Consider the following 112187-nt stretch of genomic DNA (forward strand, 5'->3'; position numbering starts at 1 on the left):
GCACTGGTCAGTGCCTTGCTCTGGCCTTGGGTCAGCTTCGCTTTGCGTGGATTGCGCCGGCGCTACAAAATCAACTGATTCGGTCAGGCATGTGCCCGCACCTCGACAAGGGAGATGTCTTGATGAAGCCGCTTTACCTCGCCTCTGGTTCGCCGCGTCGGCGTGAGTTGCTCACGCAGATCGGCGTGCCGTTCTCCGCCATCAGTGCGGACATCGATGAAACCCCGCTCCCCGAAGAATCGCCCTCGGCCTATGTCGAACGCCTGGCGCGTGGCAAGGCCGAGGCCGGTCGACGCACGCTGGTGTCCGACGCGGCATTTTGCGTTCTGGGCGCAGATACCGCGGTGGTGCTCGACGGCAAAATTCTTGGCAAACCGGTGGACGAAGCCGATGCATGCGCCATGCTGATGATGTTGTCCGGCAAGGAGCATGAAGTGCTGACCGCCATCGCCGTGCTCGAAGGCGAGCGCTGTGAGTCGCGCGTGGTGCGCAGTCTGGTGCGGTTCCGCCCGATCAGCCGCGAAGAGGCTGCGGCCTACTGGGCCAGTGGCGAACCCCGGGACAAGGCTGGCGGTTATGGCATTCAGGGCCTCGGCGCGGTGTTTGTCGCCGGGCTCAATGGCAGCTATTCGGCGGTGGTCGGGCTGCCGGTTTGCGAAACCGCAGAACTGTTGGGCCATTTCGGCATACCCTGTTGGCAAAACCTGAACGCGCAATGAACGTCGTACGAATCAAGATGCGGCCATTATCGTGAACATGCCTGAACGAGACCCTGCCATGAGTGAAGAGATTCTGATCAACATCACGCCGATGGAATCGCGCGTGGCGGTGGTCGAAAACGGTGTGCTGCAAGAAGTCCATGTCGAGCGCACGCAGAAACGCGGGATCGTCGGCAACATCTATAAGGGCAAGATTGTCCGGGTGCTGCCGGGCATGCAGGCGGCATTCGTCGACATCGGTCTGGATCGTGCGGCATTCATCCACGCCTCGGAAATCTCCCTGCGCGAAGGCCCGGCGGTGGAAAGCATCAGCGCGCTGGTGCACGAAGGTCAGAGCCTTGTGGTGCAGGTGACCAAGGATCCGATCGGTTCCAAGGGCGCGCGCCTGACCACGCAGCTGTCGATTCCGTCGCGTTATCTGGTGTACATGCCGCGCACCGCCCACGTCGGCATTTCCCTGAAAATCGAAGACGAAGCCGAGCGCGAGCGCCTCAAACAGGTGGTCAGCGATTGTGTGGCCAAGGAAGGAATCAAGGAGGCCGGTGGCTTCATCCTGCGTACCGCCGCCGAAGGTGCCGGGGCCGATGAGATCCTCATGGACATCCGCTACCTGCGCCGCCTGTGGGATCAGATCAATGCGCAGATCCAGACCATCGGCGCGCCGAGTGTGATCTACGAAGACCTCGGTCTGGCCCTGCGCACGTTGCGCGATCTGGTCAGCCCGAAGATCGAGAAAATCCGCATCGACTCCAGGGAAACCTTCCAGAAAACCACGCAGTTTGTGGCCGAACTGATGCCGGAAATCGCCGATCGTCTCGAACACTATCCGGGCGAGAGGCCAATTTTCGACCTGTATGGCGTCGAAGACGAAATCCAGAAAGCCCTCGAGCGCAAAGTGCCGCTCAAGTCCGGCGGCTATCTGGTGGTCGATCCGGCGGAAGCCATGACCACCATCGACGTCAATACCGGCGCGTTTGTAGGCCATCGCAATCTCGAAGAAACCATCTTCAAGACCAACCTCGAAGCCGCCACCGCGATTGCCCGGCAGATGCGCCTGCGCAATCTGGGTGGGATCATCATCATCGACTTCATCGACATGGAAGATGAAGAGCATCAGCGCCAGGTGCTGCGTACCCTGGAAAAACAGCTCGAACGTGATCACGCCAAGACCAACATCATCGGTATCACCGAGTTGGGCCTGGTGCAGATGACCCGCAAGCGCACCCGTGAAAGCCTTGAGCAAGTGCTGTGCGAGCCGTGCAGCAGTTGCCAGGGGCGGGGCAAGTTGAAGACCCCGGAAACCATCTGTTACGAGATTTTCCGCGAGATTCTGCGCGAAGCCCGCGCCTATCAGGCCGAAGGTTACCGGGTGCTGGCGAACCAGAAAGTGGTGGACCGTTTGCTCGATGAAGAATCCGGTAACGTCGCCGAGCTTGAAGGGTTTATCGGCCGCACCATACGCTTTCAGGTCGAAACCATGTATTCCCAGGAACAATATGACGTGGTGCTGCTCTGAACCCCTGCAGCACAACTAATCCACAACGGCTGGCCTCAGCTTTCAGTAGTTTTTTTGCCATGGGAGCCAACTGACATGGAGCGTCTGACACGCATTTTGGCCGCATTGACCCGCTGGGGGCTGGGCCTGTGCGCGTTGGTTCTGGTGTTGATGGCGTTGTACGTCAGCCTCGGTCGGGAACTGACGCCACTGGTGGCGGAATACCGCACCGATATCGAAGACAAGGCCACGGCTGCGCTCGGCATGCCGTTGCAGATCGGCGAACTGGAAGGCAACTGGAGCGGCTTCGCGCCGATTCTGCTGGCCCACGATGTGATGGTCGGTGACGGCGCCAATGCCTTGCGTCTGGATCGGGTGCGCGTGGTGCCTGACCTCTGGGCCAGTCTACTGTCGCGCGAAGTGCGTATCGCCCATCTGGAATTGAACGGCCTGAAGATCAGTGTCAAAGAAGCACAGGACGGCACCTGGGCGCTGGAAGGCCTGCCGGTGCAGAACGATCAGCCGCTGGATCCCGAACAATTGTTCAAGCGCTCGCAGATGGTTCAGCAACTGTCGGTGCTCGACAGTCAGGTGACCGTGCAGCCGCTGGATCAGGCGCCGATGACCTTTACGTATGTCGGCCTCAATCTGAAAACCGGCAGCAGCCGTCAGCGTCTTGATGCTCGTCTGACCTTGCCCGACGGGCAACCGGTGGCGATGAGCCTGCGTACACGGATTCGCCCCTCTCAATTGCCGGACAGTTCGCTGGAGGGTTATGTCAGCCTGCCGCAAAGCGATTGGTCGAAGTGGCTGCCGGAGCGTTTGACCCAACAGTGGAATTTTTCCGAGATCAAGGCTGGCGGCGAGCTGTGGGTGAACTGGAACGACGGCGCTCTGCAAAGCGCCGCCATCCGTTTGAACGCACCACAGGTGACCGGCGCTTATGCCGAGCGCAAGCCGATCAAGATCAGCAATCTGGCGCTCAACGGCTATTACCAGCGCGATGACGAGGGCGCGATTGTCACTCTCGATTCGCTGGCGATGAACTTCGGCGAGACCCGCTGGGAATCCCATGTGCAGCTCAAGCAGACGGTGGCCACCGATAAAACCGATGAGTTGTGGCACTTGCAGGCCGACCGCCTCGACCTGACACCGATCACGCCGTTGCTCAATGCGCTGGGGCCGTTGCCCGAAAACGTCGCTACGGTCGTCGACCACCTGAAGGTGACGGGTGGACTGCGCAACGTGCTGCTGGATTTTCGTCCCAATGCCACCGACGGCTCGAAATTCGGCTTTGCGGCCAACCTCGATAATGTCGGTTTCGATGCCTATCACGGTGCCCCGGCGGCGCGAAACGTCAGTGGCAGCCTCAGCGGCAACCTCGACGGTGGCGAGTTGCGCCTGGACAGCAAGGATTTCGTCCTGCACCTCGACCCGATCTTCGCCAAGCCATGGCAATACATCCAGGCCAATGCCCGACTGACCTGGAAGCTCGATAAAGAAGGTTTCACCCTGATCGCGCCGTACCTGAAAGTGCTGGGCGAAGAGGGCAAGATTGCCGGCGACTTCCTGATCCGCCTGCACTTCGACCATAGCCAGGAAGACTACATGGACCTGCGCGTCGGGCTGGTCGATGGCGATGGTCGCTACACCGCCAAATACCTGCCCGAAGTCTTGAGCCCGGCCCTCGACGAGTGGCTGCGTACAGCGATCCTCAAGGGCGCCGTGGATCAGGGCTTCTTCCAGTACCAGGGTTCGCTGAGCAAAAACGCCAAGGACGTGGATCGCAGCATCAGCCTGTTCTTCAAGGTGCATGACGCCGAGCTGGCGTTCCAGCCGGGCTGGCCGCACGTGAGCAAGGTCAGCGGCGATGTGTTCATCGAGGACAGCGGCGTGCGCATCGTGGCCGACAAGGGCCAGTTGCTCGACACCCAGGTCAGCGACGTTTTCGTCAACATTCCCCATGTGCCGGCCGGGCAACCTACCCATCTGTTGCTCGACGGCGGATTTGCCGGCGGGCTGGGCGATGGCCTGAAAATTCTCCAGACCGCGCCGATCGGTACCGGCGAAACCTTTGCCGGCTGGGAAGGCGAGGGCGATTTGCAGGGCAAGGTCAAACTCGACATTCCGCTGGAAAAGGGCGATCTGCCGAAGATCCTCGTCGATTTCAAAACCGCCAATGCGCGCCTGAAACTGGCCGAGCCGAAGCTGGAACTGAGCCAGCTCAAGGGCGATTTCCGTTTTGACAGCGCCAAGGGGCTGAGCGGGCAGAACATCGCCGCCAGGGCCTTCGACAAGCCGGTGACCGCGCAGATTTTCGCTGATGGCAGCCCGAACAAGCTCAAGACTCGGGTCGCGGCCTCCGGGCAGGTCGAGGTCAAGAAGCTCACTGACTGGCTGGGCGTGACTCAGCCGTTGCCGGTGTCCGGGACCCTTCCGTATCAGTTGCAGGTCAACCTTGACGGCACTGACAGTCAGCTCACTGTCAGCTCCAGCATGAAAGGCGTGGCAGTGGATCTGCCGGCACCGTTTGGCATGTCGGCCGAGCAGGGTCGTGACACGGTGTTCCGCATGACGTTGCAAGGTGCGGAGCGGCGTTACTGGGTCAACTACGATCAACTGGCGAGCTTCACCTTCGCCGCGCCGCCGAGCAATATCGCCGATGGTCGCGGTGAGCTGTTCCTCGGTACGGGCGACGCCGTACTGCCGGAGGCCAAGGGCTTGCGCATTCGCGGTGTGCTGTCGGAGCTGGACGTCGCGCCGTGGCAGGATCTGGTCAGCAAATACGCCGGCAACGATCCGGGCGGCAGTGCCAAACAATTGCTCAACAGTGCCGACTTCAAGGTGGGCAAGCTCACCGCCTTCGGCACCACGCTGGATCAGGCTGCTGTACAGGTCAATCGCAAGCCATGGGCGTGGAATCTGGCGCTCGACAGCCAGCAGGCCAAGGGTTCGGCCAGCCTGCCCGATGCCAAGGGCGCGCCGATCGCGGTCAATCTGCAATACGTACGCCTGCCGGCGCCGGATCCGACGGTGCAGGCTGACGAGAACTCGCCTGATCCGCTGGTTTCGGTCGACCCGACGAAGATTCCCGCGCTGGATATCACCATCAATCAGTTGTTTCTGGGCCAGGATCTGGTGGGCGGCTGGTCGCTCAAGGTTCGACCGACGGCCAAAGGCATTGCCCTGAACAATCTCGATATGGGCCTCAAGGGCATTCTGTTGCAGGGCAATGGCGGCTGGGAAGGGGCGCCGGGTTCGACCAACAGCTGGTTCAAGGGCCGGATCAGCGGCAAAAACCTTGCCGATGTGCTCAAGGGCTGGGGCTTTGCGCCGAGCGTGACCAGTGAAGAGTTCCACATGGATGTCGATGGCCGCTGGCCGGGCTCGCCGGCATGGCTGGCAACCAAGCGCTTCTCCGGCACGCTGGATGCCTCGCTCAATAAAGGTCAGTTCGTTGAAGTGGAGGGCGGCGCGCAGGCGTTGCGGGTGTTCGGTCTGCTCAACTTCAACTCCATCGGCCGTCGTCTGCGCCTGGACTTCTCCGACTTGTTTGGCAAAGGCTTGAGCTACGATCGGGTCAAGGGCCTGTTGGTGGCTAATAACGGCGTGTATGTCACCCGCGAGCCGATTCGCCTGACCGGTCCTTCGAGCAACCTTGAACTGGACGGTACGCTGGATCTGGTCGGCGATCAGGTCGACGCCAAATTGCTGGTGACCTTGCCGGTGACCAACAACCTGCCGATTGCCGCGTTGATCGTCGGCGCGCCGGCGGTCGGCGGGGCGCTGTTCCTGATCGACAAGCTGATCGGCGACCGCGTGGCGCGCTTCGCCAGCGTCAAGTACACCGTCAAAGGTCCGTGGAAAGAGCCGAAAATCACCTTCGACAAGCCTTTTTGAACAGCCACATCCCAGGCCTATGGAGTAGCATGGCCGCATACCTGTTACGGAGTGCGCCATGTCTTTAGCGGTGATTCAAATGGTCAGCCAGAGTGATGTGCTGGCCAATCTGGCGCAGGCTCGACGCCTGCTCGAACAGGCCGCGGCCGGCGGCGCGAAGCTGGCGGTGCTGCCGGAAAACTTCGCCGCCATGGGTCGTCGCGACATCGCCGACATCGGCCGTGCCGAAGCGCTTGGCGAAGGGCCGATCCTGCCATGGTTGAAACAGACCGCCCGCGACCTCAAGTTATGGATAGTGGCCGGCACCTTGCCGTTGCCGCCGCTTGGGCAACCGGACGCCAAGTCGCATGCCTGTTCGCTGCTGGTCAACGATCAGGGTGAAACCGTGGCACGGTATGACAAGTTGCACCTGTTCGATGTTGATGTGGCGGACAATCGCGGGCGGTATCGCGAATCCGATGACTATGCTTATGGCAGTGGCGTGGTGGTCGCAGACACGCCGGTTGGCCGAGTCGGCCTGACCGTGTGTTACGACCTGCGCTTTCCGGAGCTGTACAGCGAATTGCGCGCCGCCGGTGCCGAGTTGATTACCGCCCCGTCGGCCTTCACCGCAGTGACCGGTGCGGCGCATTGGGATGTGCTAATTCGCGCCCGGGCCATCGAGACGCAGTGTTATGTATTGGCGGCAGCGCAGGGCGGGACTCACCCGGGACCGCGTGAAACCTTCGGTCATGCGGCTATTGTCGACCCGTGGGGCCGTGTGCTGGCGCATCAGGATCAAGGCGAGGCGGTATTGTTGGCCGCACGCGACAGTGATGAACAAGCGTCTATCAGGGCGCAAATGCCGGTGACGAGTCATCGGCGGTTTTTCTCGCAGGGCGCCCAGCGGCCTGCTTCAGAACATGAATTTAAGGCGTAAACCTATGAGCGAGTTGTTGTCCTCAGTCAGTGATCACCTGTTGGCGCCCGGCGGCGTGACCATCGAGAGCCTGCAAGGTGTGCTCGGCGATCTGGCCGGCCCGGGCATCGATGCTGCCGATCTGTATTTCCAGGGCCAGATCTCTGAGTCGTGGTCGCTGGAGGACGGTATCGTCAAGGAAGGCAGCTTCAACCTCGACCAAGGTGTTGGCGTGCGTGCGCAGTCCGGCGAGAAAACCGGTTTTGCCTACAGCAACGCGATCACCCTCGAAGCCCTGGGCGCTGCGGCCCGTGCCGCCCGCTCGATCTCCCGCGCCGGGCAGAACGGCACGGTGCAGGCGTTCAGCACTCAGGATGTCGCGCAGTTGTATGCGCCGGACAATCCGCTGGAAGTGCTGAGCCGCGCCGAGAAAGTCGAGCTGCTCAAGCGCATCGACGTCGCCACCCGCGCCCTCGATCCACGGATTCAGCAGGTCAGCGTGAGCATGGCCGGGGTCTGGGAACGGATTCTGGTGGCGTCCACCGACGGTGGCCTGGCCGCTGATGTGCGTCCGCTGGTACGTTTCAACGTCAGCGTGATCGTCGAGCAGAATGGCCGTCGCGAGCGCGGCGGACATGGCGGCGGCGGGCGTACCGACTACCGTTATTTCCTCGCCGAAGACCGTGCCATGGGCTATGCCCGTGAAGCACTGCGTCAGGCGCTGGTGAATCTGGAAGCGATTCCGGCACCGGCCGGCACCTTGCCTGTCGTCCTCGGTTCGGGCTGGTCCGGCGTGCTCCTGCACGAAGCGGTTGGTCATGGTCTGGAAGGCGACTTCAACCGCAAGGGCAGTTCGGCCTACAGCGGGCGCATGGGCGAAATGGTTGCCTCCAAGCTCTGCACCATTGTCGATGACGGCACGTTGAGCGGTCGTCGCGGCTCGCTGAGCGTCGACGACGAAGGCACCCCGACCGAGTGCACCACGCTGATCGAGAACGGCGTGCTCAAAGGTTACATGCAGGACAAGCTCAATGCGCGTCTGATGGGCGTGGCCCGTACCGGCAACGGTCGTCGCGAGTCCTACGCGCATCTGCCGATGCCGCGCATGACCAACACCTACATGCTCGGAGGCGAGAGCGATCCGGCGGAAATCATCGCCTCGGTGAAGAAGGGCATCTACTGCGCCAACCTTGGCGGCGGTCAGGTCGACATCACCAGCGGCAAGTTCGTGTTCTCCACCAGTGAGGCGTACCTGATCGAGGACGGCAAGATCACCGCGCCGGTCAAGGGCGCGACGTTGATCGGCAACGGCCCCGAGGCGATGAGCCGGGTGTCGATGGTCGGTAACGATCTGGCGCTGGACAGCGGTGTGGGCACGTGCGGCAAGGACGGGCAGTCGGTGCCGGTGGGTGTCGGTCAGCCGACGCTGAAGATCGATGCGATTACCGTGGGTGGCACGGGCGCATAAAAAGAGGTGGAGCTGCGGGTGGCGCGCAGGGCGGCCACCCGATGGCGAGTATCAACGCAGGCCGCGTTGGGTATCGTCCAGCTCACGGATGTACTTGAAGATCTTGCGGCTGGAAGCAGGAGGTTTGTTTTGCGCAACCTCGTGCTGAGCCTGACGGATCAGGGAACGCAGTTGCTGGCGATCGGCGTCCGGGTATTCGACGACGAATTTCTCCAGCACGGCATCGTCACCGGCGATCAGGCGGTCACGCCAGCGTTCGAGGTTGTGGAAACGCTCGTTGTACTGACGGGTGGAGGCATCGAGTTGATCGAGCAGGACCAGAATCGCGTCAGTGTCCTGATCGCGCATCAGTTTGCCGATGAACTGCAGGTGCCGTTTACGCGCGATGTTCGCGGTGTGCTTCGGCGCATCAGCCAGGGCCCGGCGCAAGGCGTCGGTCAATGGCAGTTTTGCCTGCAAGTCGGGCTTGAGTGTTGTAAGGCGCTCGCCAAGGTCAACCAGAGCATGCAGCTCGCGTTTGACCTGAGATTTGCTTTTTTCTCCCGTATCGAGGGAGTCGTCGTAAGAATCAACCATGGTGGCAGTCCGCAAAGAAACGCCGCCATGATAACCAGTCGGGGGCCGCTTGTCCGGCCCGGTCGCTCGATGACCCCAGCCGAAAGCAGAATTTGAGTGGAGATGAGCATGAGTGCAGTTCAAAGCGTCGGCCCGCAAGCATTGCCGGCACTGCAGGAACAGGTCGAGCAGATCATCGCCGAAGCCAAGCGTCAGGGCGCCAGTGCCTGTGAAGTGGCAGTATCGCTGGAGCAGGGTTTGTCGACGTCGGTGCGCCAGCGTGAGGTCGAGACGGTCGAATTCAATCGCGACCAGGGCTTTGGCATCACCCTGTACGTCGGCCAGCGCAAAGGCTCGGCCAGCACGTCCGCCACCGGGCCGGACGCGATTCGTGAAACCGTTGCCGCTGCACTGGCGATCGCCAAACACACCTCTGAAGACGAAGCTTCGGGCCTCGCTGATGCGGCGCTGATGGCCAGGGATCAGCAGGATTTCGATCTGTTTCACGAGTGGGACATCACCCCCGAGCAGGCCATCGAGAAGGCGCTGATCTGTGAAGCGGCCGCGTTCGACGCCGATGCGCGGATCAAGAACGCCGACGGCACCACCCTCAGCACGCATCAGGGCTGCCGTGTGTATGGCAACAGCCACGGTTTCATCGGCGGTTACGCGTCGACCCGGCATAGCCTCAGTTGCGTAATGATCGCCGAGGCCGACGGCCAGATGCAGCGCGATTACTGGTATGACGTCAATCGCCAGGGCAGCCTGCTGGCGGATCCGGTGAGCATCGGCCAGCGTGCCGCGCAACGGGCGGCGAGCCGTCTGGGCGCGCGTCCGGTGCCGACCTGCGAAGTGCCGGTGCTGTTTTCCGCCGAGCTGGCGGGCGGGTTGTTCGGCAGTTTCCTGTCGGCGGTGTCCGGCGGCAGCCTGTACCGCAAATCGTCGTTTCTCGAAGGCACTTTGGGGCAGAAGCTGTTTCCGGAATGGCTGACCATCGACGAGCGTCCGCACCTGATGCGCGCCATGGGCAGTGCGTCCTACGACGGCGATGGTCTGGCCACTTACGCCAAGCCGTTCGTCGAGAAGGGCGAACTGGTGTCGTACATCCTCGGCACGTACTCCGGGCGCAAACTCGGCATGCCGAGCACCGCCAACGCGGGTGGCGTGCACAACCTGTTCGTCACTCACGGTGACGAAGACCAGGCGGCGCTGTTGAAGCGCATGGGCCGTGGGCTGCTGGTCACCGAATTGATGGGCCATGGCTTGAACATGGTCACCGGCGATTATTCGCGCGGGGCGGCGGGTTTCTGGGTCGAAAACGGCGAAATCCAGTTCGCGGTGCAGGAAGTGACCATCGCCGGCAACATGCGCGACATGTTCAAGCAGATCGTCGCAGTCGGGAATGATCTGGAGCTGCGCAGCAATATTCGCACGGGCTCGGTATTGATCGAGCGGATGACTGTCGCGGGCAGTTAAGCCCCAGCGGTCAGACAAGAAAGGCGCGCCACCTCATCGGGTGGCGCGCCTTTTTTCTTGGCTCCACACAAAACCTTGTGGGAGCGAGCCTGCTCGCGAAAGCGATAGCAGCCTACTGCAGCGGCGACTGACACGACGCCTTCGCGAGCAGGCTCGCTCCTACAACGGAGTCTGTGTAATCAGGCACTCTTGTTTTGGTTCTCATTATCATCTAATAATAAATCTCATCTCCGAACGAGCCCCGGATCATGAGTTCTGCCTTGCACGAGCAGCCGTACCTCGAAAGCTGGCGCTGGATGAGTCGACAGATCCGTTGCGCGATGGATCCTGACGAACCACGCCTGATCGAACATTACCTGGCCGAAGGCCGTTATCTGGCCTGCTGTACGGCGACTTCCCCGTGGACCATCGCTGAAACCTCCTTCCGTCTGCTGCTCGACACAGCCACCGACATCGCGTTGCCGTGGCACTGGCGCAGCCTGTGTCTCGATCAAGCCTGGCGTCCGTTGCGTGAAATGGAGCGCCTCTCTCTGTGCAACTGTCGGCTCCAGCGCTGGCAGCGCTACACCTGGCAACTGGCGACCTGCGAGTTGCTTCCCTCGATTCCTCTCATTGAATTAGTCCAAGGATTTACCGATGACCAAGACTCGTATTGAGCGCGACAGCATGGGCGAACTACAGGTGCCGGTGGACGCTCTCTATGGCGCGCAGACCCAGCGTGCAGTGGATAACTTCCCGATCAGCGGCAAGCCGATGCCAACGCAATTCATCCGTGCGCTGATCCTCGCCAAAGCCGCCGCCGCGCGGGCCAACGTCGAACTCAACCAACTGAGCGCCTCGCAAGGCAAGGCCATCAGCGACGCCGCGCAAGGCCTGCTCGAAGGCGATTTCATGCAGCATTTCCCGGTGGATATCTTCCAGACCGGCTCCGGCACCAGCTCCAACATGAACGCCAACGAAGTGATTGCGACCCTCGCCAGCCGCCTGCTCGGCGAGCCGGTCAACCCGAACGATCACGTCAACTGCGGCCAGAGCAGCAACGACATCATTCCGACCACCATCCACGTCAGCGCGGCGTTGGCGTTGCACGAACAACTGCTGCCGGCGCTGTTGCATCTGGTGCAGGTCATCGAAAACAAAGCCGATCAGGTGCACCACCACGTCAAAACCGGCCGTACGCACTTGATGGACGCGATGCCGGTGCGCATGAGCCAGGTGCTCAATGGCTGGGCGCAGCAGCTCAAGGCCAACATCGGTCATCTGCAGGATTTACTGCCGAGCCTGCAATCGCTGGCGCAGGGCGGTACGGCGGTCGGCACCGGGATCAATGCGCATCCGGAATTCGCCGCGCGTTTCAGCCGCCAGCTCAGCCAACTGACGAATGTGCAATTCACTCCGGGCAAGGATCTGTTCGCCCTGATCGGCTCGCAGGACACCGCCGTCGCCGTCTCCGGTCAGCTCAAGGCCACCGCCGTGTCGCTGATGAAAATCGCCAACGACCTGCGCTGGATGAACTCTGGTCCGCTCGCCGGCCTTGGCGAGATCGAGCTGGAAGCCCTGCAACCGGGTTCGTCGATCATGCCGGGCAAGGTTAATCCGGTGATTCCGGAAGCTACTGCGATGGTCGCTGCGCAAGTGATCGGCAACGATTCGGTGATCACCATCGCCGGCCAGTCGGGCAACTTCGAGCTGAACGTGATGCTGCCGATCATCGCCCAGAACCTGCTGAGCAGCATCGAACTGCTGGCCAATGCCAGCCGCCTGCTCGGTGACAAGGCGATTGCCAGCTTCAAGGTCAACGAGTCGCGGCTCAAAGAAGCGCTGTCGCGTAATCCGATCCTAGTCACGGCGCTCAACCCGATCATCGGCTATCAGAAAGCCGCCGAAATCGCCAAGCAGGCCTACAAGCAGGGCCGCCCGGTGATCGACGTCGCGCTGGAACACACCGATCTGTCGCGCAGCCACCTGGAAGAGTTGCTCAACCCCGAGAAACTCACCGCCGGCGGCGTGTAACCCCCGCAACCGCTTTGGAGGCTCACCATGGAGCACTGGAAACGCACGATCGAACGGGCCAATCGCTGCTTCATGCTCGGCGAGCTGATCGACGCCCGCGAGGCTTACCTGCAAGCCCTGGCCCTGGCGCAAGTGCTATTCGAACGCTGGGCCGATGCCGACGAAGCGGTGGCGGCCTGCGTCATCTCCCACCACAACCTGGCGGATCTGCACCTGCGCCTGAATCAGCCGGAGGAGAGCGCCGAGTACCTCTGCGCGATTCATCAACGGCTGTTGCAGACCATGCAGGACGAGCGCCTGCGTCCGGCCCTGCGGGAAGCGGCGTTGCGCCAGAGCAGCAAGACCTACGTCGAACTGCTGAATTTCATCAGCGAACACGGCGAATACCCGCGCACCCAGCGCCTGCTGCACCCGGACACCGGCAATGCACGCCGCGCCTCAGTCTCACATCACCATGGAGTCCACTGAAATGGCTTTTACCTTGCCTGCCTTGCCTTACGCCTACGATGCCCTGGAACCGCACATCGATGCGCAAACCATGGAGATCCACTACACCAAGCACCACCAGACCTACATCAACAACCTCAATGCCGCCGTCGAAGGCACTGAGTACGCCGAATGGCCGGTGGAAAAACTGGTCGCCAGCGTTCAGCAGTTGCCGGAAAAACTCCGCGCGGCGGTGATCAATCAGGGTGGCGGGCATGCCAACCATTCGCTGTTCTGGGAAGTCATGGTGCCCAACGGCGGTGGCAAGCCGGACGGCGCGCTGGCCAAGGCCATCGAGGCGCAACTGGGCGGCCTCGACAGTTTCAAGGAAGCCTTCACCAAAGCCGCGTTGACCCGTTTCGGCAGCGGCTGGGCCTGGCTCAGCGTGACCCCGGAGAAAAAACTGGTCGTGGAAAGTAGCGGCAATCAGGACAGCCCGTTGATGAACGGCAACACGCCGATTCTCGGTCTGGATGTTTGGGAACACGCCTATTACCTGCGTTATCAGAACCGTCGCCCGGAATACATCAACGCGTTCTACAACGTGATCAATTGGCCGGAAGTTGCTGCGCGCTACCAGGCTGCACTGGTTTAAGTCTTCTATAAAAACAATCCAGGGCTGACTATGGGCACTGAAACACTGGCGATTGGCGGTGGGCGCATGTTTCGTTACGCGGTCGGGTCGCTGTTGCTGCTGGCGGGCATGACCCTGCTGGCCGTGCACGGGCTGGAATGGCTGGATCTGCAGCCGCGATTGTCACGCGCATTGCAGGGCGGCGCGATCTGCGCCCTCGGCACGGCGCTCGGCGCGGTGCCGGTGCTGGTGATCCGGCGTATGCCGCAGAGGCTCAGCGATACGCTACTGGGTTTCGGCGCCGGCGTGATGCTGGCGGCGACCGCGTTTTCGCTGATCGTGCCGGGCATCGCTGCTGCCGAAAGTCTGGGCCTGACACCGTTGGCCGCCAGCGGGCTGATTTGCTTCGGCATCATGCTCGGTGCATTCGGTTTGTATCTGGTGGATCTGAAACTGTGCGGCGCCTCACCGAAAATGCTCGTCGGTACCCCCGAGCACCCGGTGATTCCGCCGCGCATCTGGCTGTTCGTCTTCGCCATCATTGCTCACAACATCCCGGAAGGCATGGCGGTGGGGGTGTCCGCTGGCGGCGGCATGCCGGATGCCGACAGTCTGGCGATGGGCATCGCCTTGCAGGATGTGCCAGAGGGATTGGTGATTGCGCTGGTACTGGCGGGGGCAGGAATGTCGCGGGTCAGGGCGTTCTTGATCGGTGCGGCGTCAGGACTGGTCGAACCGGTGTTTGCACTGCTCTGTGCCTGGCTGGTCAGTCTGGCGGAGCTGTTATTGCCGTTGGGGCTGGCGCTGGCGGCGGGGGCGATGTTGCTGGTAGTGACGCACGAAGTCATTCCGGAATCGCGCCGCAATGGTCATGACAAGCTGGCCAGTCTTGGCTTGCTGATCGGGTTTTGTCTGATGATGGTGATGGATACGGCGTTGGGTTGAATATCAAAAGATCGCATCCTGCGATCTTTTGATCTTTTGATCTTTTGATCTTTAAACGATCAACCACCCTCATCGAAGTAGTTGTTGATCAACGCCACCAGCGCATCCAGCGCTTCTTGTTCCTGATGGCCTTCGGTGCTCAGATAGATCTTCGTACCCTTGCCGGCGGCGAGCATCATCATCGCCATGATGCTTTTGCCATCCACTGTGGTTTCTGGCGTGCGACCCACTCTGATCGTGCAATCCGGGAACTGGCCCGCCACCCCGACGAACTTGGCCGACGCTCGGGCGTGCAGGCCCAGTTTATTGATGATTTCGATTTCCAGAGCAGGCATCGCGGTGTGAATCCTTTAAGTGAGGTCGCGGTGGCGAACCTGGACGTTCTTCAGGGTTTTCTGCAGGGCCTGACCCAGGCGTTCGGTCAGGTAAACGGAGCGGTGATGCCCGCCGGTGCAGCCAATGGCAATGGTGACATAGGCGCGATTACTCGCGGCAAAGCGTGGCAGCCATTTGTACAGGTAGCCGTAGATGTCCTGGAACATCTCCTCAACCTCCGGTTGTGCAGCCAGGTACTCGGCGACCGGTGCGTCGAGACCCGATTGTGCACGCAGTTCCGGTTTCCAGTAAGGATTGGGCAGGCAGCGCACATCGAACACCAGATCCGCGTCCACCGGCATGCCGCGCTTGAAGCCGAACGACTCGACCAGAAACGCCGTACCCGGTTCCGGCTGGTTCAGCAGTCGCAGCTTGATGGTGTCACGCAACTGGTACAGATTCAGATTGGTGGTGTTGACCTTGAGGTCGGCCAGGTCGGCGATCGGGCCGAGCAGGGCGGTTTCATCTTCGATCGCTTCGGCCAGCGAGCGGTTGGCAGTGCTCAATGGATGGCGCCGGCGGGTTTCCGAGAAGCGCTTGAGCAGGGTTTCTTCGTCGGCATCCAGATACAGCACATCGCACTGGATGTGCCGGGCACGGACTTCTTCAAGCAGTTCGGGGAAACGCGACAGGTGGCTCGGCAGATTGCGTGCATCGATCGACACGGCCACCAGCGGCTGGGCCAGTTCGGTGTGAATCAGGGCGCGTTCGGCGAGTTCCGGCAGCAGACCGGCCGGCAGGTTGTCGATGCAGTAGTAGCCGTTGTCCTCAAGGACATTCAGGGCGGTACTTTTACCCGAGCCGGAGCGGCCGCTGACGATGATCAAACGCATGATTAATGACCGTTCTGCTCGCTCAGGACGACCTGATACAAGGCTTCGTTGCTCGGTGCGCTGCGCAGTTTTTCGCGCACTTCCTTGCGATCGAGCATGCTGGCGATCTGGCGCAGTAATTCCAGGTGGGCATCGGTGGCCGCTTCCGGGACCAGCAGTACAAACAGCAGGTCGACCGGTGCGCCATCGATGGCATCGAAATCGATGGGGGCATCAAGGTGCATCAACGCGCTGATAGGCGCTTCGCAGCCTTTGAGGCGACAGTGGGGAATGGCGATGCCGTTGCCGAAACCGGTGGATCCGAGTTTCTCACGGGCTACCAGGCTCTCGAAAACATCCTGCATGGCCAGATCCGGCACTTCTTTATGGATGAGGTTGGCAATCTGTTCGAGGGCTTTCTTTTTACTGCCGCCCGGCACGTTCACCAGGGAACGGCCGGGGGTCAGGATACTTTCAAGTCGGATCATGGGTTGGGAGTGTTAACGACCTGTCGCGCCCTGAAGGAGGCTCTGGGTCTTTTCCTTATGCTTTTTGAGTTGGCGATCCAGCTTGTCGGTCAGTGAGTCGATCGCAGCGTACATGTCAGTATCTTCTGCGTTAGCGACCACTTCGCTGCCGGGTATATGCAAGGTGGCTTCGATTTTCTGCTTGAGCTTTTCGACGCACATCGTGACTTGCACGTTGGTGATCTTGTCGAAATGGCGCTCCAATCGTTCGAGTTTCTCGTTGATGTAGGTGCGCAGAGGTTCGGTCACTTCCAGTTGGTGTCCACTGATGTTGACTTGCATACAGCTTCTCCTTCGTTGCCAGTGCATAAAGCGGCAGGCCGAAGAGCCTGCCACTGGAACGCTGTAACGTGGCTTACATCAACCGCTTGCGTTCGCTCGAAGGCGCGATCCCGAGGGATTCGCGGTACTTGGCGACGGTGCGGCGAGCCACCTGAATGCCTTGTGCCTCCAGTAAACCAGCGATCTTGCTGTCACTCAACGGCTTTTTCTGATTTTCCGCCGCAACCAGTTTTTTGATGATCGCGCGGATCGCCGTCGACGAGCATTCACCGCCTTCGGAGGTGCTGACGTGGCTGGAGAAAAAGTATTTCAGTTCATAAATACCGCGCGGGGTATGCATGAATTTCTGCGTGGTGACCCGGGAAATCGTCGATTCGTGCATGCCGACCGCCTCGGCGATGTCATGCAGGACCAACGGCTTCATGGCTTCATCGCCATACTCCAGGAAGCCGCGCTGATGCTCGACGATCTGGGTGGCCACCTTCATCAGGGTTTCGTTGCGGCTTTGCAGGCTCTTGATGAACCAGCGTGCCTCTTGCAACTGGTTGCGCATGAAGGTGTTGTCGGCGCTGGTGTCGGCGCGACGGACGAAACCGGCGTACTGCGCGTTAACCCGCAGACGGGGCACTGACTCCTGATTCAGCTCGACCAGCCAGCGTTCGTTATCCTTGCGCACAATGACGTCGGGCACCACGTACTCGGCTTCGGTCGATTCGATCTGCGAGCCCGGACGCGGATTGAGGCTTTGCACCAGTTCGATGACCTGACGCAACTCGTCTTCCTTGAGCTTCATACGCCGCATCAACTGGCTGTAGTCGCGACTGCCGAGCAGATCGATGTAATCGCTGACCAGACGTTTGGCTTCGTTGAGCCACGGGGTCTTGGCCGGGAGCTGACGCAGTTGCAGCAGCAGGCATTCGCCGAGGTTGCGCGCGCCGATACCGGCCGGTTCGAACTGCTGAATGCGGTGCAGAACGGCTTCGATCTCGTCCAGCTCGATGTCGAGCTCCGGATCAAAGGCGTCGAGAATTTCTTCGAGGGTTTCGTCCAGGTAGCCCTGATTGTTGATGCAATCGATCAGGGTCACGGCGATCAGGCGGTCGGTGTCGGACATCGGCGCCAGGTTCAATTGCCACAGCAGATGGCTTTGCAGGCTTTCGCCGGCGGACGTGCGGGTGGTGAAGTCCCACTCGTCGTCATCGCTGCTGGGCAGGCTGCTGGCGCTGGTCTGGTAGACGTCTTCCCAGGCGGTATCAACGGGCAGTTCGTTAGGAATGCGCTCGTTCCATTCGCCATCTTCCAGATTGTCCACCGTCGGGGCGGCTTCCTGATAGGACGGTTCCTGAATGTCGGTGTTGGGTTTTTGTTCGGCGTTGTCGGCCAAAGGATCGGTATTGTCGAAGTCGTCGCCTTCTTCCTGGCGTTCGAGCATCGGATTGGATTCCAGGGCCTCCTGGATTTCCTGTTGCAGGTCCAGGGTCGACAATTGGAGCAGGCGGATGGCCTGTTGCAGCTGCGGTGTCATCGTCAGCTGCTGGCCCATTCTCAAGACTAGCGATGGTTTCATGGCAGGGGCTTAACACCTTATTCGCCGGCGCGCATGCGCCATCCACTACAGGGCGCCGGAGCGCCAAACTTAAGCAAATTATATGCCTGAAACTGTCGTGTTTGCCTAGAGCGCTGTAACAATAAAAGCGTATAAAAAGCCTGCTTCATCGATACAGCACCCGGAGGCTGGCCAAGTGCCTTGGTGCTTACAGGCGGAACTCGTGGCCCAGGTACACTTCCTTCACCAGATCGTTGGCAAGGATGGTCGCCGCATCGCCTTCCGCGATCAGTTGACCGTCGTTGACGATGTAGGCGGTTTCGCAGATATCCAGGGTCTCACGCACGTTGTGGTCGGTGATAAGAACACCGATGCCCTTGGCCTTGAGGTGATGGATGATCTGCTTGATGTCGCCGACCGAAATCGGGTCGACACCGGCGAACGGCTCGTCGAGCAGGATGAATTTCGGTGCGGTCGCCAGGGCGCGGGCGATTTCCACCCGGCGGCGTTCACCACCGGACAGGCTCATGCCGAGGTTGTCGCGGATGTGGCTGATGTGGAATTCCTGCAGCAGGCTTTCCAGTTCCTTGCGACGACCGGCCTTGTCGAGTTCCGTGCGGGTTTCGAGGATGGCCATGATGTTATCGGCCACCGACAGTTTGCGGAAGATCGACGCTTCTTGCGGCAGATAGCCGATACCGGCCTTGGCGCGGCCGTGCATCGGCTGATGGCTGACGTCCAGATCATCGATCAGCACGCGACCCTGATCGGCCTGCACAAGGCCGACGATCATGTAGAAACAGGTGGTCTTGCCGGCACCGTTCGGGCCGAGCAGGCCAACGATCTGGCCGCTGTCGATCGACAGGCTGACGTCGCGCACAACCTGGCGGCTTTTATAGGCCTTGGCCAGGTGTTGAGCTTTCAGAGTTGCCATTACTGGGTTTTCTCGTCGGTTTTCTTCTTCGGCTGGATCACCATGTCGATACGCGGACGCGCTTCGGTGACTTTGCTGCCGGTAGCGCGACCGGCACTGGCCAGTTTCTTCACCGTGTCATAGACGATTTTCTCGCCCTGAGTGGTGTTGTTGTCCTTGTCGACAACCTTGGCCTTGTCGATCAGCACGACGCGGTTTTGCGCGGCGTGGTACTGAATCGTCACGCCCCAGCCCTGAACAGGCTTGGCGTCACCCTGGGTTTGCAGTTGCTCGAAGTAGGCAAGGTTGCCCACCGAGGTCACCACGTCGATATCGCCGGTCGGAGTACGGGTGATGGTCACCGTATTGCCCTTAACGATCATCGAGCCCTGGGTGATGATCACATCACCTTTATAGGTGGCGATGCCGTTCTTGTCGTCCAGCTGGGCGTCGTCGGCCTGAATGCGGATAGGTTGCTGCTGATCGTTCGGCAGAGCCCAGGCGCTCACGCTTCCCAGTGCTGCGCCCAGACTGAGCAAAATAGGGAGGGTTTTAACGAGCCTCATACTGTCCTCTTACGTTCGATTGCAGGTGTATCCTGCTTTCCTTCAAATACGCCTTCATTCCCACGCCAGTCGATACACCGCCAGCGCCGTCGATTCTAACGGGTTGCTCGGTCTGCGCATATTGCTGCTGAGGGAACACCGTCATGCGTGTGCTGGTGATCAGGGTGTCGCGTTTCTTTTCATCGGTGCGCTTGATGCGTACCGAGTCGATCAATTCTACCTGCGTTCCGTCCGGATTCACTTCGCCGCGTTCGCTGGTCACGTGCCACGGAAACTCGGTGCCGCGATACATGTTGAGGTCGGGTTTGGTAACCAGGGTCACATCCGTCGCTTTCAGGTGTTCGGCCTTGTCCGACGTCATTTCGTACTGCACTTTGCCGTCCGGCAGGTATTGCAGGGTATGCGTATTGGTGGCGTACCAGTCGATGGCAGTGTCTTCGACCTTGGCCACAGGCTTGTCGAGGAAACGTTCCGGACTGATGTTCCAGTAGCCGACCGCCGCAAACATCGCAGCGATGCAGCCGAACAGCAGGAAGTTGCGAAATTTTTTGCTAAACATGATTTGGCTCACAGGTACGCGGCGTTGGCCGCATCAAGGCGGCCCTGGGCGCGCAGGATCAATTCGCAGAATTCGCGGGCGGCACCTTCGCCACCGCGGGCCCGAGTGACGCCATGGGCGTGTTCGCGCACGAAGTCGGCAGCATTGGCAACGGCCATGCCCAGCCCTACGCGGCGGATCACCGGCAAGTCAGGCAGGTCGTCACCCAGGTAGGCGACCTGTTCATAGCTTAGGCCCAGTTGCGCCAGCAGGCCGTCCAGAACCACCAATTTGTCTTCGCGACCCTGAAACAGGTGCGGGATACCGAGGTTCTTCGCCCGGCGTTCAACCACCGGGGTCTTGCGGCCACTGATGATGGCAGTCTCGACACCGGCATTCATCAGCATTTTGATGCCCTGGCCATCGAGGGTGTTGAAGGTCTTGAATTCGCTGCCGTCTTCGAGGAAGTACAGGCGCCCGTCGGTGAGGACGCCGTCGACGTCGAACACCGCCAGTTTGATCGCTTTGCCGCGTTGCAGCAGATCGGTGGTCATTACATCACTCCTGCACGCAGCAGATCGGAGAGGTTGAAGGCGCCGATCGGGCGATCTTCTTCGTCCACGACAACCAGTGCGTTGATTCGGTGGTCTTCCATGATTTTCAGGGCTTCGGCGGCGAGCATCTCGGGCCGTGCGGTCTTGCCGTGTGCGGTCATGACCTGGTCGATGGTGGCGCTGCGGATGTCGATGCTGCGGTCCAGCGTGCGGCGCAAATCGCCGTCGGTGAAGATTCCGGCCAGTTTGCCATCGGCTTCAACGATCGCGGTCATGCCCAGACCCTTGCGGGTCATTTCCATGAGCGCGTCCTTGAGCAGGGTGCCGCGCTGCACTTGCGGCAGCTCTTGCCCGGCATGCATTACGTTTTCCACTTTCAGCAGCAGGCGTCGACCCAGAGCGCCGCCCGGGTGTGAAAAGGCAAAATCTTCGGCGGTGAAACCACGCGCTTCCAGCAGCGCCACGGCCAGGGCATCGCCCATGACCAGCGCGGCGGTGGTCGAGGAAGTCGGTGCCAGGTTCAGCGGGCAGGCTTCGTGTTCGACATGAACGTTGAGATTGACTTCGGCAGCTTTGGCCAGCGGCGACTGCGGATTGCCGGTGAGGCTGATCAACTGGATGCCGAGGCGCTTGATCAATGGCAGCAGGGTGACGATTTCGTTGGTCGAGCCGGAGTTGGAGAGGGCGAGGATCACGTCGTCGCGGGTGATCATGCCCATGTCGCCATGGCTGGCTTCGGCCGGGTGGACGAAAAATGCCGGGGTGCCGGTGCTGGCCAGGGTCGCGGCAATCTTGTTGCCGACGTGCCCGGATTTGCCCATGCCGACCACGACCACACGGCCTTTGCTGGCCAGAATCATCTCGCAAGCGCGTACGAAATCGGCGTCGATATGGGGCAACAAGCCTTGTACGGCTTCCACTTCGAGGCGAATGGTGCGTTGTGCCGATTGAATCAGGTCGCTGGATTGGCTCATGTCAGAAATCGTATAGCCCGATGAAAAGGCGGCGATTATAGCGGTTATGTTGAAAAGCCTCACGCAAGTTCGTCGTGCTTTGTCATTCCTCGTAACCAAAACCCTGAAAAAGCGCGGCCGCGCCTGTCATATCGCTGAACACAGGGGGGCATGGGCCTTGGGCGCTTGGCCTTTGCAGTGATATAGTTCGCCGCCAGTTCGGCCTGCCCGGGAGGTATGTGCTTTCTGCGGAAAGCCAGGCGTCCGAGTGAGAGGCTGCATCGCAAGGAGTTTAGATGAGTGCCGATAACGCCTACGCGGTCGAGCTGAAGGGAGTCTCCTTCAAGCGCGGTGCGCGCAGCATTTTCAATAACGTCGATATTCGCATCCCGCGTGGCAAGGTTACCGGCATCATGGGACCTTCCGGGTGCGGCAAGACCACTTTGTTGCGCTTGATGGGTGCGCAGTTGCGTCCATCCAGCGGCGAAGTCTGGGTCAACGGCCAGAACCTGCCGACGCTGTCGCGCAGTGATCTGTTCGATGCGCGCAAGCACATGGGTGTGCTGTTTCAGAGCGGCGCGCTGTTCACCGATCTCGATGTCTTCGAGAACGTCGCTTTCCCCCTGCGCGTTCATACGCAATTGCCGGATGAAATGATCCGCGACATCGTCCTGCTCAAATTGCAGGCGGTCGGTCTGCGCGGTGCGATCGAGCTGATGCCCGACGAGCTGTCCGGGGGCATGAAGCGGCGCGTGGCGCTGGCCCGGGCGATTGCGCTCGATCCGCAGATTCTCATGTATGACGAGCCTTTCGTCGGTCAGGATCCGATCGCCATGGGCGTGCTGGTACGCCTGATCCGTCTGCTCAACGATGCGCTGGGGATCACCAGCATCGTGGTCTCCCACGATCTGGCCGAAACCGCGAGCATCGCTGACTACATCTATGTAGTGGGTGATGGTCAGGTGCTGGGGCAGGGCACGCCGGACGAATTGATGAATTCGGATGAACCGCGTATTCGCCAGTTCATGACCGGCAACCCCGATGGCCCGGTGCCGTATCATTTTCCAGCGACGGATTACCGCGCAGATCTTCTGGGGAAGCGCTGATGCGCAGAATTTCATTAATAGAACGCGTACGCCGGTTCGGCGAGGCGGCGATCGACGCCGTCGCGGTGTTTGGCCGCGCGACCCTGTTCCTGTTTCACGCCCTGCTCGGTCGTGGCGGCATCAGCGGCGGTTTCGGCCTGCTGGTCAAGCAGTTGCATTCGGTCGGCGTGATGTCGCTGGTGATCATCGTCGTGTCGGGGATTTTCATCGGCATGGTGCTGGCGCTGCAGGGCTTCAGTATTCTGTCGAGCTACGGTTCGGAGCAGGCGGTGGGGCAGATGGTGGCCCTGACGTTGCTGCGTGAACTGGGGCCAGTCGTGACGGCGTTGCTGTTTGCCGGGCGTGCCGGTTCGGCGCTGACCGCAGAAATTGGCAACATGAAGTCCACCGAACAGCTTTCCAGCCTGGAAATGATCGGTGTCGATCCGCTCAAATACATTATTGCCCCGCGTCTGTGGGCCGGTTTCATTTCCCTGCCGGTGCTGGCGATGATTTTCAGCGTGGTGGGAATCTGGGGCGGTTCGTGGGTGGCTGTCGACTGGCTTGGCGTGTATGAAGGCTCCTACTGGGCGAACATGCAGAACAGCGTGAACTTCACCAGCGATGTGCTCAACGGCGTCATCAAAAGTATCGTTTTCGCCTTCGTCGTGACCTGGATCGCCGTTTTCCAAGGCTATGACTGTGAGCCCACTTCCGAGGGCATCAGTCGCGCCACCACCAAGACCGTGGTATTCGCCTCGCTGGCGGTACTGGGCCTGGACTTTATTCTGACCGCTTTGATGTTTGGAGATTTCTGATGCAAAACCGCACCCTGGAAATCGGTGTCGGCCTGTTCCTGCTGGCAGGGATCCTGGCTTTGTTGCTACTGGCTCTGCGGGTCAGTGGCCTGTCTCCGACTTCGACCACCGACACCTATAAACTGTATGCCTACTTCGACAATATCGCCGGTTTGACGGTCAGAGCCAAAGTGACCATGGCTGGCGTAACCATCGGCAAGGTCACGGCCATCGATCTGGATCGCGACAGCTTCACCGGTCGGGTAACCCTGCAAGTGGATAAAAAGGTCGACAACCTGCCGACCGACTCCACAGCGTCTATCCTGACCGCTGGCCTGTTGGGCGAGAAGTACATCGGTATCAGCGTGGGCGGGGAAGACACCCGTCTGAAGGATGGTGGAACCATCCACGACACGCAGTCGTCTCTGGTACTGGAAGACCTGATCGGTAAATTCCTGCTCAATACCGTTAGCAAAGACGCCAAATGAGGAGCTTTTGAATGATCTCTACCTTGCGACGTGGCCTGTTGGTGTTGCTTGCGGCACTGCCGATGCTGGCTAGCGCTGCGCCCGGACAGTCGGCGCACGACCTGATTCAGGACACCACGAACCGGATGCTGGCCGACTTGTCGGCCAATAAAGAGAAGTACAAGAAGGATCCGCAGGACTTCTACACGGCGCTGAACACCATCGTCGGACCTGTGGTGGATGCCGAAGGCATTTCCAAGAGCATCATGACGGTCAAGTATTCGCGCAAGGCCACGCCGGCGCAGATGCAGACCTTCCAGGAAAACTTCAAGCGCGGCCTGTTCCAGTTCTATGGCAACGCTTTGCTCGAGTACAACAACCAGGGCATCACCGTTGATCCGGCCAAGGATGAGTCCGGCGATCGCACCAGCGTCGGCATGACCGTCAAGGGCAACAACGGCGCGATCTACCCTGTGCAGTACACGCTGGAGAAGATCAATGGCGAGTGGAAACTGCGCAATGTGATCATCAACGGCATCAACATCGGCAAGCTGTTCCGTGATCAGTTCGCCGACGCGATGCAGCGCAATGGCAACGATCTGGACAAGACCATCAACAATTGGGCTGGCGAAGTGGCCAAGGCCAAGGAAACCACCGAGAAAGCTGCCGAGAAGCCAGCGCAATGAATGAGGCGGCAGTTCGTATGAGTGACGTCGACGAGCTATTGCTCAGTGGAGTACTGGATTACCGCACAGGTCCCGACCTGCGCAAGGAAGGCCAGGCGCTGATCAAGTCCAGCAAGGCGGCATCGCTGGTCATCGATTGCTCGGCAGTGAAGAAGTCCAGCAGCGTCGGCTTGTCCTTGCTGCTGTGCTTCATGCGCGATGCCCAGGCGGCCGGCAAGGCCGTCAGCATCCGTGCGATGCCGGAAGACATGCGCGAAATCGCTCAGGTCAGTGAACTGACCGAGTTGCTGGCGCACCCCTGAACCCGCATCGATAAACAAGCCCCCCGTCAGAGTCCTGCCAATGCGGGGTTCGCAGGCGCGGGGCTTTTTTGTATGATGTCCGACCCGTGCGCACAGGGCGCCGATTGAGGTTGAGCATGCAGGCCGTAGAAGTGAAGAGCTTCCTTGAAGGGAAGCTGCCAGGAACGCAGGTGGAAGTTGAAGGCGAAGGCTGCAACTTTCAGCTGAACGTGATTAGCGATGAACTGGCGGCGTTAAGCCCGGTCAAGCGTCAGCAGAGCATCTATGCCCATTTGAACCCGTGGATCGCCGATGGCAGCATCCATGCGGTCACTATGAAATTTTTCAGCCGCGCGGCCTGGGCCGAGCGCACCTGAGCCCAAGGGCGTCGAGATTCTTATGGATAAATTGATTATTACCGGTGGCGTTCGTCTTGATGGCGAAATCCGTATCTCCGGGGCGAAGAACTCCGCCCTGCCGATTCTGGCTGCCACCCTGCTGTGCGATGGCCCGGTGACCGTTGGCAACCTGCCGCACCTGCACGACATCACCACCATGATCGAGCTGTTCGGTCGCATGGGCATCGAGCCGGTGATCGACGAGAAACTCAGCGTCGAAATCGACCCACGCACCATCAAGACCCTGATCGCGCCGTACGAACTGGTGAAAACCATGCGTGCCTCGATCCTGGTATTGGGCCCGATGGTTGCGCGTTTCGGTGAAGCCGAAGTCGCCCTGCCTGGCGGTTGCGCCATCGGTTCGCGTCCGGTTGACCTGCACATCCGTGGCCTCGAAGCCATGGGCGCGGTGATCGACGTCGAAGGCGGCTACATCAAGGCCAAGGCGCCTGAAGGCGGCCTGCGCGGCGCCAGCTTCTTCTTCGATACCGTCAGTGTGACCGGTACCGAAAACATCATGATGGCAGCTGCCCTGGCCAAGGGCCGCAGCGTCCTGCAGAACGCCGCGCGCGAGCCGGAAGTGGTTGACCTGGCGAACTTCCTCAACGCCATGGGCGCCAAGGTTTCCGGCGCCGGCACCGACACCATCACCATCGATGGCGTCGAGCGTCTGGGTTCGTGCTTCTACAAGGTCATGCCTGACCGTATCGAAACCGGCACCTACCTGGTGGCCGCTGCGGTCACCGGTGGCCGCGTGAAGGTCAAGGACACCGATCCGACCATCCTCGAAGCCGTTCTGGAAAAGCTCCGTGAAGCCGGCGCTGAAGTCACCAGCGGTGAAGACTGGATCGAGCTGAACATGCACGGCAAGCGCCCGAAAGCGGTCAACGTGCGCACCGCGCCGTACCCGGCGTTCCCGACCGACATGCAGGCCCAGTTCATCTCGCTCAACGCCATTGCCGAAGGCACAGGCGCAGTGATCGAGACGATCTTCGAAAACCGTTTCATGCACGTGTACGAACTGCACCGCATGGGCGCCAGGATCCAGGTCGAAGGCAACACCGCGATCGTCACCGGTACTGAAGTCCTGAAGGGCGCGCCAGTGATGGCCACTGACCTGCGTGCTTCGGCCAGCCTGGTGATCTCGGCACTGGTGGCCGAAGGCGACACCCTGATCGATCGCATCTACCACATAGACCGTGGTTACGAGTGCATCGAAGAAAAACTGCAGATGCTGGGCGCCAAGATCCGTCGCGTTCCGGGCTGATTGCTGCATGCGGACACAGGGACGTGTCCACTGAATTTGTTTCGAGTCGAGCCGGTATCCGGCTCGATGTGTGTCCGGCGCCGATTGCGACCGGACATGAGTACCTTGATAAGGACTGACGTTTCCCATGTTGACCATCGCACTGTCCAAGGGCCGCATCCTTGACGACACCCTGCCGCTTCTCGCTGAAGCCGGCATCGTGCCGACCGAGAATCCGGACAAGAGCCGCAAGCTGATCATCCCCACCACTCAGGATGACGTACGTCTGTTGATCGTGCGTGCCACTGACGTGCCGACCTATGTCGAGCATGGCGCGGCCGACCTCGGCGTCGCCGGTAAAGACGTGTTGATGGAATACACCGGCCAGGGCCTGTACGAGCCGCTGGATCTGCAGATTGCCCAGTGCAAGCTGATGACCGCCGGCAAGATCGGCGCGGCCGAGCCCAAGGGCCGTCTGCGCGTGGCGACCAAGTTCGTCAACGTCGCCAAGCGTTACTACGCCGAACAGGGCCGTCAGGTCGACATCATCAAGCTCTACGGCTCGATGGAGCTGGCGCCGCTGATCGGTCTGGCCGACAAGATCATCGACGTGGTCGACACCGGCAACACCCTGCGCGCCAATGGCCTGGAACCTCAGGAACTGATCGCCACGATCAGCTCGCGCCTGGTGGTCAACAAGGCTTCGATGAAGATGCAACACGCCCGAATCCAGGCGTTGATCGATACCCTGCGCAACGCAGTGGAATCGCGACACCGCGGCTGATGTACCTGCGCGACCCCTGGTCGCGCCGTCTATCCGCCTCATAGCCAGAATTCTCAGGTGCCCAAGCGGATCGAATGATAGTTTCGGGCGCCTGAGTTTTTCGCCATTCCTATGAGGCTCTCGCTATGACCGCACCGACTGCAATTCGCCGACTCAACGCTGCTGACCCGGATTTCGCGCATCATCTGGATCATCTGCTGAGCTGGGAAAGTGTGTCTGACGACTCGGTCAATCAGCGCGTGCTGGACATCATCAAGGCTGTGCGCGAGCGCGGTGACGCGGCGCTGGTCGAATTCACCCAGAAGTTCGACGGCCTCGAAGTGGCGTCGATGGCTGACCTGATTCTGCCGCGCGAGCGCCTGGAGCTGGCCCTGACTCGCATCACTGTGGCGCAGCGCGAAGCGCTGGAAAAAGCCGCGGCGCGGGTGCGCAGCTACCACGAAAAACAGAAACAGGACTCCTGGAGCTACACCGAGGCCGACGGCACCGTGCTCGGGCAGAAGGTCACACCATTGGATCGCGCCGGCCTGTACGTGCCGGGCGGCAAGGCGTCGTACCCGTCTTCGGTGTTGATGAACGCGATTCCGGCCAAGGTCGCCGGCGTGACCGAAGTGGTCATGGTCGTGCCGACCCCACGCGGTGAGCTCAATGAGCTAGTGCTGGCGGCGGCGTGCATTGCCGGCGTTGACCGGGTGTTCACCATCGGCGGCGCACAAGCGGTTGCCGCGCTGGCTTACGGCACCGAAAGCGTGCCACAGGTGGACAAGGTCGTCGGCCCGGGCAACATCTATGTGGCCACCGCCAAGCGTCACGTGTTCGGTCAGGTCGGCATCGACATGATCGCCGGCCCGTCGGAAATCCTTGTGGTGTGCGACGGCCAGACCGATCCGGACTGGATCGCCATGGATCTGTTCTCCCAGGCCGAGCACGACGAAGACGCGCAGGCAATTCTAGTCAGCCCGGACGCCGAATTCCTCGACAAGGTCGCTGCGAGCATCGACAAACTGCTGCCGACCATGGACCGCGCAACCATCATCGAAACCTCGATCAATGGTCGTGGTGCGCTGATCCACGTGCGGGACATGGCGCAAGCCATCGAAGTCGCCAACCGTATCGCCCCGGAACACCTGGAGCTGTCGGTCGCCGATCCGCAAGCGTGGTTGCCGCAGATCCGTCACGCCGGTGCGATCTTCATGGGCCGTCACACCTCCGAGGCGCTGGGCGACTACTGCGCTGGCCCGAACCACGTGTTGCCGACCTCCGGCACCGCGCGGTTCTCCTCGCCGCTGGGTGTGTACGACTTCCAGAAACGTTCGTCGATCATCTTCTGCTCCGAGGCCGGTGCTTCCGAGCTGGGCAAGACCGCTTCGGTGCTGGCCCGTGGCGAATCCCTGAGTGCGCACGCACGCAGCGCCGAATACCGCATCAAAGCTGAGCAGAAGGGGAACTGATCATGAGTAAATTCTGGAGTCCGTTCGTCAAGGATCTGGTGCCGTATGTGCCGGGCGAACAGCCAAAGCTGACCAAACTGGTCAAGCTCAACACCAACGAAAACCCCTACGGCCCGTCGCCAAAAGCCCTGGCGGCGATGCAGACCGAACTCAACGACAACCTGCGTCTGTACCCGGACCCGAACAGCGATCTGCTGAAAAACGCCGTCGCTAACTACTACGGCGTGCAGAGCAATCAAGTGTTCCTCGGCAACGGCTCGGACGAAGTGCTCGCGCACATCTTCCACGGTCTGCTGCAACACGAGCAGCCGCTGCTGTTCCCGGACATCAGCTACAGCTTCTATCCGGTGTATTGCGGTCTGTACGGCATCCAGTTCGATGCCGTGCCGCTGGACGCGCAGTTCCAGATCAACCCGGCGGACTACGCCAAACCGAACGGCGGGATCATTTTTCCCAATCCGAACGCACCGACCGGTTGCCTGTTGGCGCTGGAGGCGGTCGAGCAGATCCTCAAGGCCAGCCCGGATTCGGTGGTTGTGGTGGACGAGGCTTATATCGACTTCGGCGGCGAAACCGCGATCAGTCTGGTGGATCGTTATCCGAACCTGCTGGTGACCCAGACCCTGTCCAAGTCGCGCTCGCTGGCCGGGCTGCGCGTTGGTCTGGCGGTGGGTCATCCGGATCTGATCGAAGCGCTGGAGCGGATCAAGAACAGCTTCAACTCCTATCCGCTGGATCGTCTGGCGATTGTCGGCGCGGCGGCGGCGTTCGAGGATCGCGAGTACTTCGACAGGACCTGCCGTCTGGTGATCGAGAGCCGTGAATGGGTGATCGCGCAATTGCAGGCCAAGGGCTTTGAAGTGCTGCCGTCGGCGGCGAACTTCATCTTCGCCCGTCACCCGCAACACGATGCCGCGGGTCTGGCGGCCAAGCTGCGCGAGCAGGGCGTGATTGTGCGTCACTTCAAGCAGGAGCGGATTGCCCAGTTCCTGCGGATCTCGATCGGTACGCCGGAGCAGAATCAGGCGCTGATTGATGGGCTTGGCGACCTCTAAAAGCCAAAGCCCCTCACCCTAGCCCTCTCCCAGAGGGAGAGGGGACTGATTGGGGGATATTGCAGAGTTTCGCCGACGTGAGAGTGCTGTACTGAATCCATAATCGACTCGGATTTTCAGGTCGATGTACTTCGCAAGACAGCTCGATCTGCTCCCTCTCCCAGAGGGAGAGGGGCTGATTGGGGGATATTGCAGAGTTTCGCCGACGTGAGAGTGCTGTACTGAATCCGTAATCGACTCGGATTTTCAGGTCGATGTACTTCGCAAGACAGCTCGGTCTGCTCCCTCTCCCTCAGGGAGAGGGCTGGGGTGAGGGTGCGCTTTTACTCGTGATGCGGTTCGCCAAGGAACGTCAGCGAACTGAACAGCCCGCGACTGTTCACATCCGCGCTGTCCTTCACCGGCACTTCCACCTGCGCCGCAATCACATTCAATCCTTCATTACGCACCAGCACTTGCGCGCGTCCGTCCTTGTCCGTTTCAGTGCTCAGGGTGTTCGGTGCATTGCGATAGTCGCCAATCAGCTTCACGCCCGCTGCCGGCTTGCCATCGAGCAGCACCCGTACCGGCAGTGAATTGCCCGGGCCGACGGTCAGCGGGTCGACCTCCGGCAAAATCAGCAACTTGATCTGCTCAAGCCTGGGCAACTTTGCTCCCGGTTGATAAATCGCCAGGCTGTACTTGAGCGTCTCGGTGGCTTCGACAGCACCCGGCACTTTGCTGCGGCCTTCGTTGATCCATTTTCTGTCGGCGGTTTGCGACCACATGCCGTTGTTCAGTGCGACGGCCATGACCGCCGGTGTTTTTAGCGGCTTCAGGCGCGCGTGATCGGACAGGCGTTCGACGCTTACCGGGATCATTTTGCCGCTTGTGTCATAGGCCCAGGCGCCGCTGATTTTCTGCGCCTTGAAGGCATTGTCTTCGGCGCCATGGCCGTAGATCACTTCGATATTGCCGCGCCGTTGTTCGGTCCACAGGCCGTGGGCCGAGGCCTGAGTGGCGAACAGGGCGGCGATGATCAGCAGGGTTTTGCGGCATTGCATAGTGACGTCCTTTTACAGGTTGAGTGTCAGGCTGACGGTGAAATTGCGCGGCTCGCCGGGGTTGACCCAGTAATTGCTGTAGGAGCGCTCGTAGTATTTTTCGTCGAAGAGATTGTTCAGGTTCAGGCCAACCGTGACGTTGTCGCTGGCCTTGTAATGGGCCAGCAGATCGAAGGTGTGATAGGCCGGCATTTCAAAATCACCGCCGGCTTCACCGGAGCGATCGCCGACATAGGTGAACGCCGCGCCGATGTCCGAGCCGCGCAAATGGCCGTCCTGAAATTCGTACACACCGAGCAGGCTGCCACTGCGCTTGGCCACGCCGAGGATGCGGCTGCCGGTCGGGATTGCCGCGTCGCCCTTGGTCACTTCAGCGTCGATGTAAGCGAAGGCACCCATCACCCGCACGGCATCGGTCACTTGCCCGGTCACTTGCCAGTCGAAACCGCGACTGCGCGCCTTGCCCATCGCGCGGCTGGTGTCGGTGCCCGGGTCGAGGGCGAGGACGTTCTCCTTGTCGATGTGGAAGAAGGCGAGGGTGCTGCTCAGGCGCTCGTCGAACAGTTCGTTCTTGATCCCGATTTCGTAGCCGACACCTTCTTCGGGATCGAAGGATTTGCCGGAGGCGTCGAGGCCGTTATTCGGTTTGAACGAGGTCGAGGCGTTGGCGAACAGGCCGGTGTTCGGCGTCAACTGATAGAGCAGGCCGGCGCGTTGGGTGAGGGCGTCGTGAGTCTGCTGGCTTTTGGCATCGCGGGTGTGATCGTCGATGCGTTGATCAAAGTGTTCGAAGCGTGCGCCGATCATCCCGCGCAGTTTGTCGGTGAAGATGATTTGATCCTGCAGGTTCAGTGCGTGGCTTTCGACGTGTTCGAAGAAGTCAGTACCCGAGCGTGGGCCGTTGGGTTTCGGTTGGCCGTAGATCGGCTTGTAGATGTCGATGGCGTAGGGACCGCCAGCGATGGTAGTGACGCGTTCGTTCTTGCGGAAGTTCTCGTATTCGGTGCCGATCAGCAGTTCGTGCTGCCATGGGCCGAGGTCGAACAGACCGCGCAGCTCCAATTGGGTGATGCTGTCGTGCCAGTTAGTGTCCCGTTCGCGGTAGCGTCGGTTGACCGTGTGACCATCGGCGTTCAGCGCACGACTTTCAGACGCGTCGCCCCACAGTTTGCCTTCCTTGTAGTGGCTGGCCAGACGCAGTTTCCAGCTGTCGCTGAGGTGATGTTCGAGGGTGGCCTGGAGCAGGTTGTTGTGGTTGTCGATGTTGCCGTCGTTCGGTTCACCGAGGAAGGTCGAGCGCGAAACGCCGCTCCATTTGTTGTTCGGCGCGACGATTCCTCGGTCGAACGTGGAGTTGTGCCGGACGATTTCACTTTCCACCAACAACGAAGTGTCCGGGCTCAGTTGCCAACTGATCGAAGGTGCGACGAAGACCCGCTGGCTGTCGACGTGATCACGGAAGCTGTGGTTGTCTTCGACCGCGAGGTTGATCCGTGAGAGCACGTCCCCCTGCTCGTCGAGCGGCGTGTTGACGTCCAGTGCCGTGCGATAACGATCCCAGCTGCCAGCGCTGGTCTGCAGGGTGGTGAACGCTTCGGGCTGCGGCTTTTTGGTGACGATGTTCACCGTGCCGCCAGGATCGCCACGGCCATACAGGCTCGCGGCCGGACCTTTGAGGACTTCGATGCGCTCGACATTGGCCGCGTCCGGCGTGCTCGGGTAGCCGCGATTGGCGCTGAAACCGTCCTTGTAGAACTCCGAGGTGGTGAAGCCGCGTACGCTGTATTCGTACAGCGTCAGGCCGCCGAAATTGTTCTGCTTCGACACGCCGCCGGCAAATTCCAGTGCGCGTTCGACATTGTGGCTGCCCAGATCCTTGAGCACGCTGGCCGGCACCACGCTGATCGCTTGGGGAATGTCGCGGATGGCGGTGTCGGTTTTGGTTGCACTGGCGGAGCGCGTCGCGCGGTAGCCGCTGACCGGCCCGCTGGGGGATTCATAATCGGAAGTGACGCTGATGGCGTCGAGTTCGAGGGGTTGCGGATCTTCGGCGAAGACCGGATCGCCCAGCAGGCCCAGGGTCAGGCCAAGCAGCGAAGCCTTTTTTCGAGACGACATGTTATGTTGTTCCAATCGTTAAATTGAAACAATATAACATGCCTGTTGAGAGTGTCTTTCATTCGCGCGCTCGGCGCGAATAAAGTTTTACTCTTCTTCTTTCACCGGTGCAGGCGGCGGACGCAGGCCGATTTCAGCGGTGAGCTTCAGTTCTTTGCCGTTGCGCATGACCTGAATGGTCACTTTGTCAGTCGGCTTGATCCGCGCCACCTGGTTCATGGACTTGCGGCCATCACCAGCCGGTTCGCCGTCGATACTCAGAATCACGTCACCCAGTTGCAGGCCGGCCTTCTGTGCCGGGCCATCGCGGAAGATCCCCGCCACGACGATCCCCGGACGCCCGGACAGGCCAAACGACTCGGCCAGTTCCTGGGTCAGCGGCTGCACTTCAATACCGAGCCAGCCACGAATCACCTGACCGTGCTCGATAATCGACTTCATCACTTCCATTGCCAGTTTCACCGGGATCGCAAAACCGATGCCCTGCGAGCCGCCGGACTTGGAGAAGATCGCCGTGTTGATCCCGGTGAGGTTGCCGTTGGCATCGACCAGTGCGCCGCCGGAGTTGCCCGGGTTGATCGCCGCGTCGGTCTGGATGAAGTCTTCGTAGTTGTTCAGGCCCAACTGGTTACGCCCGGTGGCACTGATGATGCCCATGGTCACGGTCTGGCCGACGCCGAACGGGTTGCCGATGGCCAGCGCGACATCGCCGATGCGGATGCTGTCGGAGCGGCCGACGGTGATTGCCGGCAGGTTTTTCAAGTCGATCTTCAGTACCGCGAGGTCGGTTTCCGGATCGCTGCCGATCACCCGGGCGAGGGTTTCGCGACCGTCCTTGAGCGCCACCACGATCTGGTCGGCGCCGGTGGTCACGTGGTTATTGGTCAGAATGTAGCCTTCCGGGCTCATGATCACCCCGGAACCGAGGCTCGATTCCATGCGTTTCTGCTTCGGCGAGTTGTCACCGAAGAAGCGCCGGAACTGCGGATCTTCAAACAGCGGGTGCGCCGGTTTGTTGATGACCTTGGTGGTGTAAAGGTTGACTACCGAGGGTGCGGCGATGGTCACTGCGTCGGCATAGGACACCGGTCCCTGCTGCACGCTGGTGGTCTGCGGAGCCTGTTGCAGGTTGACATCGAGGCTCGGCAGCCCGACCCACTGCGGGTAACGCTGAATAATCAACAGAGCGATAAGCACACCGGCCAACAGCGGCCAGCCGAAAAAACGCAGCGCCTTGAGCATTAAGCACGTCCTGGAAAAGTTGCAGGCGGGGTCAGACCGCCCATAATGTCGCGCATTATACGAGGCCGCGCGCGCCTCTGAACGGGATTTTCAGGAGTCTTTCATGGCCGTCGCCCTCAGCACCCTCGTCGAAGAAGCCGACCGTTACCTTGGCAGTGCAAAAATCGCTGATTATTGCCCCAACGGCCTGCAGGTCGAAGGCCGTCCGCAAGTGATGCGCATCGTCAGTGGCGTCACCGCCAGTCAGGCGCTGCTTGACGCGGCGGTGGAGACCGAGGCCGATCTGATACTGGTGCATCACGGCTATTTCTGGAAAGGCGAGAACCCGTGCATCACCGGCATGAAGCAGCGGCGCTTGAAGACTTTGCTCAAGCACGACATCAGTCTGCTCGCCTATCACTTGCCGCTGGATCTGCATCCGGAGGTCGGCAACAACGTGCAACTGGCGCGTCAGCTGGACATTACCGTTGAAGGGCCACTGGATCCGGACAACCTCAAAATTGTCGGACTGGTCGGGTCGTTGAATGAGCCGATGACTGCGCGTGATTTCGCCCGCAAGGTTAAAGACGTCATGGGCCGCGAGCCGCTGCTGGTCGAGGGCAGTGGGATGATTCGTCGGGTCGGCTGGTGCACCGGTGGCGGGCAGGGCTATATCGATCAGGGCGTGGCGGCGGGTGTCGATCTGTTCCTCAGCGGTGAAGCCTCCGAGCAGACCTTCCACAGCGCGCGGGAAAACGACATCAGCTTCATCGCCGCCGGCCACCACGCCACCGAGCGCTACGGTGTGCAGGCACTGGGTGACTATCTGGCGAAGCGCTTCGCCCTCGAACACATCTTCATCGATTGCCCGAACCCGATCTAAGGCTAAACCTTATTTCAGTGTGGGAGCGGGCTTGCTCGCGAATGCGGTGGTTCAATCAGCGGCGATGTTGGATGACACACCGCTTTCGCGAGCAAGCCCGCTCCCACAGGAACAGCATTGCTCGGCCGAACCGGCAGGCATATTCATATGCCCTTTCGATCTAGTAGGCGTCCTGATTAGAAGAGGTCGCTGTGCTAGGATTCCCCGCTCGAACACGGCCCGCTGGCCGTTCATAAGAAAGCTTTCGTGAGTAGCCATGGTCGACAAACTGACGCATCTGAAACAGCTGGAGGCGGAAAGCATCCACATCATCCGCGAGGTGGCCGCCGAGTTCGACAACCCGGTGATGCTGTACTCCATCGGTAAAGACTCCGCCGTGATGCTGCATCTGGCACGCAAGGCGTTCTTCCCGGGCAAACTGCCGTTTCCGGTGATGCACGTCGACACTCGCTGGAAATTCCAGGAGATGTACAAGTTCCGCGACAAGATGGTCGAAGAGCTGGGCCTGGACCTGATCACCCACATCAACCCCGATGGCGTGGCGCAGAACATCAACCCGTTCACCCACGGCAGCGCCAAACACACCGACATCATGAAGACCGAGGGCCTGAAACAGGCGCTCGACAAGCATGGTTTCGACGCCGCGTTCGGCGGCGCCCGTCGCGATGAAGAGAAATCCCGCGCGAAAGAGCGCGTGTACTCGTTCCGCGACAGCAAGCACCGCTGGGACCCGAAAAACCAACGCCCTGAGCTGTGGAACGTCTACAACGGCAAGGTCAACAAGGGCGAATCCATCCGCGTGTTCCCGTTGTCGAACTGGACCGAGCTGGACATCTGGCAGTACATCTACCTCGAAGGCATCCCGATTGTGCCGCTGTACTTCGCCGCCGAGCGCGAAGTGATCGAGAAGAACGGCACGCTGATCATGATCGACGACGACCGTATCCTCGAACACCTGTCCGACGAGGACAAGGCACGCATCGTCAAAAAGAAAGTGCGTTTCCGTACCCTTGGCTGCTACCCGTTGACGGGCGCGGTGGAGTCCGAGGCCGAAAGCCTCACGGACATCATTCAGGAAATGCTCCTGACGCGAACTTCCGAGCGCCAGGGCCGGGTCATCGACCACGATGGCGCAGGCTCGATGGAAGACAAGAAACGTCAGGGTTATTTCTAAGGGGTTGTCATGTCGCACGCATCTGATTTGATCAGCGAGGACATCCTCGCCTACCTGGGCCAGCACGAACGTAAAGAGCTGCTGCGCTTTTTGACCTGCGGTAACGTCGATGACGGCAAGAGCACCCTGATCGGGCGCCTGCTGCACGACTCCAAGATGATCTACGAAGATCACCTGGAAGCGATCACCCGTGATTCGAAGAAAGTCGGCACCACCGGTGACGACATCGACCTGGCGTTGCTGGTCGATGGCCTGCAGGCTGAGCGTGAGCAGGGCATCACCATCGATGTCGCCTACCGCTATTTCTCCACCGCCAAACGCAAATTCATCATCGCCGACACCCCTGGCCATGAGCAATACACCCGCAACATGGCCACCGGTGCGTCCACCTGTGACCTGGCGATCATCCTGGTCGACGCCCGTTACGGCGTGCAGACCCAGACCCGTCGCCACAGCTTCATCGCCTCGTTGCTCGGCATCAAGCACATCGTCGTCGCCATCAACAAGATGGACCTGAAAGACTTCGATGAAGGCGTGTTCGAGTCGATCAAGGCCGACTACCTGAAGTTCGCCGAAGGCTTGAAGATGAAGCCGACCAGCATGCACTTCGTGCCGATGTCTGCCCTCAAGGGCGACAACGTGGTGAACAAGTCCGAGCGCTCGCCTTGGTACAAAGGTCAGTCGCTGATGGAAATTCTCGAGACCGTGGAAGTGGCGGGCGACCGCAACTTCACCGATCTGCGTTTCCCGGTGCAGTACGTCAACCGTCCGAACCTGAACTTCCGCGGTTTTGCCGGCACGCTGGCCAGCGGCATCGTGCACAAGGGCGACGAAGTGGTCGTTCTGCCGTCGGGCAAGAGCAGCCGCGTCAAATCCATCGTCACCTTCGAAGGTGAGCTGGAGCAGGCCGGCCCGGGTCAAGCGGTGACGCTGACCATGGAAGACGAAATCGACATCTCCCGTGGCGACCTGCTGGTGCATGCCGACAACGTGCCGCCGGTCACCGACAGCTTCGAAGCGATGCTGGTGTGGATGGCTGAAGAGCCGATGCTGCCGGGCAAGAAATACGACATCAAGCGCGCCACCAGTTACGTGCCGGGCTCGATTGCCAGCATCGTCAACAAGGTCGACGTCAACACCCTCGAAGAAGGCCCGGCGAGCGCGTTGCAGCTCAACGAAATCGGCAAGGTGAAGATCGCGCTCGACGCGCCGATCGCCCTCGACGGTTACGACAGCAACCGCACCACCGGCGCGTTCATCGTCATCGACCGTTTGACCAACGGCACCGTCGGCGCCGGCATGATCGTCGCTCAGCCAGTGGCTCACGGGACTGCCTCGCACCACGGCAAACTGGCTCACGTTGCCACTGAGGAACGTGCCCAGCGCTTTGGCCAGCAGCCGGCTACCGTGTTGTTCAGCGGTCTGTCGGGCGCGGGCAAGAGCACGCTGGCCTACGCGGTCGAGCGCAAGCTGTTCGACATGGGCCGTGCGGTGTTTGTGCTCGATGGTCAGAATCTGCGTCACGACCTGAACAAAGGGCTGCCGCAGGATCGTGCCGGTCGTACCGAGAACTGGCGGCGTGCTGCGCATGTCGCGCGTCAGTTCAACGAGGCGGGTCTGTTGACCCTGGCGGCGTTTGTTGCGCCGAGTGCTGAAGGTCGTGAGCAGGCCAAGGATCTGATCGGCAAGGAGCGTCTGCTGACGGTTTATGTGCAGGCTTCGCCGGCGGTGTGTGCCGAGCGTGATCCGCAGGGCTTGTATGCTGCGGGTGGCGATAATATTCCGGGTGAGTCGTTCCCGTATGACGTGCCGCTGAATGCTGATCTGGTGATCGACACGCAGTCGCTGTCGTTGGAAGAGAGCGTCAAGCAGGTGCTGGATCTGCTGCGCAAGCGTGGCGCGATTTAAGCTTTAGCCGGAAATGAAAGGCCCGCGGATGAGTGATCATCGGCGGGTTTTTTATTGGGGGGCATTTGGTTTTCGGCGGTGGCGGCCTTTAGGCCGACCATGCTCTGGGTGGGTTGTGTGAATATCCGTTTCTTCGGGTGTTGCTGATTACGGTTCCGCCCTTACGGCGGGTCACTTTTTACAAACGCCTAAAAAGTAACCAAAAACGCTTGCTCCTGCGTTCGGCCCGCTCGCTGGGGCTCGGGGTCCCTTCGCTCCGGGATTGATCCGGGCGCAGCGCCTACGGTTTGCTTCGCTGCACCTCCTCTCGCTGTGTTTGGCTGCGCCAAACGGTCGCTGCGCTCCCACCCCCGGATCAATCCCTACGCTCAGCCTTCCGACGTCGCCCGTGGATCAAGATCAAGAGCTTTCTGCGAGCTGACACTCGGCCATTTGAGTGGTGAAAAGCGTGCGCCTGGCTTTAGTTTTTCCTGTGGAAGCTGGCTTGCCAGCGATGGCGGCCTGACAGCCGACCAATCTCTACCTGAATACACCGGTTTCAAACTGTGGGAGCGAGCTTGCTCGCGAAGGTGGTCTGACAGCCGACTAATCTCTACCTGAATACACCGTGTGCAAACTGTGGGAGCGGGCTTGCTCGCGAAGGCGGCCTCACAGCCGACCAAGCTCTAACTGAATGCACTCCATCCAACTGTGGGAGTGAGCCTGCTCGCGATAGCGGTATGTCGTTCAACATTGGGAGTGGCTGTTCCACCGCTATCGCGAGCAGGCTCGCTCCTACAGGGGATTAGCGTTTGTCTGCGAATTCGCGGTGCATCTGTTCCAGCAGTGCATCCTTGTCCTGCCACAGCTGATTGATCCAGCCCTGGAATTGCAGGCGATATTCGCCGTCCTGGTCGTAGTTCTTGCCGATGAAGGCCGGCGGGATTTTCAGTTCTTCAAAGTGCACCACCACGTCGCGCACGTTGCCGCACAGCAGATCCCAGAAACCCGGACGCCCGCCCGGATAGTGGATGGTCACGTTGACGATCGACTCCAGTTGCTCACCCATCGCGTCCAGCACGAAGGCGATGCCGCCAGCCTTGGGTTTGAGAAGGTATTTGAACGGGGACTGCTGTTGCGCATGTTTGCCTTCGGTGAAGCGCGTGCCTTCGACGAAGTTGAAAATCCCCACCGGGTTGTTGCGGAATTTCGCGCAGGTCTTGCGCGTGGTTTCGAGGTCTTTGCCTTTCTTTTCCGGGTGCTTTTCCAGGTAGGCCTTGGAGTAGCGCTTCATGAACGGGAAGCCCAGCGCCCACCACGCCAGACCGATCACCGGAACCCAGATCAGCTCCTGCTTGAGGAAGAATTTCAGCGGCTGGATCCGGCGGTTGAGCACGTATTGCAGCACCAGAATGTCGACCCAGCTCTGGTGGTTGCTGGTGATCAGGTATGAGTGTTGATAGTCCAGACCTTGCAGGCCGCTGATGTGCCAGCGGGTGCGGCGCACCAGGTTCATCCAGCCTTTGTTGTTGCTGATCCAGGCTTCGTGGGTGTGGCTCATCAGCCACAGTGAGGCGCGGCGGGCGAGGTCGAAGGGCAGCACTTTGATCAGCGCGACGCAGAACAGGAACGAGCACAGCAGAATCGTATTGAGTGCCAACAGCAGCGCGGCGATCACGCCGCGAATCGGGGCGGGCAGGAAGTCCAGCATTTACACATCCATAGGTCGGTTGGCGGCTTGAATCGCTGTCAGGGCGATGGTGTAGACGATGTCGTCGACCTGCGCGCCGCGCGGCAGATCGTTCACCGGTTTGCGCAGGCCTTGCAGCATCGGGCCGAGGCTGACGCAGTCGGCGCTGCGCTGCACGGCTTTGTGGGTGGTGTTGCCGGTGTTCAGGTCGGGGAACACGAACACCGTGGCGCGACCGGCCACCTGGCTGTTCGGCGCCAGTTGCCGGGCAACGTCTGCGTTGGCAGCGGCGTCGTATTGCAGCGGGCCGTCGATCAGCAGCGAGTGCTGTTGCTCGTGGGCGAGCAGGGTGGCTTCGCGGACTTTCTCGACTTCTTCACCGCTGGCCGATTCGCCGCTGGAGTAACTGATCATCGCCACGCGCGGGGTGATGCCGAATGCTGCGGCCGAATCAGCGCTTTGCAGGGCGATCTCCGCCAGTTCGGCGGCGCTCGGGTGCGGGTTCATCACGCAGTCGCCGTAGACCAGCACTTCTTCGGGGAACAGCATGAAAAACACCGACGACACCAGCGTACAGCCCGGTGCGGTCTTGATCAGTTGCAGGGCCGGGCGGATGGTGTTGGCGGTGGTGTTGATCACGCCCGAGACCAGGCCGTCGACCTCATCCAGCGCGAGCATCATCGTGCCGATCACCACGGTGTCTTCCAGTTGCTGTTCGGCCATCGGCGCGTTGAGGCTTTTGCTTTTGCGCAGGGCGACCATCGGCTCGATGTAGCGCTCGCGAATCAAGTCCGGATCGAGAATCTCCAGCCCCGGCGGCAACTCGATACCTTGCGCACGGGCCACGGCTTCGACGTCTTCGGGTTTGGCCAGCAACACGCAACGGGCGATGCCGCGCTCCTGGCAGATCGCCGCCGCTTGCACGGTGAGCGGCTCGCTGCCTTCGGGCAGCACGATGCGTTTGTTCGCCGACTGCGCCCGTTGAATCAGTTGGTAGCGGAATACCGCTGGCGACAGACGCATTTCCCGCGGTGTGCCACAGCGCTGATGCAGCCATTTCGCGTCGAGATGACTGGCGACGAAGTCAGTGATGATCTCCGCGCGCTCGCGGTCATCGATGGGGATTTCCTTGTTCAGGCCATTGAGCAGGTTGGCGGTGTCGTAGGAGCCAGTGCTCACCGACAGCACCGGCAGACCGGCCTGCAACGCGCCACGGCATAGGTCCATGATGCGTGGATCGGGCAGGGTGTCGCTGGTCAGCAACAGCCCGGCCAGCGGTACGCCATTGAGTGCCGCGAGGCTGACCGCGAGGATGATGTCGTCGCGATCACCCGGGGTCACCACCAGTACGCCGGGCTTGAGCAGCTCCACAGTGTTGCGCATGGTCCGTGCGCAGATGATGATTTTGGTCATGCGCCGGGTTTCGTAATCGCCGGCGTTGAGCACCTGCGCGCCCATCAGGTCGGCGACGTCGCGGGTACGCGGTGCATTGAGTTCGGGCTGAAACGGAATGCAGCCGAGCAGGCGGAAATCACCGCTGCGCAACAACGGCGAATGCTCTTTGAGGCGCGTGGCGAAGGCGTCCATGCTCTCCTCGGTCTTGACCTTGTTGAGGATTACGCCGAGGACTTTTGGATCTTTCGGGCCGCCGAACAATTGCGCCTGCAATTCCACGCGGCCGGAGAGTTCGGCAAGCACTTCGTTTTCCGGGGCCGAGACCAGAATCACCTCGGCATCCAGGCTTTTCGCCAGGTGCAAATTGACCCGCGCGGCGTAGCTGGCGCTGCGGGTCGGCACCATGCCTTCGACTACCAGCACGTCTTTGCCGATGGCAGCTTGCTGATACAAGGCGATGATTTCTTCGAGCAACTCATCGAGCTGACCGTCGCCGAGCATCCGCTCGACATGGGCCAGGCCCAGTGGCTGCGGCGGTTTCAGGCCGTGGGTGCGCGCTACCAGTTCGGTGGAGCGCTCAGGACCAGTGTCGCCCGGATGCGGCTGGGCAATCGGTTTGAAGAAGCCGACTTTCAGTCCGGCCCGCTCCAGGGTACGCACCAGCCCGAGGCTGATGGAGGTCAGACCCACGCCAAAATCGGTGGGCGCGATAAAAAAAGTTTGCATGCGGATTCTCTAAAGGTGCATGGCAATGGTGGCGATCTATACGTGACCGCCTACCGCAATTCAGTCGCCAAGGTTATCGCTAACCGAGCCTTGTGCGCACCAACCGCAGTCAAAGGGTTGGCCTATTTTTTCAATACGTTGCGCCGGGTCCAGGACCCATGGCCGCGATTGCCACGGCGGCTGGTGACGCAGGTGCTGGGTGTGGCCACAGGAAAGCTCGGCCACCCAGTGACCGTCTTCATCCTGATGGAAGCCGGCGATTGTCGAATCCCGTTTGTCCGGGTTGTGTTCGCTTTCGCGCGATTGCTTCGCTAAACTTGGCCTTTCTATATTCTTCTGCAAAAGGTCTCGCCCCATGCTGATCGCCGCCAATAAGGCTGTCTCCATCGACTATACCCTGACCAACGACGCTGGTGAGGTCATCGACAGCTCCGCCGGCGGCGCTCCGCTGGTCTACCTGCAAGGCGCAGGCAACATCATCCCGGGCCTGGAAAAAGCTCTGGAAGGCAAAGCTGTTGGTGACGAGCTGGAAGTGTCCGTTGAGCCGGAAGACGCTTACGGCGAATATGCTGCCGAGCTGGTCAGCACCCTGAGCCGCAGCATGTTCGAAGGCGTTGACGAGCTGGAAGTCGGCATGCAGTTCCACGCTTCGGCGCCGGATGGCCAGATGCAGATCGTGACCATCCGTGACCTGGACGGCGACGACGTCACCGTCGACGGCAACCACCCACTGGCCGGTCAGCGCCTGAACTTCAAAGTGAAGGTCGTTGCTATCCGTGACGCCAGCCAGGAAGAAGTCGCTCATGGCCACGTCCATGGCGAAGGTGGCCATCACCACTGATTTTCTGCGCTAAGCTTCGAGTACTGGAGAGGCGCCTGCGGGCGCCTTTTTAGTCCGCGGCTGTCCTTGGTGCTCTCGCCAAGTGGCTGTTTCGAGTAGAACACGGGAATCTGGAGTCCGTCATGAGTGCTTTTCACGACCTTAAGTTGACAGCCCTGGATGGTCAGGAGCTACCGCTGGCGCCTTTCAAAGGCCAAGTCGTGCTGGTGGTCAACGTCGCCTCCAAATGCGGCTTGACCCCACAGTACGCGGCGCTGGAAAACCTCTACCAGCAATTCAAGGGCAAGGGCTTCAGTGTGCTGGGCCTGCCGTGCAACCAGTTTGCCGGTCAGGAGCCAGGTACCGAACAGCAAATCCAGGAGTTCTGCAGCCTGAACTATGGCGTGACGTTCCCGTTGTCGAGCAAGCTTGAAGTCAACGGCCATGATCGTCATCAGTTGTACCGCTTGCTGGCGGGCGAGGGTGCGGAGTTTCCGGGGGATATCACCTGGAACTTCGAGAAATTCCTGCTCGGCAAGGATGGCCGGGTATTGGCGCGATTCTCGCCGCGCACGCCGCCGGATGATCCGACCATTGTCCACGCGATTGAAAAAGCGCTGGGCTGAAACACAAAAATCGCAGCCATCGAGCTGCGATTTTTTTTGCCTGACTTTTGACCCTTAATCATTCAAATCAATAGTGCTGTTAAAAGGCGCTAACTGTTCATATTATCGCCGTCATAAAGTCATTCCCTGTGGAGCCTTCCAATGCCGGTGCAAGCCCTGTTCAAACCGTTCCACCTCGGTGCCCTCGAACTGCCGACCCGCGTGGTGATGGCGCCGATGACCCGCTCGTTTTCCCCGGGTGGCGTACCCAATTCCAAAGTGATCGAGTACTACCGTCGCCGCGCTGCGGCCGGTGTTGGCCTGATCATCACCGAAGGCACCACTGTCGGTCACAAGGCTTCCAACGGTTACCCGAATGTGCCGCAGTTCTTCGGCGAAGCGCCACTGGCCGGCTGGAAAAAAGTCGTCGACGCGGTGCATGCCGAGGGCGGGAAGATTGTTCCGCAACTGTGGCATGTCGGCAGCGTGCGCCGCATCGGCACCGAGCCGGACGCCAGCGTCCCGGCTTACGGCCCGACGGAAAAACTCAAGGATGGCCAGGTCGTGGTGCACGGCATGACCAAACAGGACATTCAGGACGTGATCGGTGCTTTCGCCCAAGCGGCGAAGGATGCGCAAAGCATCGGCATGGACGGCGTGGAAATCCACGGCGCCCACGGCTATCTGATCGACCAGTTCTTCTGGGAAGGCAGCAACCAGCGCACCGACGAATACGGCGGCAGCCTGGCCAACCGTTCGCGCTTCGCCATCGAGTTGATTCAAGCGGTGCGCGCGGCAGTCGGTGAAGGCTTCCCGATCATCTTCCGTTTTTCGCAGTGGAAGCAGCAGGATTACACCGCGCGTCTGGTGCAGACCCCGGAGGCGCTGGGCGAATTCCTCAAGCCGTTGGCCGACGCCGGGGTGGACATTTTCCACTGCTCGACGCGGCGTTTCTGGGAGCCTGAATTTGACGGTTCCGAGCTGAACCTGGCCGGCTGGACGCGCAAGCTGACCGGCAAACCGACCATCACCGTGGGCAGCGTCGGTCTGGACGGCGAGTTCCTGCAGTTTATGGTCAACACCGATAAAGTCGCGCAACCGGCGAGCCTGGAGAAGCTGCTGGAGCGTCTGAACAACGACGAGTTCGATCTGGTGGCAGTGGGCCGTGCGCTGCTGGTGGATCCGGACTGGGCGCTGAAAGTCCGTGAAGGGCGTGAGCAGGATATTCTGCCGTTCAGCCGTGAGGCGTTGATGACGCTGGTTTAAGCGTCGCCATTACCGACCCCTTCGCGAGCAAGCTCGCTCCCACATTTTGAAATGCATTCCAAATGTGGGAGCGAGCTTGCTCGCGAAGAGGGCATCAGAGTCGACGATGATCTAAGGCAATGTCTGCGCATTCGGCAACACCCGCTCCCGCACACACGCGCCACGCAAGTGCTTTTCAAATTGCTCGATGATCGCCGCCCACCCCTGGCGACTGGCATGCTGGCGCGCATTCAGGCGCACGCAACGCAATCGCTCATCTTCTTCCAGCAGCCACGCCGCCGCATCGCAAAACGCTTCCTCATCCCCCGGCATCGCCAACACGCCGTTGTAGCCATGGCGAATGTGCTGCGCCGCCGCAGCCTGATCGTAAGCCACCACCCCCAGCCCTGACGCCAGCGCCTCAAGCACCACATTACCGAAGGTTTCGGTCATGCTCGGAAACAGGAAGATATCGCCGGACGCATAGTGCGCCGCCAGCGCTTCGCCGCGTTGTGAACCACAGAAGATCGCCTCGGGCAGCTCCTTTTCCAACGCAGGCCGTTGCGGCCCGTCGCCGACCACGATCAGCTTCAGATTGCGCTGTGGATAAGTGCTGCACAGGGTGTCGAAGCAGCGCTTGAGCAGGCCGAGGTTCTTTTCCGGGGCCAGCCGGCCGACGTGAATCACCGCGATGTCCTGCTCGCTCAGGCCCCATTGCTCACGCAAGCCGTTCAGGCGCTTGGCCGGGTGAAACAATTGGCTGTCCACGCCGCGAGAGAGCAGGGCGAGGCGGTCGAAATGCCGACGCTCCAGTTCCAGGCGCTGACTGACGCTCGGCACCAGGGTCATTGCCGAGCGATTGTGAAACCAGCGCAGATAATGGGTCAGCAAGCGCGTCAGCAAACTCAGCCCATATTGATTGGTGTATTGCTGGAAATTGGTGTGAAAACCGCTGACCACCGAGATCCCCAGGCGTCGCGCCGCACGCAACGCCGACAAACCGAGCGGGCCTTCGGTGGCGATGTACAAAACGTCCGGGCGATGACGCTTCCAGCGCCGCAGCAGCTTGTGCATCGACGACTGTCCCCATTGCAGACCGGGATAACCCGGCAACGGCCAGCCTCGACACAACAGCAAGGCATCGTCCTCGACGCGCTGCGGATCGCCCGCCTGGCGCGGTCGCACCAGTTCCACCTGATGCCCACGCGCGCGCAAGCCATCGCACAAGCGACCAAGGGTATTGGCCACCCCGTTGATTTCCGGTGGGAAGGTTTCGCTGATCAGGGTGATATGCAGAGCTGTCGTCATGACCTCAGTGTCGGCTGAGGCCATGTCGTGCTTGTGACGTTCGGATGATGGATTTATGACTGCTGCCCAGACGGCGGTTGAAGTGCTCGTGCAGGCTTTAGTCAGGCATTACCACCAAGGTACGGGCGGTGGCGTTTGCATGACGCGTGACAGAAGCGGCAGGTTTCTGAAGCGCTCGACGGCATGCGGTGAACCCCAGGTACGCTGGCCTAGCGGCAATAGCCAGGGTCCCAGTTGAGTCCACATTTCCTCGGGGGAGCTGAAGGTCGGTCGCTCGATCCACAACTGAATGCCGCCCCCGACCATTGCCGGATGCCCTACGGCAATCTCGGTGTATTTGTTTCCCGCTTCGTCCATGAACCGGTTGGGGCGCCACACATCGTGGATCCCGCGTGGTGAGTGCAGGGGGTGATGGAGGTTGTCCCAGCTCCGGTTGACGATAAAGTAAAAGTCACCGTGTGCGTTGATGACGCTGTACCCGGAGTCGACCAGATCCTTCACGTTCAAATTCCCGCGAACGCTGCCCCATATGCTCCAGCACTCGATTTGCACCTGTTTATCCAACGTAATGTGTTGAACCGTTTGCACGGCGCCATCGTTCCAGACGCGAGCGATTTTGCCTTTTCCCTTTATCAGGTTTGCGACATCGTTGACGAAATACCGCACGGCATCTTCCGAGGTTGCGCTCGGATTGCCTGACGCAGCACGGGCGTAGGCCGCCAGTTGCGGGGTATTTGCCGGTGTGATCGGGCTCAGAAAATACTCATCGGCACCGAGGTGGATGTAACGACTGTCAGGGAACAGGTTCATCAAATCGCTGAAGAGTGTCTTCATGAAGGCCCTCGCGGCGGCAAGGCTGAAGTCGAGGGCTTTGGTGACGACCGTTCCGTTGCTCAGTTTCAACTGGAGTTCTGGTCGGTTGCGCAGGATCCAGTTCATGTGGCCGGGCATGTCCAGTTCGGGAATCACCTGAACGTAATAACTGGCAGCCGTGTCGAGCACGCGCTTGAGGTCCGCGGCGCTCCAGGCATCGCTGCTCGACAGGTCAGGATAAGAAGGAAAGATGACGCGGACACCCTCATTATCAGTGAGGTGCAAATGCAAGGTGTTGAGCTGGTTCCAGGCCATTTCCTGAATCAGGCAGATCATCCAGTCCGGGGTGAATTGCCGACGCCCCATATCAATCATCACTGAGCGTTCGGCAAAAGCCGGGGCATCGATGACTTTGCATCGCGTCAGCTCGGTTGAGATTCTGACGGCTTTATGCAACGTCGTGAGTGCTCGCGCCATGGCCGTCAGGTTGGACGCTGCAACGCGAATGAACGCTGTGACATCGATTCGGTATTTCTCTGGTTCTCCGTGCACGGGGATCACCACGCCGCTGGTGTCGGGAACCTCAAGCCTCAGCTCCACGTCACCGCTGCCTGCTTGTTCCGGTGAGCCCGACATCAGCACGATTGCTGGCGGTGTGGTCAGCTCGGCGGCTCCGACAAAACCCTGCGCCAGGCGGGTAGCCAGCGGACGCAGGCTCTCGTGAGAGATGTAGATACGTGTGGTCGCGAGAATATTGTAGGGGACGCCGGTGTGGCCGGTGGCGAACAGTACGCAAGGGCTCATTTCAAGCCAGGGATACTCCGTGCTGACGAGTTCTCGGGGTTTGGCAGCTGAAATTCTGGTCATAAGTGCAATCTCCAAATGGATGAAGGCTTCACTTGACCGGACAACAGGAACACTCTCGATGACGGATCAGCCGAGGGTGTAGTTGATGCTGGAAATTGGCAACTGCCAACTGTCATAAGTAACAGGTTGCAGCGCAGAGGCCACGGTGATACGAGGCGTCTGCGCCAGAATCGCTCAAGAGATTGTCGGGGGCGTCAGCGACTTTTCTCCCTGTTCGCGTACCCAGAACAACGTCGCTCCCGCTACCGCCGCCGGCATCATCAGAATGTTCACCACCGGAATCAGCAGCGCCAGATAGACGATCCCGCCAAAACTCATGCTCTGCCAGCGTTTCTGCCGCAGCCAGGCGAGCATCTCGTTCCAGCCCAGTTTGTGGTTGTCCGCCGGGTAGTCGATGTACTGGATCGCCATCATCCACACGCCGAACAGCAGCCACAGCGGGGCGGCGACGATGTTCACCACCGGGATGAACGAGAGAATGAACAGGCCGATCGCCCGCGGCAGGAAATAGCCGAGTTTGCGCATTTCCCGGGCTAGGGTGCGCGGGATCATCGCAATCAGTTCGCCCCAGCTGAAGGCCGGGAAATCATCGGTGCCGCGTACCACCACTTCGACTTTTTCCGCGAGGAAACCGTTGAACGGCGCAGCGATCACGTTGGCGAGCATGGTGAAGGTGAAGAACACCATCAACGCCACCAGCACCACGAACAGCGGCCAGAGAATGTAGCTGAGGAAACTCAGCCAGTCGGGCAGCGACGGCATCAGGCTGTCGACCCACAGGCTGAACTGATGGCCGGCCAGATAGATCAATCCGACGAACAGCACCAGGTTGATCGCCAGCGGCAGCAACACGAACAGGCGCAGGCCCGGGCTGAGAACCAGTTTGAGGCCTTCGCGCAGGTATTGCGGGCCAGACAGAACAGGGGCGGGCATAAGGTGCTCCGAGCAAGGGAAAACGCGCCGACCTTACCGACTTTGCAACAGGTGCGAAAGCGCGGCAGAGCGATCGACATTCACTGTAACAAAGACGTCGATCTGGTCGGAGTCTGCGTATAGAGACCACCTATGAGCTGGATTGTTAATCCGTATTTCCTTAATCTTGCCCCCCTCGATACGCTGCACCCAACTTTTTACAGGACTGTCGAGCTCATGCCTTCCCCAAGGTTATCCACAGTCCTTTTTTATTCCCGCCGGCAGTCCGGCGTTCCGCGCCAGTGTTTCGGCCCGGTCAACAGGAGCAGGTCATGTCTGAAGTCCGTCATTCGCGAGTGATTATTCTCGGTTCCGGCCCTGCCGGTTACAGCGCTGCGGTCTACGCCGCCCGTGCCAACCTCAAGCCACTGCTGATTACCGGCATGCAGGCCGGCGGTCAACTGACCACCACCACCGAAGTCGACAACTGGCCGGGCGACGTGCACGGCCTGACCGGTCCGGCCCTGATGGAGCGGATGCGCGAGCACGCCGAGCGTTTTGAAACCGAGATCGTTTTCGATCACATCAACGCCGTGGACTTCGCTGCCAAGCCGTACACCCTGACCGGCGACAGCGCGACTTACACCTGCGACGCCCTGATCATCGCCACCGGTGCCAGCGCGCGCTACCTGGGCCTGCCGTCGGAAGAAGCGTTCATGGGCAAAGGCGTTTCGGCCTGCGCGACCTGCGACGGTTTCTTCTACCGCAACAAGCCAGTGGCGGTGGTCGGCGGCGGCAACACCGCTGTTGAAGAGGCACTGTACCTGGCCAACATCGCCAGCACCGTGACCCTGATCCACCGTCGCGAAACCTTCCGCGCCGAGAAGATCCTGATCGACAAGCTCAACGCCCGCGTGGCCGAAGGCAAGATCATCCTCAAGTTGAACGCCAACCTCGACGAAGTGCTGGGCGACAACATGGGTGTGACCGGTGCGCGCCTCAAGAACAACGACGGCAGCTTCGACGAGATCAAAGTCGACGGCGTGTTCATCGCCATTGGCCACACCCCGAACACTTCGCTGTTCGAAGGCCAGTTGACCCTGAAAGACGGTTATCTGGTAGTGCAGGGCGGCCGTGACGGCAACGCCACTGCCACCAGCGTTGAAGGCATCTTCGCTGCCGGTGACGTGGCTGACCACGTCTACCGTCAGGCCATCACCTCGGCCGGCGCCGGCTGCATGGCAGCACTGGACACCGAGCGTTACCTGGACGGTCTGCAGAACGCTTCGTTCTAAATCGCAGACAAAAAAAACCGGCTTCGGCCGGTTTTTTTGTGTCCGTATTTCCGCTACACCGCATAACCCTGTGGGAGCGGGCTTGCTCGCGAAAGCGGTGTGTCAGACAAAGAAAAGTCGCCTGGCACGGCGCCTTCGCGAGCAAGCCCGCTCCCACAGGGAATGGGGTTGGCTATGGAATTCAGCGACGGGTCAGGGGCTGTGCTTCGAACTTCACACCCGCCAGCCCGTGCTTGATCAGCGCGCGAATATTGCCGTGGTCGCTGCCTTCAGGCGTCGCCACCACCGAGCGGTAATGCTCGCCGAATGCCAGCAGCGCTTCTTCATCGCTCAAGCCTTCCAGTAGCGCCAGACCCAGGGTCTTGCACGAACCTTCGTTCTGCCCGGCGGCGTTTTCCACGCCACCGTTGTTGAACGCTTGAGGCTGGTAGTCGTAACCGGCGGCGATGAAAGCCAGGGTGTCGGCGAAAGCGTGTTCGCCGCTCTTGAGGCTGGCGCGCAGGGTGTTCAGATCACTCATTGGGTTTTCCTTTGGCGAACGCCGCCTGTTGTTCGGCGCTGGCTTCTTGCTGGTATTGGGCTTTCCACTCGGCGTAAGGCATGCCGTAAACCACTTCACGGGCGTCGTCGAGGCTGACCTCGATCTGCTGTTCATCGGCGGCAGCCTTGTACCATTTGGACAGGCAGTTGCGGCAGAATCCGGCGAGGTTCATCAGGTCGATGTTCTGCACGTCCTTACGGCTGTCCAGGTGGGCGACCAGCCGGCGGAAGGCGGCGGCTTCGAGTTCGAGGCGTTGTTGCTCGGTCATGGGAGTCTCTGCGAGACAGCTTCAAGCGACGAGCTTCAAGCTGCAAGATGGGTGGCGTTGATACGAAGTTTACAACTTGCCGCTTGAAGCTTGAAGCTAGCGGCTCGCTGCAAGCGTTATTGACACCGACTCGGCAAAACGCAGCGCATGCGGCTTGTCGACTTCGACTTCGGCGTACAGCACTGCAGCATGAGTCATCACCAGATCCAGCAGTTCCTGGGTCAGGCGTTCGAGCAGCGCAAACCGATTGCCCTCGACGTGGGCGATGATCGCCTTGGTGATGGTGCGGTAATTCAGCGCGTGATCGATGTCGTTGTCGCGCACCGCTTCCTGCGCGGCGTACAGGATCGTGAGATTGATCAGCACATCCTGCTTGTTGAGGATCTCGTCCTCGTTGATCCCGATAAAGGTGCGCAAGCGCAGATCCTTGACCCGGATGCGCGCCATTCCCGGTTGAAGTTGTGACATTTACTTGCTCCGTCCAATCAATTGCAGGAACTCCTGGCGGGTGTTGCTCGAGTCGCGAAAGGCGCCAAGCATGACCGAGGTGTTCATGGTCGAATTCTGTTTCTCGACACCGCGCATCATCATGCACATGTGCCGGGCCTCGATGACCACCGCGACGCCGGCGGCATCGGTGACTTGCTGCACCGCATCGGCAATCTGCCGGGTGAGGTTCTCCTGAATCTGCAGGCGCCGGGCGAACATGTCCACCAGCCGCGCGATCTTCGACAGCCCCAGCACCTTGCCTGTCGGAATATAAGCCACATGGGCCTTGCCGATGAAGGGCAGCAGGTGATGTTCGCACAACGAGTAGAGCTCGATGTCGGCGACGATGATCATCTCGTCGCTGTCGGAGGCAAACAGCGCGCCGTTGACGATCTGATCCACACTCTGTTCATAGCCGTGACACAGGTATTGCATGGCCTTGGCCGCGCGCACCGGGGTATCGAGCAGACCTTCGCGGTCGGGGTCTTCGCCGAGGCCGATGAGGATCTCACGGTAATTCTCGGGCAGGGAACGGGTCATGGGAGATCCTCGCGCAGCAGCTTATTTGACGTGCCGTCCGCCGTTGACGGTCAGGGTTGTGCCGGTGACATAGGGGTTGTCGAGCAGATAGCGCAGGCTCTGGTAGATCACTTCGCTGCCGGGTTCGATGCCCAGCGCGGATTTGGCCAGCGCCCTGGCGCGGTACGCCGCGTCGTCGTCGGGATTGAACAATAGCAGGGCCGGCGCGATGCCGTTGACTTTGATTGCCGGCGCGTAGCGCGCGGCGAAGGACAGGGTCAGGCTGTCGAGCCCGGCTTTGCTGGCGCAATAACCGATGTGTTTGCTGCTGCCCTTGCGCGTGACGTCGTCGCTGATGTGGATGATGTCGGCCGGGGTCGAGCCTTTGAGCAGGTCGGCGCAGTGCAGGTTGATCAGATACGGCGCGAGCATGTGCACGTTGAGCATGCGCGAGAAGGCCTCGGCTTCACTGCCCGGGGTTTCCGCCAGCCATTCGGAGGCGTTGTGGACGATGGCGCGCAGGCAGTCGGTGTGGGTTTTCAGTTCATCGATGAAGGCGAGGATGGTGGCTTCGCTGGAGAAGTCCGCGAACACCGCGACAGCGCCCAGATCACGCAGGGCTTGTACGCCCGGACGTTCGCTGCGGTAGGTGAAGATGACCCGATGGCCGTCTTCAAGCAAACGCTGTGCGCAGTGCAGACCGACACGCTGGCCGGCACCGGTGATGAGGATCGGGGCGGAGGATATGGACATGAACGGCTCGCGTCGCGGTTGGAGCAAAAACTATAACAGTGACGCGGGGTGCCCACCTATCGCAAGACGGGTGCTGTGCTTTTGTGGGAGCCGGGCTTGCTCGCGAAGGCGGTGTGCCAGGCACGGATACATCAACTGACACGACGCTTTCGCGAGCAAGCCCGCTCCCACATGGGCGCTCAGCGGTTTTGAGACACTGGTTCAACAGGCAGTCGAGGTGCCGGGACGCTGTTCAGCCAACCCGCCAGCAACCGTGTCGACAGTGGAATAAAGAAATACACCATCAACGGCGTCAGGCACGCCGTACTGACCAATACCCGCGGCAGCAGGCTCATCTCGCCGAGCAGCGGTCCGAGGACAAAGTTGAACAGCAGCGACACCGGGAAGAACGCCAGCCAGATCGCCACGGCCTGTTTCCAGCGTGGTGGCCGTTGACCGGCAGCGCCGAACCAGCCTTCGATGCCGCTGACCCGATGCTCCTTGGGATGCTCGAACAGATCGCTGCCCCGCGCCAGCCACGCGGTACGCGAGACCGAGTGCTCCCAGGCGTGCAGGGTCTGCTCGTCGACGAAGCGGAAAATGATCTGGAATTCGTTGTCACCGGGTGGCGGAGCGAGCACGCCGGAACCTAGATAACCGGGAAAGTCAGTGGCCAGTTGTTCGCCTTCGCGCAGCCAGGCAATCAGGTCCTGATAGCGGCCGTCGGCGACGCGACGCGCAACCATCAGCGTGACGGGGGAAGTAGACATTGTGTATCTCCATATTTCGAGTGCGGCGCTCCGGGTAGGAGGTTTCGCATTGCGCAAACCGGGGTAGGGGTCTGCGCTTTTCAACAAGCAAGGATTATTCCCGATTTTGATGACAGTTTCAGAGACTTTCGTCTCTGTTTATTGGGTTGAACCGACAGAGGGCATCGGATGTAGAATGGGATCCAAATTTACCGAGCGGACACATCAGCACCATGGCTGTTATCACGGACGCTAACCCTGCCTCGCAGGCCTCTGTCGCACTTGAGCGCGAAGAGTTGTTCCCTATTCGGGAGGTGTCGCGGCTGACCGGCGTCAACCCGGTAACGCTGCGTGCATGGGAGCGCCGCTACGGTCTGATCCAGCCGACGCGCACCGAAAGCGGGCACCGGTTGTATTCGATGACCGAAATCGAGCGCGTGCGCAGCATTGTCGACTGGATTGATCGCGGCGTTGCCGTGAGCAAGGTCGGCAAGATCCTGGCGAGGACCGAGCCGCTGAAAGCCTTGGCCCATATCATCCCCGATGATCTGGTCCAGGCCGATTACGCGCAATGGCAGCAGCAGGTGCAATTGGCCGTCAGTTCGTTCGACGACCGCGCGCTGGATCAGGTTTACAACCAGATCTTCTCGTCCTACTCGCTGCCGGTAGTGTTTCAGAACATTCTCATGCCTTTGTGGCTGCAGATGTTGCAGCGCCAGGATGCCTTCGGGCAGACCAGCGAGTGGCTGTTTTTCGACGGGTTCCTGCGGGCGCGGGTGTTGCAGCGGATCGTCGCGCTGCGCGGCACCCAGCCGCGCAAAGTGATTGTCAGTGCGCTCGCCGGTCAGTGTCGTGAACTCGAGCTACTGGTTGCCGCGTTGTTTCTCAGTGGCAATGATGCGGGCGTGCGGGTGCTGACCACCGGCCAGCCATTCGATGAGTTGGCGCTGGTGTGCGAGCGGATCAAGCCGCAGGCGCTGGTGCTGTTTTCCAACCACGCCCCCACCGCGGATTTGCCGCGCCGTCTGAATCGACTGGCCTTGAGTCTCGACTGTCAGGTAATGCTCGCCGGCGACGCTGCCGATCTGGCACAGGACAGTCTGGCCGGATCGTCGATCGGTTGTCTGGGCAATGAAGGAGCGACGATGCGTCAGCGCATGACGCAATTTCTCGCAGGTACGCTGGATACCTGAATATCAGGTGTGCAGGGCGGGATGGGTCAGGCGATGTTGTTGCAGGATGAACTGGCGCAGCCGTTCGGTTTCATCGGCGTCGGTCTGGCTCAGCTCGTAGGCGTAGAAGCCGTGCTCGGTTTCGCGCTCGAAGTTGCCGCGCAGGGAAATCCGCTCGTAACCTGAAGGGCTGAACCACAGCGCGAAATGCTTGGGCGGTTTGGTCTTGTTGCGCATTTCCAGCAGCACGCCTTTGTGCGACACCTCGTGCACCCACATCATGCCCGGTTGGCCTTTGGCATTTTCCAGCGCGACTGGCTCTTCGAGAGTCAGGCGCCATGGGCGAATCATCGGCCCGTCTTCGTAAATGCTCGGCACGCCCAGGCGCAGGTGCAACGCGTGGAATTCGTCTTCCACCAGGTGCAGCGGAAAGGTCATTTGCTGATTTTCGAAATTGGCCTGAATGGTCACTTGCTCGTGAGCCGCCAGGCGCGTGAGCAGGTCACGGATCTGCGAACCTCCATTGACCAACAGGCTCGACGTCGCATCCCGCACATTGAGCTGCGGGTTGTGCTGCATGGTCTGGATGAAATCCAGCTCATCCTGGGTCAGGAGTGCGTCGCGTTGCATGGCCTGGCTCGAAAGAAATAGTTACAAAGTCATTGGTGATTGTAGTTACTGACACTTAGTTCGCAGTTTTGTTTACGCCGTTCGTCGCTTTCAACGCTGCCAGTTCCGCTTTCAGCGCTGCGACCTCAGCCTCGAGCTGAATTACGCGTTGCTGCGCCTTGACCTGAACCGTGACATCTTTCTGCACACCGACGAAATAAGTCTGGCCGTCATCAGCGTTTTTCACCGTCGAAAGCGACAGTTCGTTCCAGAACGGGGTGCCATCCTTGCGGTAGTTGCGCAGGATTTCCCGGCACGCCCCGCCGTTGTGCAAGGTGTCGCGAATCAGCGACAGACCGGCTTGATCGCGGTCTCCTGACTGCAGAAAGCGGCAGTCCTGATAAAGTATCTCTTCGCTGCTGTAACCGGTCAGGCGTTCGAAGGCCGGGTTCACGTAAATCAGGATGTTGTCCTGCTCGCCTTCCTTTTCGGCCACCACGATTCCATCGTTCGACGCGTTGATCACCATTTGCAGCAGACTGGCGTTGATCATCAATGAATCCTTTCAGTGTCGATAATGGCTGGCATTCTAGAAGTTCCAACGCCGCTGTCTACTGGCTATCACGGCGAATCGGGGCTGGATCGCGGCTTTTGCGTCGGACTGCTACTATCGCCGCTCTTTTTTTCAGCTTCAGGATCAGATTGATGAAAGTCGCCATCCTCTCCGGCTCGGTTTACGGCACGGCCGAAGAAGTCGCCCGTCACGCGCAGAACCTGCTGAAAGACGCCGGTTTTGAAACGTTCTACAACCCGCGCGCCAGCTTGGCAGATATCCAGGCGTTCGCACCTGAAGCGTTTCTCGCGGTGACGTCTACCACTGGCATGGGCGAGTTGCCGGATAACCTGCAGCCGTTGTATTCGGCGATTCGCGACCAGTTGCCAGCCGCGTGGCGCGGTTTGCCGGGTGCGGTGATCGGTTTGGGGGATGCCAGTTACGGCGATACGTTCTGCGGCGGTGGCGAGCTGATGCGTGAGTTGTTCGCCGAGCTGGGCGTGCGTGAAGTGCAGGAGATGCTGCGTCTGGACGCCAGCGAAAGTGTGACCCCGGAAACCGACGCCGAGCCATGGCTGGCGCAATTGATCGACACGCTCAAGGGCTGATCGCGCGCTCACGCAGCAGAGCCAGCCAGGCCTGCGCGGCTTTCGACAGATAGGCGCCCCGGCGCCAGATGAATGCGATGTCCCAGCGCAAATAATCTGGCGCGCGCAAGGTCAGGCGCACCACGCCCGGGCGCTCCAGTGCCCGGGCCACCACGCTGGGCAGCAGCACCACGCCTTGCCCGGCGGCCACCAGTGCCACGAGAAAATCCGCCTGCCCGCTGCGCCCGCCTTCTTTCGGGGTAAAGCCCAGTTGCTGGCAGGCCTGCAGTAAACGGTCATTGAGCACGAAGCTGCGCTGATACAACAGGAACGGCGTGTCGGCCAATTCCTCAAGGCCAATCTCGCCGCGCCCCGCCAACGGATGATCCACCGGCAATAACGCATCGAGTTTCTCATCGCAGAACGGCTGGAAATCGAACTGCGGATCTTTCGGCAGCAGGCTCCCGCCTAACTCCAGTTCGCCGCTGAGCACCGCTTGCTCGACATTGCGGCTGCCACCCTCAAGCAATTGAATGCTGATGTTCGGATAGCGCCGGCGATACTCGGCGAACAACCCGGCGAACAGCGCATCACTACCCAACAGCGGCAGACCGAGGCGCAATTCGCCGCGCGCCAGTTGGCTCAGATCATCCAGTTCGCTGAGCAATTCATTGCGCAGGCGCAACATGCCCTCGGCGCGCTGCAGCACCACGCTGCCCGCGGCGGTCAGGCGCAATTGCGAGCCGAGTCGTTCGAGCAACGGCGTGCCGAGGCTCTGCTCCAGTTGCGCGACTTGCTTGCTCACTGCCGATTGGCTGATGTGCAGGGTTTTCGCCGCTTGGGTGAAGCCGCCCTGATGCATGACTTCGACAAAACTGCGCAGCTGTTTGAATTCCATCATCCGATTCCATTGTGGAATAGGGCTGAGTCTAACAATTCGCTTCTGGGATGACAGGCCGCTTCGTAAAATAAGCCAGTAAGGAGCCCATCATGAACGCCGCATCCCTCAAATACCTGTCCCGTCTATTCGCAGAACTGGCCGTGTTGCTCGGTCTCTACCTGCTCGGCTGCCAGATCGCCGCGTGGCTGGCCTGGCCGATTCCCGGCGGCGTGATCGGCATGGCCCTGTTGCTGCTGGCATTCGCGTTTGGCTGGGTCAAACCGGCGGCGCTGCAACTGGGGGCCGGATTGCTGATGGCCGAGATGCTGCTGTTCTTTATTCCGGCGCTGATGAGTCTGCTCGACTACGGCGCGCTGTTGCGCGATGACGGCTGGCGGATTTTGCTGGTGATCGGCGCCAGCACCCTGATGGTGATGCTGGTGACAGCCTTCACCGTGGAGCTGGCCGTGCGCCTGAGGCGGTCCCATGAAGCTTGAATGGATGCCGATGTTCTGGCTCGCCTTTACCCTGTTGGCGTACCTGTTCAGTCGCTGGATTTACCGGCGCACCGGGCGCTATCTGCTGTCGCCGCTGATTCTGGTGCCGGCGCTGCTGCTGGCGCTCGCCGTGCCGCTGCACACCGCCTATGCCGAATACGCCAGCAACACCCATTGGTTGATGCTGGTGCTCGGGCCGGTGACGGTGGCCTTCGCCGTGCCGATCTGGCAGCAGCGGCGTCTGCTGGTGCGGCACTGGTCGGCGCTGCTGTTGGGTATGCTCGCCGGCAGCGCGGCGTCGATCGCTACGTCGTTCGGCCTGGCCAAGGCGCTGGCGCTGGATAGCTCGGTGACGATGTCGCTGGTACCGCGCTCGATCACCACGCCGTTCGCCATGCCGCTGGCGCAGGATCTCGGTGGCGTGCCGGAACTGACTGCCGTGTTCGTGATGTTTACCGGCGTGTTCGGCGCGATGCTCGGCGGCGTATTGCTCAAGTGGCTGCCGTTGCGCAGTGCGTTGGCGCGCGGTGCGTTGTTCGGGGTTGGCGCGCACGGCGCAGGCGTCAGCCGGGCGCATGAAGTGGGCGGTGAGGAAGGCTCGGTGGCGGGGCTGGTGATGGTGCTGACCGGGCTGCTCAATCTGTTCGCCGCACCTTTGTTGGCGTCGTGGCTTTGACATGGATCCAAGGAGTTTGCCTGGCTGACCCGCTCAGTCATCAAGCTGGCTGGCAATGCAACTACGCGATCCTCTGCGCCTGACTAGACTGCTCGTACGTGCAGAACAATAAGAACGCAGAGGTGCATACAGTGAGCGTAGCCCCCGTCCAAATATCCCTTGATGTCAAAGACCAGGTCAGTGCCGCGGAATGGCAGACCCGGGTCGATCTCGCCGCCTGTTATCGGCTGGTTGCGCTACATGGCTGGGATGACCTGATCTTCACCCACATCTCGGCCAAGGTCCCGGGCACCGAAGACTTCCTGATCAACCCGTTCGGGTTGATGTTCCATGAGATCACCGCGTCGAGCCTGGTCAAAGTCGATCAGGCCGGCCACAAGCTCATGGACAGTCCCTACGACATCAATCCTGCCGGGTACACCATCCACAGCGCCGTGCACGAAGTGCGGCACGATGTGGTTTGCGTGCTGCACACCCACACCGCCTCAGGTGTGGCCGTTTCAGCGCAAAAACAGGGTGTGTTGCCGATCAGCCAGCAATCGCTGTTCGTGCTGTCGAGCCTGGCCTATCACGCCTATGAAGGCGTGGCGCTGAATCACGAAGAGAAGGCGCGCTTGCAGGCGGACCTTGGCGAGAACAATTTCCTGATGCTGCACAACCACGGGTTGCTGACCTGCGGCGGTACCATCGCCGACACCTTTCTGATGATGTTCACCTTCCAGCGCGCCTGCGACATTCAGGTCATGGCGCAAACCGGCGCTGCTGAACTGATCGCCATCGAACCGCAGATCCTGGCGGGCGCCAAAGCGATGATCGCCGGCGTCACCAAAAGTGCTCAAGGCATGGGCGGCGCGCTGGCTTGGCCGGCGCTGCTGCGCAAACTCGATAAACAAGACCCCGGATATAAACTCTGATGCCTCTTGCCGAGATTCCTCTGTGTGTCTGGCGCAAACGCAGCCGGACGTTTGTCTTCCGCGGCCAGTCGATCCGTTACTGGACGGCGGGGCAGGGTGAGCCGCTGCTGCTGATCCACGGTTTCCCGACGGCCAGTTGGGACTGGCACTACCTGTGGCAGCCTCTGGCCCAGCGCTACCGGGTGATCGCCTGTGACATGCTCGGTTTCGGTGACTCGGCCAAACCGTTGAACCACCGCTACAGCCTGCTGGAACAGGCCGACTTGCAACAGGCGCTGCTGGCGCATCTTCAGGTCGAGCAAGCGGTGCATGTGCTGGCCCACGATTACGGCGACAGCGTTGCCCAGGAATTGCTCGCCCGGCATTACGAAAACCGGATCGAGGTCGCCAGTTGCGTCTTTCTCAATGGCGGGCTGTTCCCCGAAACCCATCGTCCTGTGCTGATGCAAAAGCTGCTGCTCAGCCCGCTGGGCTGGATGATCGGACGGGCGTTCAGCCGTGATGCACTGGTGAAAAGTTTCCGCCAGATCTTCGGCCCGCAGACCGGCCCCAGCGAAAGTGAACTGGATGATTTCTGGAGTCTGATCGAGACCCATCGCGGGCCGCGCATCCTGCACAAACTGATCGGCTACATCCCCGAGCGCCGTGTGCAGCGCGACCGCTGGGTGGCGGCCATGCAGCGTGATGAAATCCCGCTACGGGTGATTGATGGCGAAGTTGACCCGGTTTCCGGTGCGCACATGGTCGAACGTTACCGCGAACTGATTGCCGACGCCGATACGGTGCTACTGTCAGGTATCGGCCACTATCCGCAGATCGAAGCGCCGGTGCAGGTGCTCAAGCATTACCTGGCGTTTCGTGAGCGCCTGGAGTTGCCGCCGCGCAAGGTCGCGTGCTCCTGAAAGATCAAAAGATCGCAGCCTGCGGCAGCTCCTACACCGATCTTCTGTAGGAGCTGCCGCAGGCTGCGATCTTTTGATCTTTTGACGCCCTCATCATCCCTCACCCTTATCGCGCACCATTCAGCCTCAGCCGTATTCGTTGTGACCCAAAGCCCTGTGCCTGACACTCGGACTCATTACTGGCCTACTGGAGTTCCTGCGATGAATGAGTCCGTACGTTTCGAAGATAAAGTCGTGATCGTCACCGGCGCCGGTGGTGGCCTGGGGCGAGCGCACGCTTTGCTGTTCGCCCGGCACGGTGCCAAAGTGCTGGTCAACGACCTCGGCGGCTCGACTCAGGGCGAAGGGGCCAACGCCTCCGCCGCCGATCGTGTGGTGGCGGAGATTCGCGAAGCCGGCGGCATCGCCGAGGCCAACCATGACTCGGTCACCGACGGCGACAAACTGGTACAGAACGCTCTCGATGCGTTTGGCCGCGTCGACGTGGTGGTGAACAACGCCGGGATTCTGCGCGACAAGACCTTTCACAAGATGGACGACGCCGACTGGGATCTGGTTTACCGCGTCCACGTCGAAGGCGCCTACAAAGTGACCCGCGCCGCGTGGCCGCACCTGCGCGAGCAAAACTACGGGAGGGTGATCTTCACCGCCTCGACCTCGGGCATCTACGGCAACTTCGGCCAGTCCAACTACGGCATGGCCAAACTCGGCCTCTACGGCCTGACCCGGACCCTGGCCATCGAAGGTCGCAAAAACAACATCCTAGTCAACGCCATCGCCCCTACCGGCGGCACGCGCATGACCGAAGGCCTGATCCCGCCGCAAGTGTTCGAACAGCTCAAACCGGAGCTGGTCAGCCCGCTGGTGGTGTACCTGGCCAGTGAACAGTGCCAGGAAACCTCCGGCCTGTATGAAGTCGGTGGTGGCTGGATGGGCAAGGTGCGCTGGGAACGCAGCCTCGGTGCTGGCTTCGATCCCCGCAGCGGCTTCTCCCCGGAAGATGTCGCGGCGCACTGGCAGCAGATCTGCGATTTCGAAGGCGCGGCGCATCCGAAGGACAACATTGAAGCGCTGAAGGAAATGATGGCGAATTTGCAGAAGTATTCGCTGTAACGTTTGCCACGCCCCGCAAATACCGATCCCGCCGGTAAAGCCTTCGCCCATAAAAAAGGCCGCTGCAAACGCAGCGGCCAAGGTAAGACGTTGGATCAAGGAGCTACAAATCAACGTCAGTGAACACCGGGGCGATCAATCGAAGCATCGACTCATCTGAAATCGGTCAGCGCTGGCGCGAGTTGCTCAGCAGCCAAGGCTTGGTGCTTTGCGGCGTCTGCCTGAAAGCCCGCTCAGAATAAGCACTTGAACCCGAAGGAAAAATAGCGATTCCGGACATGCACTGTTACGGGGCGTGCAACAGTCTTGATCGCGCCACAGGACTGTGCACGGACTGCGCAAAGTGCTCGCGTCCGGAAATAACGCTTCGCTGTCTATTATGGATGGCTGAGTTAGTGACTTTGTATAAAGTTTTGTGCGGATTATTTGTCTGTGAATTTGTCATTTTTCACAGGTGGTTTTTTTTGTTTCGGTTAATACCTTGTAATCTATATTTGTTGAAATGAACTGGCGCTTCTTGTTTGTTAAAAATAAAACTATCTTTCGCTATCGCAGTGATGCGGGGTTGTGTTCACTGAACTTGAAGGATAGGACTTGAATATGGATAAGTTATACAAAAGTTTGATGCGAGGTTCTGAAGGTGCAGAAGTAACCTGGAGGGCTGAGTGGGTAAAGGCCGCTGCCGCGCAGAATGATTTGTTCGCTATTGTTGAGGCGATCCCGACAGTTCGGCAGATTGCTCGGCAGGCATTGCAGCAAGAATTGCAGCAGCGGCAGAAGAATATCGATATTGATAATGTTTATATCAATATCACCGATCAGTCCAATGAGATTGAACGTCGTCCTTCGGGGAAACTCTCTGAGGTATTGCTTCATTGTCTTGATAATAATGTGCTGCCGAGCTATCTGGCTGGCGGCGGGGACGGTGTCTTTCACCTGCCCGATACCGTTGGCGAACAGATGAGAGTCAAAGGCTTCAGTATTATCGAGGCTGAGGAGGTTATTACTTATACGCTGCGAAATCTGGAAAGCAGCCTGCGTTCGGAGATGGCCAAGTATTGGGCGGCACCCGTAAAAGTCGCAACAACTGAAAAGACCGGGCTGACAAATAAACAGGCCTTGCAGCAGGCTTATAACGTTGTGCTGACAGCGGAGCTTTCTTTAAAAGCCATGGCGGGATTTCTGGATCACGGCATGGCGACGCGCTATTGCTATTTGTTGAATCTGGAAAACGGCGCCGGCGCTTATAACGTTGTGGTGAGTCCTGAATCCGACTCTCGCACTTCGCTTGTTCCGGGGTTTGTCCTCGATAATGCGATGCGGGCGGATCCGCAAATGAAACTGCTCAATGAGCCCACCGGTTATGTCACTCACACGCCAGGCAACGGTTTTGAATACTTCGTCAGGAATCTCGACGTGCATGCAACGCTGCTGGCGCGTGTATCGGCGTCCGGTAGCAAAATCGCTTTCCCTAAAGCCACGCAAAGTGTGTCTGCTCATTGTGTCGACGCTTACTTGAAGGGACAACTTGAGACGCTTGCAAGTCTGATGCGCGATCGCAAGGGCCAGACTCGAGCGTTCAGCCGGGTATTGCAGGACAATCAGATGTTGTCGGTGATGCGTGCTGACATCGGTCGTCGATTCGATCAAGTGCAGGCAGAACTCAAGCGGACCGAATGGCCACTCTGGCTGAAGAACGGTGGTAACACTCTTCAGCAGCGTTACGTCGAGCTTGAGCACTCGATGGAGAAATATCACTCTGACTACCGGGTGGTTTTCGACAGGTGTTTCTCGTTTAAAGATTATGTCTTGCGTTGTTTTTCCGAGTGGGCGATGAGCGCGTTGGGTGAGCAACTGGAAGCCGAGACGATAAAGGTGCGCAGCGTCCACAAGATGCAACTGGGGGGCCGCACCCTAGAGCAGGTCGATAACCGGACCCTGACGGAATTCATCATCTTCGGTCTGCATGACGAGGGGTATAAAGCCGAAATCAGCCTCACCGGGATGCCGCCCGGCAGCAAGCTGTCCGCTGCTGCACTTGAGCAATGGTTGAACAACATCAACGTGCGCTCGCAGTTTGTATCCAGTCTTCCGGCTGATCCATCGCCGGAGTTTGCACAGGCGTATCGCGACCACTTGCACAGCAACATCGAGTTCGCGCTTTTCGTTGCGCGCCATTCGGGCGTCTTCAGTGAAACCGAAGCGAAGGTAATCGAAAGGGCGCTGGCAGGTGACTCGTCGGTGTCTATCCGCGGATTGAAACTGAGCCTGCAGATCCCGGGGCCCGCCTTGAAAGGTGTGATGGTTTTTCAGGCACCGGAGACTCGGAACTATCTTGTTTATCTGATAACACCTGCAGGCAAGTCTGTTTTCATGACGTTTGCGGATGCATTCGCTCTGAACAAATGGTTTGAATCGGCCATGACCGCTGATCGTCAATACGCGGCGTCATTGATTCATCCGGACTATTTGCACGATGCCGGATCGTTGCGCGGTGCCAGCCGTCACTCCACCCATTATCTATATAAGCTGGATACCCAATACCCGGACCTTTTCCCCAATGGCACAGCGCCGTTGCTCAATGACGTCAAAGTCGCTTATCAGTCTGAACTGGCGTTACACAAGACCATTGCGCCTGCGCCTTACCGCTACCTCGGGATTGAGCCGCGCAAACGTTACGCTCGATTGAATACCGAACTGAAAGCGCTCTCCACCGTAGAGGCAAGGGACAATGCGTTCCCTTCTTTCGAACGCTTTACCCATGATGCGGTAAAGCAGAACCTTGAAAGCCTGTTGCGTTCGCGAGGACGAAATGTCGAGATCAGTCCGGATCAGATTATTGTCCAGACTGACGATTTTCAGAAAAGCGTAACGGATCTGCTCATCGAAGGGCTGTCGTTTGAAGCTGCCAATCCGGCATATCCGAGCAAGTATGACCCGAGGTATTTTTTGACGGGTGGCCATCCGGCAGTCGATCAGCTGGATATTCGCGATCTGTCCTCGTTATCGAAAACATTCCGTCCTGGCGACAGGTATACGGAAATGCTCAATACCGACTATCTGGACGGGAAGCATCCTGGCTATGCATTCAAGCGCGCCGTTCACGCAAAAAAAATTCGCTGTCAGATGCATTACGATCTGCTCTCCAACTACATCGATGGCAGGTTTGGGTCTGACATTTTTTTAGCGCTACAACGGGTTGTCGGGAATTTGAAAGAGGATGTCTATCACTACCCGATCAATGATTCGTCCGCAGAAGGTGATGAAGGTCTTTACGAATTCAATATCGGGAAAACAGGCTTGACCAAGTCGAGGGATCGTACGGTTGCGGGTGTCTACATCCTGCGGATGAACATTCTCGGCCAGTTCCACGACTGGTTATATACGCCCGATGCGCCGGATGGCGTTGCCTATCGACCCATCAACGATTTCATTCCATCGATTCGTTTCCAATATGGACCGATGCGCGATTACTACTTTGACCGGGTTGCAATCGTCGATCAAAAAGTAATCAATGATTATTTTGACGATCTTGCCGCAAGCGGGAAACCCCTGCCTCCGGTCAAGACGCAAGAACGCGCCAAGTTGAACAACCTCTTCACGTTCCATGATCGGAGAGTGCGTCGCGCATTGAGCGATATCGATGAGCGAACCACCAGTCTGAAGGAGGTTATCGCGGGACTGGTTTACGATGGCCTGATCAAAGTGGTGAATGTCATCAGTCTCGCCGTGCCGCCTATTGGCTCCGTGGCCGTTGCGGTGCAGATGATGAAAAGTGTCTACGACGGAGCACAGGCGCAACGGCGCGGTGACTACTCGGCGGCACTGGGATACGGCGCGGACGCGTTGATCGGACTATTTACGCTCGGCCAGGCGGCCACAGCCGGTGCGAGCGCAGAGGTGATCAAGCAGGTGACCAACGTTCAACGATCGTTTCTCGGTCTGGTCGATGATGCACGGTCGGCGGCGCAATTCGTCGCCGAGGCGGCGGGTCATAAAGCGGCAGATCAACAGTTGATCGATTTCTTCACTGAATTGATGAAGGATCGGGCAACCAGCATCAGCCAGACCATCGTGCGCTGATCCCCGGGCTGGCGCCTGGAGATCGCCTGACTCAACCGGCTTGCTCATACCCCATTCGCCAGCTCACGGCCCGCGACGCCGCCAGTAACCGCTGCGCCGCCGGGCCGTCTTCATCAGCGTGGAACAGTGAAGTCGGGCCGACGATGGTCAGCACCGCGGCGATCTGCCCGACTGCGTTGAACACCGGGGCTGACAACGCGTCCACACCTGGCATCAACAAGCCGTGCACATGATGCAGACCGCGTTCGCGGATCTGCTCGCACAAACCGCTGTAGGCATTTTGATCGGCCAGTGGATGGCCGGCGACGGCGATTTCCTGCGCGCGCAACTCATCGGTTTCCCGATGCGGCAGAAAGGCACTGAACACCAGCCCGGTGGACGAACTAAGCAGCGGCAAAACCGAACCCAACTGAGTCACCACCGTCACCGCGCGCACTGCCGGCTCGATGTGCACTACGGTCGCGCCCTGATTGCCCCACACCGCCAGAAAGCAGGTTTCATTCAATTCGTCGCGCAGCTCAGACAGGGGCAGGGCGGCGACTTTCAGCACGTCCATACTGTTCAGGGCTGCCAAGCCTACACGCAACGCTTCACGGCCGAGGCCGTAGTGGTTGGTGGCGGCATTCTGCTCGGCAAAACCGCTGGCGATCAGTGCCTGAAGATAACGGTGCACCTTGCTCGCGGGCATCTGCACATGTTCGGCCAGACGCGACAGTGAGGTAGAGGGCGACAACTCGGCCAACGCCTTGAGGATGTCGGTGCCGACCTCGGCGGAGCGGACTTTCTGTTTGCCGTTGCTGTCGCTGGTTTTTTCCATGGTGCGGCCGGGATCCGAAAACGAATGGGCGTCTTTATAGCTTGACGCTGGATAGCGAGCAAATTACGTTATGCGTAATCGAATTACGATAATAACAACCCCGGCGTGCGCAAAGCTCTGAGCCAGAGCGATGGGCCACTGCCGACTCCCTGTTCAGGAGGCTCCATGAACCTCGATTCAAACGCGTCGGAGCTGACGTACCAGTCCGGTTTCGGCAACGAATTCAGCAGTGAAGCGTTGCCCGGCGCCTTGCCCATCGGCCAGAACTCCCCGCAAAAAGCCCCGTACGGCCTCTATACCGAATTGCTCTCCGGCACTGCGTTTACCATGACCCGCAGTGAAGCCCGGCGTACCTGGATGTACCGGATTCAGCCGTCGGCCAATCACCCGGCGTTCGTCAAACTGGAGCGGCAACTGGCCGGCGGCCCGTTGGGTGAAGTGACGCCCAATCGCCTGCGCTGGAATCCTCTGGATATCCCGGCCGAGCCGACTGATTTCATCGACGGTCTGGTCGGCATGGTCGCCAATTCGGCGGCGGAAAAACCAGCCGGCATCAGCATCTATAACTATTGCGCGAATCGCTCGATGGAGCGGGTGTTCTACAACGCCGACGGCGAACTGCTGCTGGTGCCGCAACTGGGGCGGCTGCGAATTGTCACTGAACTCGGCGTGCTCGAAGTCGCGCCGCTGGAAATTGCTGTGCTGCCGCGTGGCCTGAAATTCCGCGTCGAGCTGCTTGATCCGCAGGCGCGCGGTTACGTTGCCGAGAACCACGGCGCGCCGCTGCGCCTGCCGGACCTGGGGCCAATCGGCAGCAACGGCCTGGCCAATCCACGGGATTTCCTCGCGCCGGTCGCGTGTTACGAAAACCTGCAGCAGCCAACCACGCTGGTGCAGAAATTCCTCGGCCAGTTGTGGGGCACCGAGCTCGATCATTCGCCGCTGAACGTGGTCGCCTGGCACGGCAACAACGTGCCGTACAAATATGATCTGCGCCGTTTCAACACCATCGGCACCGTGAGCTTCGATCACCCGGATCCGTCGATCTTCACCGTGCTGACCTCGCCGACCAGCGTGCACGGTCTGGCCAACCTCGACTTCGTGATCTTCCCGCCACGCTGGATGGTCGCCGAGAACACCTTCCGTCCGCCGTGGTTCCATCGCAACCTGATGAACGAATTCATGGGCCTGATCCAGGGCGAATACGACGCCAAGGCTGAAGGGTTCGTGCCCGGCGGTGCCTCGCTGCACAGCTGCATGAGCGCCCACGGCCCGGATGGCGAAACCTGCACCAAAGCGATCAACGCGGAACTCAAACCGGCGAAGATCGATAACACCATGGCCTTCATGTTCGAGACCAGTCAGGTGCTGCGCCCAAGCCGCTTCGCCCTCGACTGCCCGCAACTGCAATCCACATACGACGCCTGCTGGGCCACGCTGCCCGCCACGTTCGACCCGACCCGGAGATAACCCATGACTCAGACTTCCATCACCCGCAGCTGGGTTGCTTCGGCCAATGGCCACGCGGATTTCCCGCTGCAGAACCTGCCGCTGGGCGTGTTCAGCACTGGCGGCTCGGCGCCGCGCGCGGGCGTGGCGATCGGTGAACATATTTTCGATCTGCAGGTGGCGCTTGAAGCCGGCCTGTTCGACGGCCCGGCACGCAGCGCGGTCGAAGCCATGCACGGTGGTGTGCTGAATGCGTTCTTCGACCTCGGTCGTGAAGCCCGCGTAGCCTTGCGCAGCCGCTTGCTGGAATTGTTCGGCGAGGGCAGCACTCATCGCGGCGCCATCGAAGCCCAAGGCGCAAAACTGCTGCCACTGGCTGCCGATTGTCAGATGCACCTGCCGGCGCGCATCAGCGATTACACAGACTTCTACGTCGGCATCGAGCACGCGCAGAACGTCGGCAAACTGTTCCGTCCGGACAACCCACTGCTGCCCAACTACAAGCACGTGCCGATCGGTTATCACGGTCGCGCTTCCACCGTGCGCGCTTCTGGTACCGACGTGCGCCGCCCGAAAGGCCAGACCCTGCCGGCCGGTGCGAGCGAGCCGACCTTCGGCCCGTGCGCACGACTGGACTACGAACTGGAACTGGGCATCTGGATCGGTCAGGGCAACGAAATGGGCGAGCCGATCGCCATCGGTGACGCCGCCGAACACATCGCCGGTTTCTGTCTGCTCAACGACTGGTCGGCCCGCGATATCCAGGCCTGGGAATACCAGCCGCTGGGCCCGTTCCTCTCCAAGAGTTTTATCACCAGCGTTTCACCATGGGTGGTGACCGCCGAAGCGCTGGAGCCATTCCGCATGGCGCAACCTGCGCGCCCCGAAGGTGATCCGCAGCCGCTGCCATACCTGTTCGACAAACGTGATCAAGATGGCGGCGCCTTCGACATCGAACTGGAAGTGCTGCTGCTCACCGAAGCCATGCGCGAACAGAATCTGCCGGCCCATCGCCTGACCCTGAGCAACACTCGCTACATGTACTGGACCGTCGCACAAATGGTCGCGCACCACAGCGTCAACGGCTGCCAGTTGCAGGCCGGTGACCTGTTCGGTTCGGGGACTTTGTCCGGCCCGCAAAGCGGTCAGTTCGGCAGCCTGCTGGAAATCACCGAGGGCGGTAAAAAGCCGATCGAACTGGCCTCCGGCGAAGTGCGCAAATTCCTCGAAGACGGCGACGAAATCATTCTGCGTGCGCGCTGCGCCCGTGACGGTTTTGCCTCGATCGGCTTCGGCGAATGCCGCGGCAAAGTGCTGGCGGCGCGCTGACAGGAGCGGATCATGGATCTCTACACCTATTACCGCTCGACCTCGTCTTATCGGGTGCGTATCGCGTTGGCGCTGAAAGGGCTCGACTACACCGCGTTGCCGGTCAATCTGATCGCGCCGTCGGGAGGTGAGCATCGCCAGCCGGCGTATCTGGCGATTAATCCGCAGGGCCGGGTGCCGGCCCTGCGCACCGATGACGGCGAGCTGCTGATTCAGTCGCCGGCGATCATCGAGTACCTGGAAGAGCGTTATCCACAGCTGCCATTGCTGCCCGAAGACCTCGCTGCCCGTGCTCATGTGCGCGGTGTGGCGGCGGTGATCGGCTGCGATGTGCATCCGCTGCATAACGTCAGCGTGCTCAATCGCCTGCGCCAGTTGGGCCACGAAGAGCCGCAGGTGGTGGAGTGGATCGCGCACTGGATCAGTCAGGGGCTGGCGGCCGTCGAGCAATTGATCGGTGACAGCGGTTTCTGTTTCGGCGAGTGGCCGTGTGTGGCGGATGTTTATCTGATTCCGCAGTTGTATGCGGCCGAGCGCTTCGGTGTTTCGCTGGAGGCTTATCCGCGGATTTGTCGGGTGGCGGCGTTGGCGGCTGAGCATCCGGCGTTCATCAAGGCGCATCCGGCTAACCAGCCGGATACCCCTTAAAGCTTCACCTTGCCCCAATGTGGGAGCGGGCTTGCTCGCGAAAGCGGAGTGTCAGGTACCGGGATGCTGACTGATACACCGCTTTCGCGAGCAAGCCCGCTCCCACAGGGGAGATTCGGCGCCCGCCAAAAAAATCATAAAAACAAAACAGGTACCTTGCGATGCACAACCAGATTGCCAGCTTTCGCGCGGCACTCGACGCCCGTCCTGTGTCCCGCTATCAGTGGTTACTGCTGATCCTGCTCGCCTTGCTGCTGGTCACCGACGGCTATGACGCCCAGGTGCTCGGTGACGTGGTGCCGGCCCTGGCTCAGGACTGGGGGCTGGAGAAAGCCGCGTTCGGGCCGGTTTTCAGCGCCAACCTGTTGGGCCTCACGCTCGGCTCGCTCGCGGTGACGCCGCTGGCCGATCGCTTCGGCGTGCGGCGAATCCTGCTCGCCTGCGTGCTGATCTACGCCAGCCTGACGGTGTTGATGGTGTTCGCCGATTCTCTGAACACCTTGATGATCGCGCGCTTCATCTGCGGCATCGGCATGGGCGGTGCGATGCCCAGTGCCATGGCCTTGATGTCAGAATATTCACCGCCTCGTCTGCGCACCTTGATGGTGACGCTGGCCGCTTGTGGGTTTTCGTTTGGCGGTGCGGCGGGTGGTTTTGTCGCCGCTGGCTTCATCGACCGCTTTGGCTGGCAAGCGGTGTTCCTTGCCGGTGGTGTCACGCCGTTGCTGCTGTTCCCGTTCCTGTGGTGGATGCTGCCGGAGTCGCTGCCACGTCTGCTGCGCGATGCACCGCCCTATGTGCGCCTGCGCAAAGTCACCGCGCGAATGCTGCCGGACTGGCAACCGCCGGCCGCGACCGTCGAACAGAACGAGCGCGAGCAGGGCAGCAAGCTGACCGTGGTCGAGCTGTTCCGCAACGGTTATGCGCGCCCGACGCTGCTGATCTGGGCGACGTTTTTTGTCAGCCTGATTCTGCTGTATTTCATGATCAGCTGGCTGCCGACGCTGTTGCTGGAAAGCGGTCTGAAACTCAATGAAGCGAATCTGGTGACCTCGATGTTCCTGTTCGCCGGTACCTTGGGCGCGGTGTGCATGGCCTGGTTCGCCGACCGTTTGAAACGCAAGGTGCGGCTGCTCTGCGCGGTGTTGGCCGGGGCGGCGCTGTGCACGATTCTGCTGGGTTTGAACCACGACAATCCACGCTATCTGGTGGCCTGCGTGTTTGCCGCCGGGTTCTGCATCATCGGTGGGCAACTGACGCTGAACGCCTTCGCCAGCAACTTCTACCCGGCGCATGTACGCGCCACGGGCACTGGCTGGGCGTTGGGGGTAGGGCGCTTCGGTTCGATCCTCGGGCCGTTGTTCGGCAGCATGCTGCTGGCGATGCACATTCCGGTGACGCAGATTTTCTTCTTCTGCGCGATTCCGGCGGTTATTGCGGCGCTGCTGATCATCCAGGTGCGCTCGCCTTCAGATATCCCGCAATCCAATGTGGGAGCGAGCTTGCTCGCGAAGAACGATAACGCAGTCTGACAGGAACAACGGTGGCGCCTGCTTCGCGGGCAAGCCACGCTCCCACAAGGGATCGTTGTGATGCAGAAGAATGGGTTCACGCTGAACCCTGTGGGAGCGGGCTTGCTCGCGAAGGCGATTCAGGCTTCGATGCATTCATCGCTGACACCACGCTTTGTGAGCAAGCTCGCTCCCACACAGGGATTAGTGGACGACTGAATTCGGTGGCAAGTGCCCAAGCCGCTCAGTCAGGCGCAGGCGCTGGATCGGATCGTCGCTGAGCAGCAGCGCATGTTCCAGATCGAAGCGCTCGGCGTTCGGACAGTCGAGCCGTTGATACAGGCTGGCGCGGGCCAGATAATCGGCGGCGCTGGCACCGCCCAGTTCCAGCACGCGCTCTGCATCGATCAGCGCGGCGATGTAATCCTCATGGGCCAGATGCAACTGCCGCAGGTTGCGTGACAGGCGCTGGAGCATCTGCTCTGGGCTGGCGGTGGCCAGATGGTCAGCGTTGAGTTTGAGGTGCGCGCCGTACTGACGTTGCAACAACTCGCGACAGTCATTGGGGTACAGCCGCCGACCGCCGCAGGGATCCAGCAGGTGATCAGCACCGGGCACCCGCAGCAGGAAATGCCCCGGGAAGTTCACCCCGACCAGCGGAATCTCCAGACCACGGGCCAATTCCAGAGCAATCAGGGACAGGGTCAGCGGCTGGCCGCGGCGGGTCTGCAACACTTTGTGCAACAACGCGACCTGTGGGCGTAGCGGCAGAAAATCGTCCTGAGAGAAGCCCAGATCATTCAACCGCCGCAGCAACGGTTGCGCCAGTTCGCTGACTGGCAGCATTGGCAAGCCGTAGCTGACGCGCTGTTGCAGCTCCTTGAAGTCCTGTTGCAGCGCTTCTACATCGAGGCCTTTTTCGTGCTCGGCAGCCATCCACAGCGCCGCTTCGAACAGCGCGGGCGGTGAACGGTGCAGACACTCGAAAAAGCGTTGGCGCGGACTCATCGAAATCTCCGGGGAATGCCTCGTTTTAGCCCCGTCCGCGCCATTCGTCCAGTACCGGCCAGGTTATGCCGCAAAGTCGCCGTCGAAGCGGGCGCTTATTCCGGTGCGCTTCAGCAATTTTTGGGCGCAAGCCTATACTGGCGTCTACCAGAAGTGATTCGGGAGCCTGCCGATGTTCGCTCTCATGCAAAGCACTCGCCTGGAATCGCTGCACCTCAGCGTTGACCCGGTCACCGGGTTGAAGGCGGTCATTGCCATTCATAACAGTCGCCTCGGGCCTGCCTTGGGCGGTTGCCGTTATCTTGCCTATCCCAACGACGAATCCGCAGTCGAGGACGCCATTCGCCTGGCCCAGGGCATGAGCTACAAGGCGGCACTGGCCGGGCTCGATCAGGGCGGCGGGGTGGCGGTGATTGTGCGCCCGGCGCATGTCGAAAACCGCGCTGCGTTGTTCGAAGCGTTTGGCCGCTGCATCGAGCAGCTCGACGGTCGCTACATCACCGCCATCGACAGCGGCACTTCGGTAGCGGACATGGATTGCATCGCCCAGCAGACCCAGCACGTCACCAGCACCACCTCGGCCGGCGACCCGGCGCCGCATGCGGCGATGGGCGTGTTCACCGGGATTCGCGCCACCGCCATGGCGCGGCTGGGCAGCGACAATCTTGAAGGCTTGCGCGTGGCGATTCAGGGCTTGGGCAACGTCGGTTATGCACTGGCCGAGCAGCTACACGCGGCGGGCGCCGAATTGCTGGTCAGCGACATCGACCACGGCAAGGTGCAACTGGCGATGGAACAGCTCAACGCGCATCCGATCGCCAACGACGCCTTGCTCAGCACACCCTGCGACATCCTTGCGCCGTGCGGCCTCGGCGGGGTGCTCAACAGTCACACGGTGACGCAATTGCGCTGCTCGGCGGTGGCCGGTTCGGCGAACAATCAACTGACGCATCTGGACGTGGCCGATCAACTGGAGCGGCGCGGGATTCTGTATGCGCCGGATTATGTGATCAACGCGGGCGGGTTGATTTATGTCTCGCTCAAGCATCGCGGTGAAGAGCTGGGGACAATTACTGCGCACCTGTCGAAGATCAGTTCGCGGCTGACCGAAGTGTTTGCCCATGCGCAGGCCGAGAAGCGTTCGCCAGCGCGGGTAGCGGATGAGTTGGCAGAGAAAGTCCTATATCGCTGAAAAGCAAAAGATCGCAGCCTGCGCCAGCTCCTACATATGGAATGCGTATTCCCTGTAGGAGCTGCCGCAGGCTGCGATCTTTTCGATTCAAACGTGGTTACTTGGCAGCTTTCGCCGCTTTAACCGGCTTCACTGGAGCTTCTTCCGGCTCAGCCGCTGCGTCTTTTTCGACTACTTCTGCCGGTGCATTGATCAGCTCCGACAGCGCATCAGGCTGGCTCTTGAAGGCCTTGGCGAACACATCGCGGTTCTTCGCCATGTAGATCCCGACTTCTTCAACCTGTTGCTCGTTCAGCGACGGCACGGCTTTTTGCAACACTTCGGACAGCATCTCGGCCAGTTCGAGCATTTTGTCATGACGGTCAGCTTCGGCTTTATCCATGAACAAGCGCTCCAGATCTCGGCTGCTGCGGTATACCACTTCGACGGCCATTCACCACCTCACATGCCTTCACATTTAGTTGTCTTAGCGACTACTGTATTTATATACAGCGAAAGGATAAGCGAATCCCTGCGCTTTGGGTAGTGGCTTTTCAATGTAGACCGGATTCGGCATTTTTCCTGATGCACGCGCCTCAAACAAAACGACCCGCACACGGCGGGTCGTTGGTTTATTTGATTTCAGAACTTGCCGCTGGCGTAACCCCCATCGATGGGCATGATCACACCCGTGACGTAAGCAGATTGATCGCTGAGCAGCCAGAGCACCGCGTTGGCCACTTCGTCCGCCGTGCCGAAGCGCTTCATCGACGTCACGTTGATTTTGCGCTGGGTGTTTTCCGGTGCGGCTTTCAGGCGTGCCTCGCTGTTCATGCCGCCGAGGATCGGCCCCGGGGCGACCGCATTGACGCGAATGCAGCCGCCGTCTTCCAGTCGCGCATTTTCGATCGACGCCACCTGGGTCATGCCGTTGATCGCCTGCTTGCTGGCGACATAGGCGACCTGGCCGCCAATCGGTACCACGCCGGCGCAGGACGAGGTATTGACGATGGCCCCGGTGCCGCGGGTGAGCATCAGTTGCAGTTCATGGCGCATGCAGTGGTAGGTGCCGTTGACGTTGATGTTCATCACCTTCATCCAGTCCTCCGGGCACGATTGCGCGAGCGCTCCGTATTTGGCGGTCACGCCGGCATTGTTGAACGCGCAATCGAGGCGGCCGTAGGCCGAACGAATGGTCGCGAACGCCTGCTCGACCTGCGCCGGATCACCGACATCGCAGGCGATAAAGCGGCAGTGTTCACCCAGCCGATCGGCCAGCGCCGCGCCTTTTTCCTCGTCCCGGCCGAACACGATCACATCGGCGCCGGCCTTGATCAGGCGTTCGCTGACGGTTTCGCCAATGCCGCTGGTGCCGCCGGTGACCAGGCAGACTTTTCCCAGAAAATCGTACATATGTCGCATCTCCTTATGCCAACGCGGGGCGTAAATATTTCGGGTTTACGCAGCAATACACCCGATCCAGTCGCGGATTGCTTTTGTCACTGAAGCACTGGCTGTCCCATCGACATTTGTGGATGTCGGCGGAGCGGCCCTGCAGGGTTTTATTGATCAGGTCGTTGTCGGCAAACAGCGCCCGCGACATCCCCACCCAATCGCATACGCCGTCGGCGAGCAACTGCTCGGCCTTGTCCAGACCGTCGATGAAACCGGCGTAACCCACCGGTACTGTCGACACTGACTTGATCGCCCGCACGCCGGCTTGCAGGTAGTGGTCCATGGTCTCCGAATGCACGATCAACTGGCCGAAGGTCGCGCCCATGCACATCGAACATTCCAGCGCGGCAACGCCGGCCTGACAGAGCGCCTGCACGGTTTCCTTGAGGTCCGGATATTGCAGCCCTTCAGCGCCCAGACGGTCGTCGATGCCCAGACGAATAGTGACGATCAGTTGGCCCTGGGTGCGCTCGCGGATGGCCTTGACCACGTCGAGCAACAGTCGCGCACGGTTCTCTTCGCTGCCGCCATATCGGTCAGTGCGCTTGTTGGTGTGCGGCGAAAGAAAACTGCTCAGCAGGTAGCCGTTGGACGCCTGCAACTGCACCAGACGCGCGCCGTTGGTCCAGGCCAGCCAGGCGGAATGGGCGAACTGCTCGATCACCAGGGCGATGTCGCTTTCGTCCATGATCCGCACGCGATAATCCGGATCAAGTTTCGACACGCGCGGGCAGGGCACGCCGCTCGGGGTCAGCACGGCAACGCCGGTGTGGGTGGTGGTGCCCTGACCGCCGTAATGCTGCAGTTGCACACCCACCGGCGTATTGACCTGATCGGCCATCGCGAACATCGCCTTGAGCGATTCGCCCTGCTGCTGTTCGAACAGGCCGAGCCCGGTGCTCTGCAGGCGCGACTGCGGCGAGACCGTGGCGTTGCACAGAAACGCTATGGAGCAGCCGCCCTCCATGATGCCCTGATAGAACTCGATCATGGCGGGCGTCACGCATCCGCTGTGATCGGCCAGGTCGACGCCCATCGACGCGAAAAACAGCCGATTGCGCAACTCCAGCCCGCCGGCCAGCCGTAGAGGCTCCAGCACGTGGGGATAGCGCGGCATCATGCTTCCTTCCTTTGTTCGGGCATCGCCGAAGCTTGGTCGAAGGTCATCCACAACGGTTGGCCGAGGACGGGCGCCGGAACCGGGGCGGTTTCTTCGTGGGAGAAGTAAGCGAACTGTTTGAGCACTTCGCGCCACTTGAAGCGCAACGGCGAATCCAGCTCTGCCAGGTGCAGTTTGAGCGTGCCGGCCTTTGTCGCGTCGCTGGCGTGCAGCGATTGCAACGGCAGGCTGATCATCCCTTCGTTTTCCAGGTACAGGTAGACGTGTCCGCGCTCGGAAGCCTCAAGCGGGCTGTCGCATTGCACTTGCAGACCGGCCATCGACAGCAACTCAAGGCGGGCGGAGAGGTGACGTCCGGAATCCAGGCGCACCAGCACTTCATGGCGGATGCCCTTGAGCGGACGGAACCAGCAGGCGGGGTCGATGTTGATATTGCGCATGCGCTTGAACACCGGCATCTTGATCACTTCACCGTGCAGGCGAATGTCGGCCACCAGCTCGCCCCGCTGGAAGAATCGCGCACGCTTGTCGACCTTGCGCGCGCGTGGCTGGGCCATGCCTTCGTAGTCGCCAACCAGCACATCCACCTGAAACGAAGACTCGGTGTAACGGGGAAAACTCGACAGCAGATCAACGATGGAAATCGACACCTCACCGCGGGCATAACCGCTGTGCTCGTAGAACTGCGCGTACATCGCCTGGCGTGCCGCTTCGATCAGCATCAGGCCGGGCACGTGCTCGTGGTGCTTGCGGTAGAAAAAGTAATTGGCGGTGTCGTTGAACAGGGCGAAATAGAGCAGACCCTGCTGCGGGCAGCCGTCCAGGTTTTTCAGGACATCATGTACCTGCCGGCGCTGATCGAGGCTCAGGCCGTTGCCGCAACCGGGCAGTCGAGCCAGTTTGGCCTCGGTGCTTTCCAGCACCCAGATGCCGCTGAGGATCAGGTGGTCGGTGGCCTTTTCGTAATTCGTCAGCAGTTCCGGCAGACAGTCCGACAGGCCTGCCTGTTCGAGCTCTTCCAGGTCAATGATGGTTGGTAGCGAGCGCAGCACCAGACGCTCGCTGTCGAGCCGATAGGCCTGATTGACGATCTCCAGATCCATTGGATCAAGGTTCGCCCGTTGCACGATGGCGGCCGGCAGCCAGGCCGGCAGCAAGTGGTGAGCGTCGTAAATCAGCACATCGTCATCGTGGCCCTTGTGGACGATGTCTTTGGCAACTTTCCTGTGCATGTCGATCATGATCATCCCTCTGTGTTGAACGTTGGTTGTAAGGCAGTTGCTATCCATGGCGTGAAATCGACCCACACCGAAAGGTGCTGCTCGACGCGTGTCAGCAGCTTCAGTTGATGTGTTTTCTTGTTTTCTTGTTTTCTTGTTTTCTTGTTATCGAGTGTCGGGCAGGGTTACTGCACCGTGATGTAGCAGGCGCCCAGGGTTCGGTTGTCCAGAACCTGCAGCGGCGCCAGCCATTTGTAGTCGATGCCGCCACGTCTGAGCAGGCGTCCGATGGCAACCGGGGACACTGACACCAGATGTGAAACGCCGCAGGTTCGGGCGTACTCCAGTGTGGCCATGAACAGGCCAACGGTGTTTTCGTCGGACATCACCTGTTCGTTTTTGCCGCCCTCGGCATCGAGGTCCAGTGAGGTGAAGCGCGACAGCTCCCAGATGTCATCGCCGCACGGGGCAGGCTTGTCGCCGAGCAACGAAGTGAATACTTCACTCAGCAGATACGGCTGGGTGGTGGGCAGCAGGCGGGCGCATCCCTTGATGTTGCCGTCGTGCTCTTCGGCGACAATGTAGTGAGTGCCGCTGTGATCAAATTGGTCGAACTCGAAATCGTCCGGCGTGGATAATTGCCAGCCGAGGCGTTCGACGAACACCTGATAGCGATATTGAGCCAAGCGTTGACGCTTTAGTGTCGTCAACTCGTCATAACGTCCTGACAAGTAATCCATCACAGATTCCGTTTAGTGATTGGTTGGGTGGCGATTAAAGTGCACACTGCGCTCGCATACTACCTGTCACCCTTGACAGCTAGCGGAAACATTTGGAAATATGCTAGGCATGTTGGCAAGAGGCCGACAGCATTAACTGTGGGAAAGGAATCTCTATGTCATATTGGCAGGCTGAACTGTTGGAAAACGCCATGTCTGCAACGGATGTCGAGTTGTTGTTCGACAGTATCAAGACCGTCGCCAGGCAGTTGGAGTTTGATTATGTGGCTTACGGGTCACGCCGACTTTTCCCCATCACCAAACCTTGTCTTTTTCTCGCCAATAATTATTCGCCCGCCTGGCAAGCTGCCTATTCCGCCAATCGTTACCTGGACATCGATCCTTACGTCCAGCGCGCAATGCGCAGCGTGAAACCGGTGCTGTGGGACGCTGAACTCAAGGCTCAGATGCCCGAATTCTGGCAGGATGCGCAGGCTCACGGGCTCTCGGAGGGCTGGGGGCAGACGCTGCTCAACAGCGAAACTCAAGGGCTGGTGACCTTTGCCCGGGGCAGCGGGACGATCACCGCGCAGGAACTCGAAACCAAACAGGCGCAGCTGTCCTGGCTGGCCCAGATTACTCACCTGGGGCTGACGCGCCTGCAGATGCGCGGCGCCGATTCGGTGCTCCCGGTGCCGATAGAACTGTCGCAGAGAGAAAAGGAAATCCTGCAATGGACCGCTGACGGAAAGTCATCGGACGATGTTTCGGTGATCCTCGGTATCAGCAAAAGGACAGTAAACTTCCATATTAACCATTGCCTGAAAAAACTCGGTTGCCAAAACAAGATCGCCGCTGCAGTTAAAGCTTCGCTGATGGGCCTGCTGTGGAAATAATTACCCTGATAATTTATTGGATAACTAACTGGTGAATAACCGGAGTGTTTGTGCGTGAGTTCACAGATTTGCCGGATTAATAACATTTCATTTATAAGCTAATGCCTTTTCATACGTAACGAATTCATCAAGAAACTTCAGTTATACCGTCACAAACATTCCTGTCGACGGTGCCTGTTCAACGGTGCGACCAAACGCCACGGCGCAGGTTTCATGCCGGCTCGCCATGATGCGTGGCCTCGTTTCTGCATGGCGCATAGCGCATACGGAAAACCGTCACGTCCAACCGGCATCATCCGCTCGCATCGGGCTAAGGAACATCATCGTGAAAATCAACTGGGCCGAGAAACTGCGGCAAAACGTGCATCAACTGGCCGAGTCCTTGGGCAACCTGTTCGTCGAGACCTTCCATTACCTGGCGCTGTTCGCCATTGGTGCGGTGACCGCATGGGCGGCGGTGATGGAATTTCTCGGCATGCTCGAAGAAGGCCACATCAAGATCGATGACATTCTGTTGCTGTTCATCTATCTGGAACTGGGGGCGATGGTCGGGATTTACTTCAAGACCAACCACATGCCGGTGCGCTTCCTGATCTACGTGGCGATCACTGCGCTGACCCGCCTGCTGATCTCCAACGTCTCGCACCACAACCCGCCGGACATGGGCATCATCTATCTGTGCGGCGGCATTCTGCTGCTGGCGTTCTCGATCCTGGTGGTGCGTTACGCCTCGTCGCAATTTCCGTCGGTGAAGATCGAAAAACCGCAACGCAAGCTCGGCGCCGGCTCCGGTGAACACCCCGAGATCGAGAAGGGCGAGCTTTAAAGCCCCATCGACGGCCGAGGCTGGCCGTTGCTCTGCTGCGGTGGCGGAGGCAGCCCGTCGCCGCTGGTCATCGCTTCAAGGATCGCCATGGCGCTGTGGCCCTGTTCGATGGCGATGCCGAACTGAATGCTTTGCACCAGCCGCTTGAGCCGTACCGGATCGTTGCGCTGTTCGGCGCTGATCATCCGTTTGGCGACGATTCGGCCGCTGTTCGACAGGGTCAGCATGATGCTGCCGTCCAGCCCCTGAATGCTCAGATTGATCTGATAGTCCGGCGCGAAGGCATCGGTAATGATCTGAAAAGGGTTGTCCATGATGCGTCACCGCCTGATTGAACGTGCAGTTGTTGACCGGCCGTGATCGGGTTGGTTCGCAATACCTGATCATCGGCGATTCCGTGGCCTGTGTTGTTGCTTTAGGTGGGAGCTGCCGCAGGCTGCGATCTTTTGCTCTGCAGCGTCTTGATGTGCGTCATGCAGATCAATAGATCGCAGCCTCGTTGCACTCGACAGCTCCTGCACAGGTCATAGCAAGGGCTGTGCCGGGAAAATTGTTGGACAATGGATACGGCATAAAAAAGGCGAGCCCATGGCTCGCCTTTGTCATTTGTGGCCCGTTTCAGGGCAGAACCGAGTAGATGATCGCCGACAGTGCAATCAGGCCGATCAGCACCACGAACACGTTGGACGCCTGTCCCGAGTACTGGCGCAAGGCTGGCACACGGCGGATGGCGTACATCGGCATCAGGAACAGCAGGCAGGCAATCACTGGCCCGCCGAGGGTTTCGATCATGCCGAGGATGCTCGGGTTGAACGTCGCCACGGCCCAGCAGCTGAGGATCATGAACAGCGCGGTCGCACGGTTCAGCCAGCTCGCCGACATCACCTTGCCACGGCCGCGCAGGCTCTTGACGATCATGCCCTGAAAGCCTTCGCTGGCGCCGATGTAGTGGCCGAGGAAGGATTTGGTGATCGCCACCAGCGCGATCAGCGGCGCGGCGTAAGCGATGACCGGGGTCTGGAAGTGGTTGGCGAGGTACGACAGGATCGAAATGTTCTGCGCCTTCGCTGCTGCCAGATCGGCCGGCGACAGCGCCAGTACGCAGCTGAAGCAGAAGAACATCACCGTCACCACCATCATCCCGTGGGCCATGGCGAGGATGCCGCTGCTCTTGCGTTCGGCCTCGGCGCCGTAGCGCTGCTTCTGGTCAACCGCGAAGGCGGAGATGATCGGCGAGTGGTTGAACGAGAACACCATCACCGGGATCGCCAGCCACAGGGTCTTGAGGAACGTCGACAGCGGCATCGCTTCCTTGGCGCTGGCGAAGAACGCGCCGTTCCAGTTGGGGATAAGGCTCAGGCCGAGCAACAGCAGCGCGGCGACGAACGGATAGACCAGCACGCTCATGGCTTTGACGATCACGTTCTGCCCGCAGCGCACGATCGCCATCAGGCCAAGGATCAGCACCAGCGACAGGATTGCCCGAGGTGGCGGCGCGATGTGCAATTGATGTTCGAGAAAACTGCTCAGGGTGTTGGTCAGTGCAACGCTGTACACCAGCAGGATCGGGAAGATCGCGAAGAAGTACAGCAGGGTGATCAGCTTGCCGGCACCGATGCCGAAGTGTTCTTCAACGACTTCGGTGATGTCGCCCGAACGCCCGGACAAGACGAAGCGGGTCAGGCCCCGGTGGGCGAAAAAGGTCATCGGGAACGCCAGCAACGCCAGAATCAACAATGGCCAGAAGCCGCCGACACCGGCGTTGATCGGCAGAAACAAAGTGCCGGCACCGATGGCGGTGCCATACAGACCGAGCATCCAGGTGGTGTCGGATTTGCTCCAGCCCTTGTGGGCTATTTCGGTGTTGCGTGTGCGATCTACAGCGGGATTTTCGGCAGCAGGTGTACGTACATCGGTCATCGTTTTTGCCTCGTTATTATTTTTGCTCGGGCTCACGGTTGGCGGGCCGCAAGTTGCGGCCCGCCGGGACGGTCAGGCAATGCGCGTCAGCATTCCACCCAGTTCACAGCCAGGCCGCCCCGTGAAGTCTCTTTGTATTTGTCGTGCATGTCGGCGCCGGTATCGCGCATGGTGCGGATTACCCGGTCGAGGGAAATGAAGTGTTTGCCGTCGCCGCGCAGGGCCATTTGCGTGGCGTTGATCGCCTTCACGGCGGCGATGGCATTGCGTTCGATACACGGCACCTGCACCAGGCCGCCGACCGGGTCGCAGGTCAGGCCGAGGTTGTGTTCCAGGCCGATTTCAGCGGCGTTTTCCAGTTGCTCCGGGGTTGCGCCGAGCACTTCAGCGAGGCCCGCCGCGGCCATGGCGCAGGCCGAACCGACTTCGCCCTGGCAGCCGACTTCGGCGCCGGAGATCGAGGCATTTTTCTTACACAGAATGCCGACGGCGGCGGCGCCCATGAAGAAAGCGACGACGTCATCGTCAGACGCGTCCGGATTGAATTTCATGTAGTAGTGCAGCACCGCCGGAATGATCCCGGCCGCGCCATTAGTCGGCGCGGTGACCATGCGCCCGCCGGCAGCGTTCTCTTCGTTGACGGCGAGGGCGAACAGGTTGACCCACTCCATCGCCGACAGCGTCGAACTGATCACGTTCGGCTTGCCGATTTCCAGCAGGCTGCGGTGCAATTTCGCCGCGCGGCGCGGCACGTTCAGCCCACCGGGCAGGATGCCTTCGTGACGCAGGCCTTGCTCGACACACTCGCGCATCACCGACCAGATGTGCAGCAAGCCGTTACGGATCTCAGCGTCGCTGCGCCAGGCCCGTTCGTTGGCCATCATCAGCTCCGACACGCGCAAGTTGTGCTGCTTGCACAGGCTCAGCAGTTCGGCGGCGCTGGAAAAATCGTACGGCAACACCACGTCGCCGGCCGGCGCCACACCGGACTCGGCTTCCGCCGCTTCGATGATGAAACCGCCGCCAATCGAGTAGTACGTTTGCGTGAACAGCTCGGCGCTTTCGCCAAAGGCTGTCAGCGACATGGCGTTGGGGTGGTAGGGCAGGCTTTCGTCCAGCAGCAGGAGATCGTGCTGCCAGTTGAAGGAAATTTCTCTCTGGCCGGCCAGCAGCAACACGCCGCTTTCGCGCAGTTGCTGGATGCGTGGATCGATGGTCGCCGGATCGATGCTGTCCGGCCATTCGCCCATCAGGCCCATGACCGTCGCGCGGTCGGTGGCGTGGCCGACGCCGGTGGCCGACAGCGAACCGTACAAACGGATTTCCACGCGACGCACATCGTTGAGCAAGCGTTGCTCGATCAGCGCCTGGGCGAAGGTCGCGGCGGCGCGCATCGGGCCGACGGTGTGGGAACTGGACGGACCGATGCCGACTTTGAATAGATCGAAAACACTGATAGCCATGCTAAACCCTTACAAGCAATGGAGTAGGAATCGCTGCCATTTTTTGTAGGACAAGCGCAATGTCGGCGATACTGCCTACCTCGGTCCTACGTGACTAACGAAATTTCCTAAGTAAGCCTTTAGCAGGACTAAACAATGAGTCGTCAATTGCATGCCCAGACCTACGTCTGGCTGCAGGTGTTTTCCTGTGCCGCGCGGCACCTGTCGTTCACCCGTTGCGCTGAAGAGCTGCACATCACTCCGGGGGCGGTCAGCCAGCAGATTCGCCAGCTGGAAGAGCGCCTCGGTTTTCGCCTGTTCCACCGACGGGCGCGGGGCGTGGAGTTGAGTGCGGAAGGCCAGCGACTGGCCATCACGGTTAACGAGGCCTATGGCAGCATCGATGCTGAATTGCGTCGTCTGGATGCCGGGATGATCAGCGGGATTCTGCGGGTGCGTTCGATTCCGTCGTTCCTCAGCAAATGGCTGACCCCGCGTTTGCCGCGTCTGCAACAGCGTTATCCGGACATCCAGTTACGGCTGGTGGCCGAGGACAGCAGCGTGCCGTTGCACGAGGGCGATTTCGATCTGGCAATCGATCTGAACGACGGCAGCTATCCGGGGCTGTTATCCACAGCCTTGCTCGATGAGCAGATTTTCCCGGTTTGCGCGCCGAGTTTGCTGCGCGGGCGTCCGCCGCTGCATGGGCCGGCGGACTTGGTGCATTTCCCGTTGTTGCACGACATCACCGCCTGGCGGGGCAGTTATGAATATGCGGAATGGGAGTTTTATCTGAACGCGATTGGCTTTGAAGGCGCCGACGTACGGCGTGGGCACACGTTCAATCGCAATCACCTGACCATCGAAGCGGCGATCGCCGGTATGGGCGTGGCGATTGCCCGGCGCACGTTGCTCAACGATGAACTGGAGCGCGGGACGTTGATTGTGCCGTTCGGCCTGTCGGTGCCCAACCACAAACGCTACGTGCTGCTGTATGCGCCGGGGGCCTTGAGCCATCCGGGCGTGCGCGCGGTGCATGACTGGCTGGTGGAGGAGGCGGGGATTTTCCGCAGCTTGCACCCGTTGAACGACGGGCAATTGTGAGCAGATTTTGCAGGGTTGCGAAGCGACCCAACTCCCGACCTTACCAGTGACTTGCCCGGTTGTCCGGCTTTTTTTGCGAATGAATATTTATCTTTTTTCAGGGGTTGAAATGTTCGTCGGTCGGGCCGATTGTTGTAACCAGGAGGTCAGGAAATCCAATTCAAGGCCTCTGGCGAGCTAGCTGAAATAAGGGATGAACTATGCAAATCCAAGTCAACAGCGATAACCATATTCAAAGCAGTAAGCGACTGGAGGAGTGGGTACGTACAACTATTGAGAGCACGCTCGAACGTTATGAAGAAGACCTGACCCGTGTCGAAGTCCACCTGAGCGACGAGAACGGCGACAAACCAGGTCCCCATGACTTGCGCTGCCAACTGGAAGCGCGGCCAAAAGGCCATCAACCGATTTCCGTCACCCACAAAGCCGATTCGCTGGAACAGGCGATCGACGGTGCAGCCGAAAAACTGGAACACGCGCTGGAGCACCTGTTTGGCAAACTGCGAGGCAAACCTCGCGCCGCCATCGTGCCATTCAGCAAGGCGAATGATGCACTGCTGGAGGAAGAATTTCTCGAGAACGAACAGGCAGCGATCAACAGTTGATACGCTGATTTTTCAAGCCACCCCATGAGAACGGGCCTGCGCAAGCAGGCCCGTTTTTGTTTGTGGCGTTTTTTGCGCAGGGCATCAGAAAGCGGCCCCTCACCCCAGCCCTCTCCCTCCGGGAGAGGGGGCCGACCGAGGTGTCTGACGTGAAACATCGACCTGAAAGACCGACTCGACTATGGATTCGGCAAAGTAGAATCAGGTCGGCGTACTTCGCAAGCATCCCGCAATCAGTCCCCTCTCCCTTGGGAGAGGGTTAGGGTGAGGGTTTTTTCAATCTCAGAACGCGAGGGTGGTTTGCACGTACACCGTGCGCGGTTCACCCACGTACTTGCCTTTATTGTTGTCATCAAACGAGCGGGTGAAATACTGGGTGTTGAAAATGTTCTTCACCCCCACCGCCACGTTCAGATCCGACAATTGCGGGCCGAAGTCATAACCGGCGCGGCTGCTGAACAGCATGTAACCGGGGATCTTGCCGGTGCTGCCGTCGGCGCTTTCCCTGGAGGTGTTGGCATTGTCGGCGAACTGGTCGCTCTGGAAGCTGCTGTCGACGTTGAGTTTCCACGGGCCCTCGGTATAACCGACGCCAATCGTGCCTTTGTGTTTCGACGAGAACGGCACGCGATTGCCCTTGTTCGGCCCGTCCTCACGGATGGTCGCGTCAACATAGGCATAAGTGGCGTACACATCGAAACCGGCGAGTGCCGGGCTCAAGTCATCCAGCGCGTAGTTGACGCTGGTCTCGATGCCCTGATGGCGGGTCTCGCCTCGGGCGATCACCGAATCGTTGGTCTGGTTGCTTTCGTACTGGTTGTCGAAGTTGATCAGGAACGCACCGATTTCCGCGCGCAGGGTGCCGTTGTCATAACGGGTTCCGAGTTCCCAGGTGCGGGCCTTCTCCGGTTTGACTTCGCCGCTGCTCACACGGTTGGGCATCTGACTGTATTGCACGCTGCCGAACGAACCTTCGGTGTTGGCGTACAGATTCCAGCTGTCGCTCAGGTGATACAGCACGTTCAGCGCCGGCAGCGCGGTGTTGTAGTCGCCCTTGTATTTGACGTCGGTCAGGTTGTTGGTCTGCTGCGACTCGATCATCTCGTAGCGCACGCCCGGAGTGATGGTCCATTTGCCGATGTCGATGCGATCGTCGACGAACAACGCATTGGCTTCGGTTCCACCGCGGGTGTCGCGGTCGTTGCGGCTGTCGGTAGTCGGGTATTGGTTGCTGCTGATCGGCGTGCGATAGCGCAACTCGTGGCCGGCCTCGTTGATGAAGCGGTAACCGACGCCGACTTCATGGCTGGTCGGGCCGAGGTCGAAGCCTTGGGCGAAACGCGTTTCGAAACCGCGTACCCAATATTCGCGCGGTGACAGCGAGAGGAAACTGCCCTGATCCAGATAGCCGCTGCGCAGGGTCTTGGTGAAGAAGGTGTTGGCGGTGAATTCGCGGCGATCTTCCTGATAGCGATAGCCGAAGTTGAACATTGTGCGGCGACCCCAGAACTGGTCTTTCAGGCGCGTCGACTGATACGGATCGGCGTCGTAATCGGCAACGCTGAGGCCGCCGGGCATGTCGGCCTTGCCTTCGTAATACTGGGCCATGGCGTTGAAGCTGTTGGCCTCGTCGAGCTGGTATTTGCCCTTGAGGATCAGGTCGTCGATTTCGCTGTCGCTGTGTTCACGCCAGTCACCGCCACGGGTGCCGGAGTACAGCAGCGCGCCGCCCAGACCATTTTCGTTGGTGCCGCCGGCCAGCAGGTTGGCGTTGGTCTTGAAGCCGTCATGGCTCGACGACGGACTGGTCTCAGTCTGGAAACCACCCTTGACCGTCGGCGCGTCGGGAATGGCACGGGTCACGAAGTTGACCACCCCGCCAACGTTCTGCGGGCCGTATCGCACGGCGCCGCCGCCACGCACCACGTCCACGGCATCCATGTTGCCCATGCTGATCGGCGCAAACGACAACTGCGGTTGGCCGTACGGTGCGAATGGCACGGGAATGCCGTCCATCAGTACGGTCGAGCGCGCGGCCAGGCGCGGATTGAGGCCGCGAATGCCGAAGTTCAGCGCCATGTCATGGCTGCCGGTGCCGTTGTTTTCCGGAGCGTTGACCCCGGGGATGCGGTTGAGCACATCGCGCGCCTGAGTCGCGCCTTGACGTTCGAAGTCTTCGCGGCGGATCACATCGCGGGCGCCGGGGTGTTCGAACACGTTGACCTGCGCCGCTTCACCGAGCCAGTCACCGACGACTTTCGAGGTGTCCAGCTCCAGCGCCGTGTCGCCGACCGGTTGCAGGCTGAAGGCATTGTTGCCTTCGGCGCGGGCTTGCAGGCCGGTGCCTTCGAGCAATGCATCGAGACCTTCTGCGGTGCTGTAGCTGCCTTCGAGGCCACGGCTTTGCACGCCGCTGGTGATCTGCGAACCGAAGGAAATCAGCACGCCGGCTTCACGACCAAACTGGTTGAGGGTGTTTTCCAGCGATGCCGGGGCGATGTGGTAAACCCTGGTTTCGGCGGCCATGGCCGGCAGAGCGCTGAAGCTCAGGCTGGCGCCCAGTATGAGGTTGCGCAGGCGACGGGCCAGTGGCGTGAGGCGGGTGGGGTGCATGAAGGGTGATCCTGAGAAGGTTGAATCAAGGGGGCTTTCCTTCTCTGTCACGCCAGATCTGAAAAACGGCTCACGGTTTACGAATATTTTTTGCATGACTGATTTTGTGGCGAGGGAGCTTGCTGCCGTTGGGGCGCGAAGCGGCCACTGTATTGAGGGCCTGTTGCGCAGGCCAGCGGGAGCAAGCTTCCTCGCCACAGTTTTGTTTTAAACCCGGGCCTCGACGCTGACCCAATAGCGGGTAAACCGCCGCACTTTCACCGGCAGACTGATTTGCAGCAGATCAAGAATCCGCTCGCTGTCGTCCAGTGGATAGGTCCCGGAGATCAGCAGGTCGGCCACTTTCGCATCGCAATGTAACTGGCCGCGACGGTAGCGGCCGAGCTCTTCAAGAAAATCGCCCAGGCGCATGTGCGCGGCAACCAGCATACCGTCGGCCCAGGCACCGCTGTTGGCGTCCAGTGGCTTGGCTTCGCTGACCGAGGTGGCGCTGAAACTCAGCTGACGGGCAACGGGTAGCCACATCGGCTCGCGCCCGGGGCGGGTCAATTCGACCTGGCCTTCGAATAGCGCCACCTGCGTGCGATCGGCAAATTGCCGGACGTTGAGTCGGGCAGCACTGGTTTTCAACAGCCCTTGCGCCGTGCGCACTTCGAACGCTTGGGCGGTGCTTAGGAGGATCTCGCCTTCCAGCAAACGGATCAGCCGTTGCGTGCTGTCCACGTCCGCTGCGCTCGCGGTGTTGAGCTGCAACTGGCTGCCCGCACCCAGCGTAACTTTGCGGCGCTCCCCCAGCGGGCTGCGGTAATCGGCGAGCAGCGTCGGCAGCGGATTGTGCTCGCGCATGCCCCAGGTGACGGCAGAACCGGCACCCAGAAGCAGCAGCAACTTGAGCGCCTGACGGCGACTGGAAGACTTCTGCCCGTTCAACGCGGCATGGGCCAATGGCGAAGCCACGCCGCGCAAGCGCTGGTTGACCCGCTGCATGTGTTCCCACGCCCGACGATGTTCGCTGTGGGCGTCCAGCCATTGCTGCCAGGCTTGTTGCTGACGCGGGGAGAGCGTCCCCTGCTGCATTTCCATCAGCCAGTGCACGGCCTGTTCGGCCACTTGCGCGGAGAAATCCGGAGCGCGGTTCATAGGGCGAAATAGCAGCGCAGGGCGGCTTTGTGCAGATGACGTTTGACCGTGGCCACCGAGATGCTCAGCTCGGCGGCGATTTGCGGATAAGTCAGGCCATCGACCTGCGCCAGCAAAAAGGCGCGCTTGACCAGACGCGGCAAGCCATCGAGCAGCTGGTCCAGCTCGATCAGGGTTTGCAGGATGATCGCTTTGTCTTCTTCCGATGGCGCAACCATTTCCGGCATCTGCGCCAGCGTGTCGAGGTAGGCGCGTTCCAGATCCTGACGACGGTAATGATTGAACAGCACGCGTTTGGCGAGGGTGGTGAGGAAGGCGCGCGGCTCGATGATCACTGCGGGTTCGCGAGAGCTGAGCACGCGGATGAACGTGTCTTGCGCCAGATCCGCCGCGCTGTCCGGGCAGCCGAGTCTGCGCCGCAACCAGCCGGTGAGCCAGCTGTGGTGGTCGTGGTAGAGCGATTCGACGGGATGGGCGGACGGCAAGGGTATTACTCCGGGCGCATAATCGATGCGTTAGAGAACAAGAACTGTTCGCATTGTAGGGGTGCGCGGCGGTGTCCGGCAATCAGATGCTTTTGCGTATGAGAATATTTATCATTAATATTGCTCGCCTGTTGGTTCGGCTTGTCGGCCGGACGTTTTTCGTTTCAGGGTCGAAACATGAAAGGCAAACTCGCCTCACTTCCCATGTCCTATCGTCTGGCTGTCACTTCGCGGGTGCTGGCGGCGGTGTTCGGCGGCTATCTGGTCGCGGCGCTGGCCAGTGTCGCGTTGACGATGTGGCTGCCGTTGAGCCGCGCCGAAGCGGTGGTGACCGGTATGACCATTTCCTTTCTGGTCTATCTGGTCGCGGTGCTGTGGTGCTTCGCTTGCCGCACGGCGTGGTCGGCGTGGGTCGGTTTGCTGGTGCCCAGCGTGATTCTGGCAACGGTGTCGGGTGCCGCGCGGGGCTTGGGTTACGCATGAAAGAGGGCTTTCGTCAGTCGATGGCCTGGCTGCACACGTGGACGGGGCTGGTGTTCGGCTGGCTGCTGTTTGCGATTTTCCTCACCGGAACGCTGGCCTATTTCAAGGATGAGATCAGCCACTGGATGCAGCCGGAAATTCCCGCACGACCCATCAATGCCGAAGCGAGCCTGACCCTGGCGCAAAGTTACCTGCAGCAACACGCCGCCGGCGCCTCGCGCTGGCTGATCGACTTGCCCGACGCCCGTGACCCGGGCCTAACGGTGCGCTGGCAGCAGGTGCCGAACGCACCGGGCCAGCGCGGCAAGTTCGAATCCAGAACACTCGACGCGCAGACCGGCAGTGAAGTCCAGGCCCGCGAAAGTCTGGGCGGCGAGTTCTTCTATCGCTTCCATTTCCAGCTGCAAATGCCTTATCCATGGGGCCGCTGGCTGGCGACGATGGCGGCAATGGTGATGTTCGTCGGGCTGATCACCGGCATCATCACCCACAAGAAAATCTTCAAGGACTTCTTCACCTTTCGCCCGCGCAAAGGCCAGCGTTCATGGCTCGACGGGCATAACGCGGTCGGCGTGCTGGTATTGCCGTTTCACTTGATGATCACCTACAGCAGCCTGGTGATTTTCATGGCGATGGTCATGCCGGCGAGCATTCTGGCGTCCTATAACGGCGACGTGCGCACCTTTTACGACGAAGTTTTTCCGGCATCGAAGACCCCTGAGCCAGCCAACCGGGCGGCGCCGCTGAGCCCGATGGCTCCACTTCTGGCCAAGGCCAGCGAGCAGTGGGCGGGAGGCAGCACCGCGCGGCTGACAGTGAACAACCCGGGGGACGCGAATGCCTCGGTGGTGCTGTCGCGCCGTGGCGACCGCGTCGTCCACGATTTCGGTCGCGCGGTGACGTTCAACGGCGTTACCGGCGAGCGCCTCGGCAGCACTCCGGAGCAGCCCGTGGCGATGGCCGTCGGCGGCACGTTCTACGGTTTGCACATGGGCCACTTTGCCGGGTCGACATTGCGCTGGCTGTATTTCATTTGTGGTCTGGCGAGTACTGCGATGATCGGCACCGGGCTGGTGATCTGGCTTGGCAAGCGCCAGCTCAAACACGCCAAGAGCGGCGTGATGCCGTTCGAATTGCGCCTGGTGGAAGTGCTGAACATCGCCAGCATGGCCGGGCTGGTGTTGGCGGTGGCGGTGTTCTTTTTGGCCAATCGCCTGTCGCCGACAGATCTGCTCGGGCGCGCCGATCAGGAAGTGAATGCGTTTTTTATCGCCTGGGCTTTGAGTGTGGTGCATGCGTTGCTGCGCAAAGGGCGCAAGGCCTGGGTCGAACAGCTCGCGCTGGCTGCCGTGCTGTTTATCGCGGCGCCGCTGATCAATCTGACCACACCGTGGAATCTCGGGGTAACGCTGGCGCAAGGTGACTGGACGCTGGCGGGTTTCGATCTGACGTGCCTGGGCGCAGGTCTGTTCCTCGGCTGGGCCGCATGGAAAATGCAGCGTGCCGGCGGCGCCGTCAGCGTGAAAAAAACATCCCGCGAAAAGCCGCGACCGATCGCGCTTGAGCAGGAGGTCAGCTGATGTTGCTGGCGTTGTTGCTGTGCTATGCCGCGTTCAGTGCGCTGTGTCTGTCGATGCCTCGGCACCATGATGAACTGCTCGGCAACAAACCCTCGGCCCGACGCGCACGGGGTCTGAAACTCGCCGGTTGGCTGTTGCTCGGGCTGTCGCTTTGGGCGGCAGTCGCTGCACACGGCTGGAGTTTCGGTCTGGTCGACTGGTTCGCGGTGCTCATGCTCAGCGCCTTGGCGTTGGTGCTGTTGCTGCCGTATCGCCCACGTCTGGCCCTCGCACTGGCCGGGTTGAGCCTGCTGGCCAGTCCGGTCGCTGCCTGGGCGCAGGTCTGACATGCTGATCGGTCATCCCCCGGAATCCCGCGACGACGAGCCGCACGGCGCGCGTGCGCATTTTCTTCAGGTGTTCCTGTCGCAGCGCTCGCAGATGGAGGCGCTGGTCAACCGGCGCGTCGGTTGCCGGGCCACGGCAGCGGATCTGGTGCAGGACCTGTTTCTGCGTTTCTGGCGACGGCCGCTGGTGCAGGTCGAAGAACTCAGCACCTACCTTTTGCGCTGCGCCGGCAACATCGCCATCGATCACTTGCGCAGCGAAGGCACGCGGGTGCGGGTCAACGAGGGTTGGCAACCGGATGCGCCGGACAGCCACGGCAGCGAACCGCAAGCCGCGCTCGAAGCGGGCAATGATCTGCGCCATGTCGAAGCGGCGTTGCGCGCCTTGCCCGAACGCACCCGGCAGATCTTCCTGCTCAATCGCATCCACGGCCGCAAATACGCAGACATCGCCAAAGCCATGGGCCTGTCCCAAAGCGCCGTGGAAAAACATATGATGCGCGCCCTCGAGGCCTGCAAGGCCAGCCTGCGCGAACCCGCGCCACGTCTGCCAGGGAAAGCACCGTGAAAGTCACCGACCGCGTCACCCCGACGCCTGCTCAGGAGCAGGCCGCGCTCGCCTGGCTGAGCCTGCTGCACGACCGCCCGAGCACCGGCGATCAACTGACCTTCAGCCAATGGCTGCGCGCCGACCCGGCCCACGCCGAGGCCTACGCCCAGGCGCAAGTGCTCTGGGAGTTGAGCGAAAGTCCGGCGCGTACCTTGGCCGATGAAGAGGCGTTGGCGTTGCAGGGCTACCTCAATGCGATGGATCGTCCGCGTCGTTTACTGCTGCTGCGCTGGTCGGGCGCGCTGGCGATGGCCGCGTGTCTGATGCTGATGATCAGCCTTGGCACGGGTTGGCAGCCGCAGCGCTGGATCGATGATCTCGGTGCCGATTACGTCTCGGCGCCGGGTGAAGTCCGCACCGTGACCCTGGCCGATCAATCGCAAGTCACGCTGGATGCCGACAGTGCCATCGCGGTGGATTTCAGTCAGGGCGAGCGGCATGTGCAATTGCGCCGCGGTGCCGGATTTTTCAGTGTCGCGCATACGGGGGATCCGTTTGTGGTCGCGGCGGAGAAGGGCGAGGCGCGGGTGCTCGGCACGCAATTCGAAGTGCGTCTGCAGCCCGCAGGTGCGCAGGTCACGGTGCTGTCCGGGCGCGTTGGCGTGACGGCGAATCGCAACGCGCAACAGCAGATTCTGACCGCCGGCCAGCAAGTGGCTTACGGGCAGGGCAGTGCGGAAAAACTGCACGCGGTGGACAGCGAGGCGCAACTGGCTTGGCGTCAGGGCTGGCTGAATTACTACAAGGCGTCACTGGCCGATGTGGTGGAGGATCTGCGGCGCTATTACCCGGGACGGATTGTTGTGCTCAATGATGAACTGGCAGCGCGCAAGGTCAGCGGCAGTTTTCCGAGCAAGGATCCGCAGGCGGTGCTGAGTTCGTTGCGAGGGGTGCTGGGGTTTGAGCAGCATCAGGTGCTGGGGCATCTGATTATTTTGCGCTAGGTCTACTGGCCTCTTCGCGAGCAAGCCCGCTCCCACAGGGGAATGCATTCCAGAATGTGGGAGCGGGCTTGCTCGCGAAGGCGTCAGAACTACCGACACTGCTCTCGAAAAATATTTTCAAATTTGTGGTGAGGTAAACCGCAGCCCCATCCGTGTAGTGACTGAAACTGCGAGTCATTCGCATCCGTTGCGGTTCTACACAGGTCATTGAGCAATGAAGTCCAGGGCAAAATCGGGTTCGGTCAAACAGTGGTTGGGTGTTTCGGCATTGAGTTTTTCGGCGTTGGCGCTGTTGCCGCTGAGTGTGGCGCTGGCCGCTGAAACCGTCAGCAGCCCGACACAGAAACAGTTCAGTTTCTCCCTGAGCGCCAAACCACTGCCCCAGGCTCTGAGCGACTTCAGCCGCGTCACCGGGCAAAGCGTGGTCTACACCGATGAAGCGCCGTACGGCCTCAACGCCCCGGCCGTCAGCGGCCAGATGAGCGCCGAACAGGCGCTGCAACGCCTGCTCAGTGGTTCCGGCATGACCTTTCGCCGTACCGACAGCCACACCCTGGCGCTGGAACCGCAACCCACCGCAGGCGCACTCAATCTTGGCGCGACCACCATCACGTCGATGCGTGACGAGTCGATGAGCTATCAGCCGCCGCAGACCAGTTCGGTGATGCGCTCCTCGGCTTCGCTGCAGGAAATTCCGCAGACCGTCAACGTGATTCCGGCCCAGGTGATCCGTGATCAGGCCCCGCGCAATCTCGACGATGCGTTGGCCAACGTCAGCGGCATCACCCAGGGCAACACCTTGGGCAGCACGCAAGACTCGGTGATGACCCGCGGCTTTGGCGACAACCGCAATGGCTCGATCATGCGCGACGGCATGCCGATCGTGCAGGGCCGTGGCATGAACGCGACGGTCGATCGGGTCGAAGTGCTCAAGGGCCCGGCCTCGTTGCTCTACGGCATTCAGGATCCGGGCGGCGTGGTCAACCTGGTCAGCAAGAAGCCGGAACTGACTCAATACAACGCGCTGACCCTGCGCGGTTCCACCTACGGCGACGGCAAGAATGGCAGCGGTGGCACCTTCGACAGCACCGGGGCGCTGGGCGAATCCGGGCTGGCCTATCGGCTGGTGCTGGACCATGAAGACGAAGATTACTGGCGCAACTACGGCACTCACCGCGAGACGCTGATCGCGCCGTCGCTGGCCTGGTTCGGCGAGCGTACCCAGCTGTCGTTCGGCTATGAACACCGCGAGTTTCTCACCCCGTTCGACCGGGGCACGGTAATCGATCCGCGCACCAACCATCCGCTGGACATCTCGCGCAACGAGCGTCTGGACGAGCCGTTCAACGACATGGAAGGCCGTTCCGACCTGTACCACTTCGAAGCCGACCACGAACTCAACGACGACTGGAAAGCCCATTTTGGCTACAGCTGGAACCGCGAAACCTACGACGCCAGCCAGGTACGCGTGACCGCCATCGACACCAAAAAAGGCACGCTGACCCGCAGCATGGACGGCACGCAAGGCGCGATCAGCACTGACCGTTTCACCACCGCCAGCCTCGAAGGCAAAGTCAACCTGCTGGGCATGCAACATGATCTGGTGTTCGGCGTTGACGATGAGTACCGCAAGATCTACCGCGCTGACCTGATCCGCCAGAAAAGCCTGAGCACCTTCAGCTATGTCAATCCGGTGTATGGCCGTGAAGTCGAAGGCACCACGGTCAGCCCGGCGGACAGCGCGCAGACCGATCTGCTGCGCAGCGATTCGGTGTTTCTGCAGGACTCGATACACCTCAACGACCAGTGGATTCTGGTCGCCGGCGGACGCTTCCAGGAGTACGACCAGTACGCCGGCAAAGGTGTGCCGTTCAAGGCCAACACCGACAGCAACGGGCAGAAATTCGTACCGCGCGCCGGTCTGGTGTATCGCTACACCGACGAATTATCGTTCTACGGCAGCTACACCGAATCGTTCAAACCCAACTCGACCATCGCCCCGCTCAGCGGCAGCAGCACCGTGCTCGACGGCAGCATCGCGCCGGAAGAAGCCAAGTCGTGGGAACTGGGTGCGCGTCTGGATATGCCGGGGCGCATCACCGGCAATATCGCGCTGTTCGACATCAAGAAGCGCAACGTGCTGGTCTCCAATTCTGAAGGCCCGACCACCATTTACAGCGCGGCTGGCGAAGTGCGTTCCCGGGGTCTGGAACTGGACCTGACCGGGCAGTTGACCGATCGCTGGAGCCTGATCGGCGCCTATGCCTACACCGATGCCGAGGTCACCGACGACCCGGACTACAAAGGCAATCGCTTGCAAAACGTGGCGAAGAACAGCGGTTCATTGTCGGCGGTGTATGACTTCGGCAGCGTGATGGGTGGCGACCAACTGCGGGTCGGTGCCGGGGCGCGGTATGTCGGCGAACGCGCGGGCAATGCGGTGAATGATTTCGACCTGCCGAGCTACACCGTGGCCGATGCGTTTGCCACTTACGACACCAGACTCGAAGGGCAGAAGGTCAAGTTCCAGCTCAACGTGAAGAACCTGTTCGACCGCACCTACTACACCTCCGCGGCGAGCCGGTTCTTTGTGTCGATGGGCGATTCGCGGCAGATTTCGCTCTCCAGTACGCTGGAGTTCTGATTCAGGACCGCGTCATCGTTCTTCGCGAGCAAGCCCGCTCCCACAGGTTCCCCGGTCGGACATAAACGTCTTGAACGGCCGCAGACCTTGTGGGAGCGGGCTTGCTCGCGAAGCGGCCCGAACAGGCAATAAAAATCCCGCCTCTAACGCAAAAATGCCTGCCGATATTCCCCAGGCGTCCCACCCAACACCTGCCGAAACCGGTTGGTGAAATGACTGGCACTGGCAAACCCGCACGCCAGTGCAATCTCCCCCAGCGGCAACGCCGTGCCGCGCAACAATTCCCGCGCCCGGTTCAAGCGCCGCGCCAGCACGTACTGATGCGGCGGCAGGCCGAAGCTCACGCGAAACATCCGCGCAAAGTGGTATTCCGACAGCGCACACAATCCGGCCAGTTGCCCGAGGCTGATCGGCTCGGCCAACTGATTGTCGATGAACTCGACCAGTTGCCGCCGCTGATGGGGCGCCAGTCCGCCCTTGAGGCGCACACCCTGCCGGGCGCCGACCTGGCTGAGCAGGGTATGGCTGATCAATTCATGCGCAATGCTGCTGGTCAGCAGGCGTTCGGCCGGTTCGTCCCAATTCAGTGTCAGTAACTGACGAAAGCGTCGGGCCTGCTGCGGATCTTCCAGAAAGGTCTGCTCGCGCAACTGCATCTCTCGCGGCTCGCGATCCAGCAGCGTGACGCAACCCAAGGCAAATTGTTCGGCGCTGAAATACAGATGAGCGAGACGCAGATCGCCGTTGATCACCCAGCCCGATTGGTGATCGGCGGGCAGGATGCACAACTTGTCCGGTCCGCCCTTGCGCCCCGGTTGGCCACGGCGAAAGGTGCCCGTGCCCCCGGCGATGTAGCAGGAAAGCGTGTGGTGGCTCGGCGTTTCGTATTCCTGGGCATCGTGGTGGTTGGTCCACAGGGCCGCAGACAAGCCGTCACCGAGATCGGCGCTGTGCAACAGGCGTGCATTCGGCGAGCGGTTGAGGGCTTGGAAGACTTGCAGGGTATCGATAGCGGCCATATTCGGTTCTCTCCAACGCCTTGCATCCTACTCCGTAGCTTTCGCGCTGCCAGCCTGTCGAGCGACAAAAGCGCAAGAATCTGCAAGCGCCCCGATCGTTGCTGTCGCACCCTGAACCTCCATACAACACAACCCTGTGGCGAGGGAGCTTGCTCCCGCCGCGCTGCGCAGCGGACCCATCAGTGAGTGCTGCGCACTCAAGCGCGAGCAAGCTCGCTTGCCACAGAGTGCCCGGTGTTCTCAGGAGTTTCGTCATGAACCTTTCGCTGTATCTGCTGACCGTGCTGATCTGGGGCACCACCTGGATTGCCCTGAAATGGCAACTGGGCGTGGTGGCGATTCCGGTGTCGATCGTTTATCGCTTCGGTCTCGCCGCGCTGGTGCTGTTCGTGCTGTTGCTGCTCAGTCGGCGGCTGCAACCGATGAATCGGCGTGGCCATTTGATCTGTGTGGCGCAGGGGTTGTGCCTGTTCTGCGTCAACTTCATGTGCTTTCTGACCGCCAGCCAGTGGATTCCCAGCGGGCTGGTGGCGGTGGTGTTTTCCACGGCCACTTTGTGGAATGCGCTCAATGCACGCGTATTCTTCGGTCAGCGCATCGCGCGCAATGTTTTGATGGGCGGGGCGCTCGGCCTGTTTGGTCTGGGAATGCTGTTCTGGCCGGAACTGGCCGGCCATCACGCCAGCCCCGAAACGTTGCTTGGTCTTGGCCTGGCGCTGTGTGGCACCTTGTGTTTTTCGGCGGGCAATATGTTGTCGAGTCTGCAGCAGAAGGCAGGCTTGAAACCCTTGACCACCAATGCCTGGGGCATGGCCTACGGGGCGGCGATGTTGTCGGTGTGGTGTCTGGTCAATGGCATTGCGTTCGACATGGAGTGGTCGCCACGTTACGTCGGGGCGTTACTGTATCTGGTGATCCCCGGTTCGGTGATCGGCTTCACCGCGTACCTGACGTTGGTCGGACGTATGGGGCCGGAGCGTGCGGCGTATTGCACCGTGCTGTTCCCGGTGGTGGCACTGAACGTGTCAGCGTTTGTTGAAGGTTATCAGTGGACGGCACCGGCGTTGTTCGGGCTGGTGTTGGTGATGCTGGGTAATGTCTTGGTGTTTCGTAAGCCGAAAACGCTGGTGGCGCCGGTGCAGGGGAAGTTGGTATGAAACAAACGATCACTGAACATCAGCGCTCGACTTTCAAGGTGATGTAAATCATCACCGGGAATATGAAGTCAATGATATGCCGGGCCCAGTCCTTGGCATTCCATGATTGTGAGGTGTCCATGTCAAACCATTCCACCCCCACGGTTTGCAGGCACACGTAATAAATGAAAATTGCCGCCAGTATGCCCATGATCGAGAACTTTTTTGCCTCATGGAATACCTCTGCAGGCGCATTGATGTGCCGATAGAGTTGATAGGTGCCTATCAGGCATAACGTCGTATACGTTACTTCCATCGTGATGATGAACCAGTAGATCCGGTGATGAATCATCGGTGAATCGATGGCTCGGTATTTTATGGACTCATTGGCGGTGGTAGTGTCCATGCTCAGGATATGAGCCACGTACGTGTAGTTCGAGTCATAGTCGGTAAAGTTGTGAATCATCACCAATACACCAAAGAAGCTGATGTAAGCCATCAATATAACTTTGCTGTAGCGAATAACTTTATCGGTTGTCAGGTTGTTCACGGGATTAGCTCTCCATAGCAGTGGTCGATCATTCGATTGCCAGGCAGAGCTTATAATGCTGTTGTTAAATTGGCTTTGTTGTTCAATTTCAAGTTGTGTAGGGCGGCAACTAACGGGCAAGTGCGGTTCTGCACTTGCCCGTCATTTTTTATCCGCGCCAGACTTGCGGATTGACCAGGTCCTGCGGGCGTTCGCCGAGCAGCGCGCTGCGCAGATTGGCCAGTGCACGATCGGCCATGGCTTCGCGCGTTTCATTCGTGGCGGAGCCGATGTGCGGCAATGTCACAGCATTTTTCAACTGGAACAGCGGCGACTCGGCCAGCGGTTCTTTCTCGTAGACGTCCAGTCCGGCGCCACGGATGCGATTGTTTTGCAGGGCTTCGATCAGCGCCGGCTCGTCGACCACCGGGCCACGGGAGATGTTGACCAAAATCGCCCCCGGCTTCATCAACGCCAATTCGCGATGGCTGATCAGGTGGCGGGTCTTGTCGCTGAGCGGCACCACCAGGCAGACGAAGTCGGCTTCGGCGAGCAACTGGTCGAGGCTGCGAAACTCTGCGCCGAGTTGCTGTTCCAGTTCGGTCTTGCGGCTGTTGCCGCTGTAGATAATCGGCATGTTGAAGCCGAAATGGCCACGGCGGGCGACGGCGGCGCCGATGTTGCCCATGCCGACGATGCCCAGGGTTTTGCCGTGGACGTCACAGCCGAACAACGGTGCGCCGACGCTGGCCTGCCATTGGCCGGCCTTGGTCCAGGCGTCGAGTTCGGCGACGCGGCGGGCGCTGCTCATGATCAGGGCGAAGGCGAGGTCGGCGGTGCTTTCGGTGAGCACGTCCGGGGTGTTGGTGAGCATGATCCCGCGTTCATTGAAGTAGTCGAGGTCGTAGTTGTCGTAGCCGACGGAGACGCTGGAGACTACTTCGAGTTTTGTGGCGGTTTCGAGTTGGGCTTTGCCGAGTTTGCGGCCGACGCCGATCAGGCCGTGGGCGTGGGGGAGGGCTTCGTTGAATTGGGCGTTGATGTCGCCGTTCTTTGGGTTGGGGACGATGACGTCGAACTCTTGCTGCAGGCGTTCGATCATGGGTGGGGTGATGCGGCTGAAGGCCAGGACTGTTTTTTTCATCGCTATGGGCTCGGCTTCTGGGCTTTATTGCCAAGCAAGCTAACATTTCTGTTTTGGGTTGTCTTGGCGGCCTCTGGGCCGACCATGCTTTGGGTTGATGGGGGACATATCCGTTGCTTCGGGGGCTGCTGCTGGCGGTTTCGCTCTTACAGCGACTCCCTTTGGCAAACGCCCCAAAGGAAGCAAAGGTCTTGGCCCCTGCGTTCGGCCCTCGCTTAGGCTCGGGTTCCTTCGTTGCGGGGTTCATCCGGGGGCATCGCCTCCGGTTTGCTTCGCTGCACCTCCTCTCGATGTATGCGGCTTCGCCGCATGGCGCTGCGCGCCTACCCCCGGATAACCCCCTCCACTCAGCCTGCCGATGGGGCCGGCACGGCAAGATCAAGAGCTTTCGGCGAGCTGACACTCGGCCATTTGAGTGGTGAAGAGCATGCGGTCTGTCTGGACTGCTTTGCTTTTCTGTAGGAGTGCGCCTGCTCGCGAAGGCGGCCTGACAGCCGACCAGTTTCCAACTGACTGACCCAATCCCACTGTGGGAGCGGGCTTGCCAGCGAAGGCGGCCTGACAGCCGACCACTCTCTAACTGACTCACCCAATCCCTGTGGGAGCTGGCTTGCCAGCGATGGCGGCCTGACAGCCGACCAGTCTCTAACTGACTCACCCAATCCCCCTGTGGGAGCGGGCTTGCTCGCGAAAGCGGTGTGTCAGTCACCGAAAGTGTTGGATGTGCTGACGCCTTCGCGAGCAAGCCCGCTCCCACAATGGCTCAGCTGTGTGCTGCAGGTTGGCTGATTTCCACGTTGTCCAGCACCCGATTCACCGCCAGCTCGGCCAGCATGATGATTTGCTGGATCGCCAGTATCGTCTGTCGCTGCGGGCTTTCGACATAGGCCGCAATGTCGCTGGTCATGATGCTTGCCGAGGCCAGTGATTCGCAGGCGTGAACCAGCAGGCTTTCGTTGTCCATGTCGGGGACGACCTGGAACATGCTGCTGGGTTTGTGGAATCTCACAGCGGCGGCGGAAGGTTTCAGGTAATGGTCGAGTGCACGCTCGGCGGCGTCGTGGAGCTTTTTTGAATCGAGGGATTCGTAGGGGGAGGTGCTTTCGGCTTGGGGCGGATTGGGTGTGGGTTTGATCATGGTGGAACTCCATTCGGGATGTGGAGTTCGCCACGTACTGCGACCAAGCAATAGGGTGGCGAACCGTACGCAGGTTGGTCGACCAGGGAATGGAAACCCGGCAGGGCCAAGGCCCTCCCACGCACAGCTCGCCATTAAGCAAGCTTAAAAAGTGCGCCATTCTAAACCCGGACGACCAAGTCCGGTCGTTGATTCGTCAACGACCCCCTGAGCCTATCCACCCCACTTCCGAGTCACAACCGTCAAAACCTGTCGGAAAACTCCCTTCAAATCACCGCTTCTGTAGGAGCTGCCGTAGGCTGCGATCTTTTGATTTTTAAACATCAAGAGCAAAAGATCACAGCCTGCGGCAGCTCCTACAGTGAACACCGTATGTTGAAAATCAGTTGGCGACGCGGGCTCCGGCGAGGCTCCCACTCAACTCATACGCCGCCAGTTCCGCCTGATGTGCCGCCAATATCTCCGGCAGTGACCCGCGCAAATACTCGACCCAGGTCTTGATCTTCGCATCCAGGTATTGCCGCGACGGGTAGATCGCGTACAGGTTGAGTTCCTGCGAGCGGTAGTTGGGCATCATCCGCACCAGCGTGCCGTTGCGCAGGCCTTCGATGGCGGCGTAGACCGGCAGGACGCCGACGCCCATGCCGCTGATGATCGCGGCTTTCATCGCATCGGCGGAGTTCACCAGGAACGGCGAGCTGTTGATGGTGACCATTTCCTGGCCGTCCGGGCCGTTGAAGGCCCATTTTTCCAGGGGGATCACCGGGCTGACGAGGCGCAGGCAGGCGTGGTTCAGCAGGTCTGCGGGCTTTTGTGCGCAGCCGTTGGCTTTCACGTAGGCCGGGGAGGCGCAGACGATGCTGTAGGTGATGCCCAGGCGTTGCGAGACGAAGCCCGAGTCCGGCAGTTCGCTGGCGAGCACGATGGACACGTCGTAGCCCTCGTCGAGCAGGTCCGGCACGCGGTTGGCCATGGTCAGGTCGAAGGTCACGTCCGGGTGGGTCTTGCGGTAGCGGGCGATGGCGTCGATCACGAAGTGCTGGCCGATGCCGGTCATGGTGTGCACTTTCAACTGGCCGGCGGGGCGGGCGTGGGCCTGGCTGGCCTCGGCTTCGGCTTCTTCGACATAGGCCAGGATCTGTTCGCAGCGCAGCAGGTAGCGCTTGCCGGCCTCGGTCAGGGCGATGCGCCGGGTCGTGCGATTGAGCAGGCGGGTTTGCAGGTGGGCTTCCAGGTTGGAGACCGCGCGCGAGACGTTGGCCGTGGTGGTGTCGAGTTGCACGGCGGCGGCGGTGAAGCTGCCGGCTTCGGCCACACAACTGAAGGCGCGCATGTTTTGCAATGTGTCCATGGGGTGCTCTCAAGGGAGATGGCAAATTGTGACACGAAGTTTCAGGGGCTGAGACCCCCGACCAACGGATTATCTCGTTAACGGTAACAAAGATTCACAGGAATCCCAGCTTATCGCCACCAAGGCGCCCACCTAGAATTGCGCCGCTCCCTGTAGGAGCTGCCGCAGGCTGCGATCTTTTGATTTTGTTTTAAGGGAATCAAGATCAAAAGATCGCAGCCTGCGGCAACCCCTGCACAAATCCCCGCCTTATCCTCTTTCAGGAATTCGCAGCTGTGCCGCGTCGCATCATCAGAGCGCTTTTGCCGCTCAGTGTTCTGGCTTTTACCCTGGGTCTCAGCGGCTGCATCTCAACGCAAGGAATTGCCCCGCATAGCACGGCATTGGAAGCCGACGCACTGGCCACTGACGACGCCATCGCCCACGCCGCCCGTGACGCCAACTGGCCCACCGCACAATGGTGGCAAGCCTACGGCGACCCGCAACTCAATCACTGGATCGACCTCGCCGTGCAGGGCAGTCCGAGCATGGCCATGGCCGCTGCACGGGTGCGTCAGGCCAAGGCGCTGGCCGGTGTCGCCGAGGCCGCCGAGTCGTTGCAGATCAATGGCGAGTCGACACTCAAACGCCACAACTGGCCGACCGACCAGTTCTACGGCCCGGGCGAGCTGGCCAACACCACCACCTGGGACAACAACGCCGCGCTGGGTTTCAGCTACGCCCTCGACCTCTGGGGGCGGGAAAGCAATGCCAGCGAACGCGCGGTGGATCTGGCGCACATGAGCGCCGCCGAAGCGCGGCTGGCGCAGCTGGAATTGCAGAACAATATCGTGCGCGCCTACATCGAGCTGTCGCTGCATTACGCCCAGCGCGACATCGTCGCCGCGACCCTCAAGCAGCAACAGCAGATTTTGGATCTGGCGCAGAAGCGTCTGGACGGCGGCATCGGCACGCACTTTGAAGTCAGTCAGGCGGAAACGCCGTTGCCGGAGACCCATCGGCAACTGGATGCGCTGGACGAAGAAATCGCCCTGAGCCGCAACCAGATCGCCGCGCTGGCCGGCAAAGGCCCGGGCGACGGTGCGCAGTTGCAGCGGCCGACGCTGGCGCTGGGTGCTGCGTTGAAACTGCCATCGGCATTGCCCGCCGAGTTGCTCGGTCAGCGCCCGGACGTGGTCGCCAGTCGCTGGCAAGTGGCGGCCCAGGCACGCGGCATCGATGTCGCGCATGCCGGGTTTTATCCCAACGTCGATCTGGTCGGCAGCCTTGGCTACATGGCCACCGGCGGCGGGGCGCTGGAGTTTTTGACTGGCAAGAAACTCAATTACAACGTCGGCCCGGCAATCTCGCTGCCGATCTTCGACGGTGGGCGTTTACGCAGCGAATTGGGTGAAGCCTCCGCCGGGTATGACATCGCCGTGGCGCATTACAACCAGACGCTGGTCAATGCGCTGAAGAACATCTCCGACCAGTTGATCCGTCGCGAGTCGATGGACAAGCAGCAAGCCTTCGCCGCCGAGTCGGTGGCTACCGCGCAGAAGACCTACGACATCGCGATGATCGCCTATCAGCGTGGCCTCACCGATTACCTCAACGTGCTGAATGCGCAGACCTTGCTGTTCAAGCAACAGCAAGTGCAGCAGCAGGTGCAGGCGGCGCGCTTGAGTGCGCATGCCGAGTTGGTGACGGCGTTGGGTGGCGGCCTCGGGGCTGGCAATGATGTGCCCACAGCCGAGCAAACCCTGGCCCCGAAAACCCCGGCCCTTTTGCGGTGAACACACGATCTCTTTGGCAATTTAATACCTGTGGTGAGGGGATTTATCCCCGATGGGCTGCGAAGCAGACCCAATACGGGCCTGTGCAATCTGACTGTGAGAACTCAATTGCCTTGTTTGGGGTTGCTACGCAACCCGTCGGGGATAAATCCCCTCACCACAGAGTTTGTGTTCACCACAAAAATTGATGTTTGCCACAGATGACTCTTCAGTCCTCAATCATTGAGCAAGACCAAATGACTCCCTTGCCCGCACCTCTACGCTGGCTCTACTCCCTGGAATGGCGTCGGGGTTTGTTTGACTGGGCGCGCAGCGATGGCGTGACCTGGGTGTATATCTTCAAGGTATTGCTCGCCGCGTTCCTCACGCTGTGGCTGGCGATGCGCCTGGAGTTGCCGCAACCGCGCACGGCGATGATCACCGTGTTCATCGTCATGCAGCCGCAGAGCGGCCAGGTGTTCGCCAAGAGTTTCTATCGTTTCCTTGGCACCCTGGCCGGGTCGGCGATGATGGTTACGCTGATCTCGCTGTTCGCGCAGAACACTGAGTTGTTCCTCGGTTCGCTGGCGATTTGGGTCGGCATCTGCTCGGCCGGTGCGGCGCGTTGCCGTAACTTCCGCGCCTACGGTTTTGTCCTCGCCGGCTACACCGCCGCGATGGTCGGCCTGCCGGCGCTGGCGCATCCGGACGGTGCGTTCATGGCCGCCGTCTGGCGGGTGCTGGAAATCTCGCTGGGGATTCTCTGCTCGACGGTGGTCAGCGCCGCGATCCTGCCGCAAACAGCCAGCGCGGCGATGCGCAACGCGCTGTATCAGCGCTTCGGCGTGTTCGCGTTGTTCGTCACCGATGGCTTGCGCGGACGCAGCAAAGCCGAATCGTTCGAAGCGAGCAACGTGCGTTTCATCGCCGAAGCGGTGGGCCTGGAAGGGCTGCGCAGCGTCACCGTGTTCGAAGACCCGCACATGCGTCGGCGCAACGGTCGCCTCAGCCGTTTGAACAGCGAGTTCATGGGCATCACCACCCGCTTCAACGCCCTGCATCAGTTGCTGGAACGCCTGCGCGTGAATGACGAAGAACACGTGGTGGCCGCGATCCGGCCGGGCCTGCAGGATCTGGCGGAAGTACTCGACGGCTTCAGTGGCCGCGCCTTGACCAGCCCGGACGCCGCACGTCTGGCAACGGAGTTGGCCACGTACAAGGAAGGCCTGCCGACGCGAGTGCGAACCTTGCGCGGGATTTTCCAGGAAACCGGTCCGACTGAAGCCGAGCAACTGGACTTCCACACCGCGTACGAGCTGCTCTATCGCTTCGTCGACGACCTGCACAGTTATGCACAGACCCACGCCTCGCTTGCCGATCACCGCCACGAACGTGAGCGCTGGGACGAGCCGTTCACCCCGCAAACCAACTGGTGGGCCGCCGCGGCTTCGGGGATTCGCGCCTCGTTCATCCTGATTGTGCTGGGCAGCTATTGGGTCGCCACCGCGTGGCCGAGCGGCGCGACCATGACCCTGATCGCTGCCGCCACCGTGGGCCTGTCCGCCGCCACGCCGAACCCGAAACGCATGGCTTTTCAAATGGCCTGCGGTACGTTCCTCGGGGCGCTGATCGGCTTCGTCGAGATGTTTTTCATCTTCCCGTGGATCGATGGATTTCCGCTGTTGTGCGTGATGCTTGCGCCAGTGATCGTGCTCGGCTCGTTCCTCGCTTCGCGACCGCAATACGCCGGGGTCGGTCTCGGTCTGTTGATCTTCTTCAGCACCGGTTCGGTGCCGGACAACCTGACCATTTACAACCCCTACACCTTCATCAACGACTACATCGCCATGGTCATGGGCATGCTGGTCTGCGCCGCTGCTGGCGCAATCATTCTGCCGCCCAACAGCCGCTGGTTGTGGAAGCGCCTGGAGCAGGATTTGCGCGGTCAGGTTGTCTACGCGATCAGCGGCAAACTCAAGGGCCTGGCGTCGAGTTTCGAGAGTCGTACTCGTGACTTGCTGCATCAGGCTTATGGTCTCGCCGCCGGGCAGCCGACCGTGCAGAAGAACCTGCTGCGCTGGATGTTCGTGGTGCTCGAAGTCGGCCACGCGATCATCGAGTTGCGCAAGGAACAGGCGATCCTCCCGGTGCATCCGGCGTATGCCGAATCGCAGCCGTGGCGTCAGGCAATTCGCGTGATGGGCCGGGCGCTGGTGCGACTGTTTCTGCAACCGAACCCGAGCAACCTGGAACGCGCACTGGTGGCGGTCGATCACGCGATCAGTCGGGTCGCCGCGACCGACGAGCCGTTCGCGCCGCACTTCGACACGTCCGCGTTACGCCGGGTGAAGAGCTATCTGCACTTCATCCGCACCTCGTTGCTCGATCCGCAATCACCACTCGCTGCCTACGCCGTCGCCAAGCCCGAAGGACTTGCCCATGCCTCGTGAAATCGCCTTCCACGGCGTGTACATGCCGACCATGACCCTGATGTTCTTTGTCGCTGCGGCGCTGGCCTGGGCGCTGGACCGGTTCCTGTCGGGGTTCGACCTGTACCGTTTTTTCTGGCACCCGGCGCTTTTGCGTCTGAGTCTGTTTACCTGTCTGTTCGGCGCCATGGCGCTGACTGTCTACCGTTGAGAACGTTCTGATGAAAAAGTTTTTCAGCCTGCTTGCGACCCTGCTGGTGCTGGCCCTGGCACTGTGGATCGGCCGGACCCTGTGGGAGCACTACATGAATACCCCGTGGACCCGCGACGGCCGGGTGCGGGCGGACATCATCAACGTCGCGGCCGACGTCACCGGGGAAGTGGTCGACGTTCCGGTGCGCGACAACCAATTGGTGAAGAAGGGCGATTTGCTGATGCAGATCGATCCCGAGCACTACCGCATCGCGGTCAAGCAGGCGCAGTCGCTGGTCGCTTCGCGCAAGTCGACCTGGGAGATGCGCAAGGTCAACGCGCATCGTCGTGCCGACCTCGACAACCTGGTGATCTCCAAGGAAAACCGTGACGACGCCAGCAACATCGCCGACGCCGCGCTGGCCGACTATCAACACGCGCAAGCACAACTGGAAGCCGCCGAACTCAACCTCAAACGCACCGAAGTGCGCGCGGCGGTGGACGGCTACGTGACCAACCTCAACGTGCATCGCGGCGACTACGCGCGCATCGGCGAAGCGAAAATGGCCGTGGTCGACATGAACTCGTTCTGGGTCTACGGCTTCTTCGAAGAGACCAAACTGCCGCACGTGCGCGTAGGCGACACGGCCGACATGCAACTGATGAGCGGCGAAGTGTTGAAGGGCCACGTAGAGAGTATTTCTCGCGGCATCTACGACCGCGACAACCCGGAAAGCCGCGAGCTGATCGCCGATGTGAACCCGACGTTCAACTGGGTGCGTCTGGCGCAGCGGGTGCCGGTGCGCATTCACATCGACGAAGTGCCGGAGGGTGTGTTGTTGGCGGCGGGGATTACTTGCACGGTGGTGGTGAAGCAAGAGTCTGTGGATAACTGACAGACCGCGCCGACTGAATCGCGAGCAGGCTCACTCCTACACTGGATCTCTGCCACACCGAAGATTCCTTGTAGGAGTGAGCCTGCTCGCGATAAGGACAACCCGGTCTTTCAGACCAAAACCGAGTAATCACTCAGCGCAAAACGTCTCCTGCAAATGCCGCCACAGCACCCGCCCGGCCTCGGTCTTTTCAAACACCACCGTCGACCGGCGATCGGTGCGCAACCCGCTCGCATCGCTCTGCTGCTCGCGATAACTCAGCGTCGCGCCATGCGCATGCAGCGCAATCCCGCGTAGCTCACTGAGCTCGATCCTGAATCCTGGCTTCTTCCCGCCTGCGGCTTGAAACAGCGCGCGCAAGGCTTCGATATCCAGCGCCCGGCCCAGCGGCGTGACCATGGAAAAATCCGCCGAGAATCGGCTCAGCAAGCGCTCCATTTCGGCTGAATCCTGCTCCACGGCAAACCAGCGTTCGATCACCAGGTGGGCCTGGATCACTTCATCAAAATATTCGTTGTAGTCAGTCATGTGGATTTTTCCTGAAGGGGAGGTGGGCTCAGCAGGGCGAGCACTGTGGAGGCGTCGAAACGCAGCACGGCGACCATTGGCAGCAATGTGAGCAAGGCCGCCGCGACAAAGCAGTATTTGAATCCGTTGCCGCCCAGTGCGCCCAACAGCGAACTGAGCAACGCGGCGCCAAGACAGAAACCGAGCTGGCGATTGATGTTCCACAGAGCGCTGGAGTGGCCCATTTTTTCCGGCGCGATGCCGACAAATGCCAGGCTCTGCGCGGTGACGCTGCACAGGCTGCCGCCCAGTCCCATCAAGGCATAGGCAATGATCAGCGGCGTGGCGGCGGGTTGTTCGATGCGCATCAGCAGGACAATCCCCAGGCACTGCAAAAGCATCCCGGTGATCAGCAGCGGTTTGGGGCCAATGCGGTTGAAACTGCGTTTGCCGAGCATGATCGCCATACCCGATGCGGCTGCCCAGGACAGCATCAGCGCACCGGTCTGCGCCGCGCCGAAACCGAGGTCGTGCAGGTACAACACGGCAATCATGTTAGTGCCGGTAAACACCCCGGGCACGAACAGGTAGATCAGCATTGCCAAACGCAGTGACGGACTCTTGAGCAGTTGCAGGTCGAGCACCGCGTCGGGTTTGTGCCAGCCATCACGCAGGTACAGCCATAAGGTCAGGACGCCGAGCAGCAGAACTCCGCCGGCGAGGTGTCGGGTAGCGGCGGCGCTCGCCAGGCTCACGGCAATCAACAACAGAGTCAGGGCTGCCACCGCCAGCAGCAGGCCGCGCAGATCCAGTGTCGGGCGTTCCGTGTCGGGTTGATCCGCTTGCAACCACAGCAGACCCAGGCCGAACGCGAGCAGCGCCAGCGGCATGTTCAGGTAGAAAATCCAGCGCCATGACAACGCCTCGACGATCAGGCCGCCCGCCGCCGGCGACAGGGCTGGCACCATCAGCGCGACCATCAGCACCACGCCGGTCAGGTGCGCGCGTTGCGCCGCCGGAAATTGCCGATAGGCCAAAGCCTGACCGATCGGCAGCAACAAGCCGCCACCGAGCCCTTGCAGCAAACGCCAGCCGATCAGGCTTTCAATCGACCCGGCCTGGGCCACCAGCCCCGAGGCGATGCCGAACAGCAGCAGCGAGCCGAGTATCAACCGCCGCTCGCCCAGCCGCGCCGCCAGCCACACGCTCAGCGGAATGATCAGTGTCAGCCCGAGCATGTAGGCGTTGGTAATCCACGCCAATTGCGTCACCGAGGCCTGTAATTCCCGGGCGATGTCCGGGTAGGCGATGCTCGCGGCGAACATGTTCAGCAGGTCGAGGGCAAATCCGAACAGATACACCAGCGCGACTTTCGAGCGATAGGCCATGGCAGCTTCCCTGTGATGAGACGCGCAGGGTAGTGCGCTTGTGGTGTTAGGAAAACGCTGGTTTGCCTGCTAGTTTGTCAAAATAATTTTGACAGGGAGCGCGCTGGATATGGTCAGCCTGGACCGTTTTGACACCTTCAAAGCCGTGGTCGAGGCCGGGTCGTTGACGGCCGCCGCCGATACCTTGGGCCAGACCCGCGCGGTGGTCAGCTTCAATCTCAAGCGCCTGGAAGAAGAGTTGGGCGTCACCTTGCTCACGCGCAACACCCGGCAACTGGCCCTGACCGATGCCGGGGAGCGCTTCTATCGGCGCTGCCTGCGTACCCTCGACGAAGCGCGACTGGCGATCGAGGAAGCGCGCTCCGAGCATTCGCAACTCAAGGGCACGTTGCGCATCACCACCACCGTGGAATTCGCCCTGGCCCAAGTGGTGCCGGCGCTGGAGGTGTTTCGCCAGCAACAGCCGCAACTGAACATTCACTTGTCGACGTCCTCGACCCACGCCGATCTGATCTCCGAACGCTTCGACATGGCGATTCGTCTGGGACGCATGCACGACTCCAATCTGCGTGCGGTGCAGTTGTCGAGGTTTGAAGTGTATGCGGTGGCCGCGCCGCAACTGGTCGAACGCTTTGCGCCGGTTGCCACGCTGGCGACGCTGGAATCGATGCCGACGCTTGGCCATGGCCGTGTCCCGGAAATGACCGTGACCGACCCGGCCGGCAGCGAGCACGTCTACCAGCCAAAACCGGGGACCACCGCCATCGTCGCCGACAACTCGGCGACGCTCAGGGCGTTTGCGCTGACTGGCCAAGGCGTGGCGATTTTGCCGCAGTGGCTGATTCAGGAGGATCTGCAGGCGGGGCGATTGGTGCGGTTGCTGGCCGATTATCGCTTTGCCCAGCAGGGTGTTTATGCGCTGTACCCGGATACCCGGCATCTGCCGCTGAAGGTACGGGCGTTTATTGATTTCATGAAGGGCTGGGGCTGAATGCTGGCTGATCTGGCCCCTTCGCGAGCAAGCCCGCTCCCACATTTGGAATGCATTCTCTTGTGGGAGCGGGCTTGCTCGCGAAAGCGTCAACCCGGTCTCAGAGCTTCCCACGCAAGCCGAACCGCTTCATCAACGTCGACTCCAGCAATCCCTTGGGCAATAACGTCGCCAGCAACGGCAACGCGCGGCTGCCATTACCAATGCGGATCAAGCGTGGCGGCGTGCTCTGCTGCACAGCCTTGAGCAACTCAGCCGCAAACTCACTGGCCGGCGTCGATTTCTCCTCCCACATTTGGAATGCATTCTCCTGTGGGAGCGGGCTTGCTCGCGAAAGCGTCAACCCGGTCTCAGAGCTTCCCACGCAAGCCGAACCGCTTCATCAACGTCGACTCCAGCAATCCCTTGGGCAATAACGTCGCCAGCAATGGCAACGCGCGGCTGCCATTACCAATGCGGATCAAGCGTGGCGGCGTGTTCTGCTGCACCGCTTTGAGCAACTCAGCCGCAAACTCACTGGCCGGCGTCGGCTTGTCCTGCGATGCCTTGGCCCGCGCACGAATCCCCTCGCGCAACGGAAACCACGGTGATTGCTCGTTGATCAGTTGCTCGGCTTCGTGCCCGGCATTCTTGGCAAAGCTCGACTGGATCGCCCCAGGCTGGACCTCCATCACGCGGATACCGAACGGCGCCAGCTCCATGCGCAGCGCATCGCTCAGCGCATGCACCGCGGCCTTCGAGGCGCAGTAGGCGCCGGCGAACGGCGTGACCAGTACCCCTGAGACACTGCCGATGTTCACCACCAGCCCCTTGGCCCGGCGCAGCACCGGGAACAGTGCGCGAGTGACGCCGACAATCGAGAACACGTTGGTCTCGAACTGGCGCTGCATGGCCGGCACGCCGCCATCGAGCAGCGGCCCCATCGCGCCATAACCGGCGTTGTTGATCAGCACGTCGAGGCCGCCGTGTTGCTGGTTGATGCGCTCAGCGAGTTGTTCCAGCGCCACACTGTCATTGACGTCCAGCGCGATTGCGCTGAACCCGGCAGCGGCGAGGGCCGCGACGTCTTCAGCCTTGCGCGCACTGGCCCAGACCTCGTAACCGGCGGCTTTGAACGCATCGGCGAGGGCGCGGCCAATGCCGCTGGAGCAACCGGTAATCAACGCAACGGGCATGGCGCATTCCTTGTGCAAAAAATGGGAGGAGGGGGATCAGCCGGAGAAACTGCCCTGCAAGCGCTCGGCACGAAACTCCAGGGTTTGTGGGCGATAACCGGGGCGCAGTGGAGGCATCGGCAGGCAGTCTTCCCAGTCGCCACCGGCCTGCAGTTCGCCGGGGCCGCGATAGCGCGGGGCGGTGTATTGGTTGTCGGCCAGATTGACCGTGTCGCCCGGCGCGTAAGCTGCGATACGCCAGCGCAGTTCAGTCAGCGGCACGTTGTTGCCGTTTTTCATTTTCAATTGCAGCGGCCGATCTGCCGGGCATTGCTCCGGTGCATAGCTGATGCGCATCTCAAGGCGCGCCAGTTGCTTGAGCTCGCGGTTGTCCAGCCACACCACCCACATGGCCACCAGGCCCAGACCGATAGCCGCGGCCACGGAGACCGGCACAGCCTTGGCGGGATAGCGCAGCAGCAGAATCAACCAGGTGATGATCAGCAGGATGCCGATGAACATGAGGGAACGCTCCTTGGTTCGTGAGTACCATCCTACCGGAGGGCCGGCGCAATGGACATTCGCGCGTATTCCGAATGTACCGTCAGTCGGTACTGTAATTTCTGACAGTTGAAAATCGTAAAGCGCGGATGCTCTGATGCCCTGAAGCATGGATAACGCTAGTGCCGGGAGCAAGCTGATGAACAAGCATGGCAAAACACCGACGCTTTCAGTAAGCGACCCGCGCGGACTGCAGGTTCGGACGGTTGGTTATTGGCGTGCCGACGACCTTTGCCCAGCTCAAACCCGCGTCAATCGCACGGCGCGCGACGCTGCCGGAAGGGTTGTGGAACAGTGGGATCCGCGCCTGTGGGCACTGCAAACGACCGAGCCGCTGACGCCAGCGAATCTGCGCACCCTTTATTCGTTGATCGGGCAAACGCTGCGCTCCGACAGCGTCGATGCCGGCACGCAGCTGGCGTTGTACGGGCTGGGTGCCGAGACGCTGTACGACTGGGACAGTCGAGAAACCTGGCGCGAGGTGCAACACGACCCGTTGCTGCGTCCGATTGCCGTGTTCGAAGAAGGCGCATCCGAGCCTGGGCGGTGCGTCGAACGTCTCACTTACGGTCAGCCCGGCGCGGGTGATCCCTCCCGGAATCAGCTGGGCCAGTTGATTCGGCACGATGATCCGGCGGGTAGTGTGTGCTCGCAAAGCTTTGCAATCAGTGGGCAATGCATTGAAAGCACACGGCACTTCACTCTCGACCCCAGCGTCCCCGATTGGCCGCAAAACGTTGATGACCGCCAGCGCTTGCTGGAGCCCGGTGACGGTGCAACGACCCGCTGGCGCTTCGGGCCG

General features: G+C 60.4%; 109 protein-coding genes and 2 pseudogenes (2 of these 111 cut by a window edge). 59 read left to right on the plus strand and 52 right to left on the minus strand.

Annotated features, from left to right (window positions below):
- The 6 genes from mreD to tldD all read left to right on the plus strand — a co-directional run.
- Window positions 1-78, plus strand: partial view of a rod shape-determining protein MreD gene (mreD, locus tag KCG87_RS22310; RefSeq protein WP_007961576.1) — the end only. It extends 414 nt beyond the left edge of the window; only the last 78 of its 492 coding nucleotides appear in the window; its start codon lies off the left edge, out of view; its stop codon occupies window positions 76-78.
- Between the two features lie 44 nt (window positions 79-122).
- Entirely contained in the window at window positions 123-719 is a 597-nt protein-coding gene (locus KCG87_RS22315; RefSeq protein ID WP_210558900.1) for a Maf family protein, read from the plus strand.
- Window positions 720-777: 58 nt separating this feature from the next.
- Window positions 778-2235 (plus strand): ribonuclease G, encoded by a 1458-nt coding sequence (gene rng, locus KCG87_RS22320; RefSeq protein ID WP_007961585.1) that lies wholly within the window; start codon window positions 778-780, stop codon window positions 2233-2235.
- Window positions 2236-2310: 75 nt separating this feature from the next.
- Window positions 2311-6114 carry a YhdP family protein gene (locus KCG87_RS22325; protein ID WP_210558901.1) on the plus strand — a complete coding sequence of 1268 codons (3804 nt, stop codon included), beginning with the start codon at window positions 2311-2313 and terminating at the stop codon, window positions 6112-6114.
- Between the two features lie 58 nt (window positions 6115-6172).
- Entirely contained in the window at window positions 6173-7033 is an 861-nt protein-coding gene (locus KCG87_RS22330; RefSeq protein WP_135294961.1) for a carbon-nitrogen hydrolase family protein, read from the plus strand.
- A 4-nt stretch (window positions 7034-7037) separates the two neighbouring features.
- Window positions 7038-8480, plus strand: a complete 1443-nt coding sequence (gene tldD / locus KCG87_RS22335; protein WP_007961588.1) for a metalloprotease TldD — start codon at window positions 7038-7040, stop codon at window positions 8478-8480.
- Window positions 8481-8531: 51 nt separating this feature from the next.
- Here the strand turns inward: tldD and yjgA are convergent, their stop codons facing one another.
- A complete protein-coding gene (gene yjgA / locus KCG87_RS22340) occupies window positions 8532-9056 on the minus strand; it encodes a ribosome biogenesis factor YjgA (protein ID WP_003221672.1) in 525 nt (174 codons plus the stop codon).
- A 102-nt stretch (window positions 9057-9158) separates the two neighbouring features.
- Between yjgA and pmbA the strand changes: the two genes are divergently transcribed.
- The 6 genes from pmbA (at window position 9159) to KCG87_RS22370 (ending at window position 14529) form a co-directional block, all read left to right on the plus strand.
- The gene (gene pmbA, locus KCG87_RS22345; RefSeq protein WP_193774873.1) at window positions 9159-10511 is read left to right on the plus strand and encodes a metalloprotease PmbA; all 1353 of its coding nucleotides are present in this window, start codon (window positions 9159-9161) and stop codon (window positions 10509-10511) included.
- A gap of 248 nt (window positions 10512-10759) precedes the next feature.
- Window positions 10760-11167 (plus strand): hypothetical protein, encoded by a 408-nt coding sequence (locus KCG87_RS22350; protein ID WP_027610839.1) that lies wholly within the window; start codon window positions 10760-10762, stop codon window positions 11165-11167.
- Complete coding sequence (locus KCG87_RS22355; RefSeq protein WP_210558902.1) at window positions 11148-12524, plus strand: class II fumarate hydratase; 1377 nt, start codon at window positions 11148-11150, stop codon at window positions 12522-12524. The genes KCG87_RS22350 and KCG87_RS22355 overlap by 20 nt, the downstream gene beginning before the upstream one ends.
- 27 nt (window positions 12525-12551) lie before the next feature.
- Complete coding sequence (locus KCG87_RS22360; RefSeq protein ID WP_096795353.1) at window positions 12552-12992, plus strand: hypothetical protein; 441 nt, start codon at window positions 12552-12554, stop codon at window positions 12990-12992.
- 1 nt (window position 12993) lies between these two features.
- Entirely contained in the window at window positions 12994-13605 is a 612-nt protein-coding gene (locus tag KCG87_RS22365) for a superoxide dismutase (RefSeq protein ID WP_115986705.1), read from the plus strand.
- 30 nt (window positions 13606-13635) lie between these two features.
- Entirely contained in the window at window positions 13636-14529 is an 894-nt protein-coding gene (locus KCG87_RS22370; RefSeq protein WP_210558903.1) for a ZIP family metal transporter, read from the plus strand.
- Between the two features lie 59 nt (window positions 14530-14588).
- Here KCG87_RS22370 and KCG87_RS22375 read toward each other — a convergent pair whose 3' ends face one another.
- From KCG87_RS22375 to KCG87_RS22420, 10 genes are all read right to left on the minus strand, one after another.
- Window positions 14589-14864, minus strand: coding sequence for an HPr family phosphocarrier protein (locus KCG87_RS22375; protein ID WP_003221684.1), 276 nt, complete (start codon window positions 14862-14864; stop codon window positions 14589-14591).
- 15 nt (window positions 14865-14879) lie between these two features.
- Window positions 14880-15737 carry an RNase adapter RapZ gene (gene rapZ / locus KCG87_RS22380; RefSeq protein ID WP_027610844.1) on the minus strand — a complete coding sequence of 286 codons (858 nt, stop codon included), beginning with the start codon at window positions 15735-15737 and terminating at the stop codon, window positions 14880-14882.
- A 2-nt stretch (window positions 15738-15739) separates the two neighbouring features.
- Window positions 15740-16204, minus strand: coding sequence for a PTS IIA-like nitrogen regulatory protein PtsN (gene ptsN, locus KCG87_RS22385; protein ID WP_027610845.1), 465 nt, complete (start codon window positions 16202-16204; stop codon window positions 15740-15742).
- A gap of 12 nt (window positions 16205-16216) precedes the next feature.
- Window positions 16217-16525 carry a ribosome-associated translation inhibitor RaiA gene (raiA, locus tag KCG87_RS22390; RefSeq protein ID WP_025109458.1) on the minus strand — a complete coding sequence of 103 codons (309 nt, stop codon included), beginning with the start codon at window positions 16523-16525 and terminating at the stop codon, window positions 16217-16219.
- A 73-nt stretch (window positions 16526-16598) separates the two neighbouring features.
- Window positions 16599-18092, minus strand: coding sequence for an RNA polymerase factor sigma-54 (locus tag KCG87_RS22395; protein ID WP_027610846.1), 1494 nt, complete (start codon window positions 18090-18092; stop codon window positions 16599-16601).
- Between the two features lie 187 nt (window positions 18093-18279).
- Window positions 18280-19005, minus strand: coding sequence for an LPS export ABC transporter ATP-binding protein (lptB, locus tag KCG87_RS22400; protein WP_007967211.1), 726 nt, complete (start codon window positions 19003-19005; stop codon window positions 18280-18282).
- A complete protein-coding gene (lptA, locus tag KCG87_RS22405; protein ID WP_096795357.1) occupies window positions 19005-19550 on the minus strand; it encodes a lipopolysaccharide transport periplasmic protein LptA in 546 nt (181 codons plus the stop codon). The genes lptB and lptA overlap by 1 nt, the downstream gene beginning before the upstream one ends.
- Window positions 19537-20109: an LPS export ABC transporter periplasmic protein LptC gene (gene lptC / locus KCG87_RS22410; RefSeq protein WP_027610848.1), complete on the minus strand. Its 573-nt coding sequence runs from the start codon at window positions 20107-20109 to the stop codon at window positions 19537-19539. Before lptC ends, lptA begins: the two co-directional genes overlap by 14 nt.
- An 8-nt stretch (window positions 20110-20117) precedes the next feature.
- Window positions 20118-20642 (minus strand): HAD family hydrolase, encoded by a 525-nt coding sequence (locus tag KCG87_RS22415; RefSeq protein ID WP_007967216.1) that lies wholly within the window; start codon window positions 20640-20642, stop codon window positions 20118-20120.
- Window positions 20642-21616, minus strand: a complete 975-nt coding sequence (locus KCG87_RS22420) for a KpsF/GutQ family sugar-phosphate isomerase (protein ID WP_027610849.1) — start codon at window positions 21614-21616, stop codon at window positions 20642-20644. The genes KCG87_RS22415 and KCG87_RS22420 overlap by 1 nt, the downstream gene beginning before the upstream one ends.
- A 275-nt stretch (window positions 21617-21891) precedes the next feature.
- Here KCG87_RS22420 and KCG87_RS22425 point away from each other — a divergent pair, with 275 nt between their 5' ends.
- The 10 genes from KCG87_RS22425 (at window position 21892) to hisC (ending at window position 29845) form a co-directional block, all read left to right on the plus strand.
- Window positions 21892-22701: an ATP-binding cassette domain-containing protein gene (locus KCG87_RS22425; RefSeq protein WP_003221703.1), complete on the plus strand. Its 810-nt coding sequence runs from the start codon at window positions 21892-21894 to the stop codon at window positions 22699-22701.
- A complete protein-coding gene (gene mlaE, locus KCG87_RS22430) occupies window positions 22701-23498 on the plus strand; it encodes a lipid asymmetry maintenance ABC transporter permease subunit MlaE (RefSeq protein WP_003221704.1) in 798 nt (265 codons plus the stop codon). The genes KCG87_RS22425 and mlaE overlap by 1 nt, the downstream gene beginning before the upstream one ends.
- Window positions 23498-23965 (plus strand): outer membrane lipid asymmetry maintenance protein MlaD, encoded by a 468-nt coding sequence (gene mlaD, locus KCG87_RS22435; RefSeq protein WP_007967220.1) that lies wholly within the window; start codon window positions 23498-23500, stop codon window positions 23963-23965. Before mlaE ends, mlaD begins: the two co-directional genes overlap by 1 nt.
- 11 nt (window positions 23966-23976) lie before the next feature.
- Window positions 23977-24630 (plus strand): ABC transporter substrate-binding protein, encoded by a 654-nt coding sequence (locus KCG87_RS22440; RefSeq protein ID WP_027610852.1) that lies wholly within the window; start codon window positions 23977-23979, stop codon window positions 24628-24630.
- Complete coding sequence (locus KCG87_RS22445; RefSeq protein WP_027610853.1) at window positions 24627-24932, plus strand: STAS domain-containing protein; 306 nt, start codon at window positions 24627-24629, stop codon at window positions 24930-24932. The genes KCG87_RS22440 and KCG87_RS22445 overlap by 4 nt, the downstream gene beginning before the upstream one ends.
- A gap of 116 nt (window positions 24933-25048) precedes the next feature.
- Window positions 25049-25288 carry a BolA family protein gene (locus tag KCG87_RS22450; protein ID WP_003221710.1) on the plus strand — a complete coding sequence of 80 codons (240 nt, stop codon included), beginning with the start codon at window positions 25049-25051 and terminating at the stop codon, window positions 25286-25288.
- A 22-nt stretch (window positions 25289-25310) separates the two neighbouring features.
- Window positions 25311-26576, plus strand: coding sequence for a UDP-N-acetylglucosamine 1-carboxyvinyltransferase (gene murA, locus KCG87_RS22455; RefSeq protein ID WP_134785444.1), 1266 nt, complete (start codon window positions 25311-25313; stop codon window positions 26574-26576).
- Between the two features lie 127 nt (window positions 26577-26703).
- Window positions 26704-27339 carry an ATP phosphoribosyltransferase gene (gene hisG / locus KCG87_RS22460; RefSeq protein WP_007967226.1) on the plus strand — a complete coding sequence of 212 codons (636 nt, stop codon included), beginning with the start codon at window positions 26704-26706 and terminating at the stop codon, window positions 27337-27339.
- Window positions 27340-27464: 125 nt separating this feature from the next.
- A complete protein-coding gene (gene hisD / locus KCG87_RS22465) occupies window positions 27465-28790 on the plus strand; it encodes a histidinol dehydrogenase (protein ID WP_027610855.1) in 1326 nt (441 codons plus the stop codon).
- Window positions 28791-28792: 2 nt separating this feature from the next.
- A complete protein-coding gene (gene hisC, locus KCG87_RS22470; RefSeq protein WP_210558904.1) occupies window positions 28793-29845 on the plus strand; it encodes a histidinol-phosphate transaminase in 1053 nt (350 codons plus the stop codon).
- A gap of 323 nt (window positions 29846-30168) precedes the next feature.
- Here the strand turns inward: hisC and KCG87_RS22475 are convergent, their stop codons facing one another.
- From KCG87_RS22475 to algW, 3 genes are all read right to left on the minus strand, one after another.
- Window positions 30169-30888 carry a DUF4198 domain-containing protein gene (locus KCG87_RS22475; protein ID WP_210558905.1) on the minus strand — a complete coding sequence of 240 codons (720 nt, stop codon included), beginning with the start codon at window positions 30886-30888 and terminating at the stop codon, window positions 30169-30171.
- A 12-nt stretch (window positions 30889-30900) separates the two neighbouring features.
- Window positions 30901-33006, minus strand: a complete 2106-nt coding sequence (locus KCG87_RS22480; RefSeq protein WP_210558906.1) for a TonB-dependent siderophore receptor — start codon at window positions 33004-33006, stop codon at window positions 30901-30903.
- A gap of 87 nt (window positions 33007-33093) precedes the next feature.
- Window positions 33094-34248, minus strand: coding sequence for a Do family serine endopeptidase AlgW (gene algW, locus KCG87_RS22485; RefSeq protein ID WP_096795365.1), 1155 nt, complete (start codon window positions 34246-34248; stop codon window positions 33094-33096).
- Between the two features lie 103 nt (window positions 34249-34351).
- Here algW and KCG87_RS22490 point away from each other — a divergent pair, with 103 nt between their 5' ends.
- The 3 genes from KCG87_RS22490 (at window position 34352) to cysN (ending at window position 38192) form a co-directional block, all read left to right on the plus strand.
- Window positions 34352-35110: a Nif3-like dinuclear metal center hexameric protein gene (locus KCG87_RS22490; protein WP_098967226.1), complete on the plus strand. Its 759-nt coding sequence runs from the start codon at window positions 34352-34354 to the stop codon at window positions 35108-35110.
- Window positions 35111-35366: 256 nt separating this feature from the next.
- Complete coding sequence (cysD, locus tag KCG87_RS22495; RefSeq protein ID WP_098967227.1) at window positions 35367-36284, plus strand: sulfate adenylyltransferase subunit CysD; 918 nt, start codon at window positions 35367-35369, stop codon at window positions 36282-36284.
- A gap of 9 nt (window positions 36285-36293) precedes the next feature.
- Window positions 36294-38192 (plus strand): sulfate adenylyltransferase subunit CysN, encoded by a 1899-nt coding sequence (cysN, locus tag KCG87_RS22500; protein ID WP_098967229.1) that lies wholly within the window; start codon window positions 36294-36296, stop codon window positions 38190-38192.
- 784 nt (window positions 38193-38976) lie between these two features.
- Here the strand turns inward: cysN and KCG87_RS22505 are convergent.
- Genes KCG87_RS22505 through KCG87_RS22515 form a run of 3 tightly spaced genes read right to left on the minus strand, consistent with a single transcriptional unit; the run spans window position 38977 to window position 42369 of the window.
- Entirely contained in the window at window positions 38977-39882 is a 906-nt protein-coding gene (locus KCG87_RS22505; protein WP_027610862.1) for an acyltransferase, read from the minus strand.
- Window positions 39883-41982, minus strand: a complete 2100-nt coding sequence (pta, locus tag KCG87_RS22510) for a phosphate acetyltransferase (protein WP_098967230.1) — start codon at window positions 41980-41982, stop codon at window positions 39883-39885.
- Window positions 41983-42042: 60 nt separating this feature from the next.
- Complete coding sequence (locus KCG87_RS22515; RefSeq protein ID WP_096795392.1) at window positions 42043-42369, minus strand: DUF3565 domain-containing protein; 327 nt, start codon at window positions 42367-42369, stop codon at window positions 42043-42045.
- On the opposite strand from KCG87_RS22515, the gene KCG87_RS22520 reads away from it, so the two are divergent.
- The 3 genes from KCG87_RS22520 (at window position 42338) to KCG87_RS22530 (ending at window position 44673) form a co-directional block, all read left to right on the plus strand.
- The gene (locus KCG87_RS22520; RefSeq protein WP_007968032.1) at window positions 42338-42823 is read left to right on the plus strand and encodes a peptidylprolyl isomerase; all 486 of its coding nucleotides are present in this window, start codon (window positions 42338-42340) and stop codon (window positions 42821-42823) included. The two genes, KCG87_RS22515 and KCG87_RS22520, sit on opposite strands and share 32 nt — an antisense overlap.
- A 122-nt stretch (window positions 42824-42945) precedes the next feature.
- Complete coding sequence (locus KCG87_RS22525; protein WP_027610864.1) at window positions 42946-43428, plus strand: glutathione peroxidase; 483 nt, start codon at window positions 42946-42948, stop codon at window positions 43426-43428.
- A gap of 141 nt (window positions 43429-43569) precedes the next feature.
- A complete protein-coding gene (locus KCG87_RS22530; protein ID WP_003221722.1) occupies window positions 43570-44673 on the plus strand; it encodes an NADH:flavin oxidoreductase in 1104 nt (367 codons plus the stop codon).
- Window positions 44674-44784: 111 nt separating this feature from the next.
- On the opposite strand, the gene KCG87_RS22535 is transcribed toward KCG87_RS22530, so the two are convergent.
- The 3 genes from KCG87_RS22535 to cysZ all read right to left on the minus strand — a co-directional run bounded on the left by KCG87_RS22535 (window position 44785) and on the right by cysZ (window position 48573).
- Window positions 44785-45984 carry a glycosyltransferase family 1 protein gene (locus tag KCG87_RS22535; RefSeq protein WP_210558907.1) on the minus strand — a complete coding sequence of 400 codons (1200 nt, stop codon included), beginning with the start codon at window positions 45982-45984 and terminating at the stop codon, window positions 44785-44787.
- Window positions 45985-46068: 84 nt separating this feature from the next.
- Window positions 46069-47640, minus strand: a complete 1572-nt coding sequence (locus KCG87_RS22540; RefSeq protein ID WP_210558908.1) for a family 20 glycosylhydrolase — start codon at window positions 47638-47640, stop codon at window positions 46069-46071.
- A 174-nt stretch (window positions 47641-47814) separates the two neighbouring features.
- Complete coding sequence (gene cysZ, locus KCG87_RS22545; protein WP_134785451.1) at window positions 47815-48573, minus strand: sulfate transporter CysZ; 759 nt, start codon at window positions 48571-48573, stop codon at window positions 47815-47817.
- A 311-nt stretch (window positions 48574-48884) separates the two neighbouring features.
- On the opposite strand from cysZ, the gene trxB reads away from it, so the two are divergent.
- Window positions 48885-49847, plus strand: coding sequence for a thioredoxin-disulfide reductase (trxB, locus tag KCG87_RS22550; protein WP_003221727.1), 963 nt, complete (start codon window positions 48885-48887; stop codon window positions 49845-49847).
- 181 nt (window positions 49848-50028) lie between these two features.
- On the opposite strand, the gene KCG87_RS22555 is transcribed toward trxB, so the two are convergent.
- From KCG87_RS22555 to KCG87_RS22580, 6 genes are all read right to left on the minus strand, one after another.
- Window positions 50029-50367, minus strand: a complete 339-nt coding sequence (locus KCG87_RS22555) for a HopJ type III effector protein (protein WP_097090400.1) — start codon at window positions 50365-50367, stop codon at window positions 50029-50031.
- Window positions 50360-50656, minus strand: a complete 297-nt coding sequence (locus tag KCG87_RS22560) for a DUF1244 domain-containing protein (RefSeq protein WP_003221730.1) — start codon at window positions 50654-50656, stop codon at window positions 50360-50362. Before KCG87_RS22560 ends, KCG87_RS22555 begins: the two co-directional genes overlap by 8 nt.
- Before the next feature lie 96 nt (window positions 50657-50752).
- The gene (gene folX, locus KCG87_RS22565; protein ID WP_007968040.1) at window positions 50753-51124 is read right to left on the minus strand and encodes a dihydroneopterin triphosphate 2'-epimerase; all 372 of its coding nucleotides are present in this window, start codon (window positions 51122-51124) and stop codon (window positions 50753-50755) included.
- A complete protein-coding gene (gene folE, locus KCG87_RS22570; RefSeq protein WP_097090401.1) occupies window positions 51125-51685 on the minus strand; it encodes a GTP cyclohydrolase I FolE in 561 nt (186 codons plus the stop codon).
- Between the two features lie 21 nt (window positions 51686-51706).
- Entirely contained in the window at window positions 51707-52417 is a 711-nt protein-coding gene (gene folM / locus KCG87_RS22575) for a dihydromonapterin reductase (RefSeq protein WP_135294973.1), read from the minus strand.
- Between the two features lie 179 nt (window positions 52418-52596).
- Window positions 52597-53166 (minus strand): antibiotic biosynthesis monooxygenase, encoded by a 570-nt coding sequence (locus KCG87_RS22580; RefSeq protein WP_098967238.1) that lies wholly within the window; start codon window positions 53164-53166, stop codon window positions 52597-52599.
- 212 nt (window positions 53167-53378) lie between these two features.
- On the opposite strand from KCG87_RS22580, the gene KCG87_RS22585 reads away from it, so the two are divergent.
- Window positions 53379-54338, plus strand: coding sequence for a MerR family transcriptional regulator (locus KCG87_RS22585; RefSeq protein ID WP_096795375.1), 960 nt, complete (start codon window positions 53379-53381; stop codon window positions 54336-54338).
- A 3-nt stretch (window positions 54339-54341) separates the two neighbouring features.
- Here KCG87_RS22585 and KCG87_RS22590 read toward each other — a convergent pair whose 3' ends face one another.
- Window positions 54342-54947, minus strand: a complete 606-nt coding sequence (locus KCG87_RS22590) for a hypothetical protein (RefSeq protein WP_027610872.1) — start codon at window positions 54945-54947, stop codon at window positions 54342-54344.
- A gap of 55 nt (window positions 54948-55002) precedes the next feature.
- A complete protein-coding gene (locus KCG87_RS22595) occupies window positions 55003-55479 on the minus strand; it encodes a PAS domain-containing protein (RefSeq protein ID WP_210558909.1) in 477 nt (158 codons plus the stop codon).
- A gap of 152 nt (window positions 55480-55631) precedes the next feature.
- On the opposite strand from KCG87_RS22595, the gene KCG87_RS22600 reads away from it, so the two are divergent.
- Entirely contained in the window at window positions 55632-56087 is a 456-nt protein-coding gene (locus KCG87_RS22600) for a flavodoxin (protein WP_210558910.1), read from the plus strand.
- Here the strand turns inward: KCG87_RS22600 and KCG87_RS22605 are convergent.
- A complete protein-coding gene (locus KCG87_RS22605) occupies window positions 56077-56964 on the minus strand; it encodes a LysR family transcriptional regulator (protein ID WP_098967241.1) in 888 nt (295 codons plus the stop codon). The genes KCG87_RS22600 and KCG87_RS22605 overlap by 11 nt on opposite strands.
- Before the next feature lie 92 nt (window positions 56965-57056).
- On the opposite strand from KCG87_RS22605, the gene KCG87_RS22610 reads away from it, so the two are divergent.
- The 6 genes from KCG87_RS22610 to KCG87_RS22635 all read left to right on the plus strand — a co-directional run bounded on the left by KCG87_RS22610 (window position 57057) and on the right by KCG87_RS22635 (window position 65131).
- The gene (locus tag KCG87_RS22610) at window positions 57057-57443 is read left to right on the plus strand and encodes a CidA/LrgA family protein (protein WP_027610876.1); all 387 of its coding nucleotides are present in this window, start codon (window positions 57057-57059) and stop codon (window positions 57441-57443) included.
- Complete coding sequence (locus KCG87_RS22615) at window positions 57433-58119, plus strand: LrgB family protein (RefSeq protein ID WP_210558911.1); 687 nt, start codon at window positions 57433-57435, stop codon at window positions 58117-58119. Before KCG87_RS22610 ends, KCG87_RS22615 begins: the two co-directional genes overlap by 11 nt.
- A 131-nt stretch (window positions 58120-58250) precedes the next feature.
- Entirely contained in the window at window positions 58251-59033 is a 783-nt protein-coding gene (locus KCG87_RS22620; RefSeq protein ID WP_210558912.1) for a class II aldolase/adducin family protein, read from the plus strand.
- The gene (locus KCG87_RS22625) at window positions 59033-59935 is read left to right on the plus strand and encodes an alpha/beta hydrolase (protein WP_134785456.1); all 903 of its coding nucleotides are present in this window, start codon (window positions 59033-59035) and stop codon (window positions 59933-59935) included. Before KCG87_RS22620 ends, KCG87_RS22625 begins: the two co-directional genes overlap by 1 nt.
- 201 nt (window positions 59936-60136) lie before the next feature.
- Window positions 60137-61048 (plus strand): SDR family oxidoreductase, encoded by a 912-nt coding sequence (locus KCG87_RS22630; protein ID WP_210558913.1) that lies wholly within the window; start codon window positions 60137-60139, stop codon window positions 61046-61048.
- A 600-nt stretch (window positions 61049-61648) separates the two neighbouring features.
- Window positions 61649-65131 carry a DUF6543 domain-containing protein gene (locus KCG87_RS22635; protein WP_210558914.1) on the plus strand — a complete coding sequence of 1161 codons (3483 nt, stop codon included), beginning with the start codon at window positions 61649-61651 and terminating at the stop codon, window positions 65129-65131.
- Window positions 65132-65162: 31 nt separating this feature from the next.
- Here the strand turns inward: KCG87_RS22635 and KCG87_RS22640 are convergent, their stop codons facing one another.
- Window positions 65163-65948, minus strand: a complete 786-nt coding sequence (locus tag KCG87_RS22640; protein WP_097090409.1) for an IclR family transcriptional regulator — start codon at window positions 65946-65948, stop codon at window positions 65163-65165.
- 165 nt (window positions 65949-66113) lie between these two features.
- Between KCG87_RS22640 and hmgA the strand changes: the two genes are divergently transcribed.
- The 4 genes from hmgA to KCG87_RS22660 all read left to right on the plus strand — a co-directional run bounded on the left by hmgA (window position 66114) and on the right by KCG87_RS22660 (window position 70906).
- Window positions 66114-67418, plus strand: coding sequence for a homogentisate 1,2-dioxygenase (gene hmgA, locus KCG87_RS22645; RefSeq protein ID WP_210558915.1), 1305 nt, complete (start codon window positions 66114-66116; stop codon window positions 67416-67418).
- A 3-nt stretch (window positions 67419-67421) separates the two neighbouring features.
- A complete protein-coding gene (gene fahA / locus KCG87_RS22650; RefSeq protein WP_210558916.1) occupies window positions 67422-68726 on the plus strand; it encodes a fumarylacetoacetase in 1305 nt (434 codons plus the stop codon).
- 12 nt (window positions 68727-68738) lie between these two features.
- Window positions 68739-69374: a maleylacetoacetate isomerase gene (gene maiA / locus KCG87_RS22655; protein ID WP_210558917.1), complete on the plus strand. Its 636-nt coding sequence runs from the start codon at window positions 68739-68741 to the stop codon at window positions 69372-69374.
- Between the two features lie 161 nt (window positions 69375-69535).
- Entirely contained in the window at window positions 69536-70906 is a 1371-nt protein-coding gene (locus tag KCG87_RS22660; RefSeq protein WP_210558918.1) for an aromatic acid/H+ symport family MFS transporter, read from the plus strand.
- A 183-nt stretch (window positions 70907-71089) separates the two neighbouring features.
- On the opposite strand, the gene KCG87_RS22665 is transcribed toward KCG87_RS22660, so the two are convergent.
- A complete protein-coding gene (locus KCG87_RS22665; RefSeq protein WP_027610885.1) occupies window positions 71090-71893 on the minus strand; it encodes a transglutaminase family protein in 804 nt (267 codons plus the stop codon).
- 172 nt (window positions 71894-72065) lie between these two features.
- Here KCG87_RS22665 and KCG87_RS22670 point away from each other — a divergent pair, with 172 nt between their 5' ends.
- Entirely contained in the window at window positions 72066-73085 is a 1020-nt protein-coding gene (locus KCG87_RS22670) for a Glu/Leu/Phe/Val dehydrogenase dimerization domain-containing protein (RefSeq protein ID WP_047597781.1), read from the plus strand.
- A 193-nt stretch (window positions 73086-73278) separates the two neighbouring features.
- Here KCG87_RS22670 and KCG87_RS22675 read toward each other — a convergent pair.
- The 5 genes and pseudogenes from KCG87_RS22675 to KCG87_RS22695 form a co-directional block, all read right to left on the minus strand.
- A pseudogene (locus KCG87_RS22675) lies at window positions 73279-73518 on the minus strand (YebG family protein); the annotation flags it as partial.
- A 188-nt stretch (window positions 73519-73706) separates the two neighbouring features.
- Window positions 73707-74477: an SDR family NAD(P)-dependent oxidoreductase gene (locus tag KCG87_RS22680; RefSeq protein WP_135294985.1), complete on the minus strand. Its 771-nt coding sequence runs from the start codon at window positions 74475-74477 to the stop codon at window positions 73707-73709.
- Window positions 74478-74490: 13 nt separating this feature from the next.
- Window positions 74491-75639: an NADH:flavin oxidoreductase gene (locus tag KCG87_RS22685; protein ID WP_210558919.1), complete on the minus strand. Its 1149-nt coding sequence runs from the start codon at window positions 75637-75639 to the stop codon at window positions 74491-74493.
- Window positions 75636-76880: an AfsA-related hotdog domain-containing protein gene (locus tag KCG87_RS22690; protein WP_210558920.1), complete on the minus strand. Its 1245-nt coding sequence runs from the start codon at window positions 76878-76880 to the stop codon at window positions 75636-75638. Before KCG87_RS22690 ends, KCG87_RS22685 begins: the two co-directional genes overlap by 4 nt.
- 164 nt (window positions 76881-77044) lie before the next feature.
- On the minus strand, window positions 77045-77599 hold the full coding sequence (locus tag KCG87_RS22695) for an acyl-homoserine-lactone synthase (protein ID WP_097090418.1): 555 nt from the start codon (window positions 77597-77599) through the stop codon (window positions 77045-77047).
- 155 nt (window positions 77600-77754) lie between these two features.
- Between KCG87_RS22695 and KCG87_RS22700 the strand changes: the two genes are divergently transcribed.
- Window positions 77755-78474, plus strand: coding sequence for an autoinducer binding domain-containing protein (locus KCG87_RS22700; RefSeq protein WP_027610892.1), 720 nt, complete (start codon window positions 77755-77757; stop codon window positions 78472-78474).
- Window positions 78475-78799: 325 nt separating this feature from the next.
- Window positions 78800-79300 (plus strand): phosphate-starvation-inducible PsiE family protein, encoded by a 501-nt coding sequence (locus KCG87_RS22705; protein WP_003221775.1) that lies wholly within the window; start codon window positions 78800-78802, stop codon window positions 79298-79300.
- Here the strand turns inward: KCG87_RS22705 and KCG87_RS22710 are convergent.
- From KCG87_RS22710 to KCG87_RS22720, 3 genes are all read right to left on the minus strand, one after another.
- Window positions 79297-79614, minus strand: coding sequence for a DUF3509 domain-containing protein (locus tag KCG87_RS22710; protein ID WP_007968083.1), 318 nt, complete (start codon window positions 79612-79614; stop codon window positions 79297-79299). The genes KCG87_RS22705 and KCG87_RS22710 overlap by 4 nt on opposite strands.
- 304 nt (window positions 79615-79918) lie before the next feature.
- Window positions 79919-81220, minus strand: a complete 1302-nt coding sequence (locus KCG87_RS22715) for an HAAAP family serine/threonine permease (RefSeq protein ID WP_115988185.1) — start codon at window positions 81218-81220, stop codon at window positions 79919-79921.
- Window positions 81221-81306: 86 nt separating this feature from the next.
- The gene (locus KCG87_RS22720) at window positions 81307-82683 is read right to left on the minus strand and encodes an L-serine ammonia-lyase (RefSeq protein ID WP_123587210.1); all 1377 of its coding nucleotides are present in this window, start codon (window positions 82681-82683) and stop codon (window positions 81307-81309) included.
- A gap of 135 nt (window positions 82684-82818) precedes the next feature.
- Here KCG87_RS22720 and KCG87_RS22725 point away from each other — a divergent pair, with 135 nt between their 5' ends.
- Together KCG87_RS22725 and KCG87_RS22730 are read left to right on the plus strand one after the other, a co-directional pair.
- A complete protein-coding gene (locus KCG87_RS22725) occupies window positions 82819-83766 on the plus strand; it encodes a LysR substrate-binding domain-containing protein (RefSeq protein ID WP_007914183.1) in 948 nt (315 codons plus the stop codon).
- A gap of 200 nt (window positions 83767-83966) precedes the next feature.
- Window positions 83967-84371: an HPF/RaiA family ribosome-associated protein gene (locus tag KCG87_RS22730; protein ID WP_027610895.1), complete on the plus strand. Its 405-nt coding sequence runs from the start codon at window positions 83967-83969 to the stop codon at window positions 84369-84371.
- 282 nt (window positions 84372-84653) lie between these two features.
- On the opposite strand, the gene fecA is transcribed toward KCG87_RS22730, so the two are convergent.
- The 3 genes from fecA to KCG87_RS22745 form a co-directional block, all read right to left on the minus strand.
- A complete protein-coding gene (fecA, locus tag KCG87_RS22735) occupies window positions 84654-86984 on the minus strand; it encodes a TonB-dependent Fe(3+) dicitrate receptor FecA (protein ID WP_210558921.1) in 2331 nt (776 codons plus the stop codon).
- A gap of 207 nt (window positions 86985-87191) precedes the next feature.
- Complete coding sequence (locus KCG87_RS22740) at window positions 87192-88124, minus strand: DUF4880 domain-containing protein (RefSeq protein ID WP_210558922.1); 933 nt, start codon at window positions 88122-88124, stop codon at window positions 87192-87194.
- Window positions 88121-88609: a sigma-70 family RNA polymerase sigma factor gene (locus KCG87_RS22745; protein WP_139053820.1), complete on the minus strand. Its 489-nt coding sequence runs from the start codon at window positions 88607-88609 to the stop codon at window positions 88121-88123. The genes KCG87_RS22740 and KCG87_RS22745 overlap by 4 nt, the downstream gene beginning before the upstream one ends.
- A 177-nt stretch (window positions 88610-88786) precedes the next feature.
- Here KCG87_RS22745 and KCG87_RS22750 point away from each other — a divergent pair, with 177 nt between their 5' ends.
- The 6 genes from KCG87_RS22750 (at window position 88787) to KCG87_RS22775 (ending at window position 95196) form a co-directional block, all read left to right on the plus strand.
- Entirely contained in the window at window positions 88787-89092 is a 306-nt protein-coding gene (locus KCG87_RS22750; RefSeq protein WP_007967542.1) for a DUF3649 domain-containing protein, read from the plus strand.
- Window positions 89089-90672: a PepSY-associated TM helix domain-containing protein gene (locus KCG87_RS22755; protein ID WP_210558923.1), complete on the plus strand. Its 1584-nt coding sequence runs from the start codon at window positions 89089-89091 to the stop codon at window positions 90670-90672. Before KCG87_RS22750 ends, KCG87_RS22755 begins: the two co-directional genes overlap by 4 nt.
- A complete protein-coding gene (locus KCG87_RS22760) occupies window positions 90672-90998 on the plus strand; it encodes a DUF3325 domain-containing protein (protein ID WP_097090424.1) in 327 nt (108 codons plus the stop codon). Before KCG87_RS22755 ends, KCG87_RS22760 begins: the two co-directional genes overlap by 1 nt.
- 1 nt (window position 90999) lies before the next feature.
- Complete coding sequence (locus KCG87_RS22765; RefSeq protein WP_003221797.1) at window positions 91000-91566, plus strand: RNA polymerase sigma factor; 567 nt, start codon at window positions 91000-91002, stop codon at window positions 91564-91566.
- The gene (locus KCG87_RS22770) at window positions 91563-92552 is read left to right on the plus strand and encodes a FecR family protein (protein ID WP_210558924.1); all 990 of its coding nucleotides are present in this window, start codon (window positions 91563-91565) and stop codon (window positions 92550-92552) included. The genes KCG87_RS22765 and KCG87_RS22770 overlap by 4 nt, the downstream gene beginning before the upstream one ends.
- Before the next feature lie 214 nt (window positions 92553-92766).
- A complete protein-coding gene (locus tag KCG87_RS22775; protein ID WP_210558925.1) occupies window positions 92767-95196 on the plus strand; it encodes a TonB-dependent receptor in 2430 nt (809 codons plus the stop codon).
- 143 nt (window positions 95197-95339) lie between these two features.
- Here the strand turns inward: KCG87_RS22775 and KCG87_RS22780 are convergent, their stop codons facing one another.
- Window positions 95340-96215, minus strand: a complete 876-nt coding sequence (locus tag KCG87_RS22780; protein WP_027610904.1) for an AraC family transcriptional regulator — start codon at window positions 96213-96215, stop codon at window positions 95340-95342.
- Between the two features lie 254 nt (window positions 96216-96469).
- On the opposite strand from KCG87_RS22780, the gene KCG87_RS22785 reads away from it, so the two are divergent.
- Complete coding sequence (locus KCG87_RS22785; RefSeq protein WP_134785470.1) at window positions 96470-97372, plus strand: DMT family transporter; 903 nt, start codon at window positions 96470-96472, stop codon at window positions 97370-97372.
- A 19-nt stretch (window positions 97373-97391) separates the two neighbouring features.
- Here KCG87_RS22785 and KCG87_RS22790 read toward each other — a convergent pair whose 3' ends face one another.
- From KCG87_RS22790 to KCG87_RS22805, 4 genes are all read right to left on the minus strand, one after another.
- Window positions 97392-97901 (minus strand): DUF2165 domain-containing protein, encoded by a 510-nt coding sequence (locus KCG87_RS22790; RefSeq protein WP_210558926.1) that lies wholly within the window; start codon window positions 97899-97901, stop codon window positions 97392-97394.
- A gap of 148 nt (window positions 97902-98049) precedes the next feature.
- Window positions 98050-99024: a D-glycerate dehydrogenase gene (locus KCG87_RS22795; protein ID WP_098967279.1), complete on the minus strand. Its 975-nt coding sequence runs from the start codon at window positions 99022-99024 to the stop codon at window positions 98050-98052.
- 763 nt (window positions 99025-99787) lie between these two features.
- On the minus strand, window positions 99788-100162 hold the full coding sequence (locus KCG87_RS22800) for a DUF6124 family protein (RefSeq protein ID WP_097090429.1): 375 nt from the start codon (window positions 100160-100162) through the stop codon (window positions 99788-99790).
- Between the two features lie 382 nt (window positions 100163-100544).
- Complete coding sequence (locus KCG87_RS22805; RefSeq protein ID WP_027610909.1) at window positions 100545-101513, minus strand: LysR family transcriptional regulator; 969 nt, start codon at window positions 101511-101513, stop codon at window positions 100545-100547.
- Between the two features lie 275 nt (window positions 101514-101788).
- Between KCG87_RS22805 and KCG87_RS22810 the strand changes: the two genes are divergently transcribed.
- The 4 genes from KCG87_RS22810 to KCG87_RS22825 all read left to right on the plus strand — a co-directional run bounded on the left by KCG87_RS22810 (window position 101789) and on the right by KCG87_RS22825 (window position 106784).
- Window positions 101789-103288 (plus strand): efflux transporter outer membrane subunit, encoded by a 1500-nt coding sequence (locus KCG87_RS22810; RefSeq protein ID WP_183785851.1) that lies wholly within the window; start codon window positions 101789-101791, stop codon window positions 103286-103288.
- 236 nt (window positions 103289-103524) lie between these two features.
- Window positions 103525-105717 carry an FUSC family protein gene (locus KCG87_RS22815; RefSeq protein WP_210558927.1) on the plus strand — a complete coding sequence of 731 codons (2193 nt, stop codon included), beginning with the start codon at window positions 103525-103527 and terminating at the stop codon, window positions 105715-105717.
- Window positions 105707-105907 carry a DUF1656 domain-containing protein gene (locus tag KCG87_RS22820; protein ID WP_003221811.1) on the plus strand — a complete coding sequence of 67 codons (201 nt, stop codon included), beginning with the start codon at window positions 105707-105709 and terminating at the stop codon, window positions 105905-105907. Before KCG87_RS22815 ends, KCG87_RS22820 begins: the two co-directional genes overlap by 11 nt.
- Window positions 105908-105917: 10 nt before the next feature.
- On the plus strand, window positions 105918-106784 hold the full coding sequence (locus KCG87_RS22825; protein ID WP_139053810.1) for an HlyD family secretion protein: 867 nt from the start codon (window positions 105918-105920) through the stop codon (window positions 106782-106784).
- Between the two features lie 129 nt (window positions 106785-106913).
- Here the strand turns inward: KCG87_RS22825 and KCG87_RS22830 are convergent, their stop codons facing one another.
- Complete coding sequence (locus KCG87_RS22830) at window positions 106914-107312, minus strand: DUF4440 domain-containing protein (RefSeq protein WP_210558928.1); 399 nt, start codon at window positions 107310-107312, stop codon at window positions 106914-106916.
- Window positions 107309-108679, minus strand: coding sequence for an MFS transporter (locus tag KCG87_RS22835; protein WP_210558929.1), 1371 nt, complete (start codon window positions 108677-108679; stop codon window positions 107309-107311). The genes KCG87_RS22830 and KCG87_RS22835 overlap by 4 nt, the downstream gene beginning before the upstream one ends.
- Window positions 108680-108788: 109 nt before the next feature.
- On the opposite strand from KCG87_RS22835, the gene KCG87_RS22840 reads away from it, so the two are divergent.
- On the plus strand, window positions 108789-109670 hold the full coding sequence (locus tag KCG87_RS22840) for a LysR family transcriptional regulator (protein ID WP_183785843.1): 882 nt from the start codon (window positions 108789-108791) through the stop codon (window positions 109668-109670).
- Between the two features lie 100 nt (window positions 109671-109770).
- On the opposite strand, the pseudogene KCG87_RS22845 reads toward KCG87_RS22840, so the two are convergent.
- From KCG87_RS22845 to KCG87_RS22855, 3 genes and pseudogenes are all read right to left on the minus strand, one after another.
- Window positions 109771-109956, minus strand: a pseudogene (locus KCG87_RS22845) (short-chain dehydrogenase); the annotation flags it as partial.
- A gap of 64 nt (window positions 109957-110020) precedes the next feature.
- A complete protein-coding gene (locus tag KCG87_RS22850) occupies window positions 110021-110845 on the minus strand; it encodes an SDR family oxidoreductase (RefSeq protein WP_134785478.1) in 825 nt (274 codons plus the stop codon).
- 36 nt (window positions 110846-110881) lie between these two features.
- On the minus strand, window positions 110882-111346 hold the full coding sequence (locus KCG87_RS22855; RefSeq protein ID WP_210558930.1) for a multidrug transporter: 465 nt from the start codon (window positions 111344-111346) through the stop codon (window positions 110882-110884).
- A 178-nt stretch (window positions 111347-111524) separates the two neighbouring features.
- Between KCG87_RS22855 and KCG87_RS22860 the strand changes: the two genes are divergently transcribed.
- Window positions 111525-112187 carry the beginning of an RHS repeat-associated core domain-containing protein gene (locus tag KCG87_RS22860; RefSeq protein ID WP_210558931.1) on the plus strand. The gene runs 2190 nt beyond the window's last position, so the window shows 663 of its 2853 coding nt (coding positions 1-663); its start codon is at window positions 111525-111527; its stop codon lies beyond the right edge, outside the window.

This window comes from Pseudomonas sp. MWU347, from assembly GCF_017947305.1.
In the GTDB taxonomy this organism is placed as follows: domain Bacteria; phylum Pseudomonadota; class Gammaproteobacteria; order Pseudomonadales; family Pseudomonadaceae; genus Aquipseudomonas; species Aquipseudomonas putida_A.

Bases quoted from the DNA above. Each gene is read 5' to 3' on its own strand.
- KCG87_RS22315 (WP_210558900.1), top strand. From the start codon at position 123: ATGAAGCCGCTTTACCTCGCCTCTGGTTCGCCGCGTCGGCGTGAGTTG.
- rng (WP_007961585.1), top strand. From the start codon at position 778: ATGAGTGAAGAGATTCTGATCAACATCACGCCGATGGAATCGCGCGTG.
- KCG87_RS22325 (WP_210558901.1), top strand. From the start codon at position 2,311: ATGGAGCGTCTGACACGCATTTTGGCCGCATTGACCCGCTGGGGGCTG.
- KCG87_RS22330 (WP_135294961.1), top strand. From the start codon at position 6,173: ATGTCTTTAGCGGTGATTCAAATGGTCAGCCAGAGTGATGTGCTGGCC.
- tldD (WP_007961588.1), top strand. From the start codon at position 7,038: ATGAGCGAGTTGTTGTCCTCAGTCAGTGATCACCTGTTGGCGCCCGGC.
- yjgA (WP_003221672.1), bottom strand. From the start codon at position 9,056: ATGGTTGATTCTTACGACGACTCCCTCGATACGGGAGAAAAAAGCAAA.
- pmbA (WP_193774873.1), top strand. From the start codon at position 9,159: ATGAGCATGAGTGCAGTTCAAAGCGTCGGCCCGCAAGCATTGCCGGCA.
- KCG87_RS22350 (WP_027610839.1), top strand. From the start codon at position 10,760: ATGAGTTCTGCCTTGCACGAGCAGCCGTACCTCGAAAGCTGGCGCTGG.
- KCG87_RS22355 (WP_210558902.1), top strand. From the start codon at position 11,148: ATGACCAAGACTCGTATTGAGCGCGACAGCATGGGCGAACTACAGGTG.
- KCG87_RS22360 (WP_096795353.1), top strand. From the start codon at position 12,552: ATGGAGCACTGGAAACGCACGATCGAACGGGCCAATCGCTGCTTCATG.
- KCG87_RS22365 (WP_115986705.1), top strand. From the start codon at position 12,994: ATGGCTTTTACCTTGCCTGCCTTGCCTTACGCCTACGATGCCCTGGAA.
- KCG87_RS22370 (WP_210558903.1), top strand. From the start codon at position 13,636: ATGGGCACTGAAACACTGGCGATTGGCGGTGGGCGCATGTTTCGTTAC.
- KCG87_RS22375 (WP_003221684.1), bottom strand. From the start codon at position 14,864: ATGCCTGCTCTGGAAATCGAAATCATCAATAAACTGGGCCTGCACGCC.
- rapZ (WP_027610844.1), bottom strand. From the start codon at position 15,737: ATGCGTTTGATCATCGTCAGCGGCCGCTCCGGCTCGGGTAAAAGTACC.
- ptsN (WP_027610845.1), bottom strand. From the start codon at position 16,204: ATGATCCGACTTGAAAGTATCCTGACCCCCGGCCGTTCCCTGGTGAAC.
- raiA (WP_025109458.1), bottom strand. From the start codon at position 16,525: ATGCAAGTCAACATCAGTGGACACCAACTGGAAGTGACCGAACCTCTG.
- KCG87_RS22395 (WP_027610846.1), bottom strand. From the start codon at position 18,092: ATGAAACCATCGCTAGTCTTGAGAATGGGCCAGCAGCTGACGATGACA.
- lptB (WP_007967211.1), bottom strand. From the start codon at position 19,005: ATGGCAACTCTGAAAGCTCAACACCTGGCCAAGGCCTATAAAAGCCGC.
- lptA (WP_096795357.1), bottom strand. From the start codon at position 19,550: ATGAGGCTCGTTAAAACCCTCCCTATTTTGCTCAGTCTGGGCGCAGCA.
- lptC (WP_027610848.1), bottom strand. From the start codon at position 20,109: ATGTTTAGCAAAAAATTTCGCAACTTCCTGCTGTTCGGCTGCATCGCT.
- KCG87_RS22415 (WP_007967216.1), bottom strand. From the start codon at position 20,642: ATGACCACCGATCTGCTGCAACGCGGCAAAGCGATCAAACTGGCGGTG.
- KCG87_RS22420 (WP_027610849.1), bottom strand. From the start codon at position 21,616: ATGAGCCAATCCAGCGACCTGATTCAATCGGCACAACGCACCATTCGC.
- KCG87_RS22425 (WP_003221703.1), top strand. From the start codon at position 21,892: ATGAGTGCCGATAACGCCTACGCGGTCGAGCTGAAGGGAGTCTCCTTC.
- mlaE (WP_003221704.1), top strand. From the start codon at position 22,701: ATGCGCAGAATTTCATTAATAGAACGCGTACGCCGGTTCGGCGAGGCG.
- mlaD (WP_007967220.1), top strand. From the start codon at position 23,498: ATGCAAAACCGCACCCTGGAAATCGGTGTCGGCCTGTTCCTGCTGGCA.
- KCG87_RS22440 (WP_027610852.1), top strand. From the start codon at position 23,977: ATGATCTCTACCTTGCGACGTGGCCTGTTGGTGTTGCTTGCGGCACTG.
- KCG87_RS22445 (WP_027610853.1), top strand. From the start codon at position 24,627: ATGAATGAGGCGGCAGTTCGTATGAGTGACGTCGACGAGCTATTGCTC.
- KCG87_RS22450 (WP_003221710.1), top strand. From the start codon at position 25,049: ATGCAGGCCGTAGAAGTGAAGAGCTTCCTTGAAGGGAAGCTGCCAGGA.
- murA (WP_134785444.1), top strand. From the start codon at position 25,311: ATGGATAAATTGATTATTACCGGTGGCGTTCGTCTTGATGGCGAAATC.
- hisG (WP_007967226.1), top strand. From the start codon at position 26,704: ATGTTGACCATCGCACTGTCCAAGGGCCGCATCCTTGACGACACCCTG.
- hisD (WP_027610855.1), top strand. From the start codon at position 27,465: ATGACCGCACCGACTGCAATTCGCCGACTCAACGCTGCTGACCCGGAT.
- hisC (WP_210558904.1), top strand. From the start codon at position 28,793: ATGAGTAAATTCTGGAGTCCGTTCGTCAAGGATCTGGTGCCGTATGTG.
- KCG87_RS22475 (WP_210558905.1), bottom strand. From the start codon at position 30,888: ATGCAATGCCGCAAAACCCTGCTGATCATCGCCGCCCTGTTCGCCACT.
- KCG87_RS22480 (WP_210558906.1), bottom strand. From the start codon at position 33,006: ATGTCGTCTCGAAAAAAGGCTTCGCTGCTTGGCCTGACCCTGGGCCTG.
- algW (WP_096795365.1), bottom strand. From the start codon at position 34,248: ATGCTCAAGGCGCTGCGTTTTTTCGGCTGGCCGCTGTTGGCCGGTGTG.
- KCG87_RS22490 (WP_098967226.1), top strand. From the start codon at position 34,352: ATGGCCGTCGCCCTCAGCACCCTCGTCGAAGAAGCCGACCGTTACCTT.
- cysD (WP_098967227.1), top strand. From the start codon at position 35,367: ATGGTCGACAAACTGACGCATCTGAAACAGCTGGAGGCGGAAAGCATC.
- cysN (WP_098967229.1), top strand. From the start codon at position 36,294: ATGTCGCACGCATCTGATTTGATCAGCGAGGACATCCTCGCCTACCTG.
- KCG87_RS22505 (WP_027610862.1), bottom strand. From the start codon at position 39,882: ATGCTGGACTTCCTGCCCGCCCCGATTCGCGGCGTGATCGCCGCGCTG.
- pta (WP_098967230.1), bottom strand. From the start codon at position 41,982: ATGCAAACTTTTTTTATCGCGCCCACCGATTTTGGCGTGGGTCTGACC.
- KCG87_RS22520 (WP_007968032.1), top strand. From the start codon at position 42,338: ATGCTGATCGCCGCCAATAAGGCTGTCTCCATCGACTATACCCTGACC.
- KCG87_RS22515 (WP_096795392.1), bottom strand. From the start codon at position 42,369: ATGGAGACAGCCTTATTGGCGGCGATCAGCATGGGGCGAGACCTTTTG.
- KCG87_RS22525 (WP_027610864.1), top strand. From the start codon at position 42,946: ATGAGTGCTTTTCACGACCTTAAGTTGACAGCCCTGGATGGTCAGGAG.
- KCG87_RS22530 (WP_003221722.1), top strand. From the start codon at position 43,570: ATGCCGGTGCAAGCCCTGTTCAAACCGTTCCACCTCGGTGCCCTCGAA.
- KCG87_RS22535 (WP_210558907.1), bottom strand. From the start codon at position 45,984: ATGGCCTCAGCCGACACTGAGGTCATGACGACAGCTCTGCATATCACC.
- KCG87_RS22540 (WP_210558908.1), bottom strand. From the start codon at position 47,640: ATGACCAGAATTTCAGCTGCCAAACCCCGAGAACTCGTCAGCACGGAG.
- cysZ (WP_134785451.1), bottom strand. From the start codon at position 48,573: ATGCCCGCCCCTGTTCTGTCTGGCCCGCAATACCTGCGCGAAGGCCTC.
- trxB (WP_003221727.1), top strand. From the start codon at position 48,885: ATGTCTGAAGTCCGTCATTCGCGAGTGATTATTCTCGGTTCCGGCCCT.
- KCG87_RS22555 (WP_097090400.1), bottom strand. From the start codon at position 50,367: ATGAGTGATCTGAACACCCTGCGCGCCAGCCTCAAGAGCGGCGAACAC.
- KCG87_RS22560 (WP_003221730.1), bottom strand. From the start codon at position 50,656: ATGACCGAGCAACAACGCCTCGAACTCGAAGCCGCCGCCTTCCGCCGG.
- folX (WP_007968040.1), bottom strand. From the start codon at position 51,124: ATGTCACAACTTCAACCGGGAATGGCGCGCATCCGGGTCAAGGATCTG.
- folE (WP_097090401.1), bottom strand. From the start codon at position 51,685: ATGACCCGTTCCCTGCCCGAGAATTACCGTGAGATCCTCATCGGCCTC.
- folM (WP_135294973.1), bottom strand. From the start codon at position 52,417: ATGTCCATATCCTCCGCCCCGATCCTCATCACCGGTGCCGGCCAGCGT.
- KCG87_RS22580 (WP_098967238.1), bottom strand. From the start codon at position 53,166: ATGTCTACTTCCCCCGTCACGCTGATGGTTGCGCGTCGCGTCGCCGAC.
- KCG87_RS22585 (WP_096795375.1), top strand. From the start codon at position 53,379: ATGGCTGTTATCACGGACGCTAACCCTGCCTCGCAGGCCTCTGTCGCA.
- KCG87_RS22590 (WP_027610872.1), bottom strand. From the start codon at position 54,947: ATGCAACGCGACGCACTCCTGACCCAGGATGAGCTGGATTTCATCCAG.
- KCG87_RS22595 (WP_210558909.1), bottom strand. From the start codon at position 55,479: ATGATCAACGCCAGTCTGCTGCAAATGGTGATCAACGCGTCGAACGAT.
- KCG87_RS22600 (WP_210558910.1), top strand. From the start codon at position 55,632: ATGAAAGTCGCCATCCTCTCCGGCTCGGTTTACGGCACGGCCGAAGAA.
- KCG87_RS22605 (WP_098967241.1), bottom strand. From the start codon at position 56,964: ATGGAATTCAAACAGCTGCGCAGTTTTGTCGAAGTCATGCATCAGGGC.
- KCG87_RS22610 (WP_027610876.1), top strand. From the start codon at position 57,057: ATGAACGCCGCATCCCTCAAATACCTGTCCCGTCTATTCGCAGAACTG.
- KCG87_RS22615 (WP_210558911.1), top strand. From the start codon at position 57,433: ATGAAGCTTGAATGGATGCCGATGTTCTGGCTCGCCTTTACCCTGTTG.
- KCG87_RS22625 (WP_134785456.1), top strand. From the start codon at position 59,033: ATGCCTCTTGCCGAGATTCCTCTGTGTGTCTGGCGCAAACGCAGCCGG.
- KCG87_RS22630 (WP_210558913.1), top strand. From the start codon at position 60,137: ATGAATGAGTCCGTACGTTTCGAAGATAAAGTCGTGATCGTCACCGGC.
- KCG87_RS22635 (WP_210558914.1), top strand. From the start codon at position 61,649: ATGGATAAGTTATACAAAAGTTTGATGCGAGGTTCTGAAGGTGCAGAA.
- KCG87_RS22640 (WP_097090409.1), bottom strand. From the start codon at position 65,948: ATGGAAAAAACCAGCGACAGCAACGGCAAACAGAAAGTCCGCTCCGCC.
- hmgA (WP_210558915.1), top strand. From the start codon at position 66,114: ATGAACCTCGATTCAAACGCGTCGGAGCTGACGTACCAGTCCGGTTTC.
- fahA (WP_210558916.1), top strand. From the start codon at position 67,422: ATGACTCAGACTTCCATCACCCGCAGCTGGGTTGCTTCGGCCAATGGC.
- maiA (WP_210558917.1), top strand. From the start codon at position 68,739: ATGGATCTCTACACCTATTACCGCTCGACCTCGTCTTATCGGGTGCGT.
- KCG87_RS22660 (WP_210558918.1), top strand. From the start codon at position 69,536: ATGCACAACCAGATTGCCAGCTTTCGCGCGGCACTCGACGCCCGTCCT.
- KCG87_RS22665 (WP_027610885.1), bottom strand. From the start codon at position 71,893: ATGAGTCCGCGCCAACGCTTTTTCGAGTGTCTGCACCGTTCACCGCCC.
- KCG87_RS22670 (WP_047597781.1), top strand. From the start codon at position 72,066: ATGTTCGCTCTCATGCAAAGCACTCGCCTGGAATCGCTGCACCTCAGC.
- KCG87_RS22680 (WP_135294985.1), bottom strand. From the start codon at position 74,477: ATGTACGATTTTCTGGGAAAAGTCTGCCTGGTCACCGGCGGCACCAGC.
- KCG87_RS22685 (WP_210558919.1), bottom strand. From the start codon at position 75,639: ATGATGCCGCGCTATCCCCACGTGCTGGAGCCTCTACGGCTGGCCGGC.
- KCG87_RS22690 (WP_210558920.1), bottom strand. From the start codon at position 76,880: ATGATCGACATGCACAGGAAAGTTGCCAAAGACATCGTCCACAAGGGC.
- KCG87_RS22695 (WP_097090418.1), bottom strand. From the start codon at position 77,599: ATGGATTACTTGTCAGGACGTTATGACGAGTTGACGACACTAAAGCGT.
- KCG87_RS22700 (WP_027610892.1), top strand. From the start codon at position 77,755: ATGTCATATTGGCAGGCTGAACTGTTGGAAAACGCCATGTCTGCAACG.
- KCG87_RS22710 (WP_007968083.1), bottom strand. From the start codon at position 79,614: ATGGACAACCCTTTTCAGATCATTACCGATGCCTTCGCGCCGGACTAT.
- KCG87_RS22715 (WP_115988185.1), bottom strand. From the start codon at position 81,220: ATGACCGATGTACGTACACCTGCTGCCGAAAATCCCGCTGTAGATCGC.
- KCG87_RS22720 (WP_123587210.1), bottom strand. From the start codon at position 82,683: ATGGCTATCAGTGTTTTCGATCTATTCAAAGTCGGCATCGGTCCGTCC.
- KCG87_RS22725 (WP_007914183.1), top strand. From the start codon at position 82,819: ATGAGTCGTCAATTGCATGCCCAGACCTACGTCTGGCTGCAGGTGTTT.
- KCG87_RS22730 (WP_027610895.1), top strand. From the start codon at position 83,967: ATGCAAATCCAAGTCAACAGCGATAACCATATTCAAAGCAGTAAGCGA.
- fecA (WP_210558921.1), bottom strand. From the start codon at position 86,984: ATGCACCCCACCCGCCTCACGCCACTGGCCCGTCGCCTGCGCAACCTC.
- KCG87_RS22740 (WP_210558922.1), bottom strand. From the start codon at position 88,124: ATGAACCGCGCTCCGGATTTCTCCGCGCAAGTGGCCGAACAGGCCGTG.
- KCG87_RS22750 (WP_007967542.1), top strand. From the start codon at position 88,787: ATGAAAGGCAAACTCGCCTCACTTCCCATGTCCTATCGTCTGGCTGTC.
- KCG87_RS22755 (WP_210558923.1), top strand. From the start codon at position 89,089: ATGAAAGAGGGCTTTCGTCAGTCGATGGCCTGGCTGCACACGTGGACG.
- KCG87_RS22760 (WP_097090424.1), top strand. From the start codon at position 90,672: ATGTTGCTGGCGTTGTTGCTGTGCTATGCCGCGTTCAGTGCGCTGTGT.
- KCG87_RS22765 (WP_003221797.1), top strand. From the start codon at position 91,000: ATGCTGATCGGTCATCCCCCGGAATCCCGCGACGACGAGCCGCACGGC.
- KCG87_RS22775 (WP_210558925.1), top strand. From the start codon at position 92,767: ATGAAGTCCAGGGCAAAATCGGGTTCGGTCAAACAGTGGTTGGGTGTT.
- KCG87_RS22780 (WP_027610904.1), bottom strand. From the start codon at position 96,215: ATGGCCGCTATCGATACCCTGCAAGTCTTCCAAGCCCTCAACCGCTCG.
- KCG87_RS22785 (WP_134785470.1), top strand. From the start codon at position 96,470: ATGAACCTTTCGCTGTATCTGCTGACCGTGCTGATCTGGGGCACCACC.
- KCG87_RS22795 (WP_098967279.1), bottom strand. From the start codon at position 99,024: ATGAAAAAAACAGTCCTGGCCTTCAGCCGCATCACCCCACCCATGATC.
- KCG87_RS22800 (WP_097090429.1), bottom strand. From the start codon at position 100,162: ATGATCAAACCCACACCCAATCCGCCCCAAGCCGAAAGCACCTCCCCC.
- KCG87_RS22805 (WP_027610909.1), bottom strand. From the start codon at position 101,513: ATGGACACATTGCAAAACATGCGCGCCTTCAGTTGTGTGGCCGAAGCC.
- KCG87_RS22815 (WP_210558927.1), top strand. From the start codon at position 103,525: ATGACTCCCTTGCCCGCACCTCTACGCTGGCTCTACTCCCTGGAATGG.
- KCG87_RS22820 (WP_003221811.1), top strand. From the start codon at position 105,707: ATGCCTCGTGAAATCGCCTTCCACGGCGTGTACATGCCGACCATGACC.
- KCG87_RS22825 (WP_139053810.1), top strand. From the start codon at position 105,918: ATGAAAAAGTTTTTCAGCCTGCTTGCGACCCTGCTGGTGCTGGCCCTG.
- KCG87_RS22830 (WP_210558928.1), bottom strand. From the start codon at position 107,312: ATGACTGACTACAACGAATATTTTGATGAAGTGATCCAGGCCCACCTG.
- KCG87_RS22835 (WP_210558929.1), bottom strand. From the start codon at position 108,679: ATGGCCTATCGCTCGAAAGTCGCGCTGGTGTATCTGTTCGGATTTGCC.
- KCG87_RS22840 (WP_183785843.1), top strand. From the start codon at position 108,789: ATGGTCAGCCTGGACCGTTTTGACACCTTCAAAGCCGTGGTCGAGGCC.
- KCG87_RS22850 (WP_134785478.1), bottom strand. From the start codon at position 110,845: ATGCCCGTTGCGTTGATTACCGGTTGCTCCAGCGGCATTGGCCGCGCC.
- KCG87_RS22855 (WP_210558930.1), bottom strand. From the start codon at position 111,346: ATGTTCATCGGCATCCTGCTGATCATCACCTGGTTGATTCTGCTGCTG.